The organism is Paenibacillus sp. F024, from assembly GCF_057814255.1.
In genome coordinates, this window is sequence record NZ_JBVASZ010000001.1 from 688,527 (window position 1) to 789,053 (window position 100,527).

Here is a 100,527-nt window from a genome sequence, read left to right on the forward strand (position 1 = left end):
GGGTTCCGACGCTGACCGCCCCCGAAGAACATATCGAAGATATCGCCGAAGCCGCCGAAATCCTGCCCGCCAAATCCGCCGCCGCCCATGCCCTGGTTCGGGTCAACGTGGCCGAATCGGTCGTACTGCGCTTTCTTTTGATCGTCGCTCAGAACATCATAAGCTTCCTTCGCTTCTTTGAACTTCGATTCCGCGTCAGGCTCCTTATTGACATCCGGGTGATATTGGCGCGCCAGCTTGCGGTAAGCTTTCTTGATGTCTTCCGGAGAAGCGTCCTTACCGACCCCGAGCACTTCATAGTAATCGCGTTTGCTCATCGTTCCACTCCTACTCCCGGGCGACAAACGGAAAGTCAAAGCCGGACCTGCCGACTTTGACTCCCTGCGTGTCTAACGGGTTATTACTTCTTGTCGTCGACTACTTCATAGTCGGCATCCACTACATTGTCTTTACCCTTGGAGGCGCCTGGCGCATCCTCTGCACCAGCTTGAGCTTGCTGAGCTTGTTCATACAGCTTCACGGACAGCTGTTGGACCACTTGGGTAAGCTCATCGCTGGCTGCTTTGATTTCATCCAGGTCGTTGCCTTCGAGCGCTTTTTTCAATTTTTCTTTCGCTTCATTGGCTTTATCGATTTCGGCTTGGTCAACCTTGTCGCCCAAATCCTTGATCGTCTTATCGACGGAGTATACGAGCTGATCCGCCTGGTTGCGGGCTTCCACAAGCTCCTTACGCTTGCGGTCCTCTTCAGCGTGAGCCTCGGCGTCTTTCATCATGCGCTCAACCTCTTCGTCGGACAAGCCGCTGGAGGAAGTAATCGTAATTTTTTGGCTTTTTCCTGTGCCTTTGTCGAGAGCAGACACGTTAACAATTCCGTTGGCGTCAATGTCAAAGGTAACTTCGATTTGCGGAATGCCGCGCGGGGCAGGAGGAATGTCTCCCAGAATAAAGCGGCCCAGCGTTTTGTTGTCCGCAGCCATCGAACGCTCCCCTTGAAGCACGTGAATCTCAACGCTTGGCTGGTTGTCGCCGTAAGTGGTGAACACTTGCGATTTGGTTGTTGGAATCGTCGTATTGCGATCGATCATTTTGGTAAATACGCCGCCTGCGGTTTCAATACCAAGGGAAAGAGGTGTTACGTCGAGCAATACGACGTCTTTTACGTCTCCTGTCAGTACGCCCGCTTGAACGGCAGCACCGAGGGCTACCACTTCATCAGGGTTTACGCCTTTGTGAGGCTCTTTGCCGATCAGGCGTTTAACAGCTTCCTGTACGGCAGGAATCCGGGAAGAACCGCCGACAAGCACCACTTTATCGATTTTATCCGGAGAAAGTCCGGAATCGCTCAAAGCTTGACGGGTAGGTCCCATGGTTCTTTCCACCAAAGGAGCGGAAAGCTCTTCGAACTTGGCACGGGTCAGGTTGACCTCCAAGTGCTGCGGCACGCCGTCCACTACCGTAATAAACGGCAGGGAGATCGTTGTCGTCAATACGCCGGACAGCTCTTTCTTTGCTTTCTCCGCTGCGTCTTTCAGACGTTGAACCGCTGCTTTATCCTTGCTCAGGTCGATACCGTGCTCTTTTTTGAACTCGGAAACGAGATAGTCGATAATGACTTGGTCAAAATCGTCTCCGCCTAGACGGTTGTCCCCGCTGGTGGCTTTGACTTCGAAGAAGCCGTCGCCAAGCTCCAGGATGGAAACGTCGAATGTACCGCCGCCGAGGTCGTATACGAGAATGGTTTGATCCTCGGATTTCTCAAGACCGTAAGCCAAAGCGGCCGCCGTCGGTTCGTTTACGATCCGGAGCACTTCAAGACCCGCGATTTTACCGGCATCCTTCGTCGCTTGACGCTGACTGTCGTTAAAATAGGCAGGTACGGTAATGACCGCTTGGGTTACCGTTTGACCCAGATACGCTTCCGCATCGGCTTTCAGCTTCTGAAGAATCATAGCCGAAATTTCTTGCGGCGAATATTCTTTGTCGTCGATTTTCTCTTTATGGTTCGTACCCATATGACGTTTAATGGAGATGACCGTGCGGTCAGGATTCGTGATCGCTTGACGCTTTGCCGTCTCACCGACGATACGCTCTCCGTCCTTTTTGAAACCCACTACGGAAGGAGTCGTGCGGTTACCTTCCGCGTTAGGGATAACGACCGCCTCGCCGCCTTCCATAACGGCAACGCAGGAGTTTGTTGTCCCAAGGTCGATACCAATTACTTTACTCATGAGGAATGCCTCCCTTAAATTCGTTTGCTTCGTGTGCAATGATGTAAAAAACTTATGAGCTCACCTTGACCATGGCCGGGCGCAGAACCTTATCCTTGAGCAAATAGCCCTTCTGTACCTCTTCCACTACGATGCCTTCCTCGTGCTCCTCCGACTCCACCTGCATGATCGCCTGATGGTATTCCGGATTAAAAGGCGTGCCAACCGTTTCCATCGGCTTCAAGCCTTCATTTGTAAGCACTCCGTCCAATTGACGGAAAATCATATCAATGCCCTTGGCCAGAGCGTCGTAATCTTTGTTATCTTTGCTTGCGGCGAGCGCCCGTTCGAAATTATCCACAACGGGGAGCAGCTGCTCGATGAGTTTTAAAGAAGCGTACTTCGCAAAATCTTCCTTTTCCTTCATCGTACGCCGTCTGTAGTTATCAAAGTCAGCTTGAGCTCTTAAGAATCTCTGCTGATGATCCTCCACCTGCTTCCTAAGCTCCACAAGCTCCTGACTGACAGCATCTTGGGATTCGGAAGCATCCGCTGCCTGCGCCTGTTGTTTGCCGTCTCCGGCCTCGGCAGCATTCGTATCGCTATGAGCTGCGGCTTCATATGTAGCGTTCGCCTCTTGCTCCGGTTGTTCGCCTGCTTTTTGGCTTTCGTCCGCTTGTTGTTCCGTGTTCAATGTCTGTCACCTCCTTAACCGAATCAGCCCGGCCTTCCGTTGATTCGGAGTACACCGGCCTTTATCTCTATTTATATATTGTAACCATTCCGTATCGGTGAACACAACCCTATGGCAGCGTTCACTCCTCGGAACGCGGATCCCGCATTTTGATCACCGTGTGTATGCGCAGTACAGCGGATGCCACTTCTCCTGCCGCTTGCAGCGCATGCAGCTTCACTTCGGCCGGATCGACCACGCCAAGCTCCAGCATATCCTTCACAGCTCCCGTATCACAATCAATGCCAAGGCTGTCGCTTCCGGCGGCAATTTGCGCGGCTTTGGCTTCTTCCACCTTTTCAAGCGGATTGTAGCCTGCGTTCACCACGATTTGCGCCATCGGCTTTCGCAGCGCTTGTACAACGGCTGCTATCCCGAAGCCTTCCATACCCTGCACCGTCTCGCGGTACCGTTCGAGCTCGTGTGCAGCAGCCATCTCGGCTGCCCCACCTCCGGGCAAACAGCCACTTCTAAGCGCTGCCTGCACGCTGGCAGCCGCGTCACGGGCAATGCGCAGCCGTTCTCCCACAACCTCGCTTGTGCTGGCACCGACGACGATCGATACTTGTGGACGGCCTTGACCCTCGGACATACGGACGAGCTCCAGCCTATCGTCATAGGCTACATGACCGGCGTATCCGAGATAGCTCGCCAGTTCGGAAGCAGGCTTGCGCAGTCCGCTGCGGCGTAGCGGCCTGGCTCCCGTATATTCCGCGATGCGCCTAAGCTCCGCCCTCGGCAGGCGCTGCAGCGCCATGATGCCGTGATCGGTACAGAACTGCTCCGCCTCCGGATCAATCCCACGTTCCGAGACGATAAAGCCTATTCGCAGCTCAACCAGTTTGTCAAGCACCTCGCGGAACTGCTCACGAAGCTGCAGCTGCTTGCGGAAACCGGCGTCCGTCGTCAATGCTTCCTCATCAACGGTTTCCGGTTCGAACGCATCCTGAAGCAGCAGGACATGAGCCGGCTTCGGAGGAAACTCCAGCTGTGCATTGGCAGGCCTCTTCTGGATAAGCAGACCCGGCCATACCTCACCCGCTGCCTTGCCATGGGACAAGACGACGTCTGAAAAGCGGAAATGCTCCTCTCTAAGCTTATGCAGCCCGAGCCGCTTTGCGCCTTCGATCACGAGCCCGGCCAAATCGGCATGCTCACGCCCTGCAATAAATGCAATCCGATACAGCAAAGGATCATCCAGCCCCTCGATAGGCCGCGAGCGATGAGCCAGCGCACGCAAAGCGAATGCGATGCCTTCTTGCACCCCGCGCACAACCTTGGCCACCGGAACACCGCGTGTGATCTGGGCAACGCCTTCGGCCACCAGCGCTCCCGCGAGCACCGTAGAGGTGGTGGTGCCGTCTCCCACCTGATCCTGCTGGGATCGGGCCACCTGGATAAGCAGTCTTGCCGCAGGATGGGTAACGTCCATCCTCTCCAGGATGGTGACGCCGTCGTTGGTAATGATGACCTCTCCATGAGAGCCTACAAGCATGGTATCGAGCCCCTTGGGGCCAAGCGTCCCTTCCACTGCCGAACAGATCGCCCGGATCGCATTTGCATTGTTTCTCAGTGTGGCATAAGTTTCTTCGCCATCCTGGCTTCCGTTGTTGATCTGGTTCATTTATACCAACGCCCCATGTGCTCCGTCAAATCTTTGGACAAATAATCCAGCAGATGTATCACTCTGGCGTAATCCATCCGTGTCGGCCCGAGAATGCCGATTGTTCCCAGCAGCTGACCGTCTACAGAGTACGATGCGGTAATCAAGCTGCAGTCATTCATCGCTTCAAGCTTGTTCTCGCTGCCGATCCGCACTTGAATTCCGTCTTTCGTATCCTCCGTTCCGGAAAAAAGCTGTACCAGCTTCGGTGTTTCTGCGAGAAGGTCGAGAATATTTTTTACTTTACCGACATCTTTGAATTCCGGTTGATTAAGCATGTTCGTCGTCCCGCCCAAAAACACGCGTTCTTCTTCACCGCGGTTCATAACGGTATCGAGCATAACCAAAAGCTCCTCATAACCGGAAATAAAGCTGCTCATCTCCGCTGCGATCTCCGTATACAGCTTCGATTTAAAATGAAGCAGCGGGACGTTTTTCAATCGTGCATTCAAAAGGTTAACGAACTTCTCGATCTCGCCCATCGGAATGCCCTCGGGGATCGTTACCGTTTTGTTCTCCACCTGGCCGGTGTTGGTGACAATGATCGCCACAGCCGTCCGTTCATTCAGAGGGACGATCTGCAGATGCTTCATCGTCGTGCTTATCATCTCCGGACCGAGCACGATGGAAGTATAATTGGTGAGCTGAGACAAAATCATGGCTGACTGCTGAACGACCCGTTCCATCTCCTGCATTTTATCGGCGAAAAAACACTTAAGCACATCCACTTCATGGTGTGCCAGATCGCCGTAAGTCATTAAATGATCGACATAATATCGGTAACCCTTATGGGAGGGAATCCGGCCTGCCGATGTATGTGGCTGCTCCAGAAAGCCCATATCCTCCAGGTCTGACATTTCGTTGCGGATGGTGGCAGGGCTGAATCCCACATTGCCGCGCTTGGATATACTGCGGGAGCCGATCGGCTCTGCTGAACGAATATAATCATCTACGATGGCGCTTAAAATCTGACGTTGACGTTCGGTTAGCACATTCATCCCACCTTTCGTTAGCACTCCATTCGATCGAGTGCTAATCTAATACAAAAATAACAGACCCAAAGGGTCTGTGTCAAGTCGTCTCCAACCGTTTCAAAACAGCGATCTCGTCGCAGCAATGCTGCTTTTTACAATGAATGCAATCGCGCCAGACCTTCTCCGGGAAGATCTCCTTTTCCACAACGGTGAAGCCGTTTTTCTGAAAGAACGCCACTTCGTAAGTCAGTGCCATCACCTTGGGAATGCCCTGATCCTTTGCTTCTTTCACCAGAAAATCGACAAGCGCTTTGCCGATCCCCTGGCCCTTATATCCGCTCGTCACGCCAAGTGACCGGATCTCTACCAAGTCCTGTCCTAGCCTGGTCAGCGAACCGCAGCCGACCAGCGCGCCGTCGATCTCGGCCACAACGAACGTATCGATCTGCGCTGCGAGCGTCTCTTTGGAGCGTGGAAGCATAATCCCTTGCTCGGCATACCCTTGAATAATATCGTAGAGCGTATCTATATCTTGTTCCGTCGCTTTTCTGCAGGTCACGGTCATTTTCATCGGGATCCCACCCATCGTCTAGTAAAAAATGCTATGAAATGATATGAATAAATATACAACATAACGCATAAATTATTCAACTCTTTTTTAGCCCGACGGCTCCCAGAAATTCTCCGAACACTTCATTTCCCAGCCATATCCCGCGCGCGGACAGCTTATAGCCTTCCGGCAGAGCCTCAAGCAGCCCTTGTCCGCAAAGCCGGTCCAGCACCTCGCCGAACACGTCCTCCAGCCTTCTGCCAAATTGCTCGGTAAAATCCGCCTTCCTTACGCCCCGAAGCAGCCGAAGCCCGACCATCATAAAATCTTCCATGGCTTCCTCTTCACTTACCTCATTGGATTCCAACAGCGGACGTCCCTTTCGGGTCGCATCGATATACGGCTGAACCCCTTTAATATTGACATGGCGCAGACCGCGGACATATCCGTGCGCTCCCGCCCCAAGTCCGTAATAGCTTTGATTACGCCAGTACATCGAATTATGACGGCTCTCGTACCCGGGCTTTGCGAAATTGCTGATTTCATATTGACCGTACCCGGCGGACATTAACCGCTCCATAATGAGCGCAAACATGGCCACTTCCTCTTCTTCCTCGGGCAGCGGCAGCTCCCCCCGTTCATATAAGGCGTGGAACAGCGTATTTTCTTCCACCTTTAAGCTGTAAATCGAATAATGATTCAGCTCCAGCGCCAAAGCTTTACGAAGCGTGTCCTCCATGACTTCCCGCGTCTGCTTCGGCAGTCCGAACATCAGATCGATGGACAGATTGGTAAAACCGATCGCTCTCGCATTCTCCAGGCTTCGATAGACGTCATCCGTATTATGAATCCGCCCGATGCGCTCCAGCAAACCGTTGTCGAACGACTGCACGCCAAAGCTGATCCGGTTGATGCCGCCCTCTTTCATGGCTTGAAGCTTATCGGGATCCGTCGTGCCCGGGTTCGCTTCCATGGTGAACTCCAGCTGCGGCGACCACAGCGGGAAATAGGTCCGTACCCGGAGCAAGAAGCTTTCCATCTGCTCCGGCGTCAGCACCGTCGGCGTTCCTCCGCCCACAAAAATCGTTTCGATCTCGCCCGGCGGCATGGCCTTCACGGTCTGCTCCATCTCACGCTCCAATGCGTCCAAATAATCCATGACAGGCTGACCCTTGAGTATATACGAGTTAAAATCGCAGTAATGACATTTATTCGTACAAAACGGGATATGAAGATACACCGCTTTCGGCGTTTGTGTTTGCTGCATCATTTGATTCACCATCCCTCGAATGGCAAAAGCAGGTGCCTGCTTGAAGCCGCGATAGCCTCCATCAGCACCTGCCCGCCTATGTTAAGTTTAATTATCGTCGATCTTCAGCACCGCCATGAACGCTTCCTGCGGCACTTCTACGGTGCCGACCTGCTTCATGCGCTTTTTCCCTTCCTTCTGCTTCTCCAGCAGCTTCCGTTTACGGGAAATATCGCCTCCATAGCATTTGGCAAGAACGTTTTTGCGCATCGCTTTGACCGTTTCACGGGCAATGACCTTCTGTCCGATTGTCGCCTGAATCGGCACCTCGAACATTTGGCGCGGAATGATCTCCCTGAGCTTTTCACAAATGATACGTCCGCGGTTGTATGCGCGGTCGCGGTGAACGATGAAGGAGAAGGCGTCCACCTGCTCTCCGTTCAGCAGGATATCCATTTTGACCAGATTGGAACGCTTGTAGCCCGAAAGCTCATAGTCAAAGGATGCATAGCCCTTGGTGCTCGATTTTAATTGATCAAAGAAGTCGTATACGATTTCCGACAGCGGAATATCGTAGGTTAACGTGACCCGCGTCGTATCGAGATATTCCATATTGATATATTCGCCGCGCTTGGATTGGCAAAGCTCCATAATCGCTCCGACGTAGTCGTTAGGGACGATGATCGACGCCTTCACGAACGGCTCCTCGACAAAGTCGATTTTGCCGACTTCCGGGAACAGCGACGGATTCTCGATGTTCAGCACCGTACCGTCGGTCTGCGTTACGCGGAATACCACGCTCGGCGCCGTGGTAATAAGCGGGATGTTAAACTCCCGTTCGATGCGCTCCTGAATGATCTCCATATGAAGAAGCCCCAGAAAGCCGCAGCGGAATCCAAATCCGAGAGCGGTTGATGTCTCCGGCTCAAAGGTAAGCGATGCGTCGTTGAGTTGCAGCTTCTCGAGCGCTTCGCGCAGATCGTTGTAATCGCTGGTTTCAATCGGATACAGGCCGCAGAATACCATAGGGTTGATTTTGCGGTAGCCCGGGAGCGGTTCCGGAGTCGGGTTCTTGGCGTCGGTAACCGTGTCACCGACACGGGTATCGCCGACGTTCTTAATCCCCGCCACGATGAAGCCCACATCACCGACTTCCAGCGAATCGACCGTGCCCATCCGCGGCTTGAACGCTCCTACCTCGATGACTTCGAACGATTTGTCCGTCGCCATAAACTTGATTTTCGAGCCTGAACGGATCGATCCGTCAACAACCCGGACGTAAACGATAACGCCTTTGTACGGATCGTAGTGCGAGTCGAAAATGAGCGCCTTCAGCGGTTGGTCGGGATCTCCCGCCGGAGCCGGCACCTTCTGAACCACCTGCTCCAAAATTTCTTTAATCCCGATGCCCGCCTTCGCCGATGCAAGCACCGCTTCGCTGGCATCAAGTCCGATGACGTCCTCGACCTCCTGCTTCACCCGGTCCGGGTCTGCGCTTGGCAAATCGATTTTGTTAATGACGGGCAGAATTTCCAGATTGTTGTCCAAGGCCAGATACACATTGGCCAGCGTCTGCGCCTCGATGCCCTGAGCCGCGTCAACCACAAGCAGCGCGCCTTCGCAAGCGGCGAGGCTGCGGGACACCTCATACGTAAAGTCGACGTGTCCCGGAGTATCGATCAGGTTCAATATATATTCTTCGCCGTCATCGGCACGGTAATTAAGCCTGACGGCCTGCAGCTTGATTGTGATCCCCCGTTCCCGTTCCAATTCCATCTGGTCAAGCACCTGATCCTGCATTTCACGCGACGACAGCGCGCCGGTAAATTCGAGAATCCGGTCAGCCAGCGTTGATTTTCCATGGTCAATATGGGCGATAATGCTAAAATTTCTGATTTTCTTCTGTCTGGCTCGGATATCCATCGGCAGCTAAACCTCACTAACCTGCAAATTTACAATACTTCTCATTATAGCAGTTGTGGAGGAATGCTTCAATGGAGGCCTGTCACTTCAACAGAGCTTCGATCAAGGAGACGAAAGCGCGAATCCCGTGATGCGCCGCAATCTGCAGCAGCTCCCCCGCCTTGTTGCCCACACGATTGATTCCGGTGTCGGCTGTCGGCTCGGCGGACGGCGGCGTTTTCGGTTTGGCTGCCGGGGGCGGTTTGGCCGCAGCTGCACTGCCGCCTGCCGCCGCCGGCTTGTCGGCAGGAGCCGAGCTGTAAGCACGCGGCGCGGGTGCGCCGTCCGCCTGCGCTTTGGCCAGCGGCCCGTGAATCCTCTCTGTTCCCTGTGTGGCGAGCGACACGCCGAAGAAAATGCAGAACGCCATGGCAAGCCCCAAGGAGCTGTACTTTACGAATGCATTGCCTCTCACACGCTTCCTCTCCTTTCATAAAGGGTGTTGGCCGTATCATCGGCTCAGCTTTGTTTCTTCGCTTCCGCCGGTGCAGGCGCAGGGGCCGCATCCACCTTTTCCGCATTCAGGATGACCTGGGAGATGGCAGCCGCAAGCGCGTCCGCGGTGCGATAGCACTCCTCCAGCGTATTGTCTACCCCGCCGATCTCAATCAACACATTGTTCGGCGAGAAATTCTGGTTATAAACGCCGTTGCCTTCTCCGGATTTGGCATGAATCCCCTTGGAAATCCCCGGATATTTGGCCTCCAGCACCTGATCGATCTGCTGAGCAAATTCATAATTTTGCTTCCAGTTCGGATTTTTGCCCCCGATGATAAAATACACCTGCGCATACGTTTGACCGTTAATGGTGGCCGTCGTTTTGTCGCGCCGCTGGGAATCGCGGTGAAGATCGAAATAATATTTCAAATCCGGATGACCGGCCGAAGCTTCCTGCAGCGTTTTAAGAGAGTATCTGTAAGAATAGTAGTAATTGAAGCTCGGCTCGATCGCCGGATAGTTTTTGTCGGAATGAACGGCTCCGATGCCTTCCTTTTCCAGCTTTTCTGCAAGCCTGCGGCCAACAAGCGTCACGTTTTTCTTTGGATCGTAGGCCTTGTCCGGATCCTTCACTCCCTCAAGCTCCGGCAAATAGGACTCCTGATTGTGGGACTGATAAATAAAAGCGACATTTTTGCCTGCCGTCTTTGGAGGCTGCGCGGCCGGAAGCGGATATTCAGGACCTTGAACCGGACCTGCCGCCGCTGCGCCCGGGTTCGCCGTGATGGAGCCGGCCTCGCCCAAATCCTCTCTCTCAAACACCCCGGATTTCGGTCCGAAATCCATAGGGGAATCCGCCTCCCCTGCCCCTTTGCTCAGCAAAACGGTCCGATCCTGCCCCATCCCCGGCACCTCTCTGGCGATCAGCGTCTTCGGGTCATGCGGGTTCAGATCGGTCACAAGCGAAAACAAAAAGCTCGATACGTTGGATTGCGAGAACGTAAACGTCTTCCCGTCCGACGGTAAATGGGGAATCTCCATGCCCATCATATCCGTAAAAAAACGGCTCGACACCGAAGCCGCAAGCCCCTTCATGGAAGAAGACGGCTCCGTATTCCTGATTTTGGAGTGCACGTATCCGAATAGCCCCAGCGCTATAAAAAACAACAGGCATCCCGTCATCAAAACGGTTAGGGTCCGCATATACACGTCGATGGATTGTTTTGCTTTTCGAATTTTGCTTAAGTTCACCGTAATCGCCGGCCATTTCATTGCCATTCCTCCTTCTTCCACTTCAGGTTCTGCAGGTGCGGCGGCGGTCACTCGGAAGCCGCCCGCATGTTCGACTCTTGGCTGGTCTACTATCAACTCTATGAAGAAGAGCAAATCGATAGAACCTGAAAATAATAGACCCGATCAAAAGAAGGAGAATGCACCCGTCCGTCCGACAAAAAAAGCGCCTGAACGACTCTTTACCGAGCCATTCAGGCGCTTTCCCGCCTCGATTAATGTGTATAGGCCGCTACATTGTCGACATCCACCGCTTCATGCAAGGCGGCGTTCAAGCCGCTCGCGATAATATTGGCAATATCTTCAATGAACTGGTCGATATCTTTGGGCGTGACCAGCAGATCGTGTCCGAGCGGATTGAGCACTTCCTTGACGAGCTGCAGCCGCTCCTGCTCCTGCATATTGTCGAGCAGTCCGAGGATATGTCCGGTATTGGAGGTTTGCTGCCGGAAATGGTGATGCATCATATCGAACGCATTATTTACAATCGTAGAAGCGTAAACGACGGTAGGCACACCGATCGCTATACAAGGAACACCTAATGTATCTAGCGTAAGTCCCTTGCGTTTATTACCGATGCCCGAACCGGGATGAATGCCTGTGTCGGCAATTTGAATCGTTGTATTCACCCTTTCGAGCGAACGGGAGGCTAGCGCGTCAACGGCGATGACCAGATCCGGCTTTGACCGGTCGACGATTCCCTGCACGATCTCGCTGGTCTCAATCCCCGTTGTACCAAGCACCCCTGGCGCTACTGCGCTGATGGGACGGTATCCGGGACTCACCTGACCCGGCATCAGTTCAAAGTAATGCCTTGTTACCATGACGTTCTCAACCACCATCGGACCCAAAGCATCCGGCGTCACATTCCAATTGCCGAGCCCGATAATAAGAACGCTGGCATTGGGCCCAATATTCAACTTTCGCAAAAATTTCTCGAATTCCTGAGCCAGGACAGTGGCCACTCTATCCTGAAGAACGCTGTCTTTTTGCCGGAGCGCCGGCACTTCAATCGTAATATAATGACCCGGCAGCTTCCCCAGTGCGCGGGATCCTTCCTCGGAGGCAATATCGATCAGACTGACATGGATGCCTTCTTGCTCAAAGCTCGACGTATGGACGCCCGGTATGGACGAACCGGAGGGGGAAGCCAATTCGTTCGCCTCCAGCGCCAGGTCTGTCCGGACGGAGTAGACGCTTAAGTCCAGATCCATAAACTCGTCCCCTTTCCTATTGTTCTCATGGTATAGAGTGTGAAAAAGCGGTAAACGTTATGCAAAAGTTTTACAGCTCTCTCCTGCATTTCTATTGCAATTTAAAATGCCTCATGTTAGAATATCTAGAGTTGTCTACGAATGATGATTTTGACATTTGTTTTTTGCAAGTTGTAGTAGGAGGTGAACGTCATGCCAAACATTAAATCCGCGATTAAACGTGTGAAAGTGAGCGAAAAGCGCCGTCTGCGCAATGCCTCTCATAAATCCGCGCTTCGCACTGCTGTGAAATCTTTCGAAACAGCTGCAGCAAGCAACAACGTGGAAACAGCTAAAGCTGCCCTGATCGCTGCCAGCAAGAAGCTGGACAAAGCAGCGACTAAAGGATTGATCCATAAAAATGCCGCTGCCCGCAAAAAGTCCCGCTTAGCGAAAAAGCTTAACGCTCTTTCCGCGCAGGCTTAAGTCCGAGCAACGAAAGAAAGACCATGTGTCCTTTACGGATACATGGTCTTTTTGGTTTATCCAAGCCATAAGGCAGGAGCTTTGTTCATCAGTGAATCAAGAAGCCAGCTTCAGCAAAAACATCTCCAGTCCGAGCACCTTATCGATCTTACCGCTTTTCATCCGGTAATCCAGATCCCCCAGCTGCTGTAAAATATGAGCCAGCCGCTTCAGCTCAAACTTCGCCGCTTGACCCGCTGCAATTTTGACCCCATACGGATGCAGGCCGATCTGACCGGCAATCTGCTGCTGGGAATAGCCCTGCTGCAGCAGATCCTTCACTTGAAACATGATCCGGAACTGCCGGGCGATCAGCATGACGATCTTGATCGGCTCTTCCTTGCGCCGCAAGAGCTCATTGAGCAGGGTGAACGCCTGCTCCAGCTCCACCTGCACAATATGCTCGATGAGCTGAAAAATATTTTGTTCGATGCTTCTGGTTACAAGCTGCGCCAAATCAGCAGAGGTGACGGTTCCGCCCCGACCGATATAGAGGGCGCATTTCTCCAATTCTTTGGCCAGAGCCTGCAGGCCAGTCCCCGTATACAGGATCAGCTGCTCCGCTACGCCGGGAGCCAGGCTGATGCCCGCTTTGTCCGCTTCCTGATTCACCCAATGGATCAATTCGTCGGCCGAAAGCATCGTGCAAGGAATCAATGCATTCGCTTCCTTTAAGGCTTTGACGATTTTTTTGCGTTCATCGAGCTTATCCGCATCCACCGTAAAGACAATCACGCTGAACTCAACAGGCGTCTTCAAATAATCGGTTAACCGGTCCAGCTTGTGTTCAACCTTGCCGCTCTCCTTGGCCCCTGTCAAAAAAAGTGCATTAGAAGCCACAACCAGCTTGCTGGGCACCATAAAAGGAAGGGTCTCGGCTTCCTCAATAACGGCTTCCACCGGTGTTTCCGTCAGGTCGTAACGGGCTACGGCAAACGCTTTATGCTCCGGCAGCGCCAGCTTGTCCGTCAAACGGTTGATCAACTCCCGGATCAAGTAGCTCTCTGAGCCGTAACATACATAAACCGGCGCGAACTGCCCTTTATCTATTTGTTTGACCGCTGTCTTGTAATCCATCGCCGTTATCCACCATCCCCGTCCTGTGCGTCTCATCAGATACGCTTTATGATACCAACAACAAAGGGATTACGTCAAAACCGGTACGGTCTGACCTAATCCCTTTGTCCGAAACCCATCTATATAAACACCGCCGAAAGGCTCTAGAAACCCCTTAGCGGCCGGTGGTCATACGACGTGAATCGTTAATCATATGGGGCTGCTGGATATCTTAGTATACGCAGAGTCCGTCAGAAGTGTGCAAAACCGGTTTAAAACCAATCATTCCCCTATCAAATGCCAGAGTCGATGTTTAATTTTTGCCGGCTTTTGTTTCCGTCTCCGTCTGCTCTGCAAGTGAAACGACAAACAATCTCGATTGCTCGTGCATCTTTACGCTATACGTCAGCTTATGATCTGCAGACCACTCGACCAACTCCACCCGGTCCGCATCCTCCCAAGAATATTTGGAGACATAAGCCTCTTGTCCGTCCTTGGTCCGTACCGTCACACGAGCCTGCTCTATATAAGCGGTATATTTCCCGTCAGGGGAAGTCAGCTGGTGCACCGGCGGCGCCTCTGCCTCCGGCATGCCCATAATTCCCATCGAAGGACCGCCCTTGTTCTGATGATGCCCAGGAACAGCCGGCTCCCCTTGCGGCTCCTTGCTGCCGTCGTTCGCAGCGGGATCCGTGATGGAGGAACTACCGAACGAAGGCTCTTGGGCGGACTCCGGAGGCTCTGCGGCAGGAGGCTGCGAGCCTCCTGCCGCGCGATCTGTCGGAGCCGGATCAGGCTGAGTCCGTGAAACCGGAGACCCTTGGGGATTGGCCGCCGGTTCATGGCGATCCTGTGCGGCTGAAGGCGTCACCGCTTGGGGTGCGCTCGCCTTTGGCGTCTGGCTCAGTCCATTGTGAGAAACCTCCGGTATCCGGCGCTCCTCCTCTCCCGAAGCCGTTTCTTTCGGCGCTTCGTTTCCGTCCGGCGCTCCGTTTTGATTCGTCGTATTCATTCCGTTATGATCTGAAACCTCCGGCGTCGTTGATTGTTCTTGAGCCGACATCGTGCCGGACGAATTGTTGGCCGGTGCACTGCTCGAACTTTGTGAGGCGCTATCCTTTGCTTGTTGCTGGTTCAGCCCAAGCCATATGCCGCCCGCGTCCGGTCCGGCTTGCTGCTGCTGGAACAGAAAGAATCCGAACACAAGACCGGCCGCAACAACGCCTCCAAACAATGGAAAGGAAAACCATTCCTTGACGTTTTTTCGTTTGCTCCCGGATTTGAGCTGCTCTGTTGGAGACAGTACAGCCGGCTCCTCCAGCTGGAGTGCCGCTCCTTCCTCTCCCGTCTGTGCAGACCATACTGCTCCCGGAACCTGTCCGTCGGCTTCAAGCTGCTCCAGCTTCGGCATGATGGCGTCCACCAGACTGAAGGGTGGGGTTACCTTAGGCAAGCTCTCGAGCTCGTGCGACAAATTCACAAGACGCTCGAACAGCTCGGTGCAATCCGGACATTGCTGCAGATGCCCCAGCATCCGGTTATACTCCGTTTCATCGAGATCCCGATCTAGGTATCTCTGCATCAGCTCGATCACCTCTTGACACATCATCCCCGTACACTACCTTTCTTTGGTGTCGTATATCCCCTATTTTTAGTCGCTCATCCCCGAACCGTATCTTTGCCCGATTTTTTATACTCCCCAAGAATCGTTTGCAGCTGCTGCCTTGCTCTGAACAAGTAAGATTTCACCGTATTGATCGGCAAATCCAACGATTCCGCTATTTCATTATAGGAGAAATCCTCCAAATATCTCAGTACGACCACCGATCGATGGTGCTGTGGCAGCTTGTCGATCGCGTCCCTGATGTCCTGGGCGATATACGATGACATAACTTCGTCTTCCACCGTTTTATGGTCGGTAAAGCTCAGATCGTGCTGTTCAATCGAAACCGTCGGCTTGGCCCGACGGAATTTATCGATGCAAAGATTCGTCACGATGCGCTGAACCCACGTTTTAAACTGAGCCTTTTCTTCGTAGGAGTTGATTTTCGTATAGATTCGGATTAACGCTTCCTGTGCGGCGTCTAACGCATCCTGCTCATTGCCCAGAATGTAATAAGCGGTGCGGTAAACATGGTTCTCAATATCTCGCAGTAGGGTAATTAGAGCGTCGCGATCGCCCGATTGGGCAGCCTTTATTAGTTCTGGCGCTACCACTGGGATCCCCCTCTCTTGCAACCTTATAAACGTTCCGAACCGCAAAAATGTTGCAGCATGTCTCGAACTCTATAAGAATATCAAATTTTTCCTTTAAGGTATATAGACGGAAAAAACACATCCAATGGCCATAATTTTCTGATTAATATACGTATGTAACGATTTTTTGTTCCGCCCGAAAAACAAAAAAAGATTTCAACAGCGCGGATGCGCTGCTGAAATCCGGATGGATTACTTTCCTTGCTTTCTGCGTACCGTGACCGACTCGCCGCCAATCCCCCAATTGTCGGTGTCCACTTCGTCAATGACGACAACGGTCGTTTGCGGATTTTTGCCAAGGACATCCACCAACAGCTGGGTTACCCCTTGAATCAGCTCGGCTTTCTTCTCCGGCGTTACATTTTCTTTCGTAATCTTAATGTTTACATAGGGCATGTCGATCGTCCTTTCGCGTGAATAGGGATGATGATAATGCAAGCGCCCAGCAAAACGATGGCGGCCGCTCCGGCAAGCGACCATTGATAGCTCCCGGTCAGAGCGGCGAGCAGGCCTGCGGCCGTCGGACCGGCCATTTGGCCTGCGCCATAGATGGCCGTAAGAAGTCCGATGCTTCTTCCGGTATCTTGAACCGCCAGATGCCTTGCCAATGAAACCGCCAACGTCGTAATTCCCATGAACGTGGCTCCAAAAAGTATCGCCCCTACGGCTAACCCGGCCGCTGTAGGGAAAACCACAGGCAAGACAATCCCGACAGCCTGAAGCAGCATCGAGAAGAACAGCATCCGCTCTTGTCCCCAGCGCTCCTGAAGCTTGGACCATATCCAGCAGGAAGGGACAGCCGCCGCTCCCGCCAGAACCCAGCTCCAAGAGGAAAGCTCCTTCATCGCGGGTACACTTTGGGCATAAGCGACCAAGAACGTTCCCGTCACGATGTACCCCAGTCCTTCCAAGCCATAGGCCAGCTGCAGGCGAAGCATTCGCTTATCCATACGGGGCGCGTCCTTCACGGAGGAGCCGGTTGCATGCGAAATCGGCTTGCGGTCTCCATATTCCCGCAGCCCCCGCCAGCCTGCGATGAGCAGAACGGCGCAGAGCAGCGCGAGTCCCAGCCATATGCCCTGCCAGCCAAAGGATGTCTCGAAAAGCGGAACCGCAAGTCCGGAAGCTGCGATCCCCGCTCCGACTCCGCCGTAGAATACGCCGGAAGCGCTATCAAATCCCCGAAGACCTGCAAGGCCGTCCATCACAATGCCGGATGCATACACGAATACCGCCGCTCCGGCAAGTCCGGAAATAAACCGCAGCGCCAACCATAGCGGATAGAGCGTCGTCAATCCCATCAGCGCGGTGGTCAGCACACTGACAATGAGGGCGAGCTTGAGCCATCGGAGCCTACGCTTGCTGCCCGAAAACCATGCCGTCAGAACGGCTCCGGCCAAATACCCCGCATAATTCGCCGATGCAAGCGCCCCCGCTCCGGCTTCTCCGAAAAACTGCCGTTCCAGCATATACGGAAGAATAGGCGTATAAGCGAAACGGCCGACGCCCATGGCGATAAATAGGGCCAATATACCGCTGATTAACAGCGCCAGCGGCCGTTTTGCCGATGCGTTCATGCCCGCCCCTCCTCCGGTCTCCAATGTTTAGCGGCTTGCTATTGTTTATCATAATCCTTTCTTGCTATCATGTAAAATATGTAATATTGATATATTATATCTGAAATAAAGATACCAAGAATAAGGGGGACTCTACGTTGGATATCGACATGCTCAAAGCTTTCCAAACGGCGGCAGTGGCCGGAACCGTCTCTAAGGCTGCCCAACAGCTTGGCTACGCGCAATCCAATATCACCACGAAAATCCGCCAGCTGGAAAACGACTTGGGAACGCCGCTCTTTTATCGTCATAACCGCGGCATCACCTTAACCCCTGCAGGAAAAACCCTTAAGAGCTATGCGGACCAAATGCTGCGCTTGATGGAAGAAGCACGCAGAGCCGTGACCGACGGAACTGTACCGACAGGCTCATTGTCCATCGGTTCAATGGAAACGACAGCCGCGGTACGTCTCCCCGAGCTGCTGGCCTCCTATCATCGTTTGTACCCGGAAGTGAACCTGTCCTTGGTCACCGGCCCGACGGAACAGCTTGTTCAAGCGGTGCTCGATTATGAGCTCGACGGCGCTTTTGTCGCCGGACCCGTAGATCACCCCGACCTCCTGCAGGAATCTTTCATCGAAGAAGAGCTTATGATCGTTACCGATTCCGCTCACCCGAAACTGTCTTCCCCCAAAGAACTGGGCTCTCGCACGATATTGGCGTTTCGCGCCGGCTGCTCCTACCGGGCCAAAATGGAGCAGTGGCTTCATGAGGAAGGCGTTATGCCTGTGAAAATTCTGGAATTCGGCACGCTCGAAACCATTCTCGGCTGCGTAGCCGCCGGATTGGGCATCTCCCTGCTTCCCCGTTCGATCGTTCAGCGCAAAGCGGAGGAGGGCTTTATCCGCTGCCACTCCATTCCGCAAAAGCACGGCCGGGTGTGGACCGTACTGATTCGGCGCAAGGACGCTTACGTGTCGCGGGCATACGCGGCGTTCACAGACCGGATTCGTCCGATAACGAACAATGGAGAGAGAGACATAGAAAGACCGCCCTTCAAATGAAGAGCGGTCTGTCATCACGACAGCTTGTTCACTGCCGGTTTCATCCGTTTCGCAGTGCTCTTACGTTCGGACAGGACAATACCCGCAAGGATCAAACCGATGCCGAGCCACTGTACCCATCCCGTCCGCTCTCCAAGCAGCAAGCCCGAGATGACAATCACGACGGGAAGCTCTATGGCTCCGAGAATCGCCGCCATACCTGTATCGAGGCGCGGTGCCCCTTTGGCAAATAAATAAGGAGGCAGGACCATGCCGAACAAGGCCAGAATGCCTCCCCACAGCCACAGCCCCTCAGCAAGCGAGCCGTTCCACAAAAACTGGGGAGGATAAATAAGCGAAACCACAATAGCCGCTCCGGTAACCATCCATGAGCTTCTCAGCAGAGCCGGCACCTCGACGGCTACCTTGCCGCTGAAATAAATGAACAGCGTGTAGCTTGCCGCCGCAAGCAGTCCGAGTCCCACTCCGGACAAATGAATGGACTTCGTTGTTCCCATCCATAAGCCGGAGGCGAGCACCGTGCCCGCGAGGATGACCGCTACTCCCGCAACCTGAAAGCTCCCGGGCTTTTTGCCGTGCAAAAGCCAATCCATCAGCAGTCCCATCCAGGTAAATTGAAACAGCAGCAGCACGGCAAACGATGCATCCAGCGACTGCAGTGAATAATAATAGAAGACACCGGTAAGCCCAGTAATTAAACACTGACCGCCCCGGTATCTGTTTTATTTTACGCCAGTACGGTAAAGTGATCAGCCACATCGCGACCAGCCCGATCCATACCTGGCTGCCCGTTACCTCGCCCGGCGTAAATCCGTAGCTATAAGCCAGCTTGACAAAGGTCGACAAAATACCGAAAGACGCGGCTCCCAGCAGCACCAGGATGCTGGCTTTGAAACGATCGGAGTGTAACCCTCTATTTTGTATAATCCCTCACCCACCCGCGGCTATGCCGCACAGATGAAGATCATAGCAAAAACAGAACGTTTATTCAAGACGGATTTTATCTTTACGCTTTTTCAGCCAACGGAAATAATCGTTTTTCACGGGTGCAGCCGTCCCCAGCTGCCCATGATGCTTGTTGTGCATCCATCTTATCGAGACAGGCACCACGAGCAGCGCAATGACGCCCATTCCCATAAATAATTGCTGCACGGCCAATACGCCTGCTTCCTGCGCGGGCATGACCAGCGCATATACGCTTCTTTTGGCTTCAAAAAACATGGAAAATAAGACAACCGCCACAGAGGCGGTAATTTGCGCTACGACATGATTCATGGACATCGCCCGGGCTACCCGAAAGGAGGGTAAAGCGTTCAGACCTACCGTCATAGCCAGTCCCATCGCCAGCGCCTGAGGCAGAAGGAAAAGCCCCGTCTTCAGTGCGCTGTAATGCAGGACCTCCTGGAGCGGCAGCGGAATCAGCAGAATGCCTGCAAATATACTGGCCGTCGTCACCAGCCGTTCATTTCCATGGACTTTGATTTCAATGTGCTGGCATTCATTTTCATCACGCATCCTTTACTCTGGAGGGGATGCCCGCCTTTCCAAATGATCCGGTTGGGAGCTCACTTTCCCGCACGCACGGGCGTATGGTTTATTCCACATCCTATGAATTTCATGTTCCCATTCACGACATGGTCGATACGATTTCTTCCCGCTATAGGGATATGATGGAATTTGCGCAATAAAGGTTCCATTAGGGAAGCCAGACACAAAAAGGCGCTCGAGCTGCAGCTCGAGCGGCACACACCTATTCTGCTAACCTATTAGCCCATGCGTTATCCCGAATAACTATCCCGCCACTTCAGCATTTTCTTCTCCAAAAAGCGGACGAAGGAATCGGAGAGCTTACCGACAAACGCAAAGATGAGAATGCCTGCGATGACGACGGCGGTTTGGGAGAATTGTCTTGCGTCATTAATCATATAACCAACGCCTTCACTTGATCCCATTAATTCCGCTACGACCAGCCCCAGCCATGAAACGCCGAGTGATAACCGCAAGCCGAGCAAAATATGGGGTAATGCCGCAGGGATGATTAATGTTGAAATGAGCTTCCATTGATTAAATTCCAGCACTTCGGCCACTTCAAACAGCTTTTTATCCACCCCGCGGATCCCGGTAAAGGTGTTGATATAAAGCGGAAAAAAAGCACCTAGCGCAATAAGCAGCACCTTCGACGTTTCTCCGATTCCGAACCAAAGAATAAAAAGCGGAGTGATGGCAAGATGAGGAATCGTTCTTAGCATTTGCACGGACGGATCGACCATCTCCTCAACCTTCCGAAATAATCCGGCCAGGATTCCGAATAATAGTCCCAACGATCCGCCAAGCAGAAAGCCGAGGAAAGCACGGGTTAAGCTGACGTTCAGATGGCTGATCAATTCCCCGGAAACCCATAATTCCCAGAATGCTTTTATAATTTGAAGGGGAGACGGCAAAAGCGTGCCGGAGACCAGTCCATAATAAGCGGTGAGCTGCCATAGGACCACCACAAGAACAGGCAGCATAAGTCCTCTGACGACACTTTTACTCCATGATCCGGGTTTGCCCGGATTGCCGCCGGAGACCGATTTATGATGAATCGGCTCTGTTTTGGAATTTGTTCCTGCACTTACAGATTGGAATGCCTTCATCGCTCTCATTTGTACCACCCGCTAGTTTGTTTTAGATTTATTTTTCACGCCGGTAATAAACGTATTGTCAATCACCTTGGCCACCTCAACCTTATTTTTGATTCCGCCGAGCTGATACAGCGTGTCCGCCGTTATCTGGTGTTCTTTCATATAGTCATCCGGCATCGGATCGTTACGGAAATCCGTATTTTTCACAATATTCTCTACAATGCTTTTGTCCAGCTTAAACTCGGAAGCATAAAGGTCTACGGCCTCGCCAAGATGGTTCTCCTGCCAAGCTACGGCTTCATCCAGCGCTTTTAGATAAAGGTTCACGAGTTCCGGATGCTCGCCGGCAAATTTGGTGCTGGTTACGACGAAATTCGGGCTCGGCATACGCAGATCCTCACCGGATACCAGAATCTTAGCTCCGACGGCGGCGATCTCCGTACTGATGAACGGTTCCCAAATCCCCCATGCATCCACATTCCCGTTCTCAAATGCAGACTTCGCTTCGGAAGGCGCCAATTGAATTAATTTCACATCGGACGGCTTCAGCCCCGCCTGATCCAACGTCCGGTAAATCAGATTGTAAGAGGTGCTGCCTTTGGCAACCGCTATTTTTTTGTCTTTTAAATCCTGAATGCTTTTCATCGGACTGTCTTTTGGAATCAATACCACATTGTTTTTGAGTCCTGTACTGTATAACGAAATGATTTTAAAATCGATACCTGCGGCTTGAGCCACAATGACCGGGGTATTGCCGCATGCCAGGAAATCAATGTGATTGGCGGACATGGCCTCGAATTCTTCAGGACCGGTTTGAAATTCAATCCAATTGACCTTTGCTCCCTTTTTGGCGAACTGCTGCTCGATAAAGCCTTTTTCTTTTGCCAGATAGGCTGGAGAGACTGTTTTAATAAAACCGATATTTACCGTAATATTTTCTTCGAATTCGTTGCTTGTTTTTGTTGCGCATCCCGTAATAGAAAGCATGATGATAAATGAAAGTAAAAATAAGATCCGTTTCTTGAGCTTCATTGTCTTTTCCCCCATGCATTAAATTCCTGCCCCTTCAACCAAAGGAACACTTTCCCATTTTTCAAATTCCTGCAATACCTTCAAGCGGAAGCGTTGAAAAGACTCGCTTGCTCTTGTCCGAGGATAAGATAGCATATTTGGAATGACATCACGGATCATCCCCGGTTTGGCTCCCATGATAACAATTTTTTGGGAAACAAATACCGCTTCGTCGATATCATGAGTCACGAAAATCATCGTTGTCTTTTTGTTTTCCCAAATTTCGAGGATGGCTTCCTGCATATGGGATCTTGTAAATGCGTCCAAAGCGCCGAAAGGCTCATCCAAGAGCAGCACCTGAGGCTCCCTGAGGAGAGCACGGGCTATGGAAACACGCTGCGCCATCCCCCCGGAAAGAGCTTTGGGATACGATTTTTCAAAGCCTTTGAGGTGGGTCAATTCCAACAGCTCGACAACCTTTTTGCGGATCACCGGCGTTTGAAGAGAGTAGTTCGCCGCAATATTCTCCTCCACTGTCAACCAAGGAAAAAGCCGATGCTCTTGAAATATAAACCCCTTTTCCATGCTGGGGCTGTTCACTTTTTCCGCCCCCAGATATACGGCGCCTATATGATCGTTATCCAGTCCGGCGATAATTTTCAAAAGTGTGCTTTTTCCGCATCCGCTCGGCCCGATAATAGCAATAAATTCCCCCTGGCCGATATCCAGATTCACGTTTTTCAATACAGGCAGCGGGCCTTTGCCGGTTTTAAAGGTTTTGTTGACATTTTCAATTCGAATGGATTTTTCCCTCAAGGCAATCACCCCTCTCATAAATCTTACAGGACCGCTGTTTTACTGAATTGATTTTGCGGTATCGGGAGTCCCAAGTGGTCTCGCAGCCATCGTCCTGCATATTCCTTTCTGAATAAACCTCTTTCTTGCAGGATAGGGATCACCGTATCCACAAATTCATTCAATCCTCCGGGCAAATAAGGGGGCATGATATTGAAGCCGTCAGCGGCATCGTTGACAAACCATTCTTCCAACTGATCCGCAATCATTCCGGGCGTACCCACCAGGGTGCGATGACCGCGGGCTCCGGCTATTCGCAGGCTCAGCTCCCTTATAGTCAAATTTTCTTTTTTAGCCATCTGGAGTAAAAGATCAAATCTGCTCTTCCCTCCGTTCGTTTCAGCGAATTCAGGAAGCGGTCCGTCCAGCGGATACACCGACAGATCATGATCCATAAGGTCGGATAACAGACCTACGCCCGCCATGGGATGAACGAGTTCCTGAAGATAAGCTTCCTTTGCCCTCGCCTCTTGAGGCGTAGCACCAATAACAGGAAGAATTCCGGGCATAATTTTCACTTCATTTGCCGATCTTCCGTATAGATGCAATTGTTTTTTCACATTTGCATAAAACGACCTTGCGTCTTCAAGTGAGCGCTGCGCAGTAAAAATGACCTCCGCCGTTTGTGCGGCAAGCCGCATTCCCGCTTCAGAGGAGCCGGCCTGAATAATGACGGGCCGGCCTTGCGGGGTGCGGGAAACATTAAGCGGACCCCGGACCGAAAAGTACCTGCCTTCATGATGGATCGTATGAATTTTGCTGGTGTCGGCGAATATTCCCGATTCTTTATCGATGATTAATGAGCCCTCTTCCCAGCTGTCCCACAAACCCTTGACGACATCAATGTATTCCTTGGCCCGCTCGTACCGCAATCCGTGATCCGGGTGTTTATCCTTGCCAAAGTTATAAGCCTCGGTGGAATAAGCGGAGGTGACCACATTCCAAGCCGCGCGTCCTCCGCTAAGGTGATCCAAAGACGCAAACATTCGGGCAATAGGATACGGCTCTGTATAAGTCGTTGTTACGGTAGCCGCCAATCCGATATATTCCGTCACACCAGAAAGCGCGGACAACAAGGTAATGGGCTCCGGCTTGACAGAAGCCGTATAGGAAACAGCGGTATCGTTGGGGAGCACGATATTGTCGGCGAGGAAAATCATATCGAACTTTCCCTTTTCCGCTGTTTGGGCAACCTCTCTATAAAAATTCAGATCCAGGATTCGCGAGGAGCCGGCCTCCGGATGTCTCCACGCTGCAATATGATGACCGACATAATAAAGAAAAGCACCCAAATGCATTTGTCTTGGTTCAGTATTCATAAGCCTCTCCTCTTTCAACCGAATTTTGAAAAAAAAAAGACAGCGGGAAACTCAACATGAAAAACGTTGGTCTCCGGCTGTCCGGTCGAATCCTTATAATTCCTATAGGAATTAATTTAAATAAAACAATAGCATCTTTGCTTTTATATGTCAATAGATCTTACTGATGCTCTATTTAGGCTCTAGTCCATGAACCCACAGTGCTGCATCTCAATCCTTCAATTTCGTGCGCATATAAATTTGGCCGTTGCGGACGGTCATCTGCACCTCACCGTGACGGTCGGTGCGGTGAACGCTGACCCGATGCGCAGTCAAACGATCCAGTACGGAAGGATGCGGATGGCCATACATATTATTGACTCCTGCCGAAATCACGGCATGTCGGGGCCGCCATGCTCTCAGCCATAGCTCTGAGGTAGAAGACTTGCTCCCATGATGCGCCACCTTTAAGACATCGATCGGGGCTTTAAGCAAATCCGCTGCATCAGCCGCCGTCGCCGCCCATCTTTCCAGCAGCTTTCGTTCCGACCCTTGAGCAATGTCCCCCGCAAACAGCCATCGCGTTCCGGACATCTCCATAAGAAACACGATGGAGCTGGGATTTTGGTCCTGCTCCAAACGCAGACCCGAGCCGTCAGCTTCCTGCAGCGGATACAAAAAATGAAGCACCGTGTCCGGACCTGCCTCCAGCCTGTCTCCGGCACGCGCATCCAAAAGCTGTGTACCGCGGTCCAGCGCCGTTTGGAACAGCTTCTCCACGCCGGGAACCGGTTTGAGCGTCCCGTTAAAAATCAGCCGCTTCACAGGAATCTGCTCGAGAACCGCCTGTAGACCTCCAAAATGGTCGACATCCTGATGAGTTAGAATCAGCTCGTCAATGGTCTGAACACCGCGTTTTTTGAGCAGCGGCACGAGAAGCTTACGGCCGACTTCATACGGATCCTTCCGCTGCCTCCATTCTTCGCCGGGCTTGCGAAAGGATAAGGTCCCTCCGCCATCGATCAACAGATAGCCTCCGCTGCCCGGATATTGGATTAAGATACTGTCTCCTTGACCGACGTCGAGGAAATGCACTTTGCCCTCCGGCTTCCCCCGCCTAGGATCATAGCCGGTCCACAAAACGGCGGCAAAGCATACGATCACGGCCGGTAGGAACACATATCGGGTCCACCGATGAAGCTGAAGCTTGCCTCTTTGCTCCGCCATGGTATACAGCATAGGCTGCGGCTCGGCCCCTTCAGGAAGACGCTGCCCGACCAGCATCAGGACCAGCAGCGCCAACAGTCCATAATACATCAGAATCCAAACCGGTTCGGGGCTTGGCCAAATGGTCTGAAACCCATCCAAGCGGCTGGACCACTCCACCATAAAGAACAGAACCGCATTTACCCGCTCCACGATCCAAGCGAACGGTTTGGCGAGAAATGCAGTAATAAACGCCAGCAGCATCGCCGCCGTTCCCACCGGCATGACGATCATACTGAACACCGGAACCAGAAAAAAATTAGCAGCGAACGAAAGCAGCGAAAACTGACTGAAATAATAAATCGTGAGCGGAAACGACACGAGCTGCGCTACCACGGTAATGGAGACGGCATCGCGAAGCCTGGGCCGCTTCTTCGGAAGCAGCTTATTCATCGCCGGGACACCTAGAATGATCCCCAGCGTCACCAGATAAGACAGCTGGAAGCTGACGTTCACCAGATAATAAGGGTTCCACATCAGCATGCCAACTCCGGCGATCAACGCAATGTGCAGCCCGTCCTTCAACCGGTTCCGATAGGCCGCATATAACCCGATCATGGCCATGATTCCCGCTCTCACGATGGAAGGAGCCGCTCCCGTCACGGCAATATATACAGGCATCAGAACGATGGCCGTAAGTAAATACGTTTCACGCGTAAAACCGCAACCGCGCATGACCCATATCAAGCAGGCAAGGAAAATCGCTACGTTTAAACCGGAAATGGCGATGATATGCGTAAGTCCGAGCCGTGAAAATTGATCGAAGAGCTCCGGGTCGATATCATCCTCAAGACCGATCAGCATCCCTTTCATAAAGCCGCTCTGTTCTTCGGGAAACAGCTGCTCCACTTTGGCCGCAAGCTTCTCGCGGAAGCTGTCGTTAGCACGAAGCGCCAGCCACCCTCCCCACTCTCCCGGTTTCGGAGGGGTCACGTTAACTCCATCCAGTCCTTTGGCCGTCATTTGCCAATGAATGTGCTGAAACCTTAAATACCGCCTGTAATCAAAGCCCCCGAAGTTGCGGGCTTCTCCCGGCCGAAATAGCCCCCCCTCCAGTTCTATCCTATCGCCTCTTTGCCAATTCGCCGCGGCGTTGTGCTCCTCCTTCTCCAAAAGACGGATCGAAAATTGAATATGCTCCCCTTGACCTCCGTTTTCCGGCGGAAGCCCCTCCCCGATCGATACCCGTTCCGCCTTCGCCTGGAAAGAAACTCGGTCTCCGTCCACCTCTACCGGCGTCATGATTCTGCCTTGAAACGCCACTCCGCTGATCTCCTCCGCCTCCAGCGAGATCAGACTTCGGTTGCCGGCATCATATTCACCGTACCATCCGGCCGCGGCCAAAGCGATCAGAACACCTAAAATCCAGGCCGAACCCGTCGGTTTAAGCCTCAGAATCAGACCGCCAAAAATCCCTGCACCCAAAGTAAGAAACAGATTCATCCAAGCCATCGGGTACACAAAAGCTAAAGCATACCCCATCGTCCAGCATAGGGCGAGCATGACAACTGGTCTTCCCGTCATCCCGATACCTGTCAGCTCCCTTCGGTTTGCCAATAAACAAAGAACCTCTTTCCGAACACATGGCTAACCATGTCCGAAAAGAGGTTCTTCCTCCAGTGATTTAATTGGTTACTTCCGAAACCGTGCTTGCAGGGGGCTCGTACTTCTCCAGCTGCCGGAAGTAAAGTCCTTTTTGCTTCATCAAGGCGCTTACTTTGTCATGATCCTTCGGATAAGCCCGGTGATACACAATCTCTGCAATGCCGCTGTTAGCCAGCATATTCGCGCAGGTCCAGCACGGTTGATCGGTTACATAGACGACCGAGCCCTCCCGATCCTCACGATCCGTGAACAGCAGCAGGTTTTGTTCCGCATGAATGGTTCGGATGCAGCGCTGTTTTTTGACCACGTGCTCCTTACCTTCTGCAGCCACCAGCTCGATTTCTTCCACCAGCATGCAGCCGGCCTCCGAGCAATCCGGGACGCCCGAGGGGGCCCCATTATATGCCGTTCCCAAAAGCTTTTTGCCTTGAACCAGCACCGCGCCGACATGTCTTCGGCTGCATCGTGAACGGGTAGACGCCATATAGGCGATATCCATAAAATACGTATCCCAATCTTTGCGGGCTATCATGTTGTGACTCGCTCCCTTATTTCTGGCTGGTTTGAATCGCTTGATTCAAGTCGTAGATGATATCTTCAATCGCTTCGGTGCCGATCGACAACCGAATCATGCCGGGGCTTACGCCTGCCGCTGCCTGCTCCTCTTCATTGAGCTGCTGATGAGTCGTACTGGCCGGATGAATGATCAACGATTTCGAATCTCCCACATTGGCAAGGTGGGAGAACAGCTTCACGGCATTGATCACCTTGCGTCCGGCCTCCGCGCCGCCTTTGATGCCAAACGTCATAATGGCTCCTTGGCCTTTGGGCAAATATTTACGGGCCAAATCATAGGATGGATGGCTGGGCAGTCCCGCATAGCTTACCCATTCGACAGCTTCGTGCTGTTCCAGGAACTCTGCTGCCTTCATTGCATTGGAGCTGTGGCGTTCCATCCGCAGATGCAGCGTTTCCAGTCCCTGCAGCATCATGAAGGAATTGAAGGGAGAAATGGCGGCTCCCATATCGCGAAGCAGCTGTACGCGCGCTTTAATAATATATGCGACCGGACCTACGGCATCCGTATATACAACGCCATGGTAGCTGGGGTCCGGTTCGGTGAGTCCGGAAAATTTACCGCTTGCCTTCCAATCGAAGCGCCCGCCGTCTACAATAATCCCGCCGATCGATGTACCGTGACCGCCGATGAATTTGGTGGCGGAATGAATGACGATATCCGCACCGTGTTCAATCGGACGGCACAGATAAGGACTTGGGAAGGTATTGTCGACGATAAGAGGAATACCGTTCTCATGAGCGATGGAAGCCACGGCTTCGATATCCAGCACATCGCCTTTCGGATTGCCGATCGTTTCTGCGAATACCGCCTTGGTGTTCGGCGTGATCGCCTTTCGGAAGTTCTCCGGATCGCCCGGATCAACGAAATGTACCTTGATGCCGATCTTAGGCAGAGTGATCGCGAACAAGTTGTATGTACCGCCGTATAAACTGGCCGACGATACAATCTCGTCTCCCGCTCCGGCAATATTTAGAATAGAGTACGTAATGGCAGCTTGTCCAGATGCAGTCGCCAATGCGGCAAGCCCGCCTTCCAATGCAGCCACGCGTTTCTCGAATACATCGGTCGTCGGATTCATCAAGCGGGTATAAATGTTACCGAATTCCTTCAGCGCAAACAGATTCGCCGCATGATCCGTATCGCGGAACCCATAGGAAGTCGTTTGGTACAAAGGTACGGCACGAGACATCGTAGCAGGATCAATTTCTTGCCCTGCATGGACAGCTAATGTTTCCAAAGCGAGCTTGCGTTCTTCTGACATGCAAATACGTCCTCCTTTAAAATAACATATAATGGGATAATCGTACCTATTTTCGCACATTTCATTTAAAAACAAAAGCATTTCGAAAAAATGCTCCGCTAAGGGCCTACCGTTACGTGGGGTTTGATCTTCTCCAATGTTTTCTTACCGATTCCTTTGACCTCAAGCAGCTGGTCGGGAGAGCGAAATTTGCCGCCTAACCTCTGACGAAGCTCCAAAATGGCCTGCGCTCGGCTTGGACCTACTCCCGGCAGTTCATCAAGCTGCTCTGCCGTCGCCGTGTTGAGATTCAATTTTCCTAACACTGCATCGTCTTTGTCCACTTCTGTTTTGGCAGATGATTCGTCTCCTCCCGATGCGGAATTTGGAGTTTCCGATACAGGGTCTTTGGTTTCCGGAGACTTTGTTTCCTTCGGCTTATCCTCCTGTTGATGACTTAAATCCACCTGCTGCTTTAGCCTATGCTCCGTTTGATCGTGCAGCAGCCTGCGCATTTCATCATCGGCGCTGATGAAGCTTGCCGCCGGCGGTTCCGCTAATTTAGGATAAATCATCCATAGTCCGGCGGAAAGACCGACTGCCAGCGCTAAAAAAGCGATTCTCATCATCCCGCCCCCCTTTTCACAAGACTCATTCCATCACCTCTTTTTTATTCGTAAATTTATGCATAAATCCATTCCCTTTCTGATATACATGAAGAAAGCTGCATACTATTCAGGAGGGATCGTCATGCGAGTTGGTTTCATCGGAACAGGCAGCATGGGCAGTATGCTCATTGAAACATTCATCCGTTCCGGAGCCTTGAGTCCGGACAACATAGTGGTGACCAACCGGACCATATCCAAAGCGGAGCGTTTGGCAGCAAGCTATCCGGGCTTACACGCAGCCCGTTCCAATAAGGAAGCCGCCTCTCAATCCGATCTGCTGTTTATTTGCGTCAAACCTTTGGAATTCAAGCATGTCATTGACGAGATTCAAGCTTTGATGACCCCCCAACAAACGATCGTATCGATCACCAGCCCGGTGCTGATCCGGCATCTCGAAGCTCTGCTTCCCTGCAAAATCGCCAAGGTGATTCCAAGCATTACGAACCATACACTCAGCGGCGCAACGCTTTGTATTTATGGAGCTCGGATGATGCCGGAGGATCAGGAACGGCTTGAAAACTTGTTATCCCATGTGAGCGCTCCGATCCGCGTATCCGAGGAATATACCCGAATTTCCTCCGACTTGTCCAGCTGTGGACCTGCCTTTCTGGCCTTTTTCATTCAAAAGTATATTGAAGCAGCCGTCTCCGCCACCGGAATCTCGGAGAAGGAGGCCACACAGCTCGCCGGCGAAATGATGCTCGGGACGGGCAAGCTGCTAACCACGGGCGGCTTTACTCCCGCTGCGCTTCAGCAGCGTGTAGCCGTACCCGGCGGAATTACAGAGGAAGGACTCCGTATAATGGAAAAAGAGCTGTGCAGCGTCTTTTACGACTTGATCCGCACAACTCATGCCAAATATGAAGAAGATTTGGAAAAGGTGGAAGCCCTGTTGTTTCCGGACCAAAGTCAATGAACAACGCGATGCTTTCACGTCTTTTCCTTATGAACCGCCGTGCCCGCAGAAGTCCGGGTGCGGTTGTTTTTTATGCTTTGCGCGCTTATCCTACGACGATATTGACCAGCTTGCCTTTGACCACGATCACTTTCCGGACCGTTTTGCCTGCCATCGCTTCCTTCACCTTATCCAGACCCATTGCCAGTTCCTGCATAGAAGCTTCGTCGGCCTCGGCAGAAACCGTTGCGCGCTCGGTGATTTTTCCGTTCACCTGAACAACGATCTCTACTTCGTTATCGACAGTCCATGCCTCATCATAGGCTGGCCATGCTTCATACGTAACGGTATTGCGATGACCCAGCTTCTCCCACAATTCTTCCGCAAGATGCGGCGCCAACGGAGAGAGCATTTGCACAAAGTGCTCCATAGCCGCTTTCGGCAGACGGTCCGTCTTGTAGGCTTCATTCACGAAGATCATCAGCTGGCTGATCGCCGTGTTAAAGCGCAGCGCCTCCAAATCCTCGGTTACCTTCTTAATGGTACGGTGCCAAATCCGCTTGAAAGCTTCGCTGCCCGTATTCTCCTCACTGCTGATTTTCGTGCTTAATTGGCCGTCTTCCTGGGTAAACAGTCTCCACACCCGGCTTAAGAAGCGGTAAGTACCCTCGACGCCGTTGGCATTCCATGGCTTCGTCGCCTCAAGCGGACCCATGAACATTTCGTACATGCGCAAAGTATCGGCTCCGAATTCATTGACAATAACATCGGGATTGATGACGTTCCCGCGGGACTTACTCATTTTCTCATTGTTCTCGCCAAGGATCATCCCTTGATTGACCAGCTTGTGGAACGGTTCCTTCGTATTCACTACGCCAAGATCGTAGAGGACCTTGTGCCAGAAGCGCGCGTAAAGCAGATGAAGCACCGCATGCTCCGCTCCCCCGATGTACAAATCGACGGGCAGCCACTTGCGCTGCAGCTCGGGAGAGCAAATTTCCTTGTCGTTCTTAGGATCGATAAAACGCAGATAGTACCAGCAGCTGCCGGCCCATTGCGGCATCGTGTTCGTCTCGCGGCGGGCCTTCATGCCGGTTTCCGGATCAATGGTATTGACCCAGTCCGTCACATTTGCCAGCGGTGATTCACCTGTGCCTGACGGCTTGATTTCGTCGACTTCCGGCAGCAGCAGCGGCAGTTGGTCCTCCGGCACGGTTTTCATCGTACCGTCTTCCAGATGAAGAATCGGAATAGGCTCGCCCCAATAACGCTGCCGGCTGAACAGCCAGTCGCGCAGGCGATAGGTCACTTTTCCCTGCCCTTTGCCGTTTTCCTCAAGCCATTGAATCATGGCGCCGATAGCCTGTTCATTGCTGAGCCCATCCAGGAAGCCGGAGTTCACATGCGCCCCGTCGCCAGGATAAGCCTCTTTCGAAAGATCCCCGCCCTGCACCACTTCAATAATCGGAAGATCATACTGTTTAGCAAACTCCCAGTCCCGCTGGTCATGTCCCGGTACCGCCATAATCGCTCCCGTTCCGTAACCTGCCAATACATAATCGGCGATCCAAATCGGCACTTTGCCGCCATTGACCGGATTTACGGCGTAAGCTCCGGTAAATACCCCGGTTTTCTCCTTCGCCAGGTCCGTACGCTCCAGGTCGCTCTTGCGGGCGGCGCGCTCTTGATATTCCTTCACGGCAGCCGCTTGCTCTGCCGTAGCAATGCGTTCCACCAGCTCATGCTCCGGCGCCAAAACGCAGTACGTCGCTCCGAACAGCGTATCCGGACGAGTCGTGAACACCTTCAAGCTGTCACCCTCATGCCCCTCGATCGCAAACGTCACTTCCGCGCCCTTGGATTTGCCGATCCAGTTGCGCTGCATGTCTTTGATGCTTTCCGACCAATCGAGCTCCTCCAGATCCTCCAGCAAGCGCTCCGCATACTCAGTAATTTTCAACACCCACTGGCGCATCGGCTTACGAATGACAGGATGGCCACCGCGTTCGCTCTTGCCGTCGATCACCTCTTCATTGGCGAGAACCGTACCCAGCGCAGGACACCAGTTAACCGGCACCTCATCGACATAAGCAAGACCTTTTTTATAAAGCTGGATAAAAATCCACTGCGTCCACTTGTAGTAATCGGGATCGGTTGTGCTGAATTCGCGGTCCCAATCGTAGGAGAAGCCGAGCGATTTGATTTGTCTGCGGAAATTGTTGATGTTCTTGATCGTAATTTCGCGCGGATGCTCACCCGTATCAAGCGCATGCTGCTCCGCCGGCAGACCGAACGCGTCCCATCCCATCGGATGCAGTACGTTGTAGCCGCGCATTCTTTTGTACCGGGATACAATATCCGTTGCTGTGTATCCCTCGGGATGACCTACGTGAAGTCCCGCACCGGATGGATACGGAAACATGTCCAACGCATAAAATTTAGGCTTCGCGTCGTCATCCAATACCTTAAACGTTTTGTTCTCTTCCCAATAGCGCTGCCACTTCGGTTCAATCGCCAGCGGGTTATATCCTTGCTGTTCTTTGAATTCCTGTGCCATGTTACATTATGCCTCCTTCAAATAAAAACAAAAAAGCCCCCGCCACTAGCCTTAGCTAGGGACGAGAGCTTTGCTTCCCGTGGTACCACCCTAGTTGACAGCCGGCATGCTTTGCCCCTGTCCACTCCAGCCCCTTAACGCAGGGAATACGATCCGGCTAGGTCTCGGAGTCAACCCTTCTTCCGATGATCCTTCACCTTCTGGCTCCAGAACGAGTTCACTACGGCCACAGCCGATTCCCACCAACCACCGGCTCTCTGAAATATGGCATACAGCTACTGCTTTCTGTCACAGCCTTATTAACAATCCAATTAAATTTCATTATATGTAAAACGATTCCTATGTGTCAAGCTGTCCGATAAGGAAGAAAGCGACCTTCAGGCTCTAAAATTCCATATATGGGGATTCCAAAAAACTTTCTTGGCCATACTGGTTAAAAAGTGTTCTTGGAGGTCATGACCAATGCGAGGATTATTGAACGGCATGATGCTGTCGCTGCCCCTCTGGGCTATGATTCTATGCGTAGTACAGCTGATTTTTCGGTTGATAGAAAAATAGATTGCTAAAGCCCGACCCGCCTTAGACACGAATAGTCCAAGACGGGTTGATCCTATTTTACCGCCACAAAAAACGCTCTCTGCGTGTCCTCCGAAGGGGCCTTCCACTTAAAATCCCCATAGCAGGCCGTTTCCCGGAAGCCGGCTTCCCGCAGCTTCTCTTGAAGCCAATCCAGAGCATATGCGCGCTGCAAATGCAGCTCCTCCACCCGATGATAGCGTTCGGTCACCGCATCGTCCGATCCGGTCTCGAGCATGTCCCCTTCTCTGATGAAAAGTGTTAAAGCATGCTCGATTTCACAGCGTCCCGGGTCAAAATCGCAGGTCCAGATATACGCAATATCATCCTCATTCAGTATAAAAGGCTGGGACTCGGCGTAAGATTGCAGCTGATAAGGAGTGTGTACGTCAAACAAAAATACCCCCCCGGCTTCAAGCCCGCGTAGGCTCTTTTGATTGCCAGTACGACATCCTCTTCCTCCAGCAAATAGTTGAAGCAGTCGCAAAACGAGAGGACCGCATCCACTGGACGGCCAAGCTCCCAATCGCGCAAATCCTGCTGAAGCAGCATCAGCCCGCCTCCGGCAGGAAATGCTGAGCGCCGCTGAACGCTATCCGCCTTTTGCCGGGCGACCGCCAGCATATCGTCCGAGAGGTCGATGCCGATCACCTCGAAGCCTTGCTGCGCAAGCGGAATCGCCAAGGCTCCCGTGCCGCAGCCAAGGTCGACGACGGTACGGGGAACACCATACTTGTCCCAGCATTGTCTGGAAAACTCCATCCATTCCCGATAGGGCATGTCCTCCATCAGACGGTCGTATATATATGAGAAGCGTTCGTAAGCCACGACATTCACCTCCTTGTCTTCATAGCTTTCTGATATTGTCCTGCCGCAAGCAAAAAAAGCCGGTACCGCAGCGTTGCTACTTGGTAACCGGCTCTTTCGGATCCTGCTTCAGATAAGTCCAGCTGCCCTCCTGATAAACCAAGCCTTCTTTCATCAGCTTGCCGATGGCGCGTTTGAAGGCCGATTTACTTATGCCAAAGCGCTGAGAAATCAGGTCTGCGGGCGTTTCGTCAGAGTAAGGCATGGCCTTGTTCGGACGCTCATGAAGGAAAGCCAGCAGCTTCTCCGCATCCTCATCCCGTCCTGATTCCTTGCGTTCGCGCATCGAACAGTTCACATTCCCGTCCTCACGGACGAAGGTCACGCGTACCTTGACCCGCTCACCCAACCGCAGCAGTCTCGTCCGTTCGGAGGAATGGATGAAGCCGATGACTCCAAAGCCGACCACGCCGCCGTCGCAGACGACGAAGGTGCCCATCTGCAGAGGCTTGTATACCCTTGCCTCCACCGAAGTGCCGCGCCAGCCGGCCGGCGCATCGAAGCAAAGCTTTTTCAGCTGCTCTTCCCCCGCTGTTTTGGCCACCAGTCGCCCTTGGCGGTCGTGAGCCAGCACGACAAACACCTTGTCTCCCACCTCGGGGCGAAGCTCCTTAAGCTCGGGAAGCTCCTTGAACGGCAGCAGTAAATGCCGGCCCAGCCCCATCTCCAAAAAGCATCCGAAGCGCGGATGAATATCCGCGACCTCGAGCAGCGCCACCTCGCCAAGCCGGATCAGCGGTTTATGCATGGTCGCGGCCAGCCGGTCCTGCGTGTCATGAAACAGGAATACCTCGACTTGCTCCCCGAGCTTTACTTCCCCGACCGTTTCGCTGTAATGCAGGAGCACGTCCTGTGTCCCGTCGGTCAAAAAATAGCCGTTGGGCGATACTTCCCTCGCCACTTCCAGCCGCCGGATCGTACCGGCTTCCAGTCTCATACCCGCTCGACCACTTTCGCGTCGGACCAAAGACGCTCAATGTTATAATATTCTCTGTCATCGCGATGGAAAACATGAGCGACCACGTCGCCAAGATCAATCAGCACCCAGCGCGCCGTATCCATCCCTTCCAGCCCGCGGAGCCGCACTCCTTTTTCCTCCGCTTTCTTGCGGATTTCCGTAGCGATGGCCTGCACCTGCGTCTCTGAATTCCCGTGACATATTACAAAATAATCTGCAATCAGCGATATTCCGCTCAGATTCAGGGTAACGATGTTCATCGCTTTTTTATCTTCGGCCGCTCCGACCGCAAGCGTCATAAGCTCCTCCGGTTGTACCGTCATCTGGTTTCCTCCCTTAAATAGACAAATGTCTCAGTTCTTCTGCACTACTTCACTGTCCTGCTGCTCCAGCTCTTCAATCAAACCGTTACGGGCGGCCAGCGTCAGCGGATATATCCGTTTTCCCTTATCCAGTAAAAACCTTATGGTTCCGTCAAATCCTGCAAGCAGTGCCTTCTCTAAACTATATTCGGCGATTTCACGAATATTATGCACGCCCGGAAAGTCCCGGCCAGGCTCCATGTAATCGGCAAGACACACGACCTTATCCAGCAGCGTCATCCGCTCCCGCCCCGAGGTATGGTAGCGAATCGCATCCAGCACCTCTTCCTCCTGCACGCCATAGCGTTCATGAGCCAGCCAAGCACCCGCATGCGCATGCCAAAGCTCCTTGTCATACTCCAGAAGATCAAGGGGCAGGCCGTTATCCCGGATGATCCGCGCTTGCTCATCCACCCGCCAATACTTGCACACATCGTGGAGAATAGCCGCCAAGTCCGCTTTGATAGGATCCGCTCCGAACCGCTCCGCCAGCTTGACCGCCGTCTCCATTACGCCCAGCGTATGTACCCAGCGCTTTTCCGGCATTTGTGAGCGGACCGATTCCAGTATGTCTTCACGCTTCATAAAGACGATTCACCTCGATATAATCATTTACCCGGTCAGGCACCATATAACGCACGGACCGCCCCTCTGCGCGGCGCTTTCTGATCCCTGTCGAGGACAGCTCGATTTGCGGCATACTGGCTGACAGAACGGCCTTACGGATCCAATCAGGCAATTCATCATCTCCGGTGTCATACCCCGGGCGGTGCAATCCCACAAAGGACACGAGCGTGATCAGCTCATCGATTCTATGCCATTTGGGCAAATACTGTACCATATCCGCTCCAATAATGTAATAGAACTCATGCTCAGGATGCTGCGAACGGAGCATGAGTACGGTTTCTATGCTGTAGGATACGCCGCCTTTGCGCAGCTCAACATCCGATGGCTTGAAGCTCGGATGGCCCTCCACGGCAAGGCATACCATCTGCCAGCGCTGCTCGGCAGATGCGCCGGGAGCCTGGTCCTTATGCGGCGGAACGGATGTAGGCATAAACCAAACCTCATCCAGCTTCAGCTCCTCACAAACGCTTTGAGCTGCAATCAAATGGCCGATATGAACGGGATCAAAGGTTCCTCCCATCAGGCCGATTTTCATCCGGCTCCCCCTCTTTGCATCAACCGCCCCGGCTAATTTTGCAATGCCTTATACCGGTAGCTCGATGGTTTTATGATCTTTGGACTCTTTATAGAGCACTATGGTTTTCCCAATCACCTGTACAAGCTCTGCGCCCGCGCCCTCGGCAAGCTCGGCCCCCACTTCTTTGGGATCCTCCAGACAATTGTTAAGCACGGAAACCTTGATCAATTCCCGCACTTCCAGCGCCTCGTTGATATGGCGGATCAAATGATCGTTCACTCCGCCTTTACCGACTTGAAATATCGGATTCAAATGATGCGCCAGCGAGCGCAGATGCCTCTTTTGTTTACCTGTTAGCATGCTTGTCCTTCTACCTCTATTCTATGGATGAAATCTAATATTTCCTTTATTTGGCATTCTCTTCAAACGACCGTTCCACCACTTCCCGCATGGCTGCAACCGGAGCCGGAATGCCGGTCCAATATTCAAACGCGTATGCTCCCTGATAAATAAACATGCCCAAGCCGCTGTGAACGGTCGCTCCGCGAAGATCCCGGGCTTCTCTTAAAAAGCGGGTCACCAGAGGATTATACACCAAATCGCTGACGACCGTATCCGGCTTGATCAGCGCCACATCCATCGGTACCTCGTCCACATTCGGGTACATGCCCAGCAGCGTATTGTTCACGATAAGCGCGGCCTCGCCTGCCAGTTGTCCCGCCTCGTCCAAGCCATGGCCGGATACGCTTCCGAACCCGTTCATGGAAGCCGCAAGCTCCAGCGCTTTCTCCTTCGTCCGGTTGGCAATGTAGATGTGCTCCGCGCCTTCCTTGACCAAAGCGTAACCGACGCCGCGGGCGGCGCCGCCCGCTCCGATCATCAGCACCTTGCGTCCTTTCAAATCGATACCCGTTTCTTCCTTGAGCGAACGGATATAACCGATACCGTCGGTATTATACCCAATCAATTTGCCGCCTTCGTTCACAATCGTGTTGACGGCACCGATGATACGGGCGCCTTCATCGATCTCGTCCAGATACGACATGACCTCCACTTTGTGCGGAACGGTCACGTTGACGCCCCGAAATTGAAGCGCCCGAATCCCGGCGACCGCGTCCTTCAAGGTTCCCGGCATAATGTGAAACGCCCCGTAAGCGGCATTGATTCCTGTTTTTTCAAACGCTCTGTTCAGCATGATCGGAGATTTCGAATGACGAATCGGATCCCCGAAAACACCATACAAAATCGTATGACTGTCCAGCTTATGCTTCCCCATCGTTTCCCGTTCCTCCCGTTGGATAACACTTGCAAACCCCTGCGGCCAAAAAGCTATATAAGCGACTCCCTGACGGCTACCTTTACACCCTTAGGAACATGGATGACAAGGTCCGCTCCGGTATCGCCGTTGACTTTAACCCAGCCTATGCCCGAAATGGACACATCCAATTCCGAGCCCTTCGGAATTCGTACCGGATGCTTCACCAGCTTCGGCAGCTTGTCCAGCTCTTCCCTCGCAGGAGGAGCAAGCAGTCCGCCCTTATGCTCCTCGTACAGCTCGTCCGCACGCTCCAGCTTAGTCCGGTGAGCCTGCAGCGCGTTGGATATATAGAAGGTGAAGGACTGCCGAGCTCCCTGCACAAAATCAAAGCGCGCAAATCCGCCGAAGAAAATCGTCTGATGCTCGTTTAACTGAAACACAAGAGGTTTGACCGGCTTGTCCGGCATCAGCTTCATCAGATCCTTCTTGCTCACAAGCTCCGTAAGCCGGTGAGGATATACAATGCCGGGCGTATCGATAATGGATGCGCCATCCTCCAGCGGAATCCGGACAAGGTCCAGCGTCGTGCCTGGGTATTGCGAGGTCGTCAGCTCCGCATCCAGATCGCTGTAATCACGGATCAGCCGGTTAATCAGCGTCGACTTGCCTACGTTCGTTGCGCCGACGACATAAATATCGCGGCCGCGGCGGTGTTCTTCCAGCGCTTCAATGACCCGTTCAAAGCCCATGTTTTTCTTTGCGGAGCAAAGCACAACCTCGACAACCTTCAGTCCCGCTTCCTTCGCTTGACGCTGCACCCAGTTTAAAATCCGGTTATAGTTGGTCACCTTCGGCAATAAATCGATTTTGTTGACCACGAGCACAATCGGGTTATTTCCGACAAAGCGCGGAAGTCCCGAAATCATACTTCCTTCAAAATCAAACAAATCGACAATATTGACCACAAGCGATTGGGTCGAGCCTACATGCGTAAGCAAGCGCAGAAAATCATCCTGATTCAAGGTAATGCTGGAAGCCTCGTTATAATTTTTGATGCGGAAGCACCGTTGGCAAATGACCGGCATTCGCGCCAGCGCCTGCTCCGGCACATAGCCGAGCTTCTCGGTGTCTTCGGTTTGGAGCGCCACGCCGCAGCCTGCGCAGTGAGCCGCATCCGTTCTAATTGGTTTTTGATCCGTCATGAATTTCCTACCTTTTCATTATCGTTAAGGCCGCCTTCTCGATTCTGCGGTTCACCTTGGTAAAAAAGCCTTCGTCACTTAGCGAAATCGGAAGAACCAATATGGTATATAACCCCATCCGGTTGCCTCCCAGCACATCTGTCAGCATTTGATCGCCGATTACAACGGTTTCTTCCGCCTTTAGATTCATCATTTGCAGCGCTTTACGAAATGATGCGCTTGTAGGCTTTTTGGCACGGTAAATAAAAGGCAGAGATAACGGCTCTGCGAATTTGGTCACCCTTGTCCGCTGGTTGTTCGATACGACGACGACCTGAAAGCCCACTTGCGCCACTACCTTAAGCCAATCGATCAGCTCAGGCGTGGCAAGCGGCGCCTTGGCCCCTACCAGCGTGTTGTCCAAATCCGTAATGATGCCCCGATACCCCTGCTCCCATAATTCGTTGAGTTCTATTTCATAAATCGAATTCACTTGTTTACGTGGAATCAGCTTTTTCAGCAAAGCGTTCACCTCGAAAGACATTAGGCTGTATACGTCAAACTATACCATAATACTCCTTTTTGTTGCAAAAAGAAAGACATCAAAGGCCGACGGCCCAAAGCCGTCAAGCCTTTGATGCAGCTACATCTGAGAACGGAGCTTCTCTACGATTTGCGTCGTTTGACACCAATCCTCTTCGGTAATTTCCGCATTCCCGTATTTTGCTTTTTCAAAAACATGGAGCACGGTATCCAGCTCCGATTTCATCCATCGGCTTTGCTTCGACCAGCGCCGCATCGCCTCCCGCAGCGTTTCGTGATCCTCGCGCACATAGCCGTTGCGGCGGAAAATACGGAGCAGCCGCTCACACTCCACGATCACCTTCTGCTTCAGCAGCGAAGCTCTGCGCCTGCGCTCCCGCTCTCTTAACAGCTCGATGAGCTGAAACCTCCAAACCAGAAAAGCGGCGAGCAGGGCAGCGGCCGCAAGGATGCCTCCTGTTGCGACATGATGCGGCTCCACCACAGGCGTATTTTCATCCGTTTCGGTCACCATCGGTGCCGGTGCTTCAGAAGTATCCACTGCAGGGTCAGCTTCCGCCGCCACCCTGGGCAAAGCAAAGCCGGAGGTTGGTTCAAACGGAATCCAGCCGTAGCCGTTAAAGTAGACCTCCACCCAGGAGTGAGCATCCGAGTTTCGCACGGTATATACACCGGCGGAATCGGCATTCGCCAAATCACCTTCCGGTAACATGCCGAACATGTCTCCATTCATTTCCGGCGCGCCGGATGCGTAACCCTTCACCCAACGTGCAGGCAAGCCCACCGAACGGGCCATGACTACCATCGCAGAGGAATAGTAATCGCAGTAGCCTTCCTGGATTTCAAACAAGAAACGGTCAACGAAATCGCGGCTGCGGCCCTTGGACAAGTCCGGTCTGTTTGTATAAGGGAAATTTAGCTGAAGGTATTGTTCAATCCGTCTGGCTTTATCGTATGGATTTGCAGCATCCCGGGTAATCTCATTGGCCAGCGTACGCACACGGTCGGGCAGATGGTCCGGCAGCTGCAAATAGTCATTCATTCCCTGCCTGACCGGTTCCATCGGAAGCGCGCGCAAAGCCGCCTCATCGACAACCGGCATTTGGGAGACAATCGTATACGTCTTCGGAAACGGCTGGCGCTCGCTGTACCTCAGCTCCGATTGCGAAGCGGACCATTGCAGCCCGTCGAAACCGCTCTTCTCTCCGTTTATCCCGGTTACCTTTTGCACCGCATAGGCGCCAAAGAAGACGGGATACCTCTGCTCCGTGAGCATGGTCACCGTTTGCGTTACTTCTACCGTCTTCCGGTTCCCTGCCGGATGCCTCGAGTCGGCGGGAACGGAATTGTCCGGGCGAACGGCACTCCAAGCTCCGCGCCGTTCGCTGTCGCTCTCCTCCCAGCCTCTTCCGGTATATAGCGAACGGGTTTCTCCGCGCCAATAGGCCCTGTGCGTCGTCTCTACCGTCATGACCGGCGTGTAATCAAATTGAAATCCCCCGCCGAGATTGGAGTCGTTGCGGCTGTATCCGGAAGAGGAATCCGTCGCATCCACCATAGCGGATACCTGAACTCCCTTGCCGGTTGTAAAATTCATCGGCTCCCCTTTGAAATTGCGCCAAGCCGTATAAGGATCCGTCAGCGTCGGACCCACCTCCGGCATAAGGGAACCGATAAAAATCGTAAGAGATACCAGTGAAACGACCGGTACGGCGATGGAGGCCGGGTAATTGGCCAGCTGCCGCCAAGCGGACGAATCCTTGCGCCGAAGCTGCGTAAAATGGCATAAAATCAGCATGAACAGCCCGCATCCGACGACGACTGCCACCTGCGGCCATAAATAAACGGCGGAAAACGAATCGCGGATACACATGGCCAGAACGGTCAGAACCAGCAAAAGATAGATGCGCCATTTGGCCTCAACCCACCAGATCATGGTTAAATAAGCGACCCAGGTGCCGAGTCCGAACCATAAGTAAGGCGTAAGATCATATAAGTTCAAAAACAGCTGGGAAGATAAAAAGCTTGAAAACGGTATGGGCTCGATCACCTCGAAGCGCTCGAGAACCTCAATATTTATAACAAGGATGGTCCCGAGTTCAATGGCTCCGCGAATGAGCCAATGGATACGAGGAACATGCTGCATAATAAAAATAACCAGCAGCGTCAACTGCACGATGACCACTGTCTCCCGCAGCCACATTCCGTCTTCCTTCGAGAACCATATCGTAAACTGAAGCAAAAATATGCCGCACAGCAGCACCGTAAGCCGATGCGGCCAATCGTGAAATAACAGGTGCTTCGACCAGGCTAACGGCTTTTTATTCTTCATTTTCGACCTCCCAACTGGGAAGGCAGCTCCGACAATTGCTGCACCGCATAACAAACGATCCCCCGGGACTGAAGCTGCTTAACCCAAGCTTCCTTGCGGGCCGCATCCGGGCTCACCCACAGATGGCAGGGTTTCATCTGCTGCTGCTTGAGCCATAGGAGCAGCTGCAGCATGCCATCCCCCGAAACCGGACTGATCAGCGTAATGAAACTGCCCGGAGAAAGCATATTGACTTTCTCCATCAGCACCTGCCGCATACTATACGCGCCGTCCGCTTCCACATCGATGAGATGCTGTAGCACGGCTTGGTACTGTAACTGTCCCGACCTCGGTTCAAAATATTTGTCGTCCGATCCGCTGGACACGAGCCCCATGGCCAGGCCGCGATGAGCCCCGTACTGAAACATCGAGGCTGCTGCAGAGACCGCCAGCTCGAACGGCTCCGGATCCTGGTATGACTGCAGACTGCGATCCAGAAACAAGAAGGTCTTGGGGAGAGACTCCCGCTCAAATTCCTTTGATTTCCAGGTGCCGCTCTTGGCGGTCGCATTCCAGTGAATCCGTGAGAGCCGGTCTCCATAAATATATTCACGAACACCGTTAATTTGCGTGGTTTCCCGTGCGGCGCGGGTTGTCGAGGAATGATGATTGGTTCCTTTCATCATCTGATGAAACTGCTGCCACTCCCGGATAAGCACGGTTTGCGGCAGAACCGAGAAGCTTTGTGGCAGCACAAGCTCTCCTTTATGCTCGAACAACCCGAACACGTCTTCTGTAACGCATTCCGTCGTTCCGAAATGATAGTGCCCGCGGCGCATCGCCGGCGTTTTGTACTCCCACTGCGCGCGTCTTTTCCAATCGGGAACGACCGTCGCCTCAAACGTCAGCTCGCGGCCGCTTTTGTGAACCAGCCGATCCTTGACGAACAAGTAAGGCATAGGCCAAAATCCCGGGATCTGCAGCTGTATCGTCACTCCAAGAGCGCTTCCGGCTTCAACCGTCGTTCCGAATTCACTGTGCTTTAGCGTTCTGTTTCCTTTTGTATGCTTGATTCCGCTCCATTGGCCAAGCAGCAAATAAAGGCTGATCATAAACATGATGACAAACAGCATAAGCGCCAGCTTTCCGCCCTGAAACAACAAAAATCCGAGGCTGCCTAATAACGCCGAGAGTACGGCCCAGAGCTTGCGGCTGGATTTTGGGCGATCCGCCAGCTTATAAGCAAATGAAGTTCTCAATCGGATCACTTCTCCCAACGTACCGGCACTTTCACCTGCTGAAACACCGATTGCAGCACCGACGATACGGTAACTCCTTCCATTCGCGCTTCCGCCTGCAGAATAATCCGGTGTCCAAGCACATAAGGCGCCAAAAATTTAACATCGTCCGGAAGGACATAATCTCTTTCTTGCAGCAAAGCGAAGGCTTTCACCGCCTGTACCAGCGCCAGCGTCGCACGCGGGCTGGCTCCCAAATATATCGACGGATGCTCGCGGGTTAGCCGGATAATGGCTACTAAGTAGCCTGCCACCGCTTCATCGAGATGTACCTGCTTCACCTGCTGTTGAATAGCCAATATCTGCTCCACTTCCGCAACGGGCTCCAACGAATCCAACGGGTGAGCTAATCTTTGAGATATGATCATTTGCGTTTCGGTTTCCGCATCCGGATAGCCAAGGCTGAATTTCATCATGAAACGGTCCAGCTGAGCCTCCGGCAAAACATACGTGCCCTCAAAATCGATCGGATTCTGCGTTGCCAGCATCAGGAAAGGCTTTGGCAGCTCATGGGCCTCTCCATCCACCGTAATGTGCTTTTCCTCCATGGCTTCCAGCAGGGCGGATTGCGTCTTCGTCGTTGCCCGGTTTATTTCGTCGGCTAGCAGAATGTTGGTCATGATGGGACCCGGACGGAACAAGAACACTTCATCTTTAGGGTGATAAATGGAAACACCTGTGATATCGGTCGGGAGGAGGTCGGGATTGCACTGAATTCGGCGATATTGTCCGCGGATTGATTTGGCGAGCGCTTTGATCAGCACCGTCTTGCCTGTGCCCGGCACATCCTCAAGCAGCACGTGGCCCCCTGCCAGCATCGCGGTTAACAGAAGCTGAATTTCTTCCGTTTTTCCGAGAATGCAGGATTCCAAATTTGCCTGTATGCGCCTAATCGCTTGTACATCTTCTCTGATCATCGTCTCCATCGTCCGGCCTCCTTAAAATGGCTTAACTAAAGCATAATTAACTTTATTACGCAATAAAAAGCCTAAGGTTCTAAAAAATCGTCCAGATTTGACAAATGAAATCAAATTGTAATGCTATTGTAACAATTGTAACATGCACACAAAATACAAGAGACTTACTTCCTATTGTACAGGAATCAGGAATTAGAGTACACGTGTAAAAATGAAGAAAATGTTTGTATGATTGCAAAAAAAGCCCCGGAATCCTCAAGGACAGGCGTTGGCACCGCCGCCCTTCCGAGGTTCAGGAGCTTTAATCAACCTCAACCGCTTGCTATCCTTGCGGCTTGAACACAAGGGCGGCCAGGAATGAAAAAATGATGGCCGCAGAAATCCCCGCGCTGGTGACTTCAAAGATGCCCGTAATTATCCCAACCGCACCTTGCGATTTCAATTCGCTCAGCGCTCCGTGCACAAGAGAGTTGCCGAAGCTGGTGATAGGCACGGTAGCCCCGGCGCCGGCAAATTCGATGAAGCGTTCATACAAGCTTTTATTGCCGATCTGAATACCGTCCACGATGGCGCCGGCTACAACCAATGTGCTCATGGTATGTGCCGGCGATAATCTCATGACATCCATCATCAACTGTCCCAGCACACAGATCGCCCCGCCGATGAGAAAAGCCCAAACAAACTGCATCCAATCCATGCTAATGCACCTCGCTTTCGATTGCTACCGCGTGAGCGATGCAGGGAATGCTCTCCCCCTGCTGAAAAGATAAGGGGGAGAGAAGCGCCCCAGTCGCAACGATCAGCACCCTTTTAAGCTCACCTTTTTTAATCCGTTTCAAGACATGGCCGTAGGTTACGGTAGCCGAGCAGCCGCAGCCGCTGCCCCCTGCTTGTACGTTTTGCTTTTCCAGGTCGTACATCATCAAACCGCAATCGTAATAATGGGTCTGCTTGATTGGGATCTGATGCTTTTCCAGCAATTCGCATGCAATCTCATAGCCCACCTTTGCCAAATCGCCCGTTAATATCAAATCATAATAACCCGGCTCCCGTTTGAAATCGCGAAAATGGGACTGCAGCGTATCCACGGCCGCCGGAGCCATCGCCGCGCCCATGTTGAACGGATCTTTGATCCCCATATCAATGACACGGCCGATCGTAGCCCCTGTGACGACGGGCCCCTTGCCCCGATTGCCCACCACCGCGCATGCCGCTCCCGTCACCGTATATTGTGCGGTCGGGGGCTTCTGCGAGCCGTATTCCGTCGGGTAACGAAACTGCTTTTCCGCGGTACTGTTGTGACTGCATGTTCCCGTCATGACATGATGGCCGTAACCGGAATCAACGATCATGGACGCCAAAGCCAAACCCTCCATGGAAGTGGAGCAGGCCCCAAAAATACCAAGGTAAGGAATTTGCATCGTCCGTACGGCAAAGCTGTTGCTGATGATTTGATTCAACAAATCTCCGCCGATATAAAACTGAATATGCTCCTTGGTCAACCTTGCATTCTCTAATGCAAGCTTCGCGGCTTCTTCCAGCATTTTTTTCTCGGCTTTTTCCCAGCTGTCTTGTCCTAGTTTGTTATCGGCATGGACAATGTCGAATTCATTTCCCAACGGTCCGCCGCCTTCATCCGGTCCGACGATGGTCGCCGTTCCCATGATGACCGGACGGGTTTTGAACTCCCAGCTCTGATATCCCTTCAGCATTTAGCGGCCCTCCATTCCCAGAAGCAAATGAATCAAGCCGATAACAAAAGCCGCCACGGTTCCGAATACGATGACTGAGCCGGCCAGCTTGAACATGTTTCCGCCGACACCGAGCACATAGCCTTCGCTTTTATGCTCCAATGCCGCGGAGCATAACGAGTTGGCAAAGCCCGTCACAGGGACGGCCGAGCCGGCTCCTGCCCATTGGGAAATTTTATCGTATATTCCAAAGCTTGTTAGAAGAACCGAGATGAATATGAGCACGGCGACGGTCGGATTGCCGGCTGTTTTATCCGTGAAGCCGAAATACCGAATAAATACCTCCATGATCCCTTGGCCGATGAAACATATAAATCCCCCGACCGCAAAGGCCCTTAAGCAATTTTTCAGCACAGGACGGGCCGGCTCCCGCTTTTTGGCAAGCTCCTGATATTCCTGCTGCGTCCAGGTTAACTTCTTCATTTTCGATTTGGTGGTCATTCTTGCATTCCCCTTTTCTGCTCATCGTCTCAATAAAGGTTCGACCTGCTCGATGATATCTTTCATTTGCGCAACACCTTGTTCATACATTCGTTTGGCCTCTTTGCTCGAGGTCGATAACCCGAACAATGCCAGATCTGCCTCGCACTTTTTTAGAGTAGCCAGAAGCAGCGGCTTTTGGATCATCTGTGGAGCCTTCAGCATATCGTCGTATAAATCAACATACAGCTGGCCGTATGAATCGACTTGTCCGACAAAAACATTCTCCAAGGTTACGCCTATTTTCTCCAACTCCGTATAAAGCCATTCCCGGCTAAACCCTGCCGTAGCCAAAGGCTCGTCCATGATTTTGCCGTCAATAATGACCGCTTGGGACTCTTGCTGCGGAGCGGCTCGAATGCCCAAATGCTTCGGAGTCAACGGTTGATGCTCCTGCTTTAAAAGAACGCTGAGATCTCCGCTAGCCTCAAGCATGGCAAATTCCACATCAGCCACATTAAAAACACTTTTGGTACGCAGCTGCTCTAAGAGCTCATCGGCGGTGTAACGCTCTTTTTTCAAATTGTCTTCCATGATTTTGCCTTCCTTGATGAAGATGGTTCCGGTACCCTCAAACCATTCGCGCAGCCGTTTACTTTTTAAAGCTAGGATTTCGAGGATATAAGGAATCAAAAACCAGACTAAAAGTCCCGTCACACCGAACATAAAAGGCGATTCAAGATCAATGGACATGAAGCCGATCATTTCGCCAAGCGCAATACCAAGTATGTATTCAAAGTAGGTTAATTGAGAAATTTGCTTTTTACCAAGAATACGGGTAATCAAAAACAAAATCGCAATGGCGGCAGCCGAACGGATCGCGATATGCGCCCAATCCTGCAATGGACTCTCTCCCTCCGGTGATTAAAGCGTGACGATTCAATTATTCGCTAAAATCACTGTAGTTATTTACAGGAGATTTTTTACATTCATGATTTCCTTAAAGCTGAGCCATATTATCGTTTGTGGAGGTGATATCAATGACCGTTGCATCCCAAGTAAAGACAACGCTGGCTTCCCTCAAGAGCGCCCAGGCAAGTCTTGAAACCTTTGCGTTAGGCACGCAAAATCAGGAAGCCAAGAAGCTGTTTGAAAATTGCGCCCAGCAAACTCAAGCCATTGTAGATCAAGTCAACAGCCGCGTTCAGCAGCTTGAGAATGAAGAACCGCAATATAAAGGATTTTAAAATCATACAGCCCGTTGCGCAGGTTAAGCGTGAACGGGCTGTTCTTCATTTGAGCCATTTCTCTGTTCGGTTACATCAAAAGTATGAGAACAACCAGCAGCAAAATAAAAAGCAAGAGAATCATCAGTATGGGCAAATACCGATCCATCCTTTACGTCCCCCGTTCGTTAGATTTTGGAGGCTATTTATTATGTTATGCCTGACAAAAGCAGCTGCCACGGTCAGTTGCCCATACCATTGGCAGAAGACGTTTCGGTACAGCCAAAAGGACTCCTCACGGAGCCCTTTCCAAAAGTAATTCAAGTTACCGCAAGGTATAATGCTTCGAATGGGTAAAAGGGCACGGAATGCGCTTGTATTTTGACCCTATTACTCCCGGATAATCACCACGGTACCCAGCGGAATATGCTTGAACAGCCATTCGACATCCCTGTTATGCATCCGGATACAGCCCGAAGACGCGCTGCTGCCGATCGAATATGGGCGATTCGTTCCGTGAATTCCGTAGGTATAACCACCCGTCCCAGGCACATTAATTCCCATCCAGCGGCTGCCGAGCGGGTTGCGCCGATCTCCCCCGGGGATTCGCTTGCGCACGTACCAAGGTTTGACGATTTTGGTGACGATATAAAACCGTCCTGTCGGGGTTAACTGCTTGGTTCTGCCTGTGGCGACAGGAAAGAAATACATGGCTTGGCCGTTCAATACTACGGTCAAACGGTTTGAGGTTTTGTTGATGATCAAATAAACGCCTTCCTCTGACAATCCGTCCGAAGGGGTAATGTGCAGCTTGCTTGAATCCGGCTTCGCGGCGGCGAGCGACTGCGTCAAGGGAGAAGCACAGAAGGTCAGCAGGAAGAACAGGATGCAGATTCTGAGGCCAAGCACCATCTTTTTCAAGCAGCTCATCCTTACATTCGATAATAGTTTGCACACGGTATTCGTTATATTGTGTGCCATCGGAACCTTGCGCTATTCTCAATCAGGTGTTTTCCAGCATATCCCCCGTTTCTGTCACCGCAGCTCCCCTTAGTCGAATATGCTGCAGCAGGAGGTGACGGGATGAGTCCTCAAGAATTTATTGAACGCATCGCCCCAACGGCTGTACTTAACATGAAGGATTTCGGTATTCCGGCAAGCATCACGATCGCGCAAGCGGCATTGGAAACGGGATGGGGAAGCAGCGTGAGTGGCAACAATCTGTTCGGAATAAAAGGTGAGGGGATGCAGCGGGAGACAAGGGAGTTTATCGACCAAGAGTGGATCATTTCAATGGAAGGCTTTCGAACGTATCCCAGCTGGGAAGACAGCATTCGGGATCACGGGTTGTTCTTGACGCAGCGGCCTCGCTATGCAGACGTCATCGGAGCGGAGGATTACCGTGCTGCAGCACGGGCTCTTCAGGATGCAGGCTATGCTACAGATCCTCAGTATGCGCAGAAGCTCATAAGCATCATTGAACGATGGAATTTATCTAAATATGATGCAGTCGAACCGGTTGAAGCCGAATATCTGTTGAATCGGGAGGATGCCGACAAGATCATCGGCTATTTGTCCGCGGCATGGTTTTGTGCGGACGTAGAGGAGGCGCGTGCGGAATACCATCGGCTGGCAAACCAGCTGCGCAGGGTGACCCGGTCATAGTCCCTGGGCCGGACCAAAAAAGCTGTCTTTGCTTTGATTAGCAAAGACAGCCCCTTTTCACAGCTCAGACTTGAACGCCGGTTTAAGCAAATTCATGCGGAACCTTACGTGCAACCCCTGTTTCCACTGCGGCTTGAATCACTTTTTTTCTTACCACTTCAACTACCCGGTTATTGAAAACGCTAGGGATGATATACTGCTCATTCAGTTCGGAATCCTCTACGATGGACGCGATCGCATAAGCGGCAGCCAGCTTCATTTCCTCGTTAATCATCGTGGCATGACAATCCATAGCTCCTCTGAAAATCCCTGGGAAGCACAGCACGTTATTTAACTGATTCGGATAATCGGATCTCCCTGTAGCCATGACTCGAACATACGGTTCTGCGATTTCCGGTAAAATCTCCGGAGTCGGATTAGCCATAGCAAACACAATCGGATCCTCCGCCATTTTTTGCAAATCTTCTACTGAAATAACACCAGGACCGGACAAGCCGATAAATACATCCGCATTCTCCATGGCGTCTTTTAACGTTCCTGTTACATTGTCAGGATTCGTATTCTCCGCGTACCATTGGAACATAGGGTTTTCATATGTGGTATTACGGTTGATAATACCTACGGATCTTGTCGCACCGACAATATGTTTAACTCCGGCCGCCATCAGCATTTTCGTGCAAGCCACGCCTGCAGCGCCGATTCCGCTGAATACCACTTTAATATCGGACATTTGCTTGTTCACAATTTTTAATGCGTTGATCAAGCCCGCCAGCATGACCACAGCTGTTCCGTGCTGGTCATCATGGAAAACGGGAATATCCAGTTCATTTTTTAATCTTTCTTCAATTTCAAAGCAGCGCGGCGAGGAAATATCCTCCAGGTTAATTCCGCCGAATGCCGGAGCGATTGCTTTAACAATTCTGATGATTTCCTCTGTATCCTTCGTATCTAAACAAATAGGGAACGAATCGATATCGGCCATTTCTTTAAAGAGCATGGCTTTTCCTTCCATAACCGGCATCGCGGCAATCGGACCGATATCTCCTAACCCGAGTACAGCGGTACCGTCCGATACTACCGCTACCGTATTCCGTTTGATGGTTAACGAATAAGCCTTGGAGGGATCTTCATGAAGCGCCATACATACGCGGGCTACACCGGGTGTATACACATGAGAGAGATCATCCCTGTTTTTAATCGGCACTTTCGAACGAACCTCAAGCTTTCCGCCCAAATGCATCAGGAAAGTACGGTCAGATATGTTGATGATTTTAATCCCTGGCACATTGCGAACGTTTTCAATCAATTCAGCTTCAGTTTCTCTGTTTGAAACGGACACCGTGATGTCTCTGATCGTTTTTTGCTTGCTTCTATTTACAATATCCACGGCAACGATTTCGCAGCCTTTTTCATGAATTGCATTAGCGATTTGAATGAATGCTACGTTCGGTTCGAGCTCCATTCGCAAAATAATTGTATAACTCCCGCTTGTCTGGCCACTCATTCTTAAATTCTCCTCTCGATATAAAAAATCCTAATGCAAAACTACGAAATCAATAGTTAAAATCAACCATTACTTCACAGTCTAATTTTATATTCCATATGTGTCAACGATATTTATATAAATGTTTATTATATATATTTTTTATATATATGAAAATCAGATTCGTATTTATGTATGGAAAAACAGCGAAGAACTTCCGCTGCAAGCCATCGTCACTTTATCCAGAGTATATTCCGTACCGTCCATCTCTTAACTAAATCTCTCGACCTCTTCCAAGGACGGCAGTGCCGCAATCGCTCCCACTTTCGTACATACGATGGCCCCTACTTTGTTGGAAAACGCGATGATCCTCTTCAACTCTTCAAAGTTACGGCATAACGTGAGAGGCTCCTTCGCGGATGCCAGCTGAAACAAGGTTGCTCCCACAAATGCGTCTCCGGCCCCCGTGGAGTCGACCGACTTGATGGCAATGCTTGGAATAACGGCATGCTGCCCCGCCGCGGAGATCAACGTCCCTTCCTTCCCCAGCGTAACGGCAATGACGCGGGCTCCCCAGTGGTGCATGGATTGCACGCCTTGCAGCATATCCTCCTGCTTTGTAATCAGACGCAGCTCTTCGTCACTCACCTTCACGAAATCGGCCTTCCCGATGCCTCTGCGGGACCTCTCGATGAATTCGGCTTCTCTGCCTTGCCACAGATTGGTACGGAAGTTCGGGTCGAAGGAGACAAGCATTCCTCCTGCTTTCGCCCGATCGATTAGCGCAAAATAGGTTTCGAGAGCTTCGCCTCCAAGCAGAGCCGTAGCCGAACCGAAATGAATCACGCGCGCTTGGGATATGTACTTAAGATCCACATCAGCCATGGTCAGCCGCTCATCGGCGCCACGGTAAAAGACGAAGTCCCGCTCCCCGTTCGCCTGCAGAGATACGAACGCCATAGTCGTTTGAACGGCGTTATCCTTAGAGATCATCAGCGTATCGACACCGGCCTGATCGAGTACCTCGATGAGAAACCCGCCGAACGGATCATTTCCTACTTTACCGACAAACGCGGCGTTTCCTCCCAGCTTGGCGATGGCCGCCGAAACATTCGCCGGGGCTCCGCCGGCCTGCTTGACAAAATTAGCGCCTTTCTTTAAATCGACATCGATGTCCGTACAAAAAAAATCGATTAAAAGCTCTCCGACACATACGACAAGACCCTTCTGAACCATTTTACACAACTCCCATGTTTTATCAGAATCATCTTTTATCAGCCTTCAAGGCTTTCGGATCCCATTATGGCGAACCTTTGACATACATGCTATCACGCAGCTCCTTTTTTGTAAAATCTCTTTTCTGTACAGGGGCCACGCTAAAATTAATATTACAAATACCGACATCAAACGACGATAATATAGTATGCAACATAAACCGTTTCTGAGCCGTTAATATACTAGCCTCAATATTTGGAAAGAATACAACCTTGTCGGCCGTCACATTGTCATCTGAATATCCAACCTGCCCGAAGGAGACGACCATGCAAAAATTGATTCTCGCTTTTACGTTTCTGCTCGCCGCCAATCTGACCCACGTGAGTTCCGCTCCCGGCTCGATAACCGACAGCCGCGGGCTGATTACCGCTCATCGCGGAAGCTCCGGCTCCGCTCCGGAGAATACGCTAAGCTCTATTCGCAAAGCCATCGAGGACGGCGCCGGTTACGCAGAAATTGATGTGCAGGAAACTGCCGACGGGGTGGTTGTTTTAATGCACGACGATACCGCCAGGAGAACTACCGGCATCGATAAGCCGTTGTGGCAGATCCCCTCCTCCGAGCTGCTGCACGCCAGCGCAGGAGCCTGGTTTCATCAGCGGTTCGAGACAGAACGAGTACCGACCCTGGAAGAAGCCATAGACACCGCGAAGGGGAAAATCAAGCTGAACATCGAGCTGAAAAATAACGGACATCCAAAGCAGCTTGCAGAAAAGACAACGGATATTATCGTGAAAAAGCAGTGTGTCCAGGATTGCATGGTGACCTCCTTCGATGCCTCTCTGATTCAAAAAGTCAAACAGCGAAATTCAAGCATCAAAACGGGGCTCATTATCTCCAAAAAAAATACAGTTACCGCAAGCCTGTTTATGAGCAAGGACTATGAGGTGCTCAGTACGGCTCACACGGTTATAGATGAAGAGTTTATGCGGCTGGCCGCACATCATCAGAAAGAAGTATATGCATGGATCGTGAATGACCAGGATACCATGGCCCGAATGTTATCGCTCGGGGTAACAAACCTGATCACGGACTATCCTGACCGGTTGACCGCATTTTTGAATGAAAGATACCGGGCATCCTCTTCCTATCCCCTACGGTCAGGGTTATGATAAGTTAAAAAGGAAGGGCGGTGAACAACCTGCATGTTTACTTTATTCCTACCGACCAAAGCATTGAACATGAGGGAGGGGCTTCAGCATATCGCGCAAGAATGGAACGCCGACGTTCAGCAAGTCCCGGAAGGGTATATCTTTCTGCCTGAATATCTGATGCGTATTCACGGCGTTCACGTTACCGAGGAGTCCGGCGGATGGCGTTTTGGCCGTGAGGCGGATGCCACGACCTGGGAGGATTTCCTCCTGATGCACATGACTCATCGCCTGGCCGCAGATCACGGGCTGCTGCTCGAGTACGAATGGAAGGGCGTGATGAGGTTCATCGAGCCGACTCCACACGACTTTCAAACCTTTGATGCTTATGCTCAAAAGGTTCTTGCCAAGGAAGACGGACTTGTGCGGGACATGAAAAAAAATTGGATCTATGCTCACCGGACACGATATGTACGCTGAAGATGAACAGCCGAAGGGGGTCAAGCTCCCTTCGGCTGTTTGCTTTAACGCTATATATCGGTCCGTCCGATGCCGGCAGGATTACCAACCAAGCGCTTTCTTGCCTGCCTCAAGCAGAGTGATAATCCGGTCCACATCATACACACTTCCCCGCCACGTACCGCCGCTGGCCCCTTGTAATGCCGCCCATAAGCGGGTATCGTCCGGCAGACCGGGATCAGGGGCAAGGTGAGGATGCGGCGATCTCCGGCCCAGTACCTCGCTTCCTTCCTCAGGCGTAAAGAAGGTATCCCCTTCACCGACAAAATGCAGGCTGCCCTGCAGCCGTTCACGGTCAATGATCACTTCAATCCAGTCGCCATCCCGGAGCTTGCCGATCGGTCCGTCCGCCAGCGCTTCAGGTCCAACATGACCGATGCAGGCGCCGGTGGATACTCCGGAGAATCGCGCATCCGTAATTAGCGTCACATGCTTGCCGAACGGCAGATGCTTCAGCGCTGACGTCAGCTGATACGTCTCTTCCATACCTGACCCGATCGGACCGCGGCCGATCAGCACCATGATATCGCCGGCAACAATCCCCCCGGTCTTAATGGCCCGAATAGCCTCCCGCTCCGCTGTAAACACCTTCGCCCGCCCTTTATGCCGATACACGCCGTCCGGACCCACAACCGTCGGGTCGATGGAGGTTGACTTAATGACGGAGCCTTCCGGTGCTATATTTCCGGTCGGGAACGTGACGGTGGACGTCATTGCGTGGGCACGCGCCTGCTCCGGACTCATGATGACCTCATCGGGCCGAATCCCGTCCAACTTCTGCAGCGCTTCGCGGACTTTTGTTCTTCGCTCCGAGGTTTCCCACCAATCGAGTACCGTTCCCAATGTCTCGCCGGTTACGGTGAGGACCGATTCGTCGAGTAATCCAAGCTTCCGCAAATGCAGCATCACCTCGGGCACCCCTCCGGCAAGAAACACTCTGATCGTCGGATGGTATACAGGCCCGTTAGGCAGTACACTGACCAGCCTCGGCACAGCGCGGTTCACTTGGTCCCATTCTTGTACGCTTGGGATCGCGCAGCCGGCGGCATGTGCAATGGCCGGTATGTGCAGCAGCAGGTTTGTCGAGCCGCCAAAGGCCGCATGGACAACCATGGCATTGCGAATAGCGGCATCCGTCACGATATCGCGTGTGTTCAGACCCTTCGACTCCAACGTCATCACAGCGCGGGCCGACTGGCGGGCAAGCTCGTGCCAGATCGGTTGTCCGGACGGAGCCAGCGCCGCGTGCGGCACCGTCAGTCCAAGTGCTTCGGCGACGACTTGGGCCGTAGCGGCCGTACCGAGAAACTGGCAGCCGCCTCCAGGTGTCGCGCAAGCCCGGCAGCCCAGATCCGCCGCATCCTCAAGCGATAGCTCACCATTCGCATAACGTGCCCCGATGGTCTGGATTTTACCGGCATCCTCTCCATTTGACGGAGGCAGCGTCACTCCCCCGGGAACGATGATACAAGGAAGATCACGCATGGCGGCAAGAGCCGTCAGCATCGCCGGCAGGCCCTTATCGCAGGTCGCTATACCGATGACAGCCTTGCGCGTGGGGAGCGATCGAATCAGTCTGCGGAACACCATCGCGGCGTCGTTGCGATAAGGCAGGGAATCGAACATCCCCGAGGTGCCTTGGCTTCTTCCGTCACACGGATCACTGACATAGCCTGCAAAGGGCACGCCGCCGCTCTTCCGGATTTCATTGGCCGCATCCTGCATCAGCAGACCCACTTCCCAATGGCCGGTATGGTATCCGAGCGCGATCGGACGGCCATCCTCCGCACGAATCCCGCCTTGCGTGCTGAGCAGCAATACCTGCTTTCCGTTCAGTTCGGAAGGAGTCCAGCCCATACCGACATTTTGTGTCAGTCCGAACAGATTTCCGCTTGGCTCATGAAGCAGCATGTCCGGCGTCAGCGGAAGGGACCCCAGCGGACCTTGGGCGTGTGTATGAAGCCGGTATATCTCTTCCCCTTGAATTCCCATGATGGATGTCAACAATTGATTCATGTCATTCTCTCCCCTTCTGGTGCCAGACGTTAATTTGGATTAATGTTTTATATTATAAAACTAGGTTTTGTAATTTGACTTAAAAAGAAGCAGGTCAAGCTTTTAGAAGCTTGCCGCCCGTTTTTATCCCATCATGATGCCGTAGCCCATCCGCACTGAAAGCTCCCCAACGGCTTGCAGCAGGAGCTTGATGTACTCTTCCTTGTCCTCATCCGTCACTCGCGCTTGAAGCATCGATACGCTGATCGCCGCAATGACTTCGCCTGAATGATCCCGGACCGCTGCAGCAATACAGAAAACGCCGGGTTCATTCTCTTGATCATCCGTAGCGTATCCCCGCTTTCGTACACGCTCGAGCTCCTGTAGAAAAGCCTCCTCGGTTTGAATCGTTTTCTCGGTCTGCTTTTGATATTCGTAGCCTTTAAGAATGGAGCTCAACTGTTCCGGCGATTTGTAGGCGATAAGAGCTTTGCCTACGGCGCTGCAATGCACAGGAATTCGTCTGCCGATCCGGGAGTATCGGATGACGGCCTTGTCTCCTTCCACCTTATCAATGTAAACGCCTTCTTTCCCATCCAGAACAACCAAATGGGCCGTTTGCCCCGTCGTTTTGGATAGAACCTGCAAATAACTGTTGGCCGCCTGTCGAATATCCAGACCTTGAACCAGCCGACTGCTTCGCTCCAGCAGCTTCATCCCCAACCGGTATTTCCCGTTATCCGGATTTTGTTCAATGTAATGATATTCCTGCAATGTTTTTAACAAAGAATGAACCGTGCTTTTATGCAAGTCCATCCGGCTGCTGATTTCCGTGATCTTCAATTCCTTGTGGTATTCATCAAACAGATCCAGAATTCGCAGCGCCCGCTCAACCGACTGAATGATCGGCATAGGATGGACACCTCCATTTCTCTTGATGCGATGCAGCTCAGTTACTTTACTATATCGGATGGAGCGTCCACCAGCAAGTCTTATTTTTCCGACTTTCGTTCAATAAAACGACCGAGTATAACCTATGTAGCTGAGGCCCCCAGCTCATTGAACGCCCTGAGCATGGTGTACCGGTTCAGCCTGACTTGATGAGCCTCTCTCAGGCCGCTGTTCAGAAGCTCTTCACCAATGCCCAGCTCCGTAGGAGATACAGGACCGTTCATCGTCCGTATGAATTCCTGAAGCTCTTCAGGATCCGGGATGCTTTGCAGAAGCTCCGCAATTTCTTCCCGGCGAGAACGAATGCGTTCCAGCTTCGCCCGCTGGCCTGCATCAGAGGTCTCGATCTGGAAAAGCTTCTTTTCATCCGCCATTCGGTGGTATAATTTCGAAATTTCTACACAAGCAACCCCTACCTTGGCCCCGTGCAGCAGCTGCTTTTTTCCCTGCCGCAAATACTCCATCTCCCAAAAATGAGACAAATGATGCTCGGAACCCGAAGCCGGATGGGATTGCCCGAAAATCAGCATTGCCAGTCCGGATTCAATCAGCGCATTCATCAGGATACGGATGCCGCTTTCCTCGCGCTGCGCGATTTCATTTACATGGCTAACGCAATCCGTTAGTGCCTGCCTTGTAATGTTGTCCGCAGCGGGGCAGTAGGGCTCGTCTGCGATCCAATGAGCAAATTTCCAATCGAATAACGAGGTGTACTTGCCAAGCATATCGCAAAATCCCGCAGCAACCAAGCTTTGGGGAGACTGCAGCAATATATCCAGGTCGGCAAAAATAGCGACAGGCGCTGAAGCCGCTATCGTCTTCTTTTCCCCTTTCAGGATAATCGGCGCGCCAACGGAAGTAAATCCGTCAACAGAAGGCGCTGTCGGAATCGAAATAAAAGGTTTGTTCATTTTGTATCCGGTCAAACGGACAATATCATGGATCGTCCCGGAGCCTACTGCGATAATGGTATCTGTCGTATTCGGGGTTTCCAGCATCACTTGAAGCATCGACGGTTCATCGGCCACCACATCCCCTTGACGATTCGCCTGCACAATAACCTGTGTGCACTCCAGTCCCGCAGACGATAAACGCCGGAACAGCCTTTCTCCCGCAGCAGCGTATGTATGGACATCCGCTACTACAGTAACATGCTTGGAAGATCGGTTTAGCAAATAAGGCGCTGCGTGTTCCAACGCCCCGCGTTGAACGACAGCCGTATCCAGACTGATGCGATTGTGCTTACCGCAGGTGCATCGGGCCGCAGCCTGCTCGATCTTGTGCAGAATGTTATCCATGGAAACCTCCCTTTTACCATTTCGCAAGGCTTTAATCGTATTGTTCCATTGCATCCCGTCATTTGTCAATAATTTATCGCCGCAGCTCCCTTGTCGTAACCTTTTTCATATAAAATCTTCACTGGTAATCAGGCCGATCTGTCTGGATTTGGCGACGGCTTCCTTTCTGGACTTCACATTTAATTTTTGGAAAACCTGAGTCAGGGCATATTCCAATGTCCTTTGACTGATAAACAGGATATCTGCGATCTCTTTATTGCTCTTCCCCAAAGTAAGGTTTTGAGAATGCTGAGCTCCTTGTTGCTAATCAGTGTGGAAAGCGCCTCTGACGGAAGCTCCTCCTGCGAATCCTTCTCTGCGAAGCAAGCGAAACAAAGAGGTCGGAATCACGGTTTCACTGTTAAGGGCGCACCGGTTGGCCGTAACCAGCGTCCCTCTGGCAGCCGTTTTATGTACAAAGCCCGAAATTCCAGCTTCGATTAAATGATTAAAATGAGGCTCAAAATAATAGCATGGGGATACAGCTGCCATACGGCTTTGACTAATTTCATTCCATTAATTCCGGGCATATTAAGATCGACCAGCAGAGCATCAAAAGACCTCAGCTTCAACAGCTCCAGCGCCTGACCAAAGTGAAAATGAAGTACATCAGCCATCCGATTTCACCAATATAGTCGCTTCGGTATTGATCCAACACGATCGGCAATATTCATATTACAAAAATGGACAAACGGACACTGACCGGAAGTGCTTTGAAATTCATAAGGACTGATCCCTCTGCTATTCTCTAGTTGATGGATGATTCGTTTGGGAGCCGCTCAAAAATTACTCCGTTCGGTTCATATTACACATCAGAAAAATGGGTTTTAATCGTGTTTGTCAATTGGAAAAAAGCCGATAATACCAAAGTCATTTCGGTATTACCGGCTGAAGCAGAGGCTTGCTTATCAAACGGTTTAAAACACGCTAAGGCACACCCGCCGTTGTCATCTGGGCTTGAACATAAGGATTTGATTTGGCTACGATATGGCCCTTGGAATCCTCAACGACGACCTCCATTTGCCATGGAAATTCGGCCTCCGTCTCCGGTTCAACAATCGCCGTCAAATCACGGGTATCCGTCCATTGCGTCTTTACCGGTTTGCCATTGATATGCACGATACTGTTATGGGGCAGATCCTTGCCGGTAATCCGGACCATTCGTTCCGGACCGGATTCATCCACACGAACATGATCAATCTGCATCTCTCCAAAGCCTAAAACATAGGCAGGGTCTTTAATGGTATTTTTCCAATCCCCATAGCCGTATTGTTTTCCAAACAAAATATCATACTGCAGCTTTTCATAATCCTTTAAAGACGCCTCGTTGATTCCCATCTGCTGATAGTAATTTTTAGGCGGGATAACCGGAGTCTGTTGAGCCACTTGAGATAGGTAATCCGTATAATAGCTGCCCGGTCTTTGCGCAAGCTTTAGCACATACGGACCAAGAAACGACGGACTCATATTCAGCTGTTCCTTGTGCTCCGGCAAATAATTATTCCAAACGAGAACGGGTACCCGGTACATTTTGTCAAGAAAATTCGGATCGTTCTCCTGCAAATAGCCGCAGTCTTTGTACGCTTTATAGTTATCTCCGAGACTTGGCAAATGATCGCCGAAGAAAACAATGATCGTAGGCTCTTTATTTTGTTCATAATGCGTCACCAAACGCTTGAGCATATCGTCCGCGCCCAAAAGCCCCTGCGCATACGTTTCGAAAAGGCCCTTGGACTCACCGGTCACGCCGGATACTTGAATCGTATTTTCCTTGAACTTATCAGGGGAGTAATGGTAATGATTCTCCATCGTATTGGCAAAAATAAAATCGGGTCCCGGTGTTTCATCGCTCGATTGAATAATATATTTCGCCACCGCCCGATCGGCTATATATGGCCCTTCGTAATCCGGCTCGAAAAATTCCTGCGAAATATATTTGGAGAAACCGAAATGGTTATATACGTTCTTGCTGTTATAAAACCAGCTGTGGAACGGATTGATCGCAGTAGCTGCATACCCCTGCCGCTTTAAAATGCTCGCAAGAGAATCGGTTTCTTTGTGAATATACTGGTTATACGGAATCGAGCCCTGAGGTAAAAAGCGCATCGAATTTCCCGTCAGCACTTCAAATTCCACATTGGCTGTCCCGCCTCCGAACTGCGGGGACAGCATCGTTCCGCTGGTATACTTATTGACTAACGAATGGTAAAACGGCAAAGGATCTCGACTAAACTGCAATCCCTCCACCCGGGTTGCGTCCCAGAACGATTCGCTCAACACTACGATAATATTGGGCTTAACCTCTCCCGGTTGCGCTACCGCAGGTGAGACGCCCGTCGCAAGCGTACGGATGGAGGACTCGTTATATCCCTTCGGCTCCTGTAAGAAAAGAAATTTTAAATTCATCATGGTCGTTAGCAAAAAACCGTTCGTTTTAACATTAAGGGTCTGATCATAAGCGATGTCATTGATTTTGGCCCATTTTTTTAATGAGAGTTCTCCGTCATTGTAGATCGAAACCAAGAGCAGGGCGGCAATCAATCCCATCGTTACGCGCTGCTTTGCGCCAAACGTAAGATCTGTCCTCCAAAGCTTATATAACAGCAGTATGCTGATCACTAGAAATACAAGGATTCCGGAGATGACCGTAAAGCTCAGCAGACCGCTGAGATACGGTGTCATATCTTTCGTTTCGCTGGTCAGCAGTAAATCCCAGGGCAGGAAAGGAACTCCCAGAATTTCCAGCTTAATTCCGCTAATCAATCCGAAGGCCAGGCATAATGCGGCTGTCAGCCAAAAAGAAATACGGACCCTTCCGGTAAATGCCGTTAATAACAGCATGAAGCCCAAAACAACGAAAGTATTGAGCATCACCTCCGGTATGGCATGGAAAGTCCATCCGAACGTATCCAACCATTGACCGCGGCTTAATAACTCTACTAAAAATACAATCCAAAGAGAACATAAAAGCAGGGGCAGACGACGTACCGTAATCAGCCCGTAACGACGAAGTGAAAGTTGCAGTTCTCCCATGTGTTCCCCACTCTTTGATGTTAATATAATGTAAATTCCAAGCATTAGTATAGCACATCTTACTCCTTTTCGGCTTGATTCATTTTTATTTTTTTTGTTACGGAGAAGTCATTTGGTATAATGGGTGAATGCAGGAAATCGTTCAGTCCTGCCGCCCCAAAAATACACAATCTAACAAATCGGAGGAAGCCTATGGATACGTTTATGTATTATAATCCGACCCGACTTTTTTTCGGTAAAGATACGATTGAGCATCTCAGCACGCAGATTCCGCCCTTCGGCAAAAAGATTCTGCTCGTTTATGGAGGAGGGAGCATCAAGAAAAACGGGATCTACGATGAGGTTATGCATCAGTTAAACAGCTTCGGAGCTCACGTACATGAATTGAACGGTGTCGAACCAAATCCCCGTTTGACCACTGTACATAGAGGGATCGATATCTGCAGAAAAGAGGGTATCGATTTCATTCTCGCCGTTGGCGGGGGCAGTGTGATCGACTGTACCAAAGCCATTGCCATCGGGGCCAAGTACGAAGGCGAGGTTTGGGATATTATTACGCGCAAGGCTACGGCCGAAGAAGCCATGCCTTTCGGCACGGTGCTCACTTTGGCGGCAACCGGATCAGAAATGAATTCAGGCTCGGTCATCACCAATTGGGAAACGCAGGAAAAGTACGGTTGGAGCAATCCGCTGGTGTTCCCTAAGTTCTCCATACTTAATCCCGAGTTTACCTATACGGTACCCAAAGACCAAACGATTTACGGGATCGTCGATATTATGTCGCACGTGATAGAGCAGTATTTCAACCATACCGGAAATTCCCCCATTCAGGACGGGTTTTGCGAAACCATTCTACGGACCGTCATCGCCACAGCGCCAAAGGTGCTGGAAAATCCGAAGCAATACGCATATCGCGAAACGATTCTGTACAGCGGCACGATGGCATTGAACGGCACCCTTGCCATGGGCATCCGCGGCGACTGGGCTACCCATAACATCGAGCATGCCGTGAGCGCCGTCTACGACATTCCGCACGGCGGAGGCTTGGCTATTCTTTTCCCGAACTGGATGGAACATGTTCTAGACGATGGGGTATCCCGATTCAAACAGTTCGCTGTAAATGTATTCGGGATTGATCCGGCGGGCAAGAGCGACCGTGAAACGGCTTTGGAAGGCATTCGGGCACTGCGTGCCTTCTGGACTTCCATCGGTGCTCCGAGCCGGCTTGCGGACTATGATATCAATGAAGAGAAGCTGGAATTAATGGCTGACAGAGCCATGGCCAGGGGAGTGTTCGGGAACTTCAAATCCCTCGACCGCGAGGATGTCCTTACCATTTATCGTATGTCGTTGTAAAACTAAAAAAGAAGGCTGCTCACCGACTTGATCAGTTGGGCTGCAGCCTTCTTTACTTTCTTTGTTTACTTTTGGATACTTATCCTTCATTCTTCTCCCTGTTGATCACACTGCAGGAGCCCGGGTATCCATCATTGGCCATCATTTCCTCAAGATGCTCCCGCATGTCCTCATCTTGAGGCAAATCAGCGGCCAGCTTCACCGGGGTTGGTCTAAATTCAACATGTCCTTGTTCGGGAGATTGTCCCATAAATATGATTCACCGCCACAGGATGAGTTATCGTTACGCTCTTATTGTCTCGATATTGAGCTGTATTATTCCCGTCGGCGCTTCCGTTTTAATTGCCCTGGTGCTGAATGACCTTCAGAATATCCGATATGACGGTGCTGTGCATGGTTTCATGCACGGATGCAAAATTAATGACTTCCCCTTCCGTCCCGAATGTAAAATCACGGACTTGCAGCGGATTGGCCAATTTCTCATCGGGCTTGTTTGCAAAGGTCTCTTCTAAGATATGTGATTGATTTTTTAATAAATCGACCAGCTCCGCTTTGGTCGGAGGAGTTGCAGTCCAGTCCGCCGGCGTGGTGCCGCCTTTGAAGAAGTACCGGCAAATGGGAGGTTTGTGTAATTCTTTGAAAAATTAATCCGTCGGTTGCCCAAAGGATATGACCTAAATTCCATCTAATTGTGTTGTTGAATGGCGGCGGTTGTATATCAAATAACTCTTCCCCGATTGCTTCGATTTTGCCTATTGTGATTTGACGAACGACTCTTTCCGTGCTAAGCGGCAAGCTCATAGGGCGGATGGCTTCCTTATTATTTGAGTATTGCTCATTCATTGTAACTTTACAAAAAATGTTCATCAATCGCATTTATCCGGGGTATACATTCAGACCGAGCAGCGGCCAATAAAAGAATGCTGCAAGGATCGTAACCAGAAAAAAAAGCAGGGTGATCCAGCTGCCAATGACCAAATACTCCTTTCCCGAGTAGTATCCCATAGAAAATGTTGTCATGCTGCCGGCGGATTGGGTCGGAATAAAATAACCGACGCTGCTCGCAACTACGCACAGCATGCCGAGCCAGAGAGGATTCAGCTCGCTGCCGGCGGCAAACGTCAATGCCACGGGAAGCAAAGAAGCCACCATAGCCGTATAGTTTGTAAATCCGATTCGAATAAGAATAAAGGCTGTCATCATCGCTGCGGCAAGAATGACCGCAGGCAGATTAGCCAATAAGCTCGTGGCCGCTTCAGAAGCCCATTTTACCACCCCGCTTTCATTGAGAGCGTCCGCCAGGGCAAAGCCGGCGGCAAATAACAGCGGTATCCCCCAATCCACTTTTTTCATCGCTTCTTTCCAGGTTAGCAGTTGAATGCCGGGAACGAACAGCAGCGTGACCACTAAAACTCCAGTAAGCGCTATGGGAAGATGGTGCAGACTGCCTGTCATCCAAAGAAGCGTCAGGAGCAGATAAAGCGCAATCAGCTTCTTTTCCGCTGCGGTGACGTGACCGAGCTTTTCTCTTTCCTGTCGAAAAAACTGTTCTCCTCCGGTCAATATATCCGTCTCAGGCGGAAATAAATAAAGAAGCAGCAGCCAGAACGCAGCAAGAACGACAACGGCAATCGGCATCATCAACAGCAGCCAGTCCAGATAACTCCACTGATGCCCTAACATGGAGTCAAACAGTCCGACCGCATAAATGGAGCCCCCGGCCCCCGTAAGCAGGCTGATCGAGCTGACATAAGGGACAAATGTAACGGTCAGAATAATCAATTTGCTGAAATTCGCACCGGCTTGAGCTCTCATCGTTTCCACCAAGCCTAAACTAACCGGCAAAAGTACGGTTAATCGTCCCAGTGAATTCGGCATAAAAAAAGTAAGCAAAAACGCTATGAGAATGAGGTACATAACGATATATTTGACCCTGCCCCCCGCAAACAGCAGCATATTATAAGCCAGCCGCTTGTCCAAGGAATGCTTCTCGACCGCCACTCCCATGATTAACATGGATAGGATCAGCCATATTTCTTCTTCGCCCAACGCTTGCGCCGCCTGTTCGAACGGCAGGACGCCCAGCAGCGAAACAAGAACTACGACCATCATACTGGTGACGGAGGCTGGAATGATATTGGTTAACCAAAGGATGATCGCCAAGCTTAAAATAGCTATAGCGCTCCAGCCTTCGCTGCTCATTCCTGAAGCTAGCGGTAAAACCGGCGACAACAAAACAAACAATAAACATATCGCGACCGCAGCCTGCTTCAACATGGCTTACCACCTCAACAAGTTACAACATTCATTTCATGTGAAACAGCCGTCCAACGCGCGCAAGAGCCATCTGCATTCCATACATTCCCGTTGCCATCATTTGGAACAGGTTTCTCTGTATTGCCCCGGCGTCATCCCCGTAAGCTTGCGAAAGGTCCGGATAAAACCGGTGGAATTGGTGTAATTCAGACGTTCTGCAATTTCCGTTATCTTCATATCCGTATTTTCCAACATCATTTTTGCCATTTTCATCCGATATTCCGTCAAATACTCAATAAACGTCACCCCGATCTCCTTTTTAAACACCCGGCTTAAATACACCGGATGAAATTTGAGCGCCGCTGCGCACGACTCAAGGGAGATATCCTGATCATACTGTTCATGAATCATTTGAACCATTTGGTGCGCGGTATGGATATACTCCGAATCCACACGGTTCTTAAAGAAGGCAATGGTCGGCGGCAGCAGCTCGGTTTTAAACCAGGCGGTCATCTCCTGTACCGTATTCAACTTCATGAGTTGATTCACGGCGGAATTGCACCCGATCAAACCGTCCAGCAGCCCTCCTTGCTTCCGAACCGTCTGGTAGATCCGGGCAACCAATTGAAGCATAAATACCTGATAATCATTAAATTGGACGTCTCTTTCCATGATCGAAGCCGCATAACGATCGTAGTGCTCCATGGCCGATTCCGCATCACCTGCTTTAAGCGCATTCACGATGTAGTCTTCCAAGTGATTTAATGGAGGAATCATGCTTTCCGCAAGGCCATGCACCGGTACGATATCATCATAATGGAGAATGATGTCGTTTCCAAGACGAATTCTTCGCTTCAGTGCCTCCAGCGCCTCGGAGTATGCATTCATCGCATCGGTGTATCGTGAGAACGGCCGGCCGATTCCAATGCTTACTTTCAGCTGAAGCAGCTCGTGAACCTTCAATTTAATCTGTTCCGCCGTCTGATGAAAATACGCTTTGTTTCCCTCGGGATCGTCCGTGCTCCCCGTCAGCAGCGACACCTGCGACTGATCCAAAAGCAAGGCACCAAGCAAGCGATTGGCCGGAACCAGTTCGCCTACAATGTTATTGATGGCAAACAGAAGCAGTTCCTTGTCACTTTCCATATACCGGGTTTCCCGCAGAGTGTCGATTTGCAGCGCCAGCACCCCCAAAGCCTTGCCCTTGTCGGCAAAACCATACGTCTCGCTTTTAAACGAAAACTCACTCTCCGTGATTTGTCCCATAAACAGCTTAAGCAAAAAAAACTCTTTCATTTGCGCAAGCTGTCCGGAAAGCTGCTGCTGAAGCTGTTTTCGCGTACTGAATAAAGCATTGAACCGGTCCTCAATAAAAGCAAACTCATCTTTCTTCTTCGGATCCGCCGGTTCTCCTCCGATTTGTTCCATAACGACAAACAGTCTTCGGATGGGCGAATACATCCGTCGGCTCCCGTAGAAAGCAATGGCGGCGATAATAACGAAGATGACCAAGCATACGTTTAACGTTAACATTGCAATTTTTTTGGACTCTCTGGTAATCCCGTCAATGGAAACGATGGAAGCATATGTCCAATTATTATAGGAGGACACCTTGTAGTTGACCGCCATGGCGCCGCCTTCAAAGTAACCGCTTTCAGATAATACGGTTCTCAGCTTCTCCATGACCGCATCCTGTATGGGAACGGAACCGGGACTGGACAAAAAAGGGACGCGCTGACGGTTCAAAATATAAATATTTCCCAATGTCTCATCTTGAGCCAAATCCTGCTCCAGCTCGCTATGAGACATATCGATGATTAACAACGCTTTGGGCGCCGCCGATACCGTGATCATCGGCAGCTTAACGATTAGTCGAATCCTGCCTCCATCCTCTTGAAGTCCGTCATTTCCTAGGGCTCCCTGATCAGAACCGGTTGCAAGCCAAAATAAATTTTGCGGATGCGCCGCATACTCCTCTAAGACATTCTTGTTAGGGTACTCCTTAGCGGCTGTAAAACCGAGCTTGCTGATCATCCACCCCATTTCCATGTTCACCAGATAAGTGTCAGCTACACCCGATAACGAGTGCAAATTGTATAGACCTCTGCCCAGATCCGTTATGGTTTGAAAATCCTCATGCGTCAAATTATCGTAGATGGAATCCATCACCAACGACGAATTTAAGTATTGCACTGCCGCCATCTCAACATTTTTTAAGCCTTCCTCGATTCGCATTTGGTTTTGCAATAGGATTTGCGCATTGCCCTCATTGACTTTTCTTTCGATATCCCGGGAAGCGATGTGATAGGAAATCATACCGATAGATACAACCGGTGCGGCTACCAGCAGCAGGGTGAATAGAATCAATCGATAGAAATACTTAGGCAATAGATAATCTCTCCTACCCTATTTAAGTATTGAAATACGAGAAATCAGGGAAAGAATAACCAGACGAACCAGGTTTTTACGTTTATCATTATATCAGAAAGCAGCCTTTACCGTGATAAAAAAGGATTATCACGTCTTGATTTCAGGTTATAAGCGTTTTTAAACAAGAAAAACGATGGCCGGGATATCCCGGAGCACCATCGTTTTATTTCAGCACACACCTTGTGAACCTTGTTTCCGGGTTTGGGAAATTCGGTCCTTCAGCTGGTAAACGGAAGCATTCCTCCATTCACATCTCTCCGATGCCTGTCAGCCCCTCATCTGTATCGATTTCTACAATCACATGCCTGCTGACAAAGCCAGTATGTCTGGGCACGCCGACAATAATTCATCTGGCATCCGAGATTTCCATGGCCAACTCTCCTTTGACGGCTTCGGAAAATGCCAGCAAAGCCAGACCTTGGGTGAACGGCGTAATATCAAACGCAATGTTATTGTATTCCAAGGCGTTCGCTTTCACTGGAGTACCCGTGGATCCCCCCGTGACATATCCTTGCAGATCGATCTTGTCCACCATGGCCGAGAATGCCCGCTCGCTCATATCGCGGAATTTCGGGTCTATCATGCCAAGACGGATTCCCTTCATGACGCCATAGGCGACACCTGCCGTTACCGAGGTCTCCAGGTAAGTATCCTCGCAATTCAATACGGTTCTCCATAAACCGGAGGGGTCCTGAAGCCTGGCTAACTCCTCCAGCTGTTTGTGAAGAGTTTCGGTCAGCTCCTGGCGTTCCGGCAAATCTTCGGGTGCGGTTTCCAGCAAATCCACCGTCCCGGCTGTCATCCAGGCATTTCCGCGACCCCAATGAACACCAATCGGTTTACGCTCCACATCATGCCAGCCGTGTACGAACAGCTCCGCCTGCGGGTCAAACAGCAGCTTATAATGAATATCAAGCTGCCTGTAGGCTTCTCGTCTGTACGCTTCATTGTGCAAAGCCAGTCCCCTTTGCGCCAAATACAGCAAGCTCATAAAAATCGTGTCCGCCCATACCTGGTGTGCCCAGTTATTGTCCAAAACCGTATGCTCCAATGCTCCGGAGGGAGTACGGCGGCCCTCTATCATCAGATAGCGGTCAAACGTTTGGAATACTTGTTCATATTTTTCGTCTTTAACACGCTCGTTCAGCTCTAGCATGGTCATTAATAGGGAATTCGAATTCACGCATATTTTCTCAATGGAGTCAATCCGTTGATCGATCCACTGCTTCATCTTCGTAGGAATTTCCTCATCCTTAGTGATTTCATACGTTTTCCATAAGCCATAAAATGCAATCCCGATAGCCCAATCCCACCTGCGCCAGCGTATGCCCCCGGGCTGGTCCGAATGTTCAAAGCTTAAAGCCAGTGTACGCGTTGCCATAAGCTTTAACAATTCCAAATGGTTCATCATTTCAACTCCTTTACTAAATCATCTGCCTTTCGGGAAAGCAGCCCAGCATTCTTAAAATAAAGAATGGACGGGACATCTAGGCTTTCGATCACCTTTCGGTAATAAGAAATTGCGCCATTCATCCCATCCCTCTTCCCTTCGCTAGGATATATAGGCTTGAATGTTGACTCCGTTGTATCGGCCGGCTTGCCGCGTACCGTCTCTTCGATCTTTTCCTGCATGCGTCGGCCGAATTCTTCCAAATCCATAAAGGCGTCGACCTTGATCGCTCCGAAAAAATGCCCGACCCGCTGAGGTTCCGGATCCTCTTACATCCTTGGCACCCGCTTGCCGAACAAGGCTCCTGTCAGGACGCCGGATAAAATGTCCACCATAATCGCTAGGCCTGAACCCTTGGAGCCCATAGGCAGCAGGAAGCCTTCCAAGGCCGCGGTCGGATCGGTCGTAGGTTCGCCGTCCTTCGTAATGGCCCAGCCCTCCGGGATCGATTCGCCTTTCGTTTTGGCAACCATAATTTTGCCTCCGGCTACATTGCTGGCGGCCATATCCAGCACAACCGAATCCTTGCCTCTGCCGGCAGGCACGGCAATGGACAAGGGATTCGTTCCGAGCGAAGGCTCACTGGAGCCAAACGGCACCATCGCCGCCGAGCTGTTGGTCATGGCGATGCCAATACAGCCCTCCCCGGCAGCCATCCGGGAATAATAAGAGCAGGTACCGAAATGGTTGGAATTGTTTACTCCGACAAATGCCGTACCGTAGGCCTTCGCTTTTTCGACGGCTGCTTTCATCGCTTGAACGGAGACGACCTGTCCCCAGCCGTTACCGGCATCATACATGGCCATGGTCGGTGTCTCGGACAAAAGTGTGATGCTTGTGCTTCTTTCAATCAAGCCTTGTTCCATTCTTTTCAGGTATCCCGGTACACGGGAGACGCCATGGGATTCGACGCCCAGCAAGTCGGCATCCACCAAATTTCCGCAATGATGGCCGCCTCTTGCCCGGGAAGCGACTTTGCAAACACGGGCTTGCAAAAGGCTCTTAACGCATCGGCCTACACCGTGACTTTAATGTTTCACTCCGTATCCTCCGGTTTTCTATCTGTTTCGTATGCATGAACAGCTTCATACAGAAGCTGTTCATGCGCGGCTGTTCCTATTTTTTCTGTTTGTTGTACTCCGCCGTAAACTCTTCCATAACCTGAGCGCCGCCTGCTTTTTTCCATCTTTCCAGTTCCGCTTCCCAGCCTGCATCGTCGATTTTACCCATAATGTATTTCGTCTGGGCATCGCGAATCATCGTATCCAGCTCGGCGCCCTTTTCCACATAGGTCATCGATGTAAGCGTTAAGGCCACATTCGGGACCACATTTTGCAGGTTATCGGCAACCACCTTCCAGCCCTTGGCCTGCAGCTCGTTTAATTCCAATGGAAGACCGGTACCCGTAACCTCAAACGACGGCAGACTGTCGCGATATGGCTTCACCTCGAGGTTAAACAGTGTCAAATCCTTAAACTTGGCTTTGCCTTCAGGCGTCTTGTCAAAGTGTTTGCCTTCAAATCCTCTTGTCAGCAGCGTAGACATTTCCGGTTCCAGAAGCTGATCGAAGAAGCCCAGCAGACGCTTTAGCTCCGCCTCATCCTTTACGCTGGATTTCGGGAAAACGAAAAACCCGTTGTTCCCCGGCTCGGCTGGTACGCGATTGCCGGAAGGTCCCATGTAAGGCGCGATATCTACAACAGCCTTTGGATTAGCCTTGGATACGTTGTCAAAAGACGTGGCTGCCGCAGAGGCCACCGTATTAATCCGGATGGCGACTTTTCCCGCATTCCATTTGTTGTCTGCATCCGCCGCTTGAACAACGGAAAAATCCTGGTTGATTAATTTTTCCGCATACGCTCTTTTGAGCAGCTTCATCGTATCCTGGTATGGCTTCGTCATAAATTCAGGTACGACCTTCCCGTTTTCGATCCCCCACTTATTAGGAGCCCCTTGCGAAACCGAAAGACGAGTCATAAACGAATTGCTAAGGGCCGCGTCGTTGTACGATCTGTCCATAAAAAATGCGTATGTGTCCGCTTGCCCGTTTTTGTCCGGATCGCTCCCAGCAGCCGTTTTCATCAAGTTATACCAGTCATCCAACGTTACCGGCGGCTTCAGACCCAAGGCGTCAAACCAATCCTTGCGGTGAATGATTCCGGCACGTCCGATATCCCGGTACAGCGGCAATCCGTACAGCTTGCCGTCCACTTTGATATTATCGTAATACATCGGGTTGGCAGAAGATATATTCTTGTATTCGCTTAAGTAGGGGCCGATTTCCCAAAACAATCCGGATTGGATGGCATTGAGGGTCGTGGCGTTATACGTTAATTTAAAAGCTTTGGGCATTTCGTTGGAAGCAATCATGATATTCTTTTTGTCTTCAAAAGCAGCTTGGGGAATCCATTGAATATCCACCTTGGAATTTGTATATTTCTCGATCGCCAGCTCAACGTCACTGTCTTTTTTAGGAGCTTCCCCAACCTGCTGTGTAGCGATGGTCACCTCAAGAGGTGAATTGTCTGGCTGTCCCTCCACTCCTTGCTGCGGTTCACTTTTTTCAGCGCACGCTGCAAGCGTACCTGCGCTCAAGGCCAACGATAATAGCAAAGCGGTATAACGTTTTCTTTTCATTAGTTACCCCTCCTCAATTATAATCCGGCATAAGCTTGCTAGAGAAAAACTTCTTCATCGAAGTATTTTCTGCAAAACCCAACCCACGGGACTTTCCGGATCATCTTTCCAATCATCCTTTTACCGAGCCTAACAGGACGCCTTTGGCAAAATGCTTATGCAAAAACGGATATACCAAAACTATAGGAATGGTCGCAACGACAATGGAAGCCATTCGTATCGTTTGAGGCAAATAATCCATCGGATCCTGCTGGGAAGTGGAATCTCCAATACGGTCCTGGGACATCAAAACGATCTGCCTTAATACGATCTGCACCGGCCATTTCTCGGAATCGTTGATATACATGACCGCATTAAAAAACGTATTCCAATGCCCCACCGCGTAAAATAATCCGAAGGTCGCCATGGCCGGCATCGATAAGGGGATGACGATCCGAAACAAAATGCCCAAATCGTTGCAGCCGTCCATTTTCGCCGAGTCTTCCAAGCCGTCGGGAATCTGTTGAAAAAAGTTTTTCAGAACGATTAAGTTAAACGCACTGATGGCTGACGGGATCATAAGAGACCAGTAGGTGTCAATCATACCTAAAGATCTGACGACGAAATAGGTAGGGATCATGCCCCCGCTGAACAGCATCGTAATCAGAACCATCAAAAGTATCGGACGGCGACCCCGTAAATTCGTACGTGCTAAAGGGTATGCCATAAGCGAAGTGAACAGCAGATTGATGAACGTCCCTAGTACAGCTACGTAGATCGATACAACTATGCTTCTGACCATGGTGTCCGTTGAAAAAATGTATTTATAGGCGGCCATGGTGAATTCAGAAGGAAACAACAGCAGTCCCCCCTGGGAAACTTCCTTCGGTGTAGCAAAGGAAACGGCAATAATATAAACGAACGGAATGACAGTAACAATAGAGATGATAAACAGGAGAGAATAGTTCACCGTATTGAATATCCTGTTGCTTAAGGATTTGTCTTCCATGCTTTAAGCCTCCCCGATGTTTTAGTAGACGCCCTCTTCGCCGAATTTCTTCGCCAGCCAGTTGGCGCCGACGACCAGCACCAGGCCGACAAGCGATTTGAACATCCCGACAGCCGCACTGTAGCTGTACTGGGCCTGTGTCAAGCCCTTCACATAGACATAGGTATCGAACACTTCCCCGACTTCCCGGTTCATCGAATTAAGCATCAGGAAGATGTGCTCAAAACCGATATCCAAAAAGCTCCCTAAACGGAGGATAAACAAGATGACAATGGTACTGCGTATAGCAGGCAGAGTGATATGCCATAGCTGTCGCCAACGGCCTGCTCCATCGATACGAGCCGCTTCATATAGCTGCAGATCGACCCCCGAGAGAGCCGCGAGGAAAATGATCATTCCCCAGCCCGCTTCTTTCCAGATGGATTGGCTGATGATCATCGTCCGGAACCATTCCTCGCTGAGCAGAAACGGAATTTTCTCCATCCCCATCTGTGCGATCATCTCGTTGACGATCCCGCCCTCGGTCGTAAAAAGCACATAGAATATGCCGACGGCAACAACCCATGAAACAAAATGCGGCAAATACAGCAGCGTCTGCGCAAACCGTTTGAACATTTCCTTGCGGACTTCATTTAACATCAGTGCTAAAACAATGGGAAGCGGAAAAAAGAACACGAGATTGTAAATCGCAAGCAGCAGCGTATTTCGAAGCAGCATCCAAAATTGCGGTTCCGAGAAAAATCGTTCGAAATGCTTCAGTCCTACCCATGGGCTGCCCATAAATTCCAAATGAGGCTTGTAGTCCTGAAATGCCATGATCAAGCCCCACATCGGCACATATTTAAATATTAGAAAATACAAGAGCCCGGGCAATAAAAGCAAATACAGCCACCGGTCTCTTATGAAGTCCCGCATAAGCGGCGAACGTTTTATTCGCGTGGCTTGAACAAGGGGTGACTGAACATCATACTCCTGCATCGTCCGTTGACCTCCTGACTGGAATGATCAGAATCTGTAACAGCGCTTACATTTCATATCATAGGTTCGATCCCCATGACTGGCAATAGTACTGATTCAACCGATTCGTATTAGGGGCTGACATGCAAGTGGAACAAGGGTTTTGGTCTATTTAGCCTGGTGCATTATCATTCTTTGCAGCCGCATCGTACTGGTTTAACCATCTGTAGTGATAGTGCATATTTATAGCAAACCTATAGAAAAATTTAGAATTTATTTCTTGTTTTGAGATAATCTGGTTGGCAAGATTATTTTGATAGCGCATATATATAACATCACGTTTCCAAAAGCACATCATGAATCTTAAGAGGATAGCATGACTTATACACTTAGAAAGACTGGGGGGCTTTATGAAAAAAGCGGTAATGAGCCGCTCACTGAAATGCAGTCCGCTTTACTGGCCAACGTTGTTATTTTGAAACCAATACATACTAAGGAGTGTGTTTAAGAAATGAAAAAAACGATCCTCCTATCATTAACCCTGTTTTTGGCATCCGCCGGCTCAGCGTTTGCTCACGGCACCCCCGCTGCCGTTGAAAGCGTTCCAGCCGCTGAACGAAGTGTTCCGGCTGCCGTAAAAAATATCGCAAAGGATACTCTAACCGTGCTGGTTAACGGGGTTGAAGTCAAATCTCAGGCGAACCATCAAAATACCGAAGGCAATGTTTATGTATCCGTCTCCGCCTTTGCCGAGCTTTTCGGGAAGACCTCCGAGCTGAGCGCCGACCAAAAAACGGCTCAGTTCAATGACAAAACGATCAATGTTCAAATCAACAATGGCGAGCCGACCGCATGGGTACGAGATTTGGCGGCTGCCGTAAGCGCGCAAAACGTGTCTTGGGATCAGGAAAGCAAAGAAGTGTACGTCCTCGCTCTGCCTGAAGGCACCATCCAGCTTGAGCCTGGAGTCGTACCGGCCATGGGCGAGCACTGGGCTAATCCGGCTGCAGGCGAACTGCCGAACGGACCGATTTATGGGGTGTACAACGGAAAGCTCGTCTTCCTTGAATACATGATCGATCAGAAGCACTTCGCCGAAGGTAAAAGCTTTGTTAACCTGCCGGGAATGAAAGGCGTGCCTTCTCCGGCAGTTGTGCAGACGGATATTGAATTTGTGCCGAACGGTCATCCCGGATTTGAAATTCCACATTACGATATTCATATGTATTTTATCACTGAAGAAGAGCAGCAAAGCATCAAGTAAAAAGCAATAAACCGGAGATATCCTCTCCGGCAATCCTACATACAACGGCCCGGACCCGTTCGCAAGGAACAGGCCCGGGCCGTATATGCATCATCAGGAGGAAGCCTTCTTCGATGGAGGGGAAACAAAGGACGCAGGAGCTTTGTCAACCCTTTCCAGGCCCGCGGTCTTTAAACCCCATTTGGCGGAGGAGTAGATAGAAAAACCAAGAATGGTCGCTACCAGGAATGCGCCTCCCGTATAAAAAGCGACGGTTAGTCCCAGGGATTGCCCTAACACACCAAACATGGCCGGACTGATAATCTGTGAAAAGCGGTTCATTAAAAGCCGGAGTCCCATCAGTTTTCCACGGTCTGCCTCCTCTGTATCATTCACCATAATCATCATGCTCACCGGAAGATTAATGCCAACCGCACTGCCCATAATCATAACCAAAACGATAATCCCGGCCGTATGCAAAACGGCGATCGGAGTAAAAACGAGGCACACGGAAGCAATCAACCCGGCAAAAATCAGAATGCGTTCCAAATGAGTCCTTTTCATAATCCAGCCCAAAGCAAATCGGGACATCATTCCCGCTAATCCCTGAACCGAAATAATGATAGAAATCAGCAGTGTCGTGTAGCCTTTTTCGTCCAAATAGATCGGCACAAAGCTCGTGAACAGCACTTGTATATACATAATGAGAAAGGTTCCGATTAAACCGAACTGTACGGCCCGGCTTTTGGTTAAATGGATCCCGCTCATGTAGCTGTTCATGATTCCTTTGAGCTTGAGCAGTTCTTTAGCGGCCATTTGATTTCCTTCCGAAGCCTTTCGGTAACCTTTAGCAATCACAAGTAATAAGATCAGGAATATCACAGAAATGGCGCAAGCCGCTCCGAAGGTCACTTTATATCCTAAAAGCTTCGACGTGAACAAAGAGGTCAGCGCTCCGCCGATCAGCGGTCCCAGCATCCCCCCGGCCGACATCCACATCGAGTATTTCTTAATATTTTCATTCCGTTCGTTTTTCGAGCCTTCGGAGACCATAACCTGAAGAGAAGAGGCCATAATGATAATGCTGGCTCCCATGAACAGCTGGGAAACAGCCAGCAGAAACAACCCGTTTGCTATCATATTCGTAAACAGCGACAAGATCAGGAGCACACTGCCGATTTTCAGCATTTTGACCGCACCGATCAGATCGATCAGCTGTCCGACGGGCATGGCGATAAATATCGGGAGCAAGGAGCGCAGGGTAACCATAAAACCGATTGCCGCCATCGATGCCCCCAATTCCTGGGCGTAAAGGGTGAAAAACGGCTGCGCCATACCCGTAATGGTGAAAAAAAAACCTCCCCCATAGATGGCAAATTTGCGGTAGAAGTCAGGAGACAGCATGGCAGGCAACCTTTCGCAGCGCCATTTTGTCCGTTAAGACCGGCTTTTCCTTCGAGCACTGTTCCGTCGCCATCGGACATCTTGTACTGAACGCACAGCCCTGGGGAGGATTTGCCGGACTTGGCATTTCACCTGACAGCAGCTTGATGCTCCGTCCTTCCTCCACGAAAGGATCCGGAACGGGAACGGCAGCTAGCAGCGCCTTCGTATACGGATGGGCAGGATGAGTAAATACTTCTTCAGCGGGACCGAATTCGACGATCTCCCCCAAATACATGACGGCAATGGAATCGGAAATATACCGTACTGTGGACAAATCATGCGAAATAAAAATAAAGCTTAGCCCCATTTCCTCTTTCAAATCACAAAGCAAATTAATAATTTGCGCGCGTACCGATACGTCCAGCGCCGAAGTCGGCTCATCGGCCACTACGACGGAAGGATTAAGCGCAAGGGCCCGGGCTACTCCAACACGCTGACGCTGCCCACCGCTTAATTGGCTCGGATACCGGTCCAGATAAGCAGGATCCAAGCCGACCTTTTGGATCAAATCCCTGACCTTCCACCTTCGTTCCTCCCGTGTCCCGATGTTTTGGACATTCAGCGGCTCCGCAATAATATCCCCTATACTCATCTTCGGGTTAAACGAGGAGTAAGGATCCTGAAATACAATTTGAATATTCCCATCCACATGGATACTGCCGGAAGTGGGCTGTTCAAGCTGCAGCATCATTCTCGCCGTAGTGCTTTTGCCGCAGCCGCTTTCGCCTACAATCCCGATCGTCTCCCCTTGCTTTAAGGTCAGGTCAATCCCGTTAACGGCACGAATCTCAACCGGTTTTTTCCACGGCAGGACGGATGTCTTCTTGTAATGCTTGCGCAATTCCCGGATTTCGAGCACGGGTTCGGGCCGGTTACGGTCTGTTTTTTTATTTTTCGTGTCCGATTCCACGAGTGCGGGAGCCTCCTTCTTCCTGCCGCCTAACAAGCCGATCACCTTGTCTTCCCCCTCGGACATCATGCCATTCAATTCCCAACAAGCCGCCAGGTGCTGTCCTCCTCTTATCGTCAGAGCCGGCATATTATGGTAGCAGCGGTCGGAAGCTACAGGACATCGTTCCTTATAAGCACAGCCCGACACTGGATATTTCATATCCGGAGGAAATCCTTGAATCTGCAGCAGCCGCTCTCTCTTTTCTCCATTAACGCTCGGGATCGTCATGAGCAGGCTTTGCGTGTACGGATGCTTGGGCCGCCCGAAAATCTCATGTACGGTTCCATATTCCACGATTTTGCCTGCATACATCACCGCCACTTTCTGTGCGAAGCGTGCCACCAAGCCTAAATCATGGGTTATAAACAGCATGGCGCTGCCCGTTTTCTCCGTAATGTCTTTCATGAGTTCAACAATCTGGGCCTGAATGGTCACATCCAGCGCCGTGGTCGGCTCATCCGCGATGATCAGCTTCGGTTTACAGGATATCGCCATGGCAATCATAACTCTTTGCCGCATACCGCCGCTCATTTCAAACGGATACGACATGATTCTTTTCTCGGCATCGGGAATACCTACACTGCTTAATAACCGGATCGCGTGCTCTTTTGCCTCTTTGGCGCCAAGCTTCAGATGCTTTCGAATCGGTATGACCATTTGGTCCTCAATGCGCATGACCGGATCAAGGGAAGCCATCGGATCCTGAAATACGGTTCCAATGGAGCTTCCGCGCAGCTTGTTGAGCCTGCCGTCGCTCATGCCGAACAATTCCTGATCCTCCAGCTTGACACTGCCTGAGACAACCCTGCCCGGATGGGCAATCAACTGAATTAACGACATCGCCATGGCGCTTTTGCCCGAACCGCTTTCGCCGACAATAGCCAATCGTTCGCCGCGCTGCAAGTCGAAGGAAACCCCGTTTACTGCTTTTACCGTGCCGGAATCCGTAAAAAAGTGAGTATGCAAATCGCGAACCTGCAAAACGGGAACGGACTCTTTGATCATGGGTTCCTTCTCCATGCCACCCGCCTCCTTAGCTTTGAATTGAAATGCTGAATTTACGCTTATTTTCTTGCTTTCGGGTCCAGCGCTTCACGAATGCCGTCGGATAAAAAGTGCAATGCGATGGCAATCAGCAAAATAACGATACCCGGTAGCGTGGAAATCCACCAGGCTTGCTGCAGATACAACTGTCCGTCACGAATGATATTTCCTAAAGACGGAGCCGGCGGGAGAATCCCCAGGCCGAGAAAGCTTAAGCTGGCTTCAACCAAAATGGCATTCGCAGCGGCGATGCTGGCCGCAACGAGCAAAGGCGCTATCGTATTGGGAACGATGTGCTTTGACATCAGCCACCCTTGGGAGGCGTTGACCGTTCTGGCCGCATCAATGAAGGTCCTCGACTTCAGGCTCAGCACCAGCGAACGCTGAAGACGGATAAACCGGGGTACATCGGCCAGCGCAATCGCGCAAATCACCGGAATCGTTCCCGCGCCCAGCACCGCAACCAACCCGATGGCCAGCAGCAATGAGGGAAAGGCCAAGAATATATCCACAATCCCCATAATGACACGGTCCACCGTTTTACCGAAAAATCCGGAAATCGTACCCAGAACAATCCCGAACAGAAGAGCAATGGCTGCGACACTCAACCCGACCAGCATCGATACTTTTATCCCTGATAATGTCCTGCTCAGCACATCTCTGCCCAGCTTATCCGTACCGAAGGGATGCTCCAGCGAGGGGGCCGAGAGGCTCTGCCGGACGTTGGTTTCGAGCGGCGCCGGCAGCGGCAGCACAGGGGATATGACGGCTGACAGCAGAATGGGCGCTAGGATCAGCATGGCCCACATCGCTTTTTTATTCCTGACAAAAAACATGACGTAAGGAATTTTTATTTTTGACCAACGCGGCAATGCAGAGGATTGCCCGATCATCGACGTTTGAACCGCTTCTTGTTTCAAGCTCCATCCCTCCCCTTCTATTCCATATTTAGAACTGAACTCTCGGATCGAACTTTTTGTAAACCAAATCGGTCAAAAAATTGATCGCCACAAACACGAAGGCATAGAATAAGATCACATTTTGGACAAGCGGGTAATCCCGGCTGTTAATGCCGTACACCAGGAGTGAGCCGATCCCCGGTATGGAGAAGATAAATTCGACAATGACGGTACCGTTCAACAGGTTGCCGAAGCTGAGACCAACGACGGTGATGATGGGCAGCATCGCATTTTTTAACGCATGTCTAAACACCACGACGATTTCGGAAGCCCCCATCGCTCTGGCCGTTCTTACGTAATCCTCATTAAGCACCTCTAATACAGCGGTTCGGGTAATTCTTGCCAACGCAGCCATCTGAGTGATGGCAAGCACCAGAATCGGCATTGCCACTCGTAGAAGGAACGTGACCGGATCCTCGAAGCTGATCGTTCCGCTCGCAGGAAACAGGCGCAAATTAAGCGACAGGAACAGCATGAGCAGCAGCGCAGTCCAGAAGGAGGGCATCAGATCCACCACCATAGCGGCCCATGTGATGATATTATCCAGAGCTTTTTTGCCTTTGTGAGCCAGGAAAGCAGCGATCGTGCCAAGCGGAATGGCGATGAGGACCGATAACAGCACCGTGAATACCGCTATAATCAAGGTAACGGGCAAAGCTTTGAGCAGCAGTTCGGCAATCGGTAGGGCTGTGGTAATCGTCGTGCCAAAATCCAGACTAGCTATACTTTTCAAATAGTCGACATATTGAGACCAAAGAGGAGCATGGAGTCCGAGCTTCTCTCTTAGCTCCTCCAGCGCCTCGGCCGATAGGCTGTCTCCGGCGATCGCTGCAGCAGGATCGCCGGGAATCAACCGAATGGAGAAGAACACGAGAGTCACCACACCGAACATCGTAACAAGCAGCTGCAATCCTCTCTTCATGGTGTAGTTGATCATCGCGGTTCACCACCTGGAATGTTATTTGATATCTACATCATAGAAGTTGACCTGCGCTAGTTTATTAATGACCACTCCGTCTACATTCGGTTTGCTTGGCCAGAATACATTCCCTCCGAAGGTAGGCAAATACGGCAGCTCCGTCATCGCAATCCGCTGAATCTCTTCATATAAAAGCTTGCGCTTGTCAGAATCCATCTCAGCCCTCACCGCTTCCAGCTTGGCTGTGACTTCGGGATTGTTGTATCTGGCGCCGTTCAAGCCTTTAGGTGCGATATTATCGGGGTGCAGAAAGCTCGAGAGAATCATATCCGGGTTCACCGCCGGCAGCAGCCGGGTAGCCGTTTCAAACTCACCGCGGTTGCGTTTTTGATTAAAGGTCGGCGTATCGACCAATTCAAACTCCAATTGTATCCCCACCGCTTTAAGATATTCCTGCTCCAGCTGCATTTGATCTGTTACTCCTGTAGCGGAAGTGGCCAGATTTTTGATTTTGAATCCGTTGGCATATCCGGCTTCCTGCAAGAGCCGGTTCGCTTTTTCAGGGTTATACTCATAGACCGGCACGTTCTTGCTGTGGCCTTCAATCCATTCCGGCATCAGATTTTTAGCTCCCATTTGCAGATTCGGAGTTACCCCTTCCGCGATGGCCTGAAAATCAACGGCATGTGCCCAGGCCTGACGCACCTTTGGATTGGATAAAATCGGGTGATCCAAATTGAATACCTTGAGCGATACGGCATAGTTGTCGACCCGATTCATTTTGAAGCCCGCATTCTTCAACGTCTCCAGATTCTCCTCGCGATTGGTGCGCATGAGCACGTCGATCTCGCCGTTTTGCAAAGCAATCGCAGCGGTGGCATCGTCTTTCATAATCGATAAAACAATCTTGCTGATCGGTGCGGGTCCCTTGTAATACTCCTCATGCCTTACAAGGACGATCTCTGAAGTCGGATCGATCTTCTCCATAGCATAAGGGCCGGTTCCGACTGGATTCCAGCGGATTTGATCTCCAAACTTCTCAACGGCCTCTTTCTTGACAATCTGGCCTTGATGATAGTTTGCCACCTGATGCAGGAAATTTCCGTCAGGGCTCTTCAGTTTAACGACAAACGTATGAGTATCCGGCGCTTCAAAGCTTTCTACGTTGTTGAATTCTGCCGCATAAGGTGAGGCGGTTGCCGGATCCAGAATACGGTTATAAGAGTACAGTACATCGGCGGAGGTAAAATCCCCATATCCTTTTTGCCACTTCACGCCCTTGCGCAGATTGAACTTCCATGTCTTGTTATCCGAGGTCTCCCATGATTCCGCCAGGTCAGGTATAATCGCCCCGGTTGACGAATCATAGGTGGTCAGTCCGCTGAAAATGTTAAACGCAATATTTTCATTCTCAATCCGGAATATATTTGCCGGGTCAAAGCCGGCCGGATCATCATAAAAACGGACCTTCAATACCTTTTCAGCAGTCCCTGCCCCGCCGGAGCTTGTGCCCGGATTCGGATTAGTCTCCGATGCGGTGCCTCCTTTGGTTTCGCATGCCGTCAAAAACATCATGACGATCAATAAGCAGGTAAGGCCCAGTTTCCATGTTCTCATCAGTTGCTCCCCCTCTTATCACAAATCATAATTTCAGCCGGTGAATGACGGTTAAACCAGGCTTTTGTTCTTTACACCAATCTCCTTAAAGTAGTGGATTGCATCAGACAAATTCACTACATCAGCGTACTTTTGATGCATATCATACAAATTGATCCAATGGGACGATTCCGTCCGGTCAAACACACACTCTTCAACAACCCCCATTTTGAATCGATGCGTCGCTCCGTCGACGACCGATGCCCGGACGCACCCGCTGGTCGTCTCCCCACAGCATATGATCGTATCGATGCCAAGACTGATAAGGTGATAGGCCAATGGCGTTCCCTGAAAAGCGCTGGGAGCCGACTTTTCAATAACAAGCTCCCCTTGCATCGGCTTGACTTCATCTACGATTTGCGAGCCGATCTCGCGAAGCTCCTCCGGCATACCCCGTCGCGACGTTCTGGCTATCCAAGGCTTGATCGGCGACGACAGCCCTTTAATATGAATGACAGGAATATCGTTTTCTCTGGCTGCAGCAAGGAGCTCGGCGGTTTGATCCACTGCGGCCCACCCTTCAAGTCCGGTGCTGCCCGGCCATGTTTTCATGGATTCGAAGAGCGGCTCCCGCTTGGTTCCAAGCACGCTGTAGTAAATATCAATAAGAAGCAGGGCCGGCTTTTGTCCGAAGCCTCTTACTTCCTTCTTTCCCCACAGCTCATTATGCTGCTTATCCCGTTCCGACAAAAAACGATCCCATCCTTTTACACTCATTCCAATCTCCTCCGTTTTCATGTTATATTAAATTACATTAAATTAACTTATTTTCTGTGATTCCATCATATTTTCTTTTATTACAGAAGTAAATAATGGAATCTGAATCATTTTATTCATAATTTGAATGAAATCGGATTCAAAACTGCGTAAATTACGCCATTATGTTATTATATATACCATAATATCTGGAGGTGGATTTGAGTTGAACATCGAGCATATTGTGACTTTCTTGAAGGTTTATCAAGTCGGCAGCTTCCAGCAAGCGGCTAACCAATTATATTTGCCCCAGCCCACCGTATCCCACCGGATTAGCCAACTGGAAAAAGAAGTAGGCAACTCTCTGCTGATCCGCGGAAAAGGAAAGGTCAGGCTAACGGAGGAAGGCAAGGCTTTTTTGCCTTATGCCCGGTCGATCGTCGGCGCCGTCCAAGCTGGAAAAGAAGCGGTAGGTCAAGTCAAAGCAGGCACGACCGGAAAGCTGTCAATCGGCTGCAACAGTTCGTTTGCCTCCTGTATTCTCCCTCAGGTGATGGATTCTTTCACGTCCAAACACGCCAACGTATCCATCAAGGTATACTGTTACTCCACATCGGAGCTGGTGCGATTAATCAAGAGCAGAACGTTCCAGCTCGGCATCACGCGTTATACGAGCAATGACACGGATTTGAGCTATCGGCTGGTCTATAGCGAGCCGATCATGCTGTATGTCTCTCCCCGGCACCGCTTTGCCAAGCATAAACGAATCGGACTCGAAGAAATTTTGCAGGAGCCGCTCATTACTTACCAAAAGGATACGCAATCCCGCAAGTTCATTGACGTGACGCTCAATCAGCTGAATTTGACTTATACGCCTAAATTCGAATCCAATAACTTGAGCTTGCTCAAGCATTTCATTCAAATGAATGTAGGCGTGCTTTTTTCCGGTCCTTCATATATGAAAAATGAAGTCAAAAAAAACGAGCTGGTTCAAATCGAAATTGAACACAACCCGTTTCCGTTAAGCCAATTATTTATTCTTTATCGGGAAGGGGAGCTGAACAGCCTGGATCAATTGTTCATACGCCACTTCGAGGATGAAATCAACGATCACAGCAATTGGCCCATAACGTCTCATCAAGCCGGAAGTCTCGACGTTAAATAGCCGGAGCGGGTTCACGCGCCGAAAGATGGTCCAACAGCTCATCGACATGCATCACATCGGCATACTTGTGATGGAGATCGAACAGGCTGATTTTATGTGAAATCGGGCTCCGGTCAAAACAGCATTCTTCAACGACTACCGCGTGATAGCCATGGGAATAAGCGTCGACCGTGCTTGCCCGTACGCAGCCGCTTGTGGATTCGCCGACAATGATCAGGCTGTTGATCCCCATAAGCGTCAAATAAGCGCTCAACGGCGTAGCGTGAAATGCGCTTGCCCTCGTTTTGCTGATGATTAAATCTTCCGGCTTCGGACTGAATTCCGGAAAAATATTATAGGCATCCTCGCTGACGGAGGACGATTTCCGTTTGGTTGCGGATACTTTTTTGCTGTTCGTTCGCGTGATTCTGTCACTGGTCAGATAAATGACAGGCCATTGCAAGGAACGAACCGCCTCGAACACCCTCTTCGTCGGTTCAATGGCCTCCCACGCATGGATGCCGCAGGAGCTGGGAAACTCGTTCTGCAGCTCAAGGACCGGACGGGGACCTCCCTGATAGGCTAGATTATACAAGTCGACCACCAACAGAGCCGGCCGCTTGCCGACGAAGGTTTCCCGGTGATACGGCTTATAGATTTCCAGCACTTCTTGCGGAATGATATCCTTCCAGCAATGATCTTCAAAAGCGTATTTCAAGACAAATCATCCTTTCCGGTTAGAATTCGTTGTCTCTTCTAAGGGTTGCCCGATCTGGATTTCATTTTACGTCATGTAAACTAACGTGTAAATGATGTGATTTGAATCGAATCGTTCATTTTTTGAATGTAACCGCAGTCATTCTCACATAAAGGCCGCTTTGCTGCAAAGCGGTCAAGAGAATAGAAACAAAAAACCTCGTTGGAGGTTTTTTTGCCGTGTTATTTAATATATTTATTTGTACAATGCGTCCATTATACGTTCAAGCACAACAATCGCCTCAGCTCGCGATGCTCGCGCTAGCGGACGGAATGTTCCGTCCGGGAAGCCGTCCAGCAGACCATAGGTCTTGGCCTGTTTAACGCTGTCCTGCGCCCACGGGCTGATGGCCGGCTGGTCCGAGAACGCCTGCAGTTCCGCGGATGGAGTGGTGGCGGGCCCGTTTTTGTAAGTTTGCGCCTTCGCCAGCATAACGGCCATTTGCTCCCGAGTGATCGGGTCGTTCGGCCGGAAGCTCGAGCTCGATACTCCATTGACAATGCCGGTCGCATATACTTGATAAATCGCTTCGTGATACCAAGCATCCGGTGTCACATCGGCGAATGGCCGGGGAGCGCCCGTTTCTTGTAAACGAAGCGAACGCGCTAGAAGCGCGGCAAACTGAGCACGCGTCACCGCACCCTGCGGATCGAACAGCGAATCCGTTACACCGTTGGTAATCCCCCGTCCGCCCATCCTTGCAATGCTTCCACTGGCCCAATGGCCCTCCACATCGCTAAAAGCTACCGATCTTTCCATTACGGCATACTGTGAAAAATGACGGGCATCAAAACCGACGGTTGAATCAGGCTTCACTTGACCTCCAGTGTACCTCCAGCTTTGGCTGGTTGGATTCCACCAATAAACGCCGACGTTGTGCGGATTGAGGATTTGCTTTGCATCCACTGAAAAAGAAATGTGAATCGGCTGCGCAAAGTTTTTTATGATTCCATTGTTGTCCGCCAGCTCAAACCGGTAGCTTCCGAATACCTGATTAGTCCCCTGTGTTGACTCCAATGGGAACGGTTGTGGCGTGGCCCGGGATATGGAAAGCTTCCACCCGGAACCACTGCTGCTGTCTATTACCACAGGCGGTACTTCCATTCTAACCCGGTTGGAACGAATAATGAGCGCCCTGTCAGCCTTGTCAAGGGCCTCTAGGATAGGCGAGCTTAACAGAATATCGACATTTTCATTCCCTACGATGGTAGAAGCGTCTATAGTAATCTGACCATTTCGTACAGCCAATTCACGGTCGATCCTTTCCTTGGAAACCTCAACGACTGTCCGGGTTTCCATAGTAGGCGCAATCACGATTTTTTTCGGGTCGCTTAACGGTGTCGGCACCGCTTCAGGTAACGGTGGCGGTGGCGGCGCTAGGCCTCCGCCTCCGCCACCTCCCCCTCCACCGCTCCATGGCATTGGCCTTTTATTCACTGGCGGAACGGAAGGCTGTGCAGGGGCCGGTGACGCATTCGTTGGGTTCTGTGGAGGTTCCGGGGAAGTAAGAGCCTCCAAAAGATCGGCTGAAGTTGATTCTGCTGGCGTTACATCATACCGGTATTCACGCATCTCGCTTGCGGTATCGTTAGCGACCGTTAACGACTTCACCGTCACCGCCCCCGGCTTATCCAGTACAATCGCCTCCCTATAAAGGGGCGAGGATGGCGACGGGTCAGACCCATCCGTCGTGTAATAGATGGACGCACCGGGAATGCTCGAGCTTAACTGGACTTGCGTACCAACCGGGAGCGTGCCGGAATCATGACTGGCCTCCGGAGCCTCGGGCAATCTTTCGAACTTGACCGTGTTCGAGCGAATAAATTCCTGTCCCACGCCGTCATCCGAATAAGCCTGATAACGTCCGTAATTGATCGGGATGTTCATGTTTCCGTATCCGTCAGTCAACGGAAAGGGCTGTACGGGGTCCGGCGTCCACAAACCGCTTGTAAAGCGCAGCCTGCTGATATTTAATCCGGCTGCCACACCATAGGTCGCACCCGTTACGGTTCCGTATCCATCTGTCGAGGTAAGTGTAAAGGTAACGTTGGGCTGAATTGCATCGTAGGACATTTGCAGCTGCAGCCGAGGAAGCGTAAAAGCCCTTCTGGCATTAATCAGTCCGCTGCCATAGTAGTCCTTGGCATTCGGGCGGATGCCGTTTCTATAGATATTTCCTATTTCAGGCATACGAACGGCGCTATCCGTCACAATATCATACAATTGGTCCTTACTCAGCAAAGGATTGGCCGCTTTGACCAAGGCCGCAAGGCCGGCAACAAAAGGGGTCGCCATGGAGGTGCCCGAATTAAATTGATAGCCTCCCGGAACCGTACTCACTATGTCAACACCGGGAGCAGCCACGGAAACGAACCCGATATTCGAAAAGTCCGCCACTTTCACATCGTCCTCCGGCCTTCCGGTCTGTGACAAGTAATCGACGGCTCCCACGCCGACAACGCCGTCCATACCTGCCGGGAAGGCGGTATGATTGAAATAGCGCTGCGTATCCCTCATCGGATTATGTAAATTTAACGGTTCTCTCCCAATCCAGTGATTGCTCTCATTACCCGATGCTGCAACCACCAAAACCTGATGGTCTATAGCATATTGAATGGCCTCGGACTCAATCCTGTCCCAAGCAACCGCCGGGTTACCATCCTCACCCACAACCAAATTTCCCTGTGCATCCCTCTGGTAGCGATCCCGGCTCAAGCTCAGATTAATGATCGAAGCGCCATGGTCAACCGCCCACTTGATGCCGCTGGCTATGGTTAAGGTATCGCTTACACCGTTAGTGTCTGCTACCTTGACCGGGATGATTTTCACGCCGCCGGCCATTCCGGCCACACCCTCCCCATTGTCCGTAATGGCCGCTGCGATGCCGGCGACATGAGTTCCATGTCCGTGATCGTCACTTGGGTCCGTGTCATTGTTGACGAAATCATATCCGTTGATTTGCCCGTTAACCCGGTCTATCGATGCCGACAAGTCGGGGTGATTCAGGTTCACACCGGAATCAATAATGGCGATTTTGACCTGGCTCCGCCTTTCTGCGCTTATCTGCGCCCAAGCATAAGTTGCTTCAATGACAGATAACCCCCACTGATCGGCATATCCGGGATCGTTCGTTCCGGCAGATGACACCGATAGCGGTTTGGCCGTTGGTTCGGGTTGTACCGTGTCAGGTACGCCTCCTTCGGGCAGTTCCAAACGGTACACATAAACCGGCTGGGCGTATTCGACATGAGGATTATCGTTCAATTCCTCCACCTTACCCCATACATTTTCATGTAGGGGGAGATCAATTATTTTTAAGCTGCGGTCTTCAGATACAAGCGGGGAAGCAGAGCGAATACGAGAATTGTTTTTAACGGACTGTTTATATTTGACGATGATCTTTCCGGGGACAACCTCCGGATTGGTGACAGGATATTCCGTAACAGCTTCTTCGGAAAAAACAGGAGACACGCCTACCCCCAACGGTGAGGCGAGCAATGAAAACAAAGTAATGATTCCAACCCATCGCTTGATTCTCATCATTATTATTTATTCATCCTTTCCACTTCACTCCAGCAGTCGGTTTGGAGATAATTTCGCATGCTGTAAGAATTTTCTTGGTCTATGAATCTTTTAACCAATTCTTCTACTTTGAATCTTTCAACCCCCAAACGGCCGGAAACAACGAAAAAAGTCGAGGAAAAACAGGAGGGAATCCTGCGTCTCGCTCGACTTTTGCATTTCATTTTCGTTCTGAGTCATTCCCGATTTTTTAAAGAGGTATAGAAATCGATTATTGCAGCAGATCCCTAATCGGGACGGTCCCGGGCATTTCCTTTATTTCCACAGCCTTGCCCTGCCGTCTGACCAAGGTATAGTATTCATAATGACCAATTACACCGTAATCCCCCTGCATCACGCCGGGATATGCCCGGTCTACGGAATATACCTGACTCCGGTGAGCTTGAAGCGCTTTGCCTTTATGAATTCGATACCGTTCGATCAAAACCTTTAATGTAACGGGAATCGCCCCTTCGGGGGCCGACGCCTCACAATGATCGTAGTAATGGGGGATCGAAACAAAATACAAGCTTGGCCAGCGCTCCGGCGGAAGCCGCTCTTCCGCCAAGCCCACAGCTTTGACCGTGGCGTCGGAAACCGCGATATGGTCGGGATGGCCGGTAACTCCGTTAGGCGGAAAGGTAATCACGGCGTCGGGCTTGAAGTCACAAATCAAATCTTCTATGCGGCCTGCCAGTTCATCCGGATTTTGCTCCTTTAATTTTCCGTCAGGATAACAAAGCAAAGCCAGCTGTGATACGCCGAGAACGGAGCACGCCTGACGCAGCTCCTTTTCCCGATGGGCGGCCAATTCCCGCTTGGACAAAAAACGGTACTCCCCCGCACGCCCTCCGCAGCCTGAAGTTGCACAGACCAAAAAAATATCATGACCCTGCTCCATGGATTTCGCCATCGTCCCTCCGCACGCGAACGATTCATCGTCCGGATGCGCAAATACAAACAGCAGTCTGCGTCTCATAGGGTCCTCCTCTCTTATTCCTGGATTGGCGGTTGGCTCAGCCTCCGCAGATGAGACAGTCCCATGGCTATCACTCCGTAAATAGGCTCGTTTTCCACGGCATCCACTACAGCAAGAGGGGCGTATTGAAGCAGCTGATCCATGAGAACACGATGCACCCATTCATTGTTTTGTAAAACGCCGCCCTGCAGTATGATTTTAAAACTGCCCTGCCGGATCCCTAATTTCTCCATCACCGCTTTGGCTCCAAGACACAGCTCGTTAGCGGCAATTGTCAAAATGCGCCGTGATACAGGATCCCCTTCAGCCGCCGCCGCACTCACCAGCCTCGAAAGCTCGCCCACCTTTTCAACCGTACAATCGGGTCCATACACCCAATTGAACAAAGCTTCGGGTCCGGCTAATCCCAAATGGGACAAAACCAGATCCTTGAGACGGCTTTTCTCTGCGCGCCCATCCTCCGCTTTCAGGATCGAGACAATGGCCTGTTCGCCAATCCAATATCCGCTTCCTTCGTCACCGACGCGGTGGCCCCAACCGCCGGCTCTGGCCGTTGTTCCCTGCTCATTGATTCCATAAACGATTGACCCCGTACCGGCAATCACCAGAATGCCCGGACGGCCCCCGGTTGCTCCCAGAAGAGCGGCGAATCCGTCGTTTTCTACAATCAGGTGCTTCACCTTTATTCCGAGATGACTTAGGACTTCACGTACCATTTCGATCAAAACGCGGCGGTCATATTCGGTATCTAAACCGGCAAGCCCGAATACGGCGCACTCCACCTCCAAATCCGCGCCCGGCGCTGGGGTCCGGCTGCACTGAAGGCTCCATTGGGAAACGGCCGCTTCAATGGCCAGCCGAATTTCCTGCGCAGCCGCCTCCCTGCCGATACCCTGATAATTGCACGCTCCAGCCCTGCCTTGTCCCACATGGTTTCCATTGCCGTCTAACAATACTGCAAGACATTTCGTACCTCCTCCGTCTACCGCAAGCAGGGAAATGCCATCCCGCTTTGCCATCAGGATTCACTCCATCCCGCCATCGTGCGATCCAGGCGATCCATAGCCGACCGGCATTGATCCCGTGCCGTTTGAAGCCATTCGCTCAAGGAGACCTGCTGTTTCATCCGTTCTCCGATCATTCGTTTCATTTCATTTGGACTTGGCCCCCCGGGCAGTGTCCGGACGGCAACGAAATGAACCGGATCCAGCGACCGTTTCAGGGTTTCTTCATCCAAGGACAAAGGCCCGTTCACCACCTGCAGTGCAGCTTCATTGACCATGTCCAGGGAAATTTCACCAGCTGCGAGCCCCTTGGCCATCGCTTGTTTGACAATGCGGCTGACAATATGATGCGCTTTACGGAAGGAGAGGCCATCGGTGCGAACCAAGGTATCGGCCAGCTCGGTCACCGTGGCGAAGCTGCCCGCGGCCCGTTCGAGAAGCTTCTCCCGATTGACCTCCAATGTACCGATCACCACGGAAAGCAGCCGGTACATTTTCTCCAACATGTCCAGGCTTTTCCAGACATAAGGCTGCATATCGTCTTCCGTATCCACAATATCTCCAAAAGGCGTATTATGCATCATGGTCAGTACGGTGGTTGCATTACCTGTACAGCTGGACAATAAAGAACGCATATGCTCAAAGGAAACAGGATTTCTTTTTTGCGGCATAATGGAGCTGATCTGCACGTAAGGAGCCGAAACCTTCACCGCCCCGAACTCCTGTGTGCACCAGAGCAATAAATCCTGGACTACACGGCCCAAATTAATCGCGGCCAGCTGTACCGAGGCAGCCGCTTCGCCAAGATAGTCCGCTCCGCCGATCGCATCATATGAATTTTCAACCAGGTCGTCAAACGCCAAAAGCTCCATAACCCGCTCCCGGCTGATCGGAAAACCCGAGGTCGTCATAGCCGCAGCTCCCATACAGCTTCGGTTGCAGTTCGCATATGCGGCCATCATCCGGCGGACATCCCTGGTGAGCGAATCGGCCGCAGCGGTCATGTAATGCGCCATCGTCGTCGGCTGGGCCTGTTGGGTATGCGTATAGCCGATCATGACCGTTTCCGCATGCTCTTGTGCAAAAGCAAGGAGGTGCTCTCTTAAACGGAGAGCGGAAGCTATCGTTTGCAAAAGCTTCTCCCGCAGCACCATCCGGTAGATCGTTACCCCCATGTCATTCCGGCTCCGGGCCAAATGCAAATTCCCTGCCGCTTCACCGGCTTTCTCCAGAAGCTCGCTTTCCACCTGAAAAAACAAATCTTCAAATTCCCCCGTATACTGCGATTGCCTGATCTTGTCCAACGTAAGACCCGTAATCGCTTTGGCGATTTGCTTCGCTTCTTCTAAGGGTACCAGCCCCTGCTCGCAAAGCATAATCAGGTGGGCCTTATGAACAGCCATCATCGGATCCAGCAGATGGTTTTTGGCCTCGTTAAATGCCGGTTCAAGCACCACTTCCGCATACGTTTTTCCGGGAAATGCGCTGCCCTCCGATGCCAAGATGCTCTCACGGTAGTCCATGCTGTCGATCACCCTCTCCATCGATACCTTTTTCATTCCAATCCCTTATTCACTCTGCCCGGATGCGGTGACGGACTCCCGGGCTTCCAACCATTGACGGATCAAAGCATTCATATTGCGTGCGGCTTCGCCTACAATGGCCCTTCCCGCTTCCAGAGAGATTTGATGAATGCTTCCCGTATAACCGTCCCAGCCGTGAGGCGTACCTTCGACCAAAATGTAAGGCAGCGGCGACATCGCTTGACCGGAATACAGCTCGGGATCGGCTTCTTCGACAATCACCAGCTCGGGTTTGAACGCTTTGACGGCAGACATTTCATAAGGCCCGCCATGTCCCCTGCCGGCGGTGTTTTGAAACATCCCGGCTGCCGTCGTGAAATCGATGGAGGCCATCTGCCACCAATTGACCAGCAAAAAGCTCGTATTCTTATAGCGGGCCGTCATAGCTTCGGCTACCGTACGGGAAACGCCCATATTGCCGTCATGAGCGTTAAGAAGCAGAATATTGCGGAATCCCAGGCTGCAAATCCCAACAACAATGTCCGTCAAATAGTCCGTCATAACCGCAGGCCGGATGGTAACCGTGCCGGGGTAGCCCTGTGTTTTGCCCGGACATGCGGTATAAGGAACCGCCGGGTAAACGAGCGGCTTCAAATCCGGATCCAGCAGACCGGCAAAGCCTTCGGCCAAAATCACATCCGTCCCGACCGGCGAGTGTGGGCCGTGGTATTCTACCGAACCCAGCGGCAGAACGGCAAAACGGGCTTGATTTAGAACATGTTCGATATCCCGGCCATGCACATTCATGATATTCACTGGTCAAACCTCCACATCGCGGGTGAATAAGCTAACGATTCTACATCCGTCATTGCCCGGTCGCCTTCATGAGGCCGTGGAGCTTGACGCTTCGGTCCGCTCCACGGCTGTCCCCATGATTTTGCAGCCTTTTATTGCTGCTTCAAGCTGATCATATTCACAAACAAGCGGATCGCGCCGGGCACAAGACTCGGAATTTCGCGATACCAAACCAGCGAGCTGTAAGTATACGTGCCTTTGCCGTACGGCGCGGTCAGGAAGGTTCCCGTAAACTCCTTCTCACCCGGATCGCCGTTGGAGATTAATTCGGTGTATTCCTTCCCCCATTCGGACGGGTTGTAGGCCGATCGGTCCTGAATCCAGTTGTCCCAATCCTGATCCGTAATTTGGTTCGGCGTGTTGAATATCGGATGGTCCGGCGCCAGCATCGTTACTTTGGAATTTTCATCCGTTACGCGCCATTGAATCAGCGGTGTGCCGATTTTGATCGGATACGGAGCCAGCTCCGGCTTCCATTTATCCTCCGGCTTGTGATACTGCACGACCAGATTGCCTCCATGCTCCACATACGACAGCAGCCGCTGATTGCTTGGAATCAGCTCCGGCCGGAAGCCGTATGCGCGGATTCCGAGCACGATCGTATCGTACTGGGACAGGTCGCCGTATTGAATATCCTTTTCCTCCAGCATCGTTACGTCAACGCCCAGCTGACTCAGGTACACGTTGATGTCGTCAAATCCGCTGGAGACATATCCCACCTTCAGGCCTTTGGGCACATCAAGGTCGAATGCTTGAATATGAAGCGCGGCCGGCTGGACCATATAGGTTCTGCCGATATGAGGATACTCGATCACCTGGACTCCTTCCCTGCTGACCACATTTCCATTAACGGATGCCGCAGCAGTTACGGTGTATTGTCCAGTCGCGGTATCCGCAGGAGCTTTAACCATGAAGGACAAGGACTTCGTGTCGTTCTTCGCAGCAAACGACAGCTCTTGAGAGGCAGGCTCTGCAGCCCAACCTTCAGGGACTTCAAGCGAAACCGCCGCTTTTGCCGAACCCGGGTTGTAATTGCGCACGGACACTTTTACCGGTATCGGTTCATCCGCTTTACGTGTGTTGAGTACGGTAGCGCTGGGATTCAGAGACATCGCAAACGGAGGCAGCACCGCGACCTGCATTTGCGGAGCGGCATTCACCGTACTCTCCACTTGATTCAATTGATACGTCACGTCGGCCGTAATGGACGGAGGCAGGTACGGATGGAATTCAGCCGCATCCTTCGGTATCGTCACATCAAACACGGCTGACGCGGTCTGATTGTAACCGAGAATTCCAAACCGGGTAATTCCCGCCGCTTGCGCGGTCCAGCCGTCCGGAACGTTCAAGGACAGCCTGACGTCTCTCAAATCGGTTTGCCCTCCGTTATAAGCCCTGACGGTGATCTTCGTTGTCTGACCGGCGATCAGCTCGCCTGCGGCCGGTTTGACCTTCACAACAAGTGATGCCGCCTCCATCGCCGCATGATTCAGCTGCCGTTCCTTCACTTGAAGACGGTACAGAAGATCGGTCTTTGTCGGCTCATCCATTGCGGAAGCCTTCACGTCGGCCAACGCCTTGTTGAGATTGGCCTTCATCTCCTGAACCTCTTTGGCCACTTCAGCGAACTTCGGATAAGCCCGGACCACTTCATCCGCAGCTTTGTTTAGATTTCTTAAATCTTTGGCTATTTTATTGTCTTTTCCTTTCGTTTCCAGCTCTTTGGCCAAATCATCGAAGGTATACGCAATGCCTTCAAAGAAATCGGCTTCCTTATCCTTCATACTCACGACGCTTGAATGCAGCTTGTAGTAGTTGAAGCTCGGACCTTCTTCATAATGACGACCCATGCCCTGGCTTTTATGCATAAACCGCGATTCTTCCCCAAGCTGTAAATAGGAGGCTCCGTAGATTTCATTGTACTCCCCGGTCGGCACAGTAACCGTATAATCATCCTTGCTTCCGGGCACATACATTTTCTTTACCTGCCAAGGCTTTAGGCCCATGGCCATATGCTCGGGGAATATGTCAGGATTGGATGCATCCTCAAATGCGCGAACCGTGATGACATTGATGGCGCGGTGATGGCCGTGCGTCGATTCTACGTTCAAGAATGCAGGAATGATCACATCCGGCCGAAGCTCGCGAATTTTCCGGATTAACCTTTCATAAACGATGGAGTCGCCCCATTTGTCCAGCGTTTCATCAGGGCTTTTGGAAAATCCGAAATCGAAAATCGGATCATCGATATCCTCGCTCAGCATACCTAGATGCACATTGGTAACTTTGGAGGCTTCCTCCAGTTCCCGAGTACGGATGATGCCCAGTGCGTTGCCAAGCTCGCTTCCGATCTCATTTTGTCCGCCCTCCCCGCGATTAGCGATAATACTGGAGGTATACACCCCTCTGCCCAAGGCAAGATACGCCAGCATGGCACTGTGTTCATCGTCGGGATGGGCGCCCGTATTCATGGCGCTGGCCACCGTCGTCAGCGGCTTGATCGCTTTCCACATCTCGATGACGCCGCGATCCGCCTGAACCGGCTCTGCCAAAGCCGGAATCAGCAGGGTACCTGCCATGGCGGCGCAGGTGACCAAAGACAAAACCTTCCTCAAAGGTGTTTTACGCTTCAACGGTATGCTCATCTGACTCCTCCTTGTCATCTTTAGGACAGGAAAGGGCCCATTTCCCGCCCATGTATCACAACGCGATCGAACCCCGGATGTTCTTCACGCAGCAACCGCAAATCACCGTTATACTGCTGTACCGGCTTTATCGCCCGTGAGCTTTTTGGAAATGAACAGCACGATGATAATCAAGGTAATTTGCAGTACTCCATAGGCGCAAGCCGTGCCGAACTCAAATGCATACATTCTTTGAAAAATTTCAACGGAAATCGGCGTCGTTCTCGCTGTGAAGATCAGGATGGAGGATACGAATTCACCGATTCCGGTAACGAAAGCAAGCAGGGTTCCGGCCAAGATGCCGCTGAATGCCATCGGAGCGACGACTCTGCGGAAGCTGTACCACCAGGAAGCCCCCAAATTTCGGGCTGCTTCTTCCACGGAAGGGTCCATTTGCATCAGTGCGGCCGATGTGGAACGGAAAACCAAAGGCAGATGACGGACAAAGTAAGCCAGCGGAAGAATCCAGAACGTGCCGATCAGCACCTGGTTAAAGCTGAAGATGGAAGGCTGGCTGAATGCGGCGATCAGGTTCACCCCCACGACCGTTCCCGGCAGCGCCCAAGGCATCATGATCAGCATATCGAGCAAGGGCTTGCCTTTAAACTTCAATCGCACCATCGCATAAGCCGCAGCCACTCCGAAAAGGATATTGCCGACGGTTGCAATGAAGCTCATCTGAAAGCTGTTGGCGATCGGACGCCACGTTTTGCTGTCCGTGAACAGATCTTTATAGTGCTGCAGCGTATATTCCGGCGGCAAAATTTGCGTCGTCCAGGTGCCGTCCGTAGAGAACGAAATGAGCACCAGCACGAAAATAGGGAGCAGCAGAATAACGACTCCTATCATCGAAAGCACCATGGAAATGATTTTCATCAAAGGCCGCTTGACTTCCGTACGGTGAACGCTGATGCCTTTGCTTAAATTCTGATAGGTTCTCAGACTCTGATACCAGCGCATGATAAACAAGAAGAGAATCGAAACAACCGATAAAATCGTGGACTGCGTCGCCGCCATATCCAGATTCCCGTTGGTCCGGGACAAATAAATCTGCATCGTCATGGTCCGTTCGATTCCGAAGATCAGCGGCGCGGTATATGATGCCATCGATACCATAAAGACCAACAGCGAAGAAGCGACCATCGCCGGGGTCAGCATCGGCAAAATGATTTTGCGCCAAATATAGAGCCGGCCCGCTCCCAGGCTTGCGGCGGCCTCCTCCAAAGACGGATCCAGACCTTTAATGGCTGCGGACGCCGTCATATAAAAGTAGGTGTACATCGTGAAGGTATGCACCATAAGAACGCCCCAGACACCTTTTAACGAAAACGGCACCTGCTCCAGATCAAACCATAATTTAAGCGATCTTGGAATGATGCCGCTTTCCCCATACAGGAACGTAAAAGACAGAACTCCGACCAGCGGAGGCAGCGCCATGGGAACCATAGCCAGTACGGCGAGAATTTTGCGGCCTGGAAATTCGTATCGCTCAAGCAGAAAGGCCATGCTTACACCAACGATCGCGCAGGTGACGACGCTAAGCACGGAAATGTAAATACTGGTCCAGAGCGCCTCCAGATTGGAGGTATGCTCCAGACTGAAGAATCGGGCATAATTTTGCAAAGAGAAGTGCTCTTCGATCTGGACGCTCTGGATGAAGGTTTGATAGAGCGGATAAATGACATATGCCAGTAAAACGAGAAACAAGGGCGAGATCAGCACATATACGAAGTAGGGAGAAGAAGTTATAGAGCTAAAGCGGTAGGCGGGACGGACGGATGCTTTGTCTTTTTGTTCTGGTTTCATGTCTTCACCTACCCCAGCAGATATACACTTTCTATTGGAATATGCACCGCCAGCCGCTCGCCCCGAAGCAGAACCCGGTGCCCCTGATTTACAAACATCGCCTTTAACGATTGGTTGCCGATTTCCGTCAAATAATGGACGCTGACACCCGTAAATTCGGAAATGACGACAGTGGATTGGATCGTATTGGTCTCCCCTGCCTCATCAGTGCCCGCTGCGCGTACGGATTCGGGCCGCACGGAAACCGTGGTTTTTCTGCCAACCGCGAGCTCGCATTGTGGGGATTTATTCGCTATAAGACCGCATAATACAAGGTCCGGCGAGATTCGGATATAAGCAGTCTCCCCTTCTATTCTTTCGACCGTACCCTCCCAAAGATTGGACTCTCCGATAAAGGAAGCCACAAAACGATTCAGCGGCCGGTTATATATTTCTTCAGGACTCCCAATTTGTTGGACGATACCGCTTTGCATCACCATAATCCGGTCGGACATCGCCATCGCCTCAGCCTGATCGTGAGTGACATAGATCGTGGTCACGCCCAGCTCCATTTGGAGTCTCTTGATTTCCAGGCGGGTTTCCTCTCTCAATTTGGCATCCAGATTGGAAAGCGGTTCGTCCAGCAGCAGAATCTTCGGTTCGATGACAAGCGCCCTGGCGAGCGCCACGCGCTGCTGCTGCCCCCCGGACAGCTGATCGATCCGCCGGCTGCCGTAGCCTTGCAAATGCACCTGTCCCAAGGCTCGTTCCACACGCTCCTTAATTTCGGGCTTCGAGCATTTGCGGACCTGAAGACCGAAGGCCACATTTTCAAATACCGTCATATGAGGAAATAAAGCATAATTTTGAAAAACCATTCCCGTCTCCCTTTTATGGGGAGGCAACCGGGTCACATCGCTGCTCCCGAACAAAACGCGGCCGGAGCTGGGGAAATAAAATCCTGCAATCATGCGAAGCGTTGTTGTCTTTCCACAGCCGCTCGGGCCAAGAAACGTAAAAAATTCACCGGGTTCAATGCGGATATCTACATCGTTTACTCCGTTGACATTTCCGAACATTTTACTGACATGGTCCAGTGTAACGTCGATCAAGACGGTTCCTCCCCCGTTGAACGATCGGGCGGAGTAAACCTCCGCCCGAGTATATTCTGATAGCCTCTTCTTACTTTCCGCCTTTGCCCTTGATGTTCTCATCCCAGTACTGCATCCAATCCTTTTCTTTTTGCGCCATAATGTTCCAGTCGATATTCATCGGCTTCAAGTCAATCCCTTTCAGCCATTCCGGCATTGTGTCTTTACTGATATCCGTACGCGTCGGAATCTGGAACAGCTTCTCCGCCAATTCTACACGCAGCTTCGGATCGAACAGGAACTCGTAAAACTTTTTGGCCGCTTCGCTGTTTTTCGCCCCTTTGATGAGTCCTACGCCGTCAACCAGAATGGGTGCGCCGCTTGGCGGATAAATGTAGTCGAACGGTTGATTTTTCAGATGCTTCTGGATCAGGATATCCTGCAGATTCCACAACGATAATGTTCCTTCCTCACGAGCCAGCTTCAGGTAAAGGTTTGTAGGGTCTTGGGCGTATTCTTTCGTATTCGCATCCAGCTTTTTCAGCCATTCGTAGCCTTTGGCCGGATCGGTCGCCCCACCTTCTTTAAAGATCATCGCGGAGTAAATCGTCCTCATCGTTCCGGAGGCCAGCACGCCGCGGATGATGATTTTCCCTTTGTATTTGGGATCCAGAAGTTCATCCCAATCCTTAGGCGCATCCTCCTTCTTCAATGCCTTGGAGTTGTACATGATGACCTCGGGAAGCAGCATTTCTCCGTACCAGCGGTCCTGGCTATCCTTATACAGATCAGGGATATTTCCGCCGAAGCTCGGTTTATAGCTTTCCAGCAAGCCCTCGTTCGCCGCGGTCATCAGTGCGGATTGGGTGCCTCCCCACCAGAAATCGGCTTGAGGGTTCGCTTTCTCCCCGCGCACGCGCTCCATAATTTGTTGCGCGCCCATCGTCAGAACTTCCACTTCAATGTTGGGATTCTGCGCATTAAACTTCGGTATGATTTCATCGATTACCGTCTTATCCCTAGCCGTATAAATCACCAGCTTCTGCTTCTCGGGAGGCTTCGGCGGATCCGCCGGTTTATCCGCAGGGGCAGGCTGTGCAGCCGGCGGCGGCGAAGCCCCTCCGCAGGCGGATAAAGCGATTAAGACCAGCACCATGATCAGGGCCGTAAGCCCTTTAGTCAGACGGCTTTTCATAAAGTGAATTCCTCCCTTTTGGGCATTTTTTGAATATTGGCAGCCGAGAAAGCTTCCAGCACACTGTGAACCGCTCCGATAATCCCGGCCTTATCCCCCAGCTGAGCCAGCTTGATCTCGGGGACGTACGGAACCCATGCTCGGAGCATATCGGAAATGGTTCGTACGCCTTTTTCGCCGATATGAATCATCTGTCCGCTTAAGATCAAAAGCTCGGGGTCCAGCACACTGACCATATTCGCGATCCCGTAAGCCCAGTGCCGGTACACGTTGTCCAGCAGCTCGGAGGCCTCCTTCGACCCTTGATCGGACAGCTGAACAAGCTGCTTTACCACGTGATCCCGATCGTTAATCGATGGCAGCAACGTCTTCGCTTTCTCATAAACCCCGGGTACAGAATAATTTCTTTCAAATACCCCGTACTCTCCTCGAAGCCTGTTCTCCTCGGCACCCACCATCATATAACCGATTTCACCCGCAGCCTCGCGTATCCCCCGATAAAGCTGCTTATCGATGATGATGCCGGCGCCGATCCCTGTACCTACATACATGTAGATCAAATGAGACGCCCGCGCACCGACCCCTTTGTAAAATTCGCCCAATGTCATCATGTTGACGTCATTATCCAGAATGACCGGCAATCCCAATCGCTCTTCCATTTCCTTCTGAACAGGAAGCTCCTTCCACCCCGTGCTGGGCGCATAGCTGATCGTGCCTTGGCTGCGCTGGGTAATTCCGGGCAGTCCCAATCCAACGCCAAGCAGTCTTGATTTATCAAATCCGCTTTTGGACAGCAGAGCCATCAAGCCTTGCTCCAGAGCCTGTATCGCCTTTTCTCCGTTCATGGGCTGCTCCAACCGCAACCGGTAATGAGACGAAAGCTCGCCTTCCAGATTGGCAATGGACATCTGCAGCATGCTGCCTTCGAAGACCACACCTACTACACCATAAGCCTGAAAATTATACTCCAGCAGGATGGGCCTGCGCCCGCCTTTGGATTCCCCTGCGCCTACCTCATAGACGAGACCTTCTCTGATCAGTTCTTCTACGATGGAGGACACGCAAGGACGGCTCAATTCCGTCGTTTTGGCCAAATCCGCCCGGGACATACGCTTATGTAATCTTAGCTGCTGCAAAATCCCTTCCCGATTGATTTGTTTCACTAATTTGGCATTCCCGGTTTGACCACGACCAAGCACAACCCGGCTCACCTCCTTTGATTGTCAATATGACTAACAAAGTGTTGAATTTGCTGATAACCCCTGTGATGTACCATGCAGGCTCTTGTGCCGTTCCAATAAAAGTCTATGCGCGCAGCTGTCCAATTATATCCGGTTCATCCCATGGCCTCTACATAGGGCTTGCTGAACGGGTCACATTTTACGGCATCACGGGCAAGCGGAATGCAAGGGTCGACCAGAGCCATTGCAAAAAAGGCAAAAAGAGAACCCGGAGTCTCTTTTCGAGGTTCATGACCAGCAG

The 100,527-nt window shown here is 51.3% G+C and carries 88 protein-coding genes, 1 pseudogene and 1 other annotated feature (1 of these 90 cut by a window edge); of the genes and pseudogenes, 10 read left to right on the top strand and 79 right to left on the bottom strand.

The window, feature by feature from the left end; translation table 11 throughout:
- The 11 genes from dnaJ to gpr form a co-directional block, all read right to left on the bottom strand.
- On the bottom strand, positions 1–317 hold the 5' portion of the coding sequence (gene dnaJ, locus ACZYR9_RS03405) for a molecular chaperone DnaJ (RefSeq protein ID WP_488977028.1). 802 nt of this gene lie to the left of the window's left edge; only the first 317 of its 1,119 coding nucleotides appear in the window; the start codon lies at positions 315–317; its stop codon lies beyond the left edge, outside the window.
- Positions 318–400: 83 nt separating this feature from the next.
- Positions 401–2,230 carry a molecular chaperone DnaK gene (gene dnaK / locus ACZYR9_RS03410; RefSeq protein WP_488977029.1) on the bottom strand — a complete coding sequence of 610 codons (1,830 nt, stop codon included), beginning with the start codon at positions 2,228–2,230 and terminating at the stop codon, positions 401–403.
- A 52-nt stretch (positions 2,231–2,282) separates the two neighbouring features.
- Positions 2,283–2,903 (bottom strand): nucleotide exchange factor GrpE, encoded by a 621-nt coding sequence (gene grpE / locus ACZYR9_RS03415; protein ID WP_488977030.1) that lies wholly within the window; start codon positions 2,901–2,903, stop codon positions 2,283–2,285.
- Between the two features lie 121 nt (positions 2,904–3,024).
- The gene (locus ACZYR9_RS03420; protein WP_488977031.1) at positions 3,025–4,566 is read right to left on the bottom strand and encodes a TCP-1/cpn60 chaperonin family protein; all 1,542 of its coding nucleotides are present in this window, start codon (positions 4,564–4,566) and stop codon (positions 3,025–3,027) included.
- Positions 4,563–5,597 carry a heat-inducible transcriptional repressor HrcA gene (gene hrcA, locus ACZYR9_RS03425; protein ID WP_488977032.1) on the bottom strand — a complete coding sequence of 345 codons (1,035 nt, stop codon included), beginning with the start codon at positions 5,595–5,597 and terminating at the stop codon, positions 4,563–4,565. Before hrcA ends, ACZYR9_RS03420 begins: the two co-directional genes overlap by 4 nt.
- Before the next feature lie 79 nt (positions 5,598–5,676).
- The gene (locus ACZYR9_RS03430; protein WP_488977143.1) at positions 5,677–6,144 is read right to left on the bottom strand and encodes an N-acetyltransferase; all 468 of its coding nucleotides are present in this window, start codon (positions 6,142–6,144) and stop codon (positions 5,677–5,679) included.
- A gap of 82 nt (positions 6,145–6,226) precedes the next feature.
- On the bottom strand, positions 6,227–7,399 hold the full coding sequence (hemW, locus tag ACZYR9_RS03435) for a radical SAM family heme chaperone HemW (RefSeq protein WP_488977033.1): 1,173 nt from the start codon (positions 7,397–7,399) through the stop codon (positions 6,227–6,229).
- Positions 7,400–7,486: 87 nt separating this feature from the next.
- Positions 7,487–9,301 (bottom strand): translation elongation factor 4, encoded by a 1,815-nt coding sequence (gene lepA, locus ACZYR9_RS03440; RefSeq protein WP_488977034.1) that lies wholly within the window; start codon positions 9,299–9,301, stop codon positions 7,487–7,489.
- 82 nt (positions 9,302–9,383) lie between these two features.
- Positions 9,384–9,755: a hypothetical protein gene (locus ACZYR9_RS03445; protein ID WP_488977035.1), complete on the bottom strand. Its 372-nt coding sequence runs from the start codon at positions 9,753–9,755 to the stop codon at positions 9,384–9,386.
- Positions 9,756–9,799: 44 nt separating this feature from the next.
- Positions 9,800–11,050, bottom strand: coding sequence for a stage II sporulation protein P (locus ACZYR9_RS03450; protein ID WP_488977036.1), 1,251 nt, complete (start codon positions 11,048–11,050; stop codon positions 9,800–9,802).
- Between the two features lie 233 nt (positions 11,051–11,283).
- Positions 11,284–12,282 (bottom strand): GPR endopeptidase, encoded by a 999-nt coding sequence (gpr, locus tag ACZYR9_RS03455; protein ID WP_488977037.1) that lies wholly within the window; start codon positions 12,280–12,282, stop codon positions 11,284–11,286.
- A 192-nt stretch (positions 12,283–12,474) separates the two neighbouring features.
- On the opposite strand from gpr, the gene rpsT reads away from it, so the two are divergent.
- Positions 12,475–12,747, top strand: coding sequence for a 30S ribosomal protein S20 (gene rpsT / locus ACZYR9_RS03460; protein ID WP_488977038.1), 273 nt, complete (start codon positions 12,475–12,477; stop codon positions 12,745–12,747).
- A gap of 96 nt (positions 12,748–12,843) precedes the next feature.
- Here rpsT and holA read toward each other — a convergent pair whose 3' ends face one another.
- The 5 genes from holA to ACZYR9_RS03485 form a co-directional block, all read right to left on the bottom strand.
- A complete protein-coding gene (holA, locus tag ACZYR9_RS03465; RefSeq protein WP_488977039.1) occupies positions 12,844–13,863 on the bottom strand; it encodes a DNA polymerase III subunit delta in 1,020 nt (339 codons plus the stop codon).
- 292 nt (positions 13,864–14,155) lie between these two features.
- Positions 14,156–15,451, bottom strand: coding sequence for an anti-sigma factor family protein (locus ACZYR9_RS03470; protein ID WP_488977040.1), 1,296 nt, complete (start codon positions 15,449–15,451; stop codon positions 14,156–14,158).
- A gap of 50 nt (positions 15,452–15,501) precedes the next feature.
- Complete coding sequence (locus tag ACZYR9_RS03475) at positions 15,502–16,059, bottom strand: RNA polymerase sigma factor (protein WP_488977041.1); 558 nt, start codon at positions 16,057–16,059, stop codon at positions 15,502–15,504.
- Positions 16,060–16,290: 231 nt separating this feature from the next.
- Complete coding sequence (locus ACZYR9_RS03480; protein WP_210022013.1) at positions 16,291–16,494, bottom strand: 2-hydroxymuconate tautomerase family protein; 204 nt, start codon at positions 16,492–16,494, stop codon at positions 16,291–16,293.
- Positions 16,482–17,675 (bottom strand): YbfB/YjiJ family MFS transporter, encoded by a 1,194-nt coding sequence (locus ACZYR9_RS03485; RefSeq protein ID WP_488977042.1) that lies wholly within the window; start codon positions 17,673–17,675, stop codon positions 16,482–16,484. Before ACZYR9_RS03485 ends, ACZYR9_RS03480 begins: the two co-directional genes overlap by 13 nt.
- 137 nt (positions 17,676–17,812) lie before the next feature.
- Here ACZYR9_RS03485 and ACZYR9_RS03490 point away from each other — a divergent pair, with 137 nt between their 5' ends.
- The gene (locus ACZYR9_RS03490) at positions 17,813–18,718 is read left to right on the top strand and encodes a LysR substrate-binding domain-containing protein (RefSeq protein ID WP_488977043.1); all 906 of its coding nucleotides are present in this window, start codon (positions 17,813–17,815) and stop codon (positions 18,716–18,718) included.
- A gap of 14 nt (positions 18,719–18,732) precedes the next feature.
- Here ACZYR9_RS03490 and ACZYR9_RS03495 read toward each other — a convergent pair whose 3' ends face one another.
- The 10 genes from ACZYR9_RS03495 to ACZYR9_RS03540 all read right to left on the bottom strand — a co-directional run bounded on the left by ACZYR9_RS03495 (position 18,733) and on the right by ACZYR9_RS03540 (position 29,826).
- A complete protein-coding gene (locus ACZYR9_RS03495) occupies positions 18,733–19,350 on the bottom strand; it encodes an EamA family transporter (RefSeq protein WP_488977044.1) in 618 nt (205 codons plus the stop codon).
- Between the two features lie 352 nt (positions 19,351–19,702).
- Positions 19,703–20,233, bottom strand: coding sequence for a hypothetical protein (locus ACZYR9_RS03500; RefSeq protein WP_488977045.1), 531 nt, complete (start codon positions 20,231–20,233; stop codon positions 19,703–19,705).
- A 263-nt stretch (positions 20,234–20,496) separates the two neighbouring features.
- Positions 20,497–21,354: an ABC transporter permease gene (locus ACZYR9_RS03505; RefSeq protein WP_488977144.1), complete on the bottom strand. Its 858-nt coding sequence runs from the start codon at positions 21,352–21,354 to the stop codon at positions 20,497–20,499.
- A 21-nt stretch (positions 21,355–21,375) separates the two neighbouring features.
- A complete protein-coding gene (locus ACZYR9_RS03510; RefSeq protein WP_488977046.1) occupies positions 21,376–22,374 on the bottom strand; it encodes an aliphatic sulfonate ABC transporter substrate-binding protein in 999 nt (332 codons plus the stop codon).
- A gap of 18 nt (positions 22,375–22,392) precedes the next feature.
- Positions 22,393–23,169, bottom strand: coding sequence for an ABC transporter ATP-binding protein (locus tag ACZYR9_RS03515; RefSeq protein WP_488977047.1), 777 nt, complete (start codon positions 23,167–23,169; stop codon positions 22,393–22,395).
- A gap of 23 nt (positions 23,170–23,192) precedes the next feature.
- Positions 23,193–24,527 carry an LLM class flavin-dependent oxidoreductase gene (locus tag ACZYR9_RS03520; protein ID WP_488977048.1) on the bottom strand — a complete coding sequence of 445 codons (1,335 nt, stop codon included), beginning with the start codon at positions 24,525–24,527 and terminating at the stop codon, positions 23,193–23,195.
- A 210-nt stretch (positions 24,528–24,737) separates the two neighbouring features.
- Positions 24,738–27,329: a DNA internalization-related competence protein ComEC/Rec2 gene (locus ACZYR9_RS03525; RefSeq protein WP_488977049.1), complete on the bottom strand. Its 2,592-nt coding sequence runs from the start codon at positions 27,327–27,329 to the stop codon at positions 24,738–24,740.
- A 67-nt stretch (positions 27,330–27,396) separates the two neighbouring features.
- Positions 27,397–27,909, bottom strand: coding sequence for a deoxycytidylate deaminase (locus ACZYR9_RS03530; RefSeq protein ID WP_488977050.1), 513 nt, complete (start codon positions 27,907–27,909; stop codon positions 27,397–27,399).
- Between the two features lie 16 nt (positions 27,910–27,925).
- Positions 27,926–29,218, bottom strand: a complete 1,293-nt coding sequence (locus ACZYR9_RS03535; RefSeq protein WP_488977051.1) for a homocysteine synthase — start codon at positions 29,216–29,218, stop codon at positions 27,926–27,928.
- A 98-nt stretch (positions 29,219–29,316) separates the two neighbouring features.
- Positions 29,317–29,826 (bottom strand): ComEA family DNA-binding protein, encoded by a 510-nt coding sequence (locus tag ACZYR9_RS03540; protein ID WP_488977052.1) that lies wholly within the window; start codon positions 29,824–29,826, stop codon positions 29,317–29,319.
- A 121-nt stretch (positions 29,827–29,947) separates the two neighbouring features.
- Here ACZYR9_RS03540 and comER point away from each other — a divergent pair, with 121 nt between their 5' ends.
- Positions 29,948–30,781 (top strand): late competence protein ComER, encoded by an 834-nt coding sequence (gene comER / locus ACZYR9_RS03545; protein ID WP_488977053.1) that lies wholly within the window; start codon positions 29,948–29,950, stop codon positions 30,779–30,781.
- An 85-nt stretch (positions 30,782–30,866) separates the two neighbouring features.
- Here comER and leuS read toward each other — a convergent pair whose 3' ends face one another.
- The 17 genes and pseudogenes from leuS to ACZYR9_RS03630 all read right to left on the bottom strand — a co-directional run bounded on the left by leuS (position 30,867) and on the right by ACZYR9_RS03630 (position 47,806).
- Complete coding sequence (gene leuS / locus ACZYR9_RS03550; protein WP_488977054.1) at positions 30,867–33,317, bottom strand: leucine--tRNA ligase; 2,451 nt, start codon at positions 33,315–33,317, stop codon at positions 30,867–30,869.
- 54 nt (positions 33,318–33,371) lie between these two features.
- Positions 33,372–33,618, bottom strand: a binding site (T-box leader).
- 309 nt (positions 33,619–33,927) lie between these two features.
- Positions 33,928–34,682: pseudogene (locus ACZYR9_RS03555) on the bottom strand (class I SAM-dependent DNA methyltransferase).
- Positions 34,683–34,797: 115 nt separating this feature from the next.
- The gene (locus tag ACZYR9_RS03560; RefSeq protein WP_488977055.1) at positions 34,798–35,697 is read right to left on the bottom strand and encodes a CvfB family protein; all 900 of its coding nucleotides are present in this window, start codon (positions 35,695–35,697) and stop codon (positions 34,798–34,800) included.
- Entirely contained in the window at positions 35,694–36,041 is a 348-nt protein-coding gene (rsfS, locus tag ACZYR9_RS03565) for a ribosome silencing factor (protein WP_488977056.1), read from the bottom strand. Before rsfS ends, ACZYR9_RS03560 begins: the two co-directional genes overlap by 4 nt.
- Positions 36,042–36,071: 30 nt before the next feature.
- A complete protein-coding gene (gene yqeK, locus ACZYR9_RS03570) occupies positions 36,072–36,665 on the bottom strand; it encodes a bis(5'-nucleosyl)-tetraphosphatase (symmetrical) YqeK (RefSeq protein ID WP_488977057.1) in 594 nt (197 codons plus the stop codon).
- Entirely contained in the window at positions 36,655–37,242 is a 588-nt protein-coding gene (locus ACZYR9_RS03575; protein WP_488977058.1) for a nicotinate-nucleotide adenylyltransferase, read from the bottom strand. The genes yqeK and ACZYR9_RS03575 overlap by 11 nt, the downstream gene beginning before the upstream one ends.
- A 48-nt stretch (positions 37,243–37,290) precedes the next feature.
- Positions 37,291–37,584, bottom strand: coding sequence for a ribosome assembly RNA-binding protein YhbY (yhbY, locus tag ACZYR9_RS03580; RefSeq protein ID WP_488977059.1), 294 nt, complete (start codon positions 37,582–37,584; stop codon positions 37,291–37,293).
- Between the two features lie 46 nt (positions 37,585–37,630).
- Positions 37,631–38,500, bottom strand: coding sequence for a shikimate dehydrogenase (locus ACZYR9_RS03585; RefSeq protein WP_488977060.1), 870 nt, complete (start codon positions 38,498–38,500; stop codon positions 37,631–37,633).
- A gap of 53 nt (positions 38,501–38,553) precedes the next feature.
- A complete protein-coding gene (yqeH, locus tag ACZYR9_RS03590) occupies positions 38,554–39,684 on the bottom strand; it encodes a ribosome biogenesis GTPase YqeH (protein WP_488977061.1) in 1,131 nt (376 codons plus the stop codon).
- Positions 39,685–39,691: 7 nt separating this feature from the next.
- Positions 39,692–40,186: a YqeG family HAD IIIA-type phosphatase gene (locus tag ACZYR9_RS03595; protein WP_488977062.1), complete on the bottom strand. Its 495-nt coding sequence runs from the start codon at positions 40,184–40,186 to the stop codon at positions 39,692–39,694.
- Between the two features lie 120 nt (positions 40,187–40,306).
- Positions 40,307–42,538, bottom strand: coding sequence for a transglutaminase TgpA family protein (locus ACZYR9_RS03600; protein ID WP_488977063.1), 2,232 nt, complete (start codon positions 42,536–42,538; stop codon positions 40,307–40,309).
- Positions 42,535–43,776, bottom strand: a complete 1,242-nt coding sequence (locus tag ACZYR9_RS03605; protein ID WP_488977064.1) for a DUF58 domain-containing protein — start codon at positions 43,774–43,776, stop codon at positions 42,535–42,537. The genes ACZYR9_RS03600 and ACZYR9_RS03605 overlap by 4 nt, the downstream gene beginning before the upstream one ends.
- Before the next feature lie 5 nt (positions 43,777–43,781).
- Entirely contained in the window at positions 43,782–44,741 is a 960-nt protein-coding gene (locus tag ACZYR9_RS03610) for an AAA family ATPase (protein WP_488977065.1), read from the bottom strand.
- A 313-nt stretch (positions 44,742–45,054) separates the two neighbouring features.
- Positions 45,055–45,420, bottom strand: coding sequence for a stage V sporulation protein AE (spoVAE, locus tag ACZYR9_RS03615; protein WP_488977145.1), 366 nt, complete (start codon positions 45,418–45,420; stop codon positions 45,055–45,057).
- Positions 45,421–45,430: 10 nt separating this feature from the next.
- A complete protein-coding gene (spoVAD, locus tag ACZYR9_RS03620) occupies positions 45,431–46,444 on the bottom strand; it encodes a stage V sporulation protein AD (RefSeq protein WP_488977066.1) in 1,014 nt (337 codons plus the stop codon).
- Entirely contained in the window at positions 46,445–46,924 is a 480-nt protein-coding gene (gene spoVAC, locus ACZYR9_RS03625) for a stage V sporulation protein AC (protein WP_488977067.1), read from the bottom strand.
- Between the two features lie 21 nt (positions 46,925–46,945).
- Positions 46,946–47,806, bottom strand: a complete 861-nt coding sequence (locus ACZYR9_RS03630) for a DUF421 domain-containing protein (protein ID WP_488977068.1) — start codon at positions 47,804–47,806, stop codon at positions 46,946–46,948.
- A 137-nt stretch (positions 47,807–47,943) separates the two neighbouring features.
- Here ACZYR9_RS03630 and ACZYR9_RS03635 point away from each other — a divergent pair, with 137 nt between their 5' ends.
- Complete coding sequence (locus ACZYR9_RS03635) at positions 47,944–48,150, top strand: DUF1657 domain-containing protein (protein WP_488977069.1); 207 nt, start codon at positions 47,944–47,946, stop codon at positions 48,148–48,150.
- A 369-nt stretch (positions 48,151–48,519) separates the two neighbouring features.
- Here ACZYR9_RS03635 and ACZYR9_RS03640 read toward each other — a convergent pair whose 3' ends face one another.
- On the bottom strand, positions 48,520–49,041 hold the full coding sequence (locus ACZYR9_RS03640; RefSeq protein ID WP_488977146.1) for a L,D-transpeptidase: 522 nt from the start codon (positions 49,039–49,041) through the stop codon (positions 48,520–48,522).
- Positions 49,042–49,212: 171 nt separating this feature from the next.
- Between ACZYR9_RS03640 and ACZYR9_RS03645 the strand changes: the two genes are divergently transcribed.
- Positions 49,213–49,794, top strand: coding sequence for a glycoside hydrolase family 73 protein (locus ACZYR9_RS03645; protein ID WP_488977070.1), 582 nt, complete (start codon positions 49,213–49,215; stop codon positions 49,792–49,794).
- A gap of 82 nt (positions 49,795–49,876) precedes the next feature.
- On the opposite strand, the gene ACZYR9_RS03650 is transcribed toward ACZYR9_RS03645, so the two are convergent.
- Together ACZYR9_RS03650 and ACZYR9_RS03655 are read right to left on the bottom strand one after the other, a co-directional pair.
- A complete protein-coding gene (locus tag ACZYR9_RS03650; protein ID WP_488977071.1) occupies positions 49,877–51,298 on the bottom strand; it encodes an NAD-dependent malic enzyme in 1,422 nt (473 codons plus the stop codon).
- Between the two features lie 249 nt (positions 51,299–51,547).
- A complete protein-coding gene (locus tag ACZYR9_RS03655; RefSeq protein WP_488977072.1) occupies positions 51,548–52,513 on the bottom strand; it encodes a carbohydrate kinase family protein in 966 nt (321 codons plus the stop codon).
- Positions 52,514–52,818: 305 nt separating this feature from the next.
- Between ACZYR9_RS03655 and ACZYR9_RS03660 the strand changes: the two genes are divergently transcribed.
- Both ACZYR9_RS03660 and ACZYR9_RS03665 read left to right on the top strand, forming a co-directional pair.
- Complete coding sequence (locus ACZYR9_RS03660; RefSeq protein ID WP_488977073.1) at positions 52,819–53,664, top strand: glycerophosphodiester phosphodiesterase; 846 nt, start codon at positions 52,819–52,821, stop codon at positions 53,662–53,664.
- Between the two features lie 33 nt (positions 53,665–53,697).
- On the top strand, positions 53,698–54,123 hold the full coding sequence (locus tag ACZYR9_RS03665) for a hypothetical protein (RefSeq protein ID WP_488977074.1): 426 nt from the start codon (positions 53,698–53,700) through the stop codon (positions 54,121–54,123).
- An 81-nt stretch (positions 54,124–54,204) separates the two neighbouring features.
- Here ACZYR9_RS03665 and ACZYR9_RS03670 read toward each other — a convergent pair whose 3' ends face one another.
- From ACZYR9_RS03670 to ACZYR9_RS03695, 6 genes are all read right to left on the bottom strand, one after another.
- Positions 54,205–56,178 (bottom strand): YjhG/YagF family D-xylonate dehydratase, encoded by a 1,974-nt coding sequence (locus ACZYR9_RS03670; protein ID WP_488977075.1) that lies wholly within the window; start codon positions 56,176–56,178, stop codon positions 54,205–54,207.
- 123 nt (positions 56,179–56,301) lie between these two features.
- The gene (locus tag ACZYR9_RS03675; RefSeq protein WP_488977076.1) at positions 56,302–57,069 is read right to left on the bottom strand and encodes an IclR family transcriptional regulator; all 768 of its coding nucleotides are present in this window, start codon (positions 57,067–57,069) and stop codon (positions 56,302–56,304) included.
- Positions 57,070–57,191: 122 nt separating this feature from the next.
- Positions 57,192–58,406, bottom strand: a complete 1,215-nt coding sequence (locus ACZYR9_RS03680) for a sn-glycerol-1-phosphate dehydrogenase (protein WP_488977077.1) — start codon at positions 58,404–58,406, stop codon at positions 57,192–57,194.
- A 105-nt stretch (positions 58,407–58,511) separates the two neighbouring features.
- Positions 58,512–58,676 carry a helix-turn-helix transcriptional regulator gene (locus ACZYR9_RS03685; protein ID WP_488977078.1) on the bottom strand — a complete coding sequence of 55 codons (165 nt, stop codon included), beginning with the start codon at positions 58,674–58,676 and terminating at the stop codon, positions 58,512–58,514.
- Positions 58,677–58,885: 209 nt separating this feature from the next.
- Complete coding sequence (locus tag ACZYR9_RS03690) at positions 58,886–59,062, bottom strand: response regulator transcription factor (RefSeq protein WP_488977079.1); 177 nt, start codon at positions 59,060–59,062, stop codon at positions 58,886–58,888.
- Between the two features lie 310 nt (positions 59,063–59,372).
- Positions 59,373–61,478, bottom strand: a complete 2,106-nt coding sequence (locus ACZYR9_RS03695) for a sulfatase-like hydrolase/transferase (protein ID WP_488977080.1) — start codon at positions 61,476–61,478, stop codon at positions 59,373–59,375.
- 192 nt (positions 61,479–61,670) lie between these two features.
- Between ACZYR9_RS03695 and ACZYR9_RS03700 the strand changes: the two genes are divergently transcribed.
- Entirely contained in the window at positions 61,671–62,834 is a 1,164-nt protein-coding gene (locus ACZYR9_RS03700) for an iron-containing alcohol dehydrogenase (RefSeq protein WP_488977081.1), read from the top strand.
- A gap of 79 nt (positions 62,835–62,913) precedes the next feature.
- Here the strand turns inward: ACZYR9_RS03700 and ACZYR9_RS03705 are convergent, their stop codons facing one another.
- The 10 genes from ACZYR9_RS03705 to ACZYR9_RS03750 form a co-directional block, all read right to left on the bottom strand.
- Positions 62,914–63,084, bottom strand: coding sequence for a hypothetical protein (locus ACZYR9_RS03705; RefSeq protein WP_488977082.1), 171 nt, complete (start codon positions 63,082–63,084; stop codon positions 62,914–62,916).
- A gap of 230 nt (positions 63,085–63,314) precedes the next feature.
- Positions 63,315–63,710: a DinB family protein gene (locus ACZYR9_RS03710; RefSeq protein WP_488977083.1), complete on the bottom strand. Its 396-nt coding sequence runs from the start codon at positions 63,708–63,710 to the stop codon at positions 63,315–63,317.
- Entirely contained in the window at positions 63,711–65,111 is a 1,401-nt protein-coding gene (locus ACZYR9_RS03715) for an SLC13 family permease (protein ID WP_488977084.1), read from the bottom strand.
- 96 nt (positions 65,112–65,207) lie between these two features.
- Positions 65,208–67,478, bottom strand: a complete 2,271-nt coding sequence (locus ACZYR9_RS03720) for a helix-turn-helix domain-containing protein (protein WP_488977085.1) — start codon at positions 67,476–67,478, stop codon at positions 65,208–65,210.
- 388 nt (positions 67,479–67,866) lie between these two features.
- Positions 67,867–68,931 carry a glycoside hydrolase family 88/105 protein gene (locus ACZYR9_RS03725; protein WP_488977086.1) on the bottom strand — a complete coding sequence of 355 codons (1,065 nt, stop codon included), beginning with the start codon at positions 68,929–68,931 and terminating at the stop codon, positions 67,867–67,869.
- Positions 68,928–69,179, bottom strand: coding sequence for a hypothetical protein (locus tag ACZYR9_RS03730; protein ID WP_488977087.1), 252 nt, complete (start codon positions 69,177–69,179; stop codon positions 68,928–68,930). Before ACZYR9_RS03730 ends, ACZYR9_RS03725 begins: the two co-directional genes overlap by 4 nt.
- A gap of 60 nt (positions 69,180–69,239) precedes the next feature.
- Positions 69,240–69,890, bottom strand: a complete 651-nt coding sequence (locus tag ACZYR9_RS03735) for an Ldh family oxidoreductase (protein WP_488977088.1) — start codon at positions 69,888–69,890, stop codon at positions 69,240–69,242.
- Between the two features lie 196 nt (positions 69,891–70,086).
- Positions 70,087–71,607 (bottom strand): extracellular solute-binding protein, encoded by a 1,521-nt coding sequence (locus ACZYR9_RS03740; protein ID WP_488977089.1) that lies wholly within the window; start codon positions 71,605–71,607, stop codon positions 70,087–70,089.
- 112 nt (positions 71,608–71,719) lie between these two features.
- Positions 71,720–72,595 (bottom strand): carbohydrate ABC transporter permease, encoded by an 876-nt coding sequence (locus ACZYR9_RS03745; RefSeq protein ID WP_488977090.1) that lies wholly within the window; start codon positions 72,593–72,595, stop codon positions 71,720–71,722.
- 21 nt (positions 72,596–72,616) lie between these two features.
- Positions 72,617–73,573 (bottom strand): ABC transporter permease, encoded by a 957-nt coding sequence (locus tag ACZYR9_RS03750; RefSeq protein ID WP_488977091.1) that lies wholly within the window; start codon positions 73,571–73,573, stop codon positions 72,617–72,619.
- A gap of 490 nt (positions 73,574–74,063) precedes the next feature.
- Between ACZYR9_RS03750 and ACZYR9_RS03755 the strand changes: the two genes are divergently transcribed.
- Complete coding sequence (locus ACZYR9_RS03755; protein ID WP_488977092.1) at positions 74,064–74,816, top strand: stalk domain-containing protein; 753 nt, start codon at positions 74,064–74,066, stop codon at positions 74,814–74,816.
- A gap of 93 nt (positions 74,817–74,909) precedes the next feature.
- On the opposite strand, the gene ACZYR9_RS03760 is transcribed toward ACZYR9_RS03755, so the two are convergent.
- From ACZYR9_RS03760 to ACZYR9_RS03785, 6 genes are read right to left on the bottom strand one after another with little or no spacing between them, the layout of a single operon-like run.
- Positions 74,910–76,199, bottom strand: coding sequence for an MFS transporter (locus tag ACZYR9_RS03760; protein ID WP_488977093.1), 1,290 nt, complete (start codon positions 76,197–76,199; stop codon positions 74,910–74,912).
- Positions 76,186–78,213 (bottom strand): ABC transporter ATP-binding protein, encoded by a 2,028-nt coding sequence (locus ACZYR9_RS03765; RefSeq protein WP_488977094.1) that lies wholly within the window; start codon positions 78,211–78,213, stop codon positions 76,186–76,188. The genes ACZYR9_RS03760 and ACZYR9_RS03765 overlap by 14 nt, the downstream gene beginning before the upstream one ends.
- A gap of 44 nt (positions 78,214–78,257) precedes the next feature.
- Positions 78,258–79,157 (bottom strand): ABC transporter permease, encoded by a 900-nt coding sequence (locus ACZYR9_RS03770; RefSeq protein ID WP_488977095.1) that lies wholly within the window; start codon positions 79,155–79,157, stop codon positions 78,258–78,260.
- Between the two features lie 28 nt (positions 79,158–79,185).
- On the bottom strand, positions 79,186–80,133 hold the full coding sequence (locus tag ACZYR9_RS03775; RefSeq protein WP_488977096.1) for an ABC transporter permease: 948 nt from the start codon (positions 80,131–80,133) through the stop codon (positions 79,186–79,188).
- A gap of 21 nt (positions 80,134–80,154) precedes the next feature.
- Positions 80,155–81,732 (bottom strand): ABC transporter substrate-binding protein, encoded by a 1,578-nt coding sequence (locus tag ACZYR9_RS03780; RefSeq protein WP_488977097.1) that lies wholly within the window; start codon positions 81,730–81,732, stop codon positions 80,155–80,157.
- A 51-nt stretch (positions 81,733–81,783) separates the two neighbouring features.
- A complete protein-coding gene (locus tag ACZYR9_RS03785) occupies positions 81,784–82,488 on the bottom strand; it encodes an isochorismatase family protein (RefSeq protein WP_488977098.1) in 705 nt (234 codons plus the stop codon).
- Between the two features lie 205 nt (positions 82,489–82,693).
- Between ACZYR9_RS03785 and ACZYR9_RS03790 the strand changes: the two genes are divergently transcribed.
- Complete coding sequence (locus tag ACZYR9_RS03790) at positions 82,694–83,632, top strand: LysR family transcriptional regulator (RefSeq protein WP_488977099.1); 939 nt, start codon at positions 82,694–82,696, stop codon at positions 83,630–83,632.
- Here ACZYR9_RS03790 and ACZYR9_RS03795 read toward each other — a convergent pair.
- The 11 genes from ACZYR9_RS03795 to ACZYR9_RS03845 form a co-directional block, all read right to left on the bottom strand.
- On the bottom strand, positions 83,625–84,329 hold the full coding sequence (locus ACZYR9_RS03795) for an isochorismatase family protein (protein ID WP_488977100.1): 705 nt from the start codon (positions 84,327–84,329) through the stop codon (positions 83,625–83,627). The two genes, ACZYR9_RS03790 and ACZYR9_RS03795, sit on opposite strands and share 8 nt — an antisense overlap.
- Before the next feature lie 234 nt (positions 84,330–84,563).
- A complete protein-coding gene (locus ACZYR9_RS03800) occupies positions 84,564–87,911 on the bottom strand; it encodes a S8 family serine peptidase (protein WP_488977101.1) in 3,348 nt (1,115 codons plus the stop codon).
- 250 nt (positions 87,912–88,161) lie between these two features.
- Complete coding sequence (locus ACZYR9_RS03805) at positions 88,162–88,908, bottom strand: PIG-L deacetylase family protein (protein ID WP_488977102.1); 747 nt, start codon at positions 88,906–88,908, stop codon at positions 88,162–88,164.
- A gap of 14 nt (positions 88,909–88,922) precedes the next feature.
- Positions 88,923–89,927, bottom strand: a complete 1,005-nt coding sequence (locus ACZYR9_RS03810) for an N-acetylglucosamine kinase (protein WP_488977103.1) — start codon at positions 89,925–89,927, stop codon at positions 88,923–88,925.
- Positions 89,927–91,435, bottom strand: coding sequence for an argininosuccinate lyase (gene argH, locus ACZYR9_RS03815; RefSeq protein WP_488977147.1), 1,509 nt, complete (start codon positions 91,433–91,435; stop codon positions 89,927–89,929). Before argH ends, ACZYR9_RS03810 begins: the two co-directional genes overlap by 1 nt.
- Before the next feature lie 45 nt (positions 91,436–91,480).
- The gene (locus tag ACZYR9_RS03820) at positions 91,481–92,242 is read right to left on the bottom strand and encodes a creatininase family protein (RefSeq protein WP_488977148.1); all 762 of its coding nucleotides are present in this window, start codon (positions 92,240–92,242) and stop codon (positions 91,481–91,483) included.
- Between the two features lie 140 nt (positions 92,243–92,382).
- Positions 92,383–94,935 (bottom strand): NEW3 domain-containing protein, encoded by a 2,553-nt coding sequence (locus tag ACZYR9_RS03825; RefSeq protein WP_488977104.1) that lies wholly within the window; start codon positions 94,933–94,935, stop codon positions 92,383–92,385.
- 108 nt (positions 94,936–95,043) lie between these two features.
- Positions 95,044–96,780: an ABC transporter permease gene (locus tag ACZYR9_RS03830; RefSeq protein WP_488977105.1), complete on the bottom strand. Its 1,737-nt coding sequence runs from the start codon at positions 96,778–96,780 to the stop codon at positions 95,044–95,046.
- 8 nt (positions 96,781–96,788) lie between these two features.
- Positions 96,789–97,871 carry an ABC transporter ATP-binding protein gene (locus ACZYR9_RS03835; RefSeq protein WP_488977106.1) on the bottom strand — a complete coding sequence of 361 codons (1,083 nt, stop codon included), beginning with the start codon at positions 97,869–97,871 and terminating at the stop codon, positions 96,789–96,791.
- 70 nt (positions 97,872–97,941) lie between these two features.
- Positions 97,942–99,045, bottom strand: a complete 1,104-nt coding sequence (locus ACZYR9_RS03840; RefSeq protein WP_488977107.1) for an extracellular solute-binding protein — start codon at positions 99,043–99,045, stop codon at positions 97,942–97,944.
- The gene (locus ACZYR9_RS03845; RefSeq protein ID WP_488977108.1) at positions 99,042–100,244 is read right to left on the bottom strand and encodes an ROK family transcriptional regulator; all 1,203 of its coding nucleotides are present in this window, start codon (positions 100,242–100,244) and stop codon (positions 99,042–99,044) included. The genes ACZYR9_RS03840 and ACZYR9_RS03845 overlap by 4 nt, the downstream gene beginning before the upstream one ends.
- Positions 100,245–100,527: the final 283 nt, after the last annotated feature.

Bases quoted from the DNA above. Each gene is read 5' to 3' on its own strand.
- dnaK (WP_488977029.1), bottom strand. From the start codon at position 2,230: ATGAGTAAAGTAATTGGTATCGACCTTGGGACAACAAACTCCTGCGTT.
- ACZYR9_RS03420 (WP_488977031.1), bottom strand. From the start codon at position 4,566: ATGAACCAGATCAACAACGGAAGCCAGGATGGCGAAGAAACTTATGCC.
- ACZYR9_RS03430 (WP_488977143.1), bottom strand. From the start codon at position 6,144: ATGACCGTGACCTGCAGAAAAGCGACGGAACAAGATATAGATACGCTC.
- hemW (WP_488977033.1), bottom strand. From the start codon at position 7,399: ATGATGCAGCAAACACAAACGCCGAAAGCGGTGTATCTTCATATCCCG.
- lepA (WP_488977034.1), bottom strand. From the start codon at position 9,301: ATGGATATCCGAGCCAGACAGAAGAAAATCAGAAATTTTAGCATTATC.
- ACZYR9_RS03450 (WP_488977036.1), bottom strand. From the start codon at position 11,050: ATGAAATGGCCGGCGATTACGGTGAACTTAAGCAAAATTCGAAAAGCA.
- gpr (WP_488977037.1), bottom strand. From the start codon at position 12,282: ATGGATCTGGACTTAAGCGTCTACTCCGTCCGGACAGACCTGGCGCTG.
- rpsT (WP_488977038.1), top strand. From the start codon at position 12,475: ATGCCAAACATTAAATCCGCGATTAAACGTGTGAAAGTGAGCGAAAAG.
- holA (WP_488977039.1), bottom strand. From the start codon at position 13,863: ATGGATTACAAGACAGCGGTCAAACAAATAGATAAAGGGCAGTTCGCG.
- ACZYR9_RS03470 (WP_488977040.1), bottom strand. From the start codon at position 15,451: ATGATGTGTCAAGAGGTGATCGAGCTGATGCAGAGATACCTAGATCGG.
- ACZYR9_RS03480 (WP_210022013.1), bottom strand. From the start codon at position 16,494: ATGCCCTATGTAAACATTAAGATTACGAAAGAAAATGTAACGCCGGAG.
- ACZYR9_RS03485 (WP_488977042.1), bottom strand. From the start codon at position 17,675: ATGAACGCATCGGCAAAACGGCCGCTGGCGCTGTTAATCAGCGGTATA.
- ACZYR9_RS03500 (WP_488977045.1), bottom strand. From the start codon at position 20,233: ATGCGTGATGAAAATGAATGCCAGCACATTGAAATCAAAGTCCATGGA.
- ACZYR9_RS03505 (WP_488977144.1), bottom strand. From the start codon at position 21,354: ATGAAGGCATTCCAATCTGTAAGTGCAGGAACAAATTCCAAAACAGAG.
- ACZYR9_RS03510 (WP_488977046.1), bottom strand. From the start codon at position 22,374: ATGAAGCTCAAGAAACGGATCTTATTTTTACTTTCATTTATCATCATG.
- ACZYR9_RS03520 (WP_488977048.1), bottom strand. From the start codon at position 24,527: ATGAATACTGAACCAAGACAAATGCATTTGGGTGCTTTTCTTTATTAT.
- ACZYR9_RS03530 (WP_488977050.1), bottom strand. From the start codon at position 27,909: ATGATAGCCCGCAAAGATTGGGATACGTATTTTATGGATATCGCCTAT.
- ACZYR9_RS03535 (WP_488977051.1), bottom strand. From the start codon at position 29,218: ATGTCAGAAGAACGCAAGCTCGCTTTGGAAACATTAGCTGTCCATGCA.
- ACZYR9_RS03540 (WP_488977052.1), bottom strand. From the start codon at position 29,826: ATGATGAGAATCGCTTTTTTAGCGCTGGCAGTCGGTCTTTCCGCCGGA.
- comER (WP_488977053.1), top strand. From the start codon at position 29,948: ATGCGAGTTGGTTTCATCGGAACAGGCAGCATGGGCAGTATGCTCATT.
- leuS (WP_488977054.1), bottom strand. From the start codon at position 33,317: ATGGCACAGGAATTCAAAGAACAGCAAGGATATAACCCGCTGGCGATT.
- ACZYR9_RS03560 (WP_488977055.1), bottom strand. From the start codon at position 35,697: ATGAGACTGGAAGCCGGTACGATCCGGCGGCTGGAAGTGGCGAGGGAA.
- rsfS (WP_488977056.1), bottom strand. From the start codon at position 36,041: ATGACGGTACAACCGGAGGAGCTTATGACGCTTGCGGTCGGAGCGGCC.
- yqeK (WP_488977057.1), bottom strand. From the start codon at position 36,665: ATGAAGCGTGAAGACATACTGGAATCGGTCCGCTCACAAATGCCGGAA.
- ACZYR9_RS03575 (WP_488977058.1), bottom strand. From the start codon at position 37,242: ATGAAAATCGGCCTGATGGGAGGAACCTTTGATCCCGTTCATATCGGC.
- yhbY (WP_488977059.1), bottom strand. From the start codon at position 37,584: ATGCTAACAGGTAAACAAAAGAGGCATCTGCGCTCGCTGGCGCATCAT.
- ACZYR9_RS03585 (WP_488977060.1), bottom strand. From the start codon at position 38,500: ATGGGGAAGCATAAGCTGGACAGTCATACGATTTTGTATGGTGTTTTC.
- yqeH (WP_488977061.1), bottom strand. From the start codon at position 39,684: ATGACGGATCAAAAACCAATTAGAACGGATGCGGCTCACTGCGCAGGC.
- ACZYR9_RS03600 (WP_488977063.1), bottom strand. From the start codon at position 42,538: ATGAAGAATAAAAAGCCGTTAGCCTGGTCGAAGCACCTGTTATTTCAC.
- ACZYR9_RS03610 (WP_488977065.1), bottom strand. From the start codon at position 44,741: ATGGAGACGATGATCAGAGAAGATGTACAAGCGATTAGGCGCATACAG.
- spoVAE (WP_488977145.1), bottom strand. From the start codon at position 45,420: ATGCAGTTTGTTTGGGCTTTTCTCATCGGCGGGGCGATCTGTGTGCTG.
- spoVAD (WP_488977066.1), bottom strand. From the start codon at position 46,444: ATGCTGAAGGGATATCAGAGCTGGGAGTTCAAAACCCGTCCGGTCATC.
- spoVAC (WP_488977067.1), bottom strand. From the start codon at position 46,924: ATGACCACCAAATCGAAAATGAAGAAGTTAACCTGGACGCAGCAGGAA.
- ACZYR9_RS03635 (WP_488977069.1), top strand. From the start codon at position 47,944: ATGACCGTTGCATCCCAAGTAAAGACAACGCTGGCTTCCCTCAAGAGC.
- ACZYR9_RS03640 (WP_488977146.1), bottom strand. From the start codon at position 49,041: ATGGTGCTTGGCCTCAGAATCTGCATCCTGTTCTTCCTGCTGACCTTC.
- ACZYR9_RS03645 (WP_488977070.1), top strand. From the start codon at position 49,213: ATGAGTCCTCAAGAATTTATTGAACGCATCGCCCCAACGGCTGTACTT.
- ACZYR9_RS03650 (WP_488977071.1), bottom strand. From the start codon at position 51,298: ATGAGTGGCCAGACAAGCGGGAGTTATACAATTATTTTGCGAATGGAG.
- ACZYR9_RS03655 (WP_488977072.1), bottom strand. From the start codon at position 52,513: ATGGTTCAGAAGGGTCTTGTCGTATGTGTCGGAGAGCTTTTAATCGAT.
- ACZYR9_RS03660 (WP_488977073.1), top strand. From the start codon at position 52,819: ATGCAAAAATTGATTCTCGCTTTTACGTTTCTGCTCGCCGCCAATCTG.
- ACZYR9_RS03665 (WP_488977074.1), top strand. From the start codon at position 53,698: ATGTTTACTTTATTCCTACCGACCAAAGCATTGAACATGAGGGAGGGG.
- ACZYR9_RS03670 (WP_488977075.1), bottom strand. From the start codon at position 56,178: ATGAATCAATTGTTGACATCCATCATGGGAATTCAAGGGGAAGAGATA.
- ACZYR9_RS03675 (WP_488977076.1), bottom strand. From the start codon at position 57,069: ATGCCGATCATTCAGTCGGTTGAGCGGGCGCTGCGAATTCTGGATCTG.
- ACZYR9_RS03680 (WP_488977077.1), bottom strand. From the start codon at position 58,406: ATGGATAACATTCTGCACAAGATCGAGCAGGCTGCGGCCCGATGCACC.
- ACZYR9_RS03690 (WP_488977079.1), bottom strand. From the start codon at position 59,062: ATGGCTGATGTACTTCATTTTCACTTTGGTCAGGCGCTGGAGCTGTTG.
- ACZYR9_RS03695 (WP_488977080.1), bottom strand. From the start codon at position 61,478: ATGGGAGAACTGCAACTTTCACTTCGTCGTTACGGGCTGATTACGGTA.
- ACZYR9_RS03700 (WP_488977081.1), top strand. From the start codon at position 61,671: ATGGATACGTTTATGTATTATAATCCGACCCGACTTTTTTTCGGTAAA.
- ACZYR9_RS03705 (WP_488977082.1), bottom strand. From the start codon at position 63,084: ATGGGACAATCTCCCGAACAAGGACATGTTGAATTTAGACCAACCCCG.
- ACZYR9_RS03710 (WP_488977083.1), bottom strand. From the start codon at position 63,710: ATGCGATTGATGAACATTTTTTGTAAAGTTACAATGAATGAGCAATAC.
- ACZYR9_RS03715 (WP_488977084.1), bottom strand. From the start codon at position 65,111: ATGTTGAAGCAGGCTGCGGTCGCGATATGTTTATTGTTTGTTTTGTTG.
- ACZYR9_RS03725 (WP_488977086.1), bottom strand. From the start codon at position 68,931: ATGATGAACCATTTGGAATTGTTAAAGCTTATGGCAACGCGTACACTG.
- ACZYR9_RS03730 (WP_488977087.1), bottom strand. From the start codon at position 69,179: ATGGATTTGGAAGAATTCGGCCGACGCATGCAGGAAAAGATCGAAGAG.
- ACZYR9_RS03740 (WP_488977089.1), bottom strand. From the start codon at position 71,607: ATGAAAAGAAAACGTTATACCGCTTTGCTATTATCGTTGGCCTTGAGC.
- ACZYR9_RS03745 (WP_488977090.1), bottom strand. From the start codon at position 72,595: ATGGAAGACAAATCCTTAAGCAACAGGATATTCAATACGGTGAACTAT.
- ACZYR9_RS03750 (WP_488977091.1), bottom strand. From the start codon at position 73,573: ATGCAGGAGTATGATGTTCAGTCACCCCTTGTTCAAGCCACGCGAATA.
- ACZYR9_RS03755 (WP_488977092.1), top strand. From the start codon at position 74,064: ATGAAAAAAACGATCCTCCTATCATTAACCCTGTTTTTGGCATCCGCC.
- ACZYR9_RS03760 (WP_488977093.1), bottom strand. From the start codon at position 76,199: ATGCTGTCTCCTGACTTCTACCGCAAATTTGCCATCTATGGGGGAGGT.
- ACZYR9_RS03765 (WP_488977094.1), bottom strand. From the start codon at position 78,213: ATGGAGAAGGAACCCATGATCAAAGAGTCCGTTCCCGTTTTGCAGGTT.
- ACZYR9_RS03775 (WP_488977096.1), bottom strand. From the start codon at position 80,133: ATGATCAACTACACCATGAAGAGAGGATTGCAGCTGCTTGTTACGATG.
- ACZYR9_RS03780 (WP_488977097.1), bottom strand. From the start codon at position 81,732: ATGAGAACATGGAAACTGGGCCTTACCTGCTTATTGATCGTCATGATG.
- ACZYR9_RS03785 (WP_488977098.1), bottom strand. From the start codon at position 82,488: ATGAGTGTAAAAGGATGGGATCGTTTTTTGTCGGAACGGGATAAGCAG.
- ACZYR9_RS03800 (WP_488977101.1), bottom strand. From the start codon at position 87,911: ATGATGAGAATCAAGCGATGGGTTGGAATCATTACTTTGTTTTCATTG.
- ACZYR9_RS03805 (WP_488977102.1), bottom strand. From the start codon at position 88,908: ATGAGACGCAGACTGCTGTTTGTATTTGCGCATCCGGACGATGAATCG.
- ACZYR9_RS03810 (WP_488977103.1), bottom strand. From the start codon at position 89,927: ATGGCAAAGCGGGATGGCATTTCCCTGCTTGCGGTAGACGGAGGAGGT.
- argH (WP_488977147.1), bottom strand. From the start codon at position 91,435: ATGGACTACCGTGAGAGCATCTTGGCATCGGAGGGCAGCGCATTTCCC.
- ACZYR9_RS03820 (WP_488977148.1), bottom strand. From the start codon at position 92,242: ATGAATGTGCATGGCCGGGATATCGAACATGTTCTAAATCAAGCCCGT.
- ACZYR9_RS03825 (WP_488977104.1), bottom strand. From the start codon at position 94,935: ATGAGCATACCGTTGAAGCGTAAAACACCTTTGAGGAAGGTTTTGTCT.
- ACZYR9_RS03830 (WP_488977105.1), bottom strand. From the start codon at position 96,780: ATGAAACCAGAACAAAAAGACAAAGCATCCGTCCGTCCCGCCTACCGC.
- ACZYR9_RS03840 (WP_488977107.1), bottom strand. From the start codon at position 99,045: ATGAAAAGCCGTCTGACTAAAGGGCTTACGGCCCTGATCATGGTGCTG.